81 protein-coding genes and 1 CRISPR repeat array (2 of these 82 cut by a window edge) are annotated in these 115,343 nt (G+C 72.0%); of the genes, 32 read left to right on the plus strand and 49 right to left on the minus strand.

Annotated features, from left to right (window positions below):
• Together WMF34_RS01310 and WMF34_RS01315 are read right to left on the minus strand one after the other, a co-directional pair.
• A protein-coding gene (locus tag WMF34_RS01310) for an enoyl-CoA hydratase/isomerase family protein (protein ID WP_437992160.1) crosses the window boundary here: on the minus strand, window positions 1–401 show its start. The gene continues 427 nt to the left of window position 1, outside the view; 401 of the gene's 828 nt are visible here — the first part of the coding sequence; the start codon lies at window positions 399–401; its stop codon lies beyond the left edge, outside the window.
• Window positions 402–776: 375 nt separating this feature from the next.
• Window positions 777–1,667, minus strand: coding sequence for a 3-hydroxyacyl-CoA dehydrogenase family protein (locus WMF34_RS01315; protein WP_437992161.1), 891 nt, complete (start codon window positions 1,665–1,667; stop codon window positions 777–779).
• Window positions 1,668–1,925: 258 nt separating this feature from the next.
• Here WMF34_RS01315 and WMF34_RS01320 point away from each other — a divergent pair, with 258 nt between their 5' ends.
• The 3 genes from WMF34_RS01320 to WMF34_RS01330 all read left to right on the plus strand — a co-directional run bounded on the left by WMF34_RS01320 (window position 1,926) and on the right by WMF34_RS01330 (window position 15,138).
• Complete coding sequence (locus WMF34_RS01320) at window positions 1,926–13,145, plus strand: tetratricopeptide repeat protein (protein ID WP_437992162.1); 11,220 nt, start codon at window positions 1,926–1,928, stop codon at window positions 13,143–13,145.
• A 14-nt stretch (window positions 13,146–13,159) separates the two neighbouring features.
• The gene (locus WMF34_RS01325; protein WP_437992163.1) at window positions 13,160–14,152 is read left to right on the plus strand and encodes an aminotransferase class IV; all 993 of its coding nucleotides are present in this window, start codon (window positions 13,160–13,162) and stop codon (window positions 14,150–14,152) included.
• Window positions 14,153–14,304: 152 nt separating this feature from the next.
• The gene (locus WMF34_RS01330; RefSeq protein WP_012232889.1) at window positions 14,305–15,138 is read left to right on the plus strand and encodes a DUF4097 family beta strand repeat-containing protein; all 834 of its coding nucleotides are present in this window, start codon (window positions 14,305–14,307) and stop codon (window positions 15,136–15,138) included.
• A 113-nt stretch (window positions 15,139–15,251) separates the two neighbouring features.
• Here the strand turns inward: WMF34_RS01330 and WMF34_RS01335 are convergent, their stop codons facing one another.
• From WMF34_RS01335 to WMF34_RS01350, 4 genes are all read right to left on the minus strand, one after another.
• Window positions 15,252–17,513 carry a hypothetical protein gene (locus tag WMF34_RS01335; protein ID WP_437992164.1) on the minus strand — a complete coding sequence of 754 codons (2,262 nt, stop codon included), beginning with the start codon at window positions 17,511–17,513 and terminating at the stop codon, window positions 15,252–15,254.
• Window positions 17,514–17,567: 54 nt separating this feature from the next.
• The gene (locus WMF34_RS01340) at window positions 17,568–17,954 is read right to left on the minus strand and encodes a RidA family protein (RefSeq protein ID WP_012232891.1); all 387 of its coding nucleotides are present in this window, start codon (window positions 17,952–17,954) and stop codon (window positions 17,568–17,570) included.
• Window positions 17,955–18,049: 95 nt separating this feature from the next.
• On the minus strand, window positions 18,050–18,766 hold the full coding sequence (gene recR / locus WMF34_RS01345) for a recombination mediator RecR (RefSeq protein WP_437992165.1): 717 nt from the start codon (window positions 18,764–18,766) through the stop codon (window positions 18,050–18,052).
• The gene (locus WMF34_RS01350; RefSeq protein WP_012232893.1) at window positions 18,763–19,086 is read right to left on the minus strand and encodes a YbaB/EbfC family nucleoid-associated protein; all 324 of its coding nucleotides are present in this window, start codon (window positions 19,084–19,086) and stop codon (window positions 18,763–18,765) included. The genes recR and WMF34_RS01350 overlap by 4 nt, the downstream gene beginning before the upstream one ends.
• Before the next feature lie 399 nt (window positions 19,087–19,485).
• Between WMF34_RS01350 and dnaX the strand changes: the two genes are divergently transcribed.
• The gene (dnaX, locus tag WMF34_RS01355; RefSeq protein ID WP_437992166.1) at window positions 19,486–21,867 is read left to right on the plus strand and encodes a DNA polymerase III subunit gamma/tau; all 2,382 of its coding nucleotides are present in this window, start codon (window positions 19,486–19,488) and stop codon (window positions 21,865–21,867) included.
• Window positions 21,868–21,936: 69 nt separating this feature from the next.
• Here the strand turns inward: dnaX and WMF34_RS01360 are convergent, their stop codons facing one another.
• From WMF34_RS01360 to WMF34_RS01405, 10 genes are all read right to left on the minus strand, one after another.
• Window positions 21,937–22,545, minus strand: a complete 609-nt coding sequence (locus WMF34_RS01360; RefSeq protein WP_437992167.1) for a Uma2 family endonuclease — start codon at window positions 22,543–22,545, stop codon at window positions 21,937–21,939.
• Entirely contained in the window at window positions 22,539–23,156 is a 618-nt protein-coding gene (locus tag WMF34_RS01365) for an AAA family ATPase (protein ID WP_437992168.1), read from the minus strand. The genes WMF34_RS01360 and WMF34_RS01365 overlap by 7 nt, the downstream gene beginning before the upstream one ends.
• Before the next feature lie 11 nt (window positions 23,157–23,167).
• Window positions 23,168–24,160, minus strand: coding sequence for a class I SAM-dependent methyltransferase (locus WMF34_RS01370; protein WP_437992169.1), 993 nt, complete (start codon window positions 24,158–24,160; stop codon window positions 23,168–23,170).
• Window positions 24,157–25,233 (minus strand): radical SAM protein, encoded by a 1,077-nt coding sequence (locus tag WMF34_RS01375; RefSeq protein WP_437992170.1) that lies wholly within the window; start codon window positions 25,231–25,233, stop codon window positions 24,157–24,159. Before WMF34_RS01375 ends, WMF34_RS01370 begins: the two co-directional genes overlap by 4 nt.
• A complete protein-coding gene (locus WMF34_RS01380) occupies window positions 25,230–25,976 on the minus strand; it encodes a radical SAM protein (RefSeq protein ID WP_437992171.1) in 747 nt (248 codons plus the stop codon). Before WMF34_RS01380 ends, WMF34_RS01375 begins: the two co-directional genes overlap by 4 nt.
• 64 nt (window positions 25,977–26,040) lie before the next feature.
• Complete coding sequence (csb2, locus tag WMF34_RS01385) at window positions 26,041–27,714, minus strand: type I-G CRISPR-associated protein Csb2 (RefSeq protein WP_437992172.1); 1,674 nt, start codon at window positions 27,712–27,714, stop codon at window positions 26,041–26,043.
• Entirely contained in the window at window positions 27,714–28,685 is a 972-nt protein-coding gene (gene cas7g, locus WMF34_RS01390) for a type I-G CRISPR-associated RAMP protein Csb1/Cas7g (RefSeq protein WP_437992173.1), read from the minus strand. Before cas7g ends, csb2 begins: the two co-directional genes overlap by 1 nt.
• 2 nt (window positions 28,686–28,687) lie before the next feature.
• Complete coding sequence (gene cas8g1, locus WMF34_RS01395; RefSeq protein WP_437992174.1) at window positions 28,688–30,934, minus strand: type I-G CRISPR-associated protein Cas8g1/Csx17; 2,247 nt, start codon at window positions 30,932–30,934, stop codon at window positions 28,688–28,690.
• Window positions 30,931–33,564 carry a type I-G CRISPR-associated helicase/endonuclease Cas3g gene (gene cas3g / locus WMF34_RS01400; RefSeq protein WP_437994602.1) on the minus strand — a complete coding sequence of 878 codons (2,634 nt, stop codon included), beginning with the start codon at window positions 33,562–33,564 and terminating at the stop codon, window positions 30,931–30,933. Before cas3g ends, cas8g1 begins: the two co-directional genes overlap by 4 nt.
• A gap of 112 nt (window positions 33,565–33,676) precedes the next feature.
• Window positions 33,677–34,495: a hypothetical protein gene (locus tag WMF34_RS01405; protein ID WP_437992175.1), complete on the minus strand. Its 819-nt coding sequence runs from the start codon at window positions 34,493–34,495 to the stop codon at window positions 33,677–33,679.
• A 244-nt stretch (window positions 34,496–34,739) separates the two neighbouring features.
• Here WMF34_RS01405 and cas1 point away from each other — a divergent pair, with 244 nt between their 5' ends.
• The 8 genes from cas1 (at window position 34,740) to WMF34_RS01445 (ending at window position 53,345) form a co-directional block, all read left to right on the plus strand.
• Window positions 34,740–36,764 carry a CRISPR-associated endonuclease Cas1 gene (gene cas1 / locus WMF34_RS01410; RefSeq protein WP_437992176.1) on the plus strand — a complete coding sequence of 675 codons (2,025 nt, stop codon included), beginning with the start codon at window positions 34,740–34,742 and terminating at the stop codon, window positions 36,762–36,764.
• 121 nt (window positions 36,765–36,885) lie between these two features.
• Complete coding sequence (cas2, locus tag WMF34_RS01415) at window positions 36,886–37,176, plus strand: CRISPR-associated endonuclease Cas2 (protein ID WP_437297341.1); 291 nt, start codon at window positions 36,886–36,888, stop codon at window positions 37,174–37,176.
• 87 nt (window positions 37,177–37,263) lie between these two features.
• Window positions 37,264–37,482, plus strand: a complete 219-nt coding sequence (locus tag WMF34_RS01420; protein WP_437992177.1) for a hypothetical protein — start codon at window positions 37,264–37,266, stop codon at window positions 37,480–37,482.
• A gap of 906 nt (window positions 37,483–38,388) precedes the next feature.
• Window positions 38,389–45,608: direct repeats of the CRISPR family, unit length 36 nt; unit sequence CTCTCCGCCGCTGAAAGGCGGCGGCCCCATTGAAGC.
• Between the two features lie 119 nt (window positions 45,609–45,727).
• Window positions 45,728–46,042 carry a hypothetical protein gene (locus WMF34_RS01425; protein WP_437992178.1) on the plus strand — a complete coding sequence of 105 codons (315 nt, stop codon included), beginning with the start codon at window positions 45,728–45,730 and terminating at the stop codon, window positions 46,040–46,042.
• Between the two features lie 368 nt (window positions 46,043–46,410).
• Window positions 46,411–49,068 (plus strand): type VI secretion system tip protein TssI/VgrG, encoded by a 2,658-nt coding sequence (tssI, locus tag WMF34_RS01430; protein ID WP_437992179.1) that lies wholly within the window; start codon window positions 46,411–46,413, stop codon window positions 49,066–49,068.
• A 61-nt stretch (window positions 49,069–49,129) separates the two neighbouring features.
• Window positions 49,130–51,226: a hypothetical protein gene (locus WMF34_RS01435; RefSeq protein WP_437992180.1), complete on the plus strand. Its 2,097-nt coding sequence runs from the start codon at window positions 49,130–49,132 to the stop codon at window positions 51,224–51,226.
• A gap of 95 nt (window positions 51,227–51,321) precedes the next feature.
• Window positions 51,322–52,767: a tetratricopeptide repeat protein gene (locus WMF34_RS01440; RefSeq protein ID WP_437992181.1), complete on the plus strand. Its 1,446-nt coding sequence runs from the start codon at window positions 51,322–51,324 to the stop codon at window positions 52,765–52,767.
• Window positions 52,764–53,345: a hypothetical protein gene (locus WMF34_RS01445; RefSeq protein WP_437992182.1), complete on the plus strand. Its 582-nt coding sequence runs from the start codon at window positions 52,764–52,766 to the stop codon at window positions 53,343–53,345. Before WMF34_RS01440 ends, WMF34_RS01445 begins: the two co-directional genes overlap by 4 nt.
• Before the next feature lie 90 nt (window positions 53,346–53,435).
• On the opposite strand, the gene WMF34_RS01450 is transcribed toward WMF34_RS01445, so the two are convergent.
• Together WMF34_RS01450 and WMF34_RS01455 are read right to left on the minus strand one after the other, a co-directional pair.
• On the minus strand, window positions 53,436–54,026 hold the full coding sequence (locus WMF34_RS01450; protein WP_437992183.1) for a Uma2 family endonuclease: 591 nt from the start codon (window positions 54,024–54,026) through the stop codon (window positions 53,436–53,438).
• An 80-nt stretch (window positions 54,027–54,106) separates the two neighbouring features.
• The gene (locus tag WMF34_RS01455) at window positions 54,107–54,799 is read right to left on the minus strand and encodes a hypothetical protein (RefSeq protein ID WP_012232916.1); all 693 of its coding nucleotides are present in this window, start codon (window positions 54,797–54,799) and stop codon (window positions 54,107–54,109) included.
• An 841-nt stretch (window positions 54,800–55,640) separates the two neighbouring features.
• Between WMF34_RS01455 and WMF34_RS01460 the strand changes: the two genes are divergently transcribed.
• A complete protein-coding gene (locus WMF34_RS01460) occupies window positions 55,641–56,933 on the plus strand; it encodes a hypothetical protein (protein ID WP_437992184.1) in 1,293 nt (430 codons plus the stop codon).
• A 536-nt stretch (window positions 56,934–57,469) separates the two neighbouring features.
• Here WMF34_RS01460 and WMF34_RS01465 read toward each other — a convergent pair.
• The gene (locus tag WMF34_RS01465; RefSeq protein ID WP_012232918.1) at window positions 57,470–58,546 is read right to left on the minus strand and encodes a hypothetical protein; all 1,077 of its coding nucleotides are present in this window, start codon (window positions 58,544–58,546) and stop codon (window positions 57,470–57,472) included.
• 10 nt (window positions 58,547–58,556) lie between these two features.
• Window positions 58,557–60,440 carry a serine/threonine protein kinase gene (locus tag WMF34_RS01470; protein ID WP_437992185.1) on the minus strand — a complete coding sequence of 628 codons (1,884 nt, stop codon included), beginning with the start codon at window positions 60,438–60,440 and terminating at the stop codon, window positions 58,557–58,559.
• Window positions 60,441–60,959: 519 nt separating this feature from the next.
• Here WMF34_RS01470 and WMF34_RS01475 point away from each other — a divergent pair.
• The gene (locus WMF34_RS01475) at window positions 60,960–64,379 is read left to right on the plus strand and encodes a DUF2126 domain-containing protein (protein ID WP_437992186.1); all 3,420 of its coding nucleotides are present in this window, start codon (window positions 60,960–60,962) and stop codon (window positions 64,377–64,379) included.
• Between the two features lie 395 nt (window positions 64,380–64,774).
• Window positions 64,775–64,990 carry a hypothetical protein gene (locus WMF34_RS01480; protein ID WP_044963691.1) on the plus strand — a complete coding sequence of 72 codons (216 nt, stop codon included), beginning with the start codon at window positions 64,775–64,777 and terminating at the stop codon, window positions 64,988–64,990.
• 21 nt (window positions 64,991–65,011) lie between these two features.
• On the opposite strand, the gene WMF34_RS01485 is transcribed toward WMF34_RS01480, so the two are convergent.
• The gene (locus tag WMF34_RS01485; RefSeq protein ID WP_437992187.1) at window positions 65,012–66,370 is read right to left on the minus strand and encodes a hypothetical protein; all 1,359 of its coding nucleotides are present in this window, start codon (window positions 66,368–66,370) and stop codon (window positions 65,012–65,014) included.
• A 264-nt stretch (window positions 66,371–66,634) separates the two neighbouring features.
• Window positions 66,635–67,213 carry a protoglobin family protein gene (locus WMF34_RS01490; protein WP_012232923.1) on the minus strand — a complete coding sequence of 193 codons (579 nt, stop codon included), beginning with the start codon at window positions 67,211–67,213 and terminating at the stop codon, window positions 66,635–66,637.
• 438 nt (window positions 67,214–67,651) lie between these two features.
• Between WMF34_RS01490 and WMF34_RS01495 the strand changes: the two genes are divergently transcribed.
• Window positions 67,652–68,542: an SDR family oxidoreductase gene (locus WMF34_RS01495; RefSeq protein WP_437992188.1), complete on the plus strand. Its 891-nt coding sequence runs from the start codon at window positions 67,652–67,654 to the stop codon at window positions 68,540–68,542.
• 32 nt (window positions 68,543–68,574) lie between these two features.
• Here the strand turns inward: WMF34_RS01495 and WMF34_RS01500 are convergent, their stop codons facing one another.
• Entirely contained in the window at window positions 68,575–69,009 is a 435-nt protein-coding gene (locus WMF34_RS01500) for a hypothetical protein (RefSeq protein ID WP_231864647.1), read from the minus strand.
• A gap of 78 nt (window positions 69,010–69,087) precedes the next feature.
• Window positions 69,088–69,822 (minus strand): hypothetical protein, encoded by a 735-nt coding sequence (locus WMF34_RS01505; RefSeq protein WP_437992189.1) that lies wholly within the window; start codon window positions 69,820–69,822, stop codon window positions 69,088–69,090.
• A 93-nt stretch (window positions 69,823–69,915) separates the two neighbouring features.
• Here WMF34_RS01505 and WMF34_RS01510 point away from each other — a divergent pair, with 93 nt between their 5' ends.
• The 3 genes from WMF34_RS01510 to WMF34_RS01520 all read left to right on the plus strand — a co-directional run bounded on the left by WMF34_RS01510 (window position 69,916) and on the right by WMF34_RS01520 (window position 72,625).
• Window positions 69,916–70,557, plus strand: coding sequence for an O-methyltransferase (locus WMF34_RS01510; protein WP_012232926.1), 642 nt, complete (start codon window positions 69,916–69,918; stop codon window positions 70,555–70,557).
• A gap of 101 nt (window positions 70,558–70,658) precedes the next feature.
• Window positions 70,659–71,558, plus strand: a complete 900-nt coding sequence (locus tag WMF34_RS01515) for a type III pantothenate kinase (protein ID WP_437992190.1) — start codon at window positions 70,659–70,661, stop codon at window positions 71,556–71,558.
• Window positions 71,559–71,677: 119 nt separating this feature from the next.
• Window positions 71,678–72,625: a FecCD family ABC transporter permease gene (locus WMF34_RS01520; protein WP_437992191.1), complete on the plus strand. Its 948-nt coding sequence runs from the start codon at window positions 71,678–71,680 to the stop codon at window positions 72,623–72,625.
• Between the two features lie 13 nt (window positions 72,626–72,638).
• On the opposite strand, the gene WMF34_RS01525 is transcribed toward WMF34_RS01520, so the two are convergent.
• From WMF34_RS01525 to WMF34_RS01540, 4 genes are all read right to left on the minus strand, one after another.
• The gene (locus tag WMF34_RS01525) at window positions 72,639–73,037 is read right to left on the minus strand and encodes a (deoxy)nucleoside triphosphate pyrophosphohydrolase (RefSeq protein ID WP_012232930.1); all 399 of its coding nucleotides are present in this window, start codon (window positions 73,035–73,037) and stop codon (window positions 72,639–72,641) included.
• Between the two features lie 91 nt (window positions 73,038–73,128).
• Window positions 73,129–74,229, minus strand: coding sequence for an FHA domain-containing protein (locus WMF34_RS01530; RefSeq protein WP_157906375.1), 1,101 nt, complete (start codon window positions 74,227–74,229; stop codon window positions 73,129–73,131).
• Between the two features lie 300 nt (window positions 74,230–74,529).
• Complete coding sequence (ruvA, locus tag WMF34_RS01535; protein ID WP_437992192.1) at window positions 74,530–75,156, minus strand: Holliday junction branch migration protein RuvA; 627 nt, start codon at window positions 75,154–75,156, stop codon at window positions 74,530–74,532.
• Window positions 75,153–75,674: a hypothetical protein gene (locus tag WMF34_RS01540; RefSeq protein WP_437992193.1), complete on the minus strand. Its 522-nt coding sequence runs from the start codon at window positions 75,672–75,674 to the stop codon at window positions 75,153–75,155. The genes ruvA and WMF34_RS01540 overlap by 4 nt, the downstream gene beginning before the upstream one ends.
• Window positions 75,675–75,886: 212 nt before the next feature.
• On the opposite strand from WMF34_RS01540, the gene WMF34_RS01545 reads away from it, so the two are divergent.
• From WMF34_RS01545 to WMF34_RS01575, 7 genes are all read left to right on the plus strand, one after another.
• Entirely contained in the window at window positions 75,887–76,291 is a 405-nt protein-coding gene (locus WMF34_RS01545) for a hypothetical protein (RefSeq protein ID WP_080598742.1), read from the plus strand.
• Window positions 76,288–77,622 carry a LysM peptidoglycan-binding domain-containing protein gene (locus WMF34_RS01550; protein WP_012232934.1) on the plus strand — a complete coding sequence of 445 codons (1,335 nt, stop codon included), beginning with the start codon at window positions 76,288–76,290 and terminating at the stop codon, window positions 77,620–77,622. The genes WMF34_RS01545 and WMF34_RS01550 overlap by 4 nt, the downstream gene beginning before the upstream one ends.
• Before the next feature lie 249 nt (window positions 77,623–77,871).
• Window positions 77,872–79,512, plus strand: coding sequence for a tetratricopeptide repeat protein (locus tag WMF34_RS01555; RefSeq protein WP_437992194.1), 1,641 nt, complete (start codon window positions 77,872–77,874; stop codon window positions 79,510–79,512).
• 463 nt (window positions 79,513–79,975) lie between these two features.
• Window positions 79,976–80,548: a hypothetical protein gene (locus WMF34_RS01560; protein ID WP_012232936.1), complete on the plus strand. Its 573-nt coding sequence runs from the start codon at window positions 79,976–79,978 to the stop codon at window positions 80,546–80,548.
• A 1-nt stretch (window position 80,549) separates the two neighbouring features.
• Window positions 80,550–81,782 carry a matrixin family metalloprotease gene (locus WMF34_RS01565; protein ID WP_437992195.1) on the plus strand — a complete coding sequence of 411 codons (1,233 nt, stop codon included), beginning with the start codon at window positions 80,550–80,552 and terminating at the stop codon, window positions 81,780–81,782.
• Window positions 81,783–82,171: 389 nt separating this feature from the next.
• Window positions 82,172–82,621: a hypothetical protein gene (locus WMF34_RS01570; protein ID WP_437992196.1), complete on the plus strand. Its 450-nt coding sequence runs from the start codon at window positions 82,172–82,174 to the stop codon at window positions 82,619–82,621.
• Window positions 82,622–82,822: 201 nt separating this feature from the next.
• On the plus strand, window positions 82,823–83,533 hold the full coding sequence (locus tag WMF34_RS01575; RefSeq protein WP_012232939.1) for an RNA ligase family protein: 711 nt from the start codon (window positions 82,823–82,825) through the stop codon (window positions 83,531–83,533).
• A 72-nt stretch (window positions 83,534–83,605) separates the two neighbouring features.
• Here WMF34_RS01575 and WMF34_RS01580 read toward each other — a convergent pair whose 3' ends face one another.
• Window positions 83,606–83,962, minus strand: coding sequence for a hypothetical protein (locus tag WMF34_RS01580; RefSeq protein WP_437992197.1), 357 nt, complete (start codon window positions 83,960–83,962; stop codon window positions 83,606–83,608).
• 120 nt (window positions 83,963–84,082) lie between these two features.
• Between WMF34_RS01580 and WMF34_RS01585 the strand changes: the two genes are divergently transcribed.
• Complete coding sequence (locus tag WMF34_RS01585; RefSeq protein WP_044963710.1) at window positions 84,083–84,685, plus strand: Uma2 family endonuclease; 603 nt, start codon at window positions 84,083–84,085, stop codon at window positions 84,683–84,685.
• Here the strand turns inward: WMF34_RS01585 and WMF34_RS01590 are convergent.
• The 5 genes from WMF34_RS01590 to WMF34_RS01610 all read right to left on the minus strand — a co-directional run bounded on the left by WMF34_RS01590 (window position 84,617) and on the right by WMF34_RS01610 (window position 88,090).
• The gene (locus tag WMF34_RS01590) at window positions 84,617–86,110 is read right to left on the minus strand and encodes a tyrosine-type recombinase/integrase (RefSeq protein WP_437992198.1); all 1,494 of its coding nucleotides are present in this window, start codon (window positions 86,108–86,110) and stop codon (window positions 84,617–84,619) included. The two genes, WMF34_RS01585 and WMF34_RS01590, sit on opposite strands and share 69 nt — an antisense overlap.
• Window positions 86,111–86,364: 254 nt before the next feature.
• Window positions 86,365–86,610: a helix-turn-helix domain-containing protein gene (locus WMF34_RS01595; RefSeq protein WP_437992199.1), complete on the minus strand. Its 246-nt coding sequence runs from the start codon at window positions 86,608–86,610 to the stop codon at window positions 86,365–86,367.
• A complete protein-coding gene (locus tag WMF34_RS01600) occupies window positions 86,603–86,926 on the minus strand; it encodes a hypothetical protein (RefSeq protein WP_437992200.1) in 324 nt (107 codons plus the stop codon). Before WMF34_RS01600 ends, WMF34_RS01595 begins: the two co-directional genes overlap by 8 nt.
• Window positions 86,923–87,750, minus strand: coding sequence for a hypothetical protein (locus WMF34_RS01605; RefSeq protein ID WP_437992201.1), 828 nt, complete (start codon window positions 87,748–87,750; stop codon window positions 86,923–86,925). Before WMF34_RS01605 ends, WMF34_RS01600 begins: the two co-directional genes overlap by 4 nt.
• A gap of 82 nt (window positions 87,751–87,832) precedes the next feature.
• A complete protein-coding gene (locus tag WMF34_RS01610; protein WP_437992202.1) occupies window positions 87,833–88,090 on the minus strand; it encodes a hypothetical protein in 258 nt (85 codons plus the stop codon).
• A 308-nt stretch (window positions 88,091–88,398) separates the two neighbouring features.
• Here WMF34_RS01610 and WMF34_RS01615 point away from each other — a divergent pair, with 308 nt between their 5' ends.
• Window positions 88,399–89,172 (plus strand): hypothetical protein, encoded by a 774-nt coding sequence (locus WMF34_RS01615; protein ID WP_437992203.1) that lies wholly within the window; start codon window positions 88,399–88,401, stop codon window positions 89,170–89,172.
• A gap of 221 nt (window positions 89,173–89,393) precedes the next feature.
• Entirely contained in the window at window positions 89,394–89,984 is a 591-nt protein-coding gene (locus tag WMF34_RS01620) for a Uma2 family endonuclease (RefSeq protein ID WP_437992204.1), read from the plus strand.
• A 64-nt stretch (window positions 89,985–90,048) separates the two neighbouring features.
• Here WMF34_RS01620 and WMF34_RS01625 read toward each other — a convergent pair whose 3' ends face one another.
• The 13 genes from WMF34_RS01625 to WMF34_RS01685 form a co-directional block, all read right to left on the minus strand.
• Window positions 90,049–91,290 carry a hypothetical protein gene (locus WMF34_RS01625; RefSeq protein WP_437992205.1) on the minus strand — a complete coding sequence of 414 codons (1,242 nt, stop codon included), beginning with the start codon at window positions 91,288–91,290 and terminating at the stop codon, window positions 90,049–90,051.
• A gap of 52 nt (window positions 91,291–91,342) precedes the next feature.
• Window positions 91,343–92,665 (minus strand): S49 family peptidase, encoded by a 1,323-nt coding sequence (locus tag WMF34_RS01630; protein ID WP_437992206.1) that lies wholly within the window; start codon window positions 92,663–92,665, stop codon window positions 91,343–91,345.
• A gap of 43 nt (window positions 92,666–92,708) precedes the next feature.
• The gene (locus WMF34_RS01635; protein ID WP_437992207.1) at window positions 92,709–92,870 is read right to left on the minus strand and encodes a hypothetical protein; all 162 of its coding nucleotides are present in this window, start codon (window positions 92,868–92,870) and stop codon (window positions 92,709–92,711) included.
• Between the two features lie 30 nt (window positions 92,871–92,900).
• Window positions 92,901–93,983, minus strand: a complete 1,083-nt coding sequence (locus WMF34_RS01640) for a hypothetical protein (protein WP_437992208.1) — start codon at window positions 93,981–93,983, stop codon at window positions 92,901–92,903.
• Window positions 93,984–94,517: 534 nt separating this feature from the next.
• Window positions 94,518–94,718 (minus strand): hypothetical protein, encoded by a 201-nt coding sequence (locus tag WMF34_RS01645; RefSeq protein ID WP_437992209.1) that lies wholly within the window; start codon window positions 94,716–94,718, stop codon window positions 94,518–94,520.
• A gap of 1,070 nt (window positions 94,719–95,788) precedes the next feature.
• Entirely contained in the window at window positions 95,789–99,151 is a 3,363-nt protein-coding gene (locus tag WMF34_RS01650) for a bifunctional DNA primase/polymerase (RefSeq protein ID WP_437992210.1), read from the minus strand.
• A 2-nt stretch (window positions 99,152–99,153) separates the two neighbouring features.
• Window positions 99,154–99,699: a hypothetical protein gene (locus WMF34_RS01655; protein ID WP_437992211.1), complete on the minus strand. Its 546-nt coding sequence runs from the start codon at window positions 99,697–99,699 to the stop codon at window positions 99,154–99,156.
• Window positions 99,696–100,055: a hypothetical protein gene (locus WMF34_RS01660; RefSeq protein ID WP_437992212.1), complete on the minus strand. Its 360-nt coding sequence runs from the start codon at window positions 100,053–100,055 to the stop codon at window positions 99,696–99,698. The genes WMF34_RS01655 and WMF34_RS01660 overlap by 4 nt, the downstream gene beginning before the upstream one ends.
• A 104-nt stretch (window positions 100,056–100,159) precedes the next feature.
• Window positions 100,160–100,351 carry a hypothetical protein gene (locus WMF34_RS01665; RefSeq protein WP_437992213.1) on the minus strand — a complete coding sequence of 64 codons (192 nt, stop codon included), beginning with the start codon at window positions 100,349–100,351 and terminating at the stop codon, window positions 100,160–100,162.
• A gap of 153 nt (window positions 100,352–100,504) precedes the next feature.
• A complete protein-coding gene (locus WMF34_RS01670) occupies window positions 100,505–101,491 on the minus strand; it encodes a hypothetical protein (protein ID WP_437992214.1) in 987 nt (328 codons plus the stop codon).
• Complete coding sequence (locus WMF34_RS01675; RefSeq protein ID WP_437992215.1) at window positions 101,488–101,778, minus strand: hypothetical protein; 291 nt, start codon at window positions 101,776–101,778, stop codon at window positions 101,488–101,490. The genes WMF34_RS01670 and WMF34_RS01675 overlap by 4 nt, the downstream gene beginning before the upstream one ends.
• A 199-nt stretch (window positions 101,779–101,977) precedes the next feature.
• Window positions 101,978–106,744 (minus strand): sigma 54-interacting transcriptional regulator, encoded by a 4,767-nt coding sequence (locus WMF34_RS01680; protein WP_437992216.1) that lies wholly within the window; start codon window positions 106,742–106,744, stop codon window positions 101,978–101,980.
• A gap of 12 nt (window positions 106,745–106,756) precedes the next feature.
• Entirely contained in the window at window positions 106,757–107,671 is a 915-nt protein-coding gene (locus tag WMF34_RS01685) for a hypothetical protein (protein ID WP_437994603.1), read from the minus strand.
• A gap of 336 nt (window positions 107,672–108,007) precedes the next feature.
• Here WMF34_RS01685 and WMF34_RS01690 point away from each other — a divergent pair, with 336 nt between their 5' ends.
• The 3 genes from WMF34_RS01690 to WMF34_RS01700 are packed head-to-tail and all read left to right on the plus strand — an operon-like array spanning window position 108,008 to window position 110,944.
• The gene (locus tag WMF34_RS01690; RefSeq protein WP_437992217.1) at window positions 108,008–109,159 is read left to right on the plus strand and encodes an alpha/beta fold hydrolase; all 1,152 of its coding nucleotides are present in this window, start codon (window positions 108,008–108,010) and stop codon (window positions 109,157–109,159) included.
• Between the two features lie 29 nt (window positions 109,160–109,188).
• Complete coding sequence (locus tag WMF34_RS01695; RefSeq protein ID WP_437992218.1) at window positions 109,189–110,409, plus strand: GNAT family N-acetyltransferase; 1,221 nt, start codon at window positions 109,189–109,191, stop codon at window positions 110,407–110,409.
• Between the two features lie 13 nt (window positions 110,410–110,422).
• Window positions 110,423–110,944, plus strand: a complete 522-nt coding sequence (locus WMF34_RS01700; RefSeq protein WP_437992219.1) for a J domain-containing protein — start codon at window positions 110,423–110,425, stop codon at window positions 110,942–110,944.
• A gap of 21 nt (window positions 110,945–110,965) precedes the next feature.
• Here WMF34_RS01700 and WMF34_RS01705 read toward each other — a convergent pair whose 3' ends face one another.
• Together WMF34_RS01705 and WMF34_RS01710 are read right to left on the minus strand one after the other, a co-directional pair.
• Window positions 110,966–114,286, minus strand: coding sequence for a protein kinase domain-containing protein (locus tag WMF34_RS01705; protein WP_437992220.1), 3,321 nt, complete (start codon window positions 114,284–114,286; stop codon window positions 110,966–110,968).
• Window positions 114,287–114,716: 430 nt separating this feature from the next.
• Window positions 114,717–115,343 carry the 3' portion of a thioredoxin family protein gene (locus tag WMF34_RS01710; RefSeq protein ID WP_012232948.1) on the minus strand. 78 nt of this gene lie beyond the right edge of the window, so the window shows 627 of its 705 coding nt (coding positions 79–705); the start codon falls outside the window, past its right edge — the gene reads right to left on this strand; its stop codon occupies window positions 114,717–114,719.

A 115,343-nucleotide genomic window follows, 5' to 3' on the forward strand; every position in this document is an offset into this window, starting at 1 on the left:
CATGCGAGGGCGAGCTCGCAGCCGCCGCCCAGCGCGAAGCCGTTGACGGCGGCGATCACGGGGAAGGGGGCAGTCTCGATGAGCTCGGCGAGCCGGTGGCCTGCGTCGGCGAACCGCTTCGCGGCGATGCTGTTCATGGCCGCCATCTCCGCGATGTCGGCGCCGGCGACGAACGCCTTGCCGGCGCCGGTCAGCACCGCCGCGCGGACCTCGTTGCCGTCGGCGGGCGCGAGGAGGTCGCGGAAGGTCGCGGTGAGCTCGCCGAGGACGGCGGGGTTCAGGGCGTTGAGTTTGTCGGGCCGCTGGATGGTCACGGTGGCGACGTGATCCGCGCGCTCGACGGCGACGAACTGGAGCGTACCGCGAGCAGGGGCCCCCGGCTGCTGTTCTTGAGCGGTCATGGAGCGTGGTTAGCAGCGCCCCGCGCCGGTGGGAAGCGCCTGCCGTGGGCCAGGGAAGGCGTCATTCCGTGTCCGCCCGAACCCGCTGTGCCGAGGCCATTGCCGAGCCGGCGAGCGAGCGATTTCCAAGCGAGCGATTTCCAAGCGAGCGATTTCCAGTGGACGTCACGCGCCTGTTCCGGGACACGGCCCGTCGCTCGATGATCCGAGCTCATCGCTTGAGCGCGGGTGCGCGCGACATGACGGCCCTGCCACGAGCCCGCGTGCAATCGTGGGCAGTCGGGCAGAACGCACGTCCCCGGATCCGCACACCAGTAGTCGCATCGCGCGTATCCCGTCGTCGCTCCCCTCCCTCCCTGGCTCCGTGGCAGCCGCCTACACCGCCCGCCCGCTCTTCTGCCCCTTCTCGTCGTACACGTAGAACCCCCGCCCGCTCTTCTTCCCGTACCACCCGGCAGCCACCAGGTTCCTGAGCAGCGTGGCCGCCCGGTACTTCGAGTCCCCGAACTCCCGGTGCAGCACCTCCGCGATCGACAGCACCGTGTCGAGCCCGATCAGGTCCGCGAGCTCGAGGGGCCCCATCGGGTGGTTCAGCCCGAGCCGCGCCCCCGCGTCGATGTCCTCCGGCGTGGACAGCCCTTCCTGGAGCGCGAAGCACGCCTCGTTGAGGAACGGGATCAGCATCCGGTTCACGATGAACCCGGGCTGGTCCTTCGAGGTGATCACCGTCTTGCCGAGCTCCACCGAGAGCGCCCGGACGGCCTCGTACGTCCGGTCCGACGTCTGGACCCCACGGACGAGCTCGACAAGCTTCATCAGCGGCACCGGGTTCATGAAGTGCATCCCGATGACCAGCTCAGGCCGCCCGGTCACCGCCGCCAGCCGTGTGATCGAGATCGACGACGTGTTCGACGCCAGGATCGCCCCCTTCGGCAGCGCCGCGTCCGCGAGCTTGAAGATCCCGCTCTTCACCTCGAAGCTCTCGGTCACCGCCTCCACGGCCAGGTCGACCCCGGCCAGGCCCTCCATCCCGTCGGCCACCGCGACGCGGCCGAGGAGCGCCTCCCGCGCCTCCGCGGCCAGCTTGCCCTTCTCCACCTGCTTCGCGAGAATGGCGGCGATCTGGGCCTTGCCCGACTCCGCCAGCGCCCTCGAGACGTCGCACAGGACCACCTCGAGGCCCGCGGCCGCGGCGACCTGGGCGATGCCTCGCCCCATCTGGCCCGCGCCGATCACCCCGAAGCGCTTGATCGTCGTAGCTTCCATGCCCGCGGTTGATAGCCGAAGCCGCGAGCGCGGTGAACCGCCCTCGCCGCGGCAAGACGGCCCGACGGCCCGCCCGCTCGGACGTCCCCGCGCCACAGGAGCAGAAGCGCGCGAAAGCTCCGGCCGACCTTCCAGGCCCGCGGGGGCGAGGAACCTTGAAACCGTGTCGTCCGCCCGGCTATCTTCGCCCGGCCCGTGAACGGACCGGACCGAATTCGCGAGGTCCGCGGAGAGACGATGAGCGTTGAGACGATTCGGATGGCCCTTGGGCGTCTGCAGGATGAGCCCGAGAACGAGGCAGCCTGGAACGAGCTCGCGGAGGCCGTGACTGCTCCGAACAACGGCGCGGGCCCCGGGGACGTCGAGCGCCTGCTCGGCGCGGCGCGCGGGCGGCACGAGCAGCGGAAGGAATGGCAGGCCGTGGCCCGCCTCCTCGAGCTGGAGATCGCCCTCGCCGCGGGCAGCGCCGTCGAGCCCGCGATGCAGGCCGAGCTCGCCCGCGTCTACCACGAGGAGCTCATCGACGTCGATCGCGCGGCGGCCGCGTACAAGCGGCTGCTCGAGCTGCGCCCCGACGACGACGCCGCGGCCGAGGCGCTCGAGACCGACGCCTCGAAGCGCGAGCGGTGGCGCGACCTCGTGGACCGGTACGTGGCCGAGGCCGAGGGCGCGACCGACGGCGCCTTCAAGAGCGCGCTCTACACGAGCGCGGCCGACATCGGCTACCGCTACGGCCGCGCCGAGCTCGGCGAGCGGGTGGCCGAGCTCATCGAGCTCGCCCTGAAGCTCGACCCGAAGAACCTCCGCGCGGCCAACCTCGCCGAGATCGCCTTCTCCACCGCGGGGGACTGGGAAGGCGTCGTCCGGGTCCAGTCGATCGTCAAGGGCGAGGCCCCGAGCAAAGAGGACCGCATCGCGGCGGCCGTCCGCGCGGCGCGCACCACCAAGGCCCGCCTGAGCGATCCGGCCCGCGCGGTCGCGGCGTACGAGGAGCTGCTCGACCTCTCGCCCGGCCAGGCCGAGGCGCTCTCGTTCCTGACCGAGGCCTACTCCGCCGCGGGCGACTGGGATCGCCTCGTCGCCCTCTACGAGGACCAGCTCCGCAGCGGCGGCGTGAAGCCCGGCGAGGAGCTCGGCATGCTCGTGCAGATCGCCATGGTCCACTGGCGCATGCGCGGCCAGCCCCAGGCGGCCGAGCCCTATTTCGACCGCGTTCGCCGCGCCGACCCGGCGCACGCCGGGATGCTCAACTTCTACCGCGAGGTCCTCGAGCAGCGCGGCGACAAGCCGCGGCTCACGACGATCCTCACGGACGCGCAGCGCGCCGTGCCCGACGGCCCCGAGAAGCGCGCCATCGCCACGGAGCTCGCGCGGCTCGCCGAGTCGCAGGAGAACGCCGCCAAGGCGATCGAGCAGTACAAGTCCGTGCTCCGGACCGACCCGGAGAACCGCCAGGCGCGCGACGCCCTGAAGCGCCTCTACCTGCAGACCGAGGGGTACAACGCCCTCGTCGAGCTCCACCGGCAGGACCTGGAGCGCACGCCCGCCGACGACGTCGCCGGCAGGGTCGCGGTGCTCCGCGAGATCGCCGGGATCTACCGCGATCGCGCCAAGAACGACGCGGCCCTCGTCACGGTCCTCACCCAGATCGTCCAGCTCGACGACAAGGACGTCGACGCCGTGCGGGAGCTGACCCGCATCTACGAGTCGCTCGGGCGCTGGCGCGACCTGCTCTCGTACCAGCAGCGCCTCGCCGAGCTGACCGAGAGCCCCGCCGAGAAGGCGGGGCTCTACCGCGCGGTCGCGCGGCGCTGGTTCGACCAGTTCTCCAACGTCCAGAACGCCATCGCGGCGTACGAGGCGCTGCTCACGGTCGAGCCGATCGACGAGGAGGCGCAGCAGAAGCTCCGCGAGCTGTACCTGAAGCGGCGCGCCTGGCCGCAGCTCTACTCGCTCTACGAGCGCAAGCTCGAGGGCGCCGAGGGCGCCGCGAAGATCGAGCTCCTCGGCGAGATGGCCAAGCTCGCGGCCGAGCGGCTCGACCGCGGCGCGGACGCGATCGCGCTGCAGAAGCGGATCCTCGAGCTCGACCCGAGCGCCCCCGGGGTGCTCGACGCGCTGGAGAAGCAGGCCGAGCGCGAGAAGGACTTCGCCACGGTCGCCGAGGTGCTCGAGCGCCGCGTCGACCTCGCGGCCGACGACGCGGCGCGGCTCGTCTCGCTGCAGAAGCTCGGGGCCGTGTACGCCGAGCGCCTCAAGGATCCGGCCCAGGCGGCGCGGACGTGGCGGCGCGTGCTCACGCTCTCGCCGGGGCACGCGCGCGCGCTCCGCGTCCTGCGCGACGCGTACTTCGCCGCGGGCGACTGGGACGGGCTCGAGGAGCTCTACGCCTCGCAGAACGACTGGGAGGGCCTCGTCGACTTCCTCTCGGGCGCGGCGGACAAGGCGACCGACCCGGCCACGAAGCTCGACATCTCCTTCCGCGCGGCCCGGATCTTCGAGGAGCAGCTCAAGGCGCCCGAGCGCGCGGCGCGCTCGTACGAGCGCGTGCTCAGCGTCTCGCCGAAGGACGCGCGCGCCGCGGCGGCGCTCGTGCCGATCTACGAGGAGGAGGAGAAGTGGGCCCGGCTGCCGGCGCTCTACGAGATCCTCCTCGACGCGACGGACGACGCCGAGGCGCAGGTCGGCATGCTGCGCAAGCTCGCGGCGGTGACGGGCGGGCCGCTCTCGGACAAGCCGAGCGCGCTCGGCTATGCGCGCCGCGCCTACGAGCTCCAGCCAGACGACGAGGGGCTCGACCTGCTCGAGGCCTGGTCGCGGGCGGCGGGCTCGTGGGGGCCGTTCGTCGAGGCGGTCGAGGGCCGGCTCCGGACGGCGGAGGACCTCGCGACCGACGTGCAGCGCACGCTGCGGCTGAAGCTCGCCGAGGTGTACGCGCGCGAGATGGGCAAGCTCGACGAGGCGGTGACCGTCTACCGCGGCCTCGTCGAGGACGATCCGTCCGACGACGACACGGTGCGGGCGCTCGACGCGCTCCTCCGCGCGAACGAGCGGCAGGCCGATCTGCGGTGGCTGTTCGAGCTCAGGGCGAGCCAGGTCGGGGGCGAGGACCGCGCCGAGATCCTCGAGGAGTGGGCGACGCTCGAGGAGGAGGTCTTCGGCGACCCGGCGAAGGCGATCGAGCTCCTGCGCAAGGTCATCGCGCTGACGCCCGCGCGCATCAACGCGCTGCGGGTGCTCTCGCGCCTCCTGAACGCCGCGGGCGAGTACGAGGCGGCGTCCGTGATCGTGGCCACGCACCGCGACGTCAGCGAGGGCGACGAGCGGGCGCGCCGCGAGATCGAGCTCGCGACGCTCTACCTGGACCGGCTGGATCGGCCGGCGGACGCGTTCGAGGCGGCGGTGCGCGCGCTCGATCTGACGGCGCACGACCCGGACGCGATCACCGTCCTCTCGCGGCTCGTCGAGCGCCCGGAGACGCGTGTGCGCGCGGCCAAGGTGCTCGCGGTCGAGTACGCCGAGACGGGCAACCACCGGCGTGAGGCCATGGTGCTCCGGGTCATCCTCGAGTCGGAGCGGGATCCGGCGCGGCGGCGGGAGCTCTACCTCACGCTCGCGAGCGTCGAGGAGACGAAGCTGCACGCGGCCGGGACGGCGTTCGACGCGCTCCTCCGGGCGCTGCACGAGTTCTCGGACGACATCGAGCTCTGGGATCGCGCCGCCGAGCTGTCGCGGCGCGCCGGCCGACCGACCGACCTCGCGGAGGCGTACCGCGTGCACCTCGTCGCGGGCCGCACCGAGGGCGACAAGGTGCTCGGCAGCTCCGTGGAGGTCGAGCTCTGCGAGCGCGCGGCGAGCCTCCACGACGAGCAGCTCGGCGACCCGGAGGGCGCGAAGCCCTACCTGGAGCGGGTGCTGAGCCTCGACCCGAACAACCACCGCGCGTTCGAGCGGCTGAAGCAGATCCTGACGGCGGCCGAGCGGTGGGGCGAGCTCGAGGAGCTCTACGACCGCGCCGCGAAGGGCACGACGGACCAGAGCGAGCGCATCGAGCTGCTCAACGAGGTCGCGCTCATCGCCGAGGAGATCATCGGCGATGCCGCGAAGGCGATCGGCTACTACGAGCGCATCCTCGAGCTCGATCCGTTCTACACGGCGGCGCTCGACTCGCTGGAGAAGCTCTACGAGCGCGAGGGCCGCTTCCGCGACCTCGCGGCGCTCCTCGAGCAGCGCCTGAAGACGGCGACCGAGGCCGAGAGCGTCGAGATCAAGCTGTCGCTCGGCAGCATCTACCTCGACCGGCTGCACGAGCCCGAGGGGTCGCTCGGGCACCTCGAGGACGTGCTGCGGATCCGCCAGAACGACCCGAAGGCGCGCGAGCTCGTCGAGCGGCTGCTCGACATCGGGGCGCTCCGGCTCCGGGCGGCGCGCGTGCTCGAGGCGGTGTACGAAGCGCGGGACGAGATCCGGCAGCTCGTGCGGGTCCTCGAGATCCGGCGCCAGGGCGCCGAGACCGAGTCGGAGCGGCGCGAGCTGCTCCGCCGGGTCAGCGTGCTCCAGGACGAGCGGCTCAGGGACGACGCGGGCGCGTTCGCCAGCCTGTCGGAGCTCCTGCCGCTCGAGCCGGAGGACCTCGCGGCGCGCGAGCGGCTCATCGAGATCGGCCGGCGCCTCGGCGAGCACGAGCAGGTCGCCGAGGTGCTCACGGCGGCCGCGGACGCGTGCGGGACGGCGACCATCCGCGGCGAAATCCTGATGGAAGTCGCGAGGATCTGCGAGGACCTCCTCGGCGACGCCGACCGGGCCGAGAAGGTCTACCGGCGCGTGCTCGCCATCGATCCGACCGATCCGACGCTGGTGATCCCGGCGGCGCAGGCGCTCGGCCGCATCTACGCGGCGAAGGAGCAGCACCAGGCGCTCGCGGGCGTGCTCGCGATCGAGGTGCGCCTCGAGGAGAACGTCGAGACGCGGCGCTCGCTCTACGAGCGCATCGGGACCCTGCACGAGACGGTGCTGGACGACCCGGCCAAGGCGATCGAGGCCTGGCAGGCGCGGCTCGGCGACGACGGCGCCGACGTGGCGGCGCTCGCGGCGCTCGAGCGGCTCTACGAGCGGACGTCGCAGTGGCGGGAGCTCGTCTCCGTGCTCCGGGCGCGGGAGCAGTCGACGACGGAGCCGGAGGAGCGGCGGCGCGCGATGACCAAGGCGGCCGAGACGCTCGCGCAGAAGCTCGCCGACGTGCCCGAGGCGATCAACGCGTGGCGCGCGGTGCTCGACGAGTTCGGCCCCGAGCGCCCGACGCTCGCGGCCCTCGAGGAGCTCTACGAGCTCGACGAGCGCTGGGTCGACCTCGCCGAGACGCTGGAGGTGGACCTGTCCCTCGCGGTGGAGACGCCCGCCCGGCTCGATCTGCTGGCGCGGCTCGGCGACGTGCGGCGGCTGCACCAGGCCGACGCGACGGGGGCGCTCGAGGCGTACCGCCAGGCGCTCTCGCTCGACCCGTCGAACGCGCGCTGCCGCGCGGCGCTCGAGGCGATGCTCGAGCGGGAGGACGCGCGGCGGGACGCGGCCGAGACGCTCGAGCCGCTCTACGAGGCGGACGGCGACGCCGAGCGCCTGCTCCGGGTCCTGGAGATCAAGGTCGAGACCTCGGATCTCCCGAGCGAGCGGCTCGCCACCTTGCAGAAGTCGCTCCGCACCGCGGAGGGGCCGCTCGGCGACACGTCGCGGGCGTTCGGCTACGCGCTCCGCGGCGTGCGGGAGGCGGCGGGTGAGCCCGAGGTGACGACCTGGATCGCGACGGTCGAGCGGCTCGGCGAGGCCACGGGGCGCTGGTCCGAGGTGTGCGAGCTGTTCCAGCGCATCGCGCCGGACATCCTCGACGGCGACGTGCAGCAGAACGTGCGGTTGCGGGTCGGCGAGCTCGCGCGGCACAAGCTCGACGACCGCGAGCTCGCGGTCGAGCAGTACAAGAAGGCGCTCGAGGCCCGCGGGGACGACCGGCGGGCGATGATCGCGCTGGAGGAACTCTACGGCGAGGCGCGCGACGCCGGGCGGCTGCTCGAGATCCTGAAGCTCCGGGTCGAGAACGCCGAGACCGACGAGGAGAAGACGGGGCTGCTCTTCCGGATCGCCGAGCTCGAGCGGGGCCCGCTCGGGGACCAGGCCGGCGCGATCGCGACCTACGAGACGATCCTCGACATCGCGCTCCACCCGGACGCGATCGCGGCGCTGGACGGCCTCTACCGCGAGGCGGGGCGCTTCCAGGACCTCATCCGGCTCTACGAGCGGCAGCTCGACGTGCGCGCCGGCGACCTCGCCGAGCTGCACGTCAAGATCGCGCTCGTCGCGCACCGGCACACCGAGGACGTGCAGCGCGCGTTCGACGAGCTCTCCGAGGCGCTGCTCATCGATCCGGCGCACGAGGGCGCGGTCTCGCTGCTCGAGGCGATCCTCGAGGGCTCGGCCGAGGCGGATCACAGGGCGCGCGCCGGGGAGATGCTCGAGCCGGTGTACCTGCGCCGGGCGGACTGGAACCGCGTGAAGATCGCGCTCGACGCGCGCCTCGCCGCGAGCCAGGACCCGGTCGAGCGCCGCGATCTGCTGCAGCGGCTCGCGACGCTGCACGAGGAGCAGCTCGAGGACTACCGCGCGGCGCTCGAGACGGTGGCGAAGCTCCTCCACGAGGACCTCACCGACGAGGGGGTCTGGGCGGAGCTCGAGCGGCTCGCGAAGGTGGCGAGCGCGGAGCGGCGGCTCGCGGAGATCTACGCGGCGGAGCTCGGGGAGCTGACCTCGGACGACGCGTCGAGCGCGAAGCTCAGCCGGCGCACCGGCGAGCTCTACGCCGAGCTCGGCGACGTGGCCGACGCGCTGCGGTGGTACCGGCGCGCGCACGAGTTCGAGCCGGACTCGCGCGAGCTGTTCGACGCGATCGACGGGCTGCTCGTCAAGGAAGGGCGCCACGCCGAGCGCATCCAGCTCTACCGCGCGGCGCTCGACTACCGGAAGGACGAGGACCGGCTCGACGCCCTCCACACGATCGCGCGCCTGGAGCGGACGGAGCTCCGCGAGCCCGCGCTCGCGATCGAGACGTACCGCGCGGCGCTCGACGTCGACGAGAACGACGCCCGGGCGCTCGACGCGCTGACGGAGCTCTACCGCGAGCTCGACCGGCCGCGCGACCTCGCCGACCTCTACCTGCGCCGGGCCGAGGCGGCCCCGAACGGCGAGCGGGCGGCGCCCTACCGGCTCGCGCTCGCGGCGCTCTTGCGCACGCGGCTCGAGGACACCTCGGGCGCGATCGATCAGCTCGAGGCGATCGTCGGCGAGGTGCCCTCGCACGCCGAGGCGATCCGGGCGCTCGAGGCGCTCATCCAGGACCCGCAGCACAAGGCGCGGGTCGTCGAGATCCTCGGCCCGCTCTACGAGGGGGCGGACGACTGGCGGCAGCTCGTCCGGCTCAACGACGAGCGGTTCGGCCTCGCCTCGGACGCGCGCGAGAAGGTCGCGGTGCTCCGGGAGACGGCGAAGCTCTGGGAGACGCGCGGCAACGACGAGCTGCGCGCCTTCGACGCGACCCGGACGGCGTTCGGCCTCGATCCGGACGACGGCGAGACGCGCGGCGAGCTCGAGCGGCTCGCCGAGCAGCTCGGCGCCTGGGAGGAGCTCGCGGAGAGCCTCGAGGCGGGGGTGACCACCACGTCGGACGAGCTCACGAAGCGCGAGCTGCTCTCGTCGCTGGCCAAGGTCTACGACACGCGCATCGACGACCCGCGCCGGGCGCTCCGCGCCTACGCGCGGCTGTCCGCGCTCGACCCGAGCGATCCCGAGCCGCTCGAGCAGATGGACACCCTGGCCGTGCTGCTCAGCGACTGGGACACGCTCATCTCCGTCCTCGAGAAGAAGAGCGAGATGGCGTCGGACGAGGAGAACGCCTCGATCTGCCGGCGCATCGCCGAGACCAAGCTCGAGATGCTCGAGGACACCGAGGGCGCCATCCAGGCGTACGAGCGGGCGCTCGAGCTCGATCCCGAGAGCGCGATGACGATCGACGCCCTCATCGAGCTGCACGAGCCGCGCGGCGCCGCGAGCCGCCTCGTCGAGCTCTACGGCCGGCGCGTCGAGCTCGCGGGCCCCGACGAGGAGGAGCTGCGCTACGACCTCAACGTGCGCGCCGCCGAGCGCTACGAGCGGGATCTCTCGAGCCCGCGCGACGCGATCGCGGCGCTCAACGCGGCGCTCGAGGCGAAGCAGGGCGATCCGGCGGTGCTGTCCGCGCTGGAGCGGCTCTACCGGGCCGAGCGGATGTGGGACGAGCTCCTGTCGAACCTGATGCTCCAGGCGAGCGCGGCCGCGGACAGGGACGCGCGCATCAAGCTGCGGACGGCGATCGGCGACCTCTACGCGGGGGAGCTGGAGAGCCCGAGCGACGCGATCGAGCAGTACCGGCTCGTCCTCGACGAGGACGCGGTGAACGACCACGCGATCCAGGCGGTCCGCGCCATCGGCGAGGGCCGGGAGGAGCTGCGGCTCGACGCCGCCGAGGTGCTCGAGCCCGTCCTCCGCGCGGCCGGCCGCCACGAGGAGCTCGCCGCCGCGCTCGAGCTGCGCCTGCGCGCGCAGACCGAGCCGACCGACCGGGCCGCGACCCTCCGGGCGATCGCCCTCGTGCAGGACGTGCAGCTCGGGCGCCCGCTCGAGGCGGAGCAGGCGCTGCTCCGCGCGCTGGAGGACGCGCCGGACGACGCGTCGCTGCACGGCGAGATCGAGCGGCTCGCGGAGCGCACGGACGGCTTCGGCCGCTACTGCGACGCGCTCGCGCAGCGGGCCTCGGCGACGTTCGACGCGACGATCGCGAAGGACCTGTTCCTGCGGATCGGCCGCATCGCCGAGGAGAAGCTCGGCGACGACCGGCGCAGCGCTCAGGCCTACGCGAAGGCCGTCGAGCACGCCGGCGACACGCCCGAGCTCCTCGAGGCGCTCGACCGGCTCTACGGCCGCCTCGGCGACGAGCGGGCGCTCGCGGACGTGCTCGAGCGCCGCGTCGCGGTCACGCCCGGCGATCGCGACCAGGCGGATCTCTTCTACCGGCTCGCGGTGATCCAGATCGGGTCGTTCAGCGACAAGCCCCAGGGCCTGAACACCCTGCGGCAGGCGCTCGATCGGGCGGTCGATCACGAGCGGGCGAGCGGCGCGCTCGAGGCGCTCACCGAGGACCCGGCGCTCTTCGACGAGGCGGCCGAGGCGCTCGAGGGCGTCTACCGGACGCGGGGCGACAACGCCGCGCTGGCGCGCCTCTACGAGAAGCGCATCCGCTTCGCGCCGGGCGGCGCGGAGCGGATCCGCATGCGCCTCGACCTGGCGAAGGTGCTCGAGGTGCGCTCGAACGACCCGAGGGCGGCGCTCGAGACCCTGGAGAAGGCGCTCGCCGACGACCCGTCGGACCCGGACGTGCTCGGCGAGATCGAGCGCCTGGCCCCGCTCACGGGCGGCTGGGCGAGCGCCGCCTCCGCCCTGGAGCGGGCGGTGCGGGCCGGGACCGAGCTCGACGGCGACACGGCGCGCGACCTGTGGATGCGCATCGCCGAGTGGCAGAAGAACAAGGTGGGCGACGCCAAGGCCGCCGAGGCGGCGTACGAGGCGGCGCTCACGCACGATCCCACGAGCGAGCACATCCTGCGGTCGATCGAGGAGCTGCAGCGGGCGCCGGGGCGCGAGCGCGACCTCATCGGCACGCTGCGCCGGATCGCCGCCCTCGACGGCATGGAGGGGAGCGCGGGCGAGCTGCGCCGCGAGGCGAAGGAGCTCGCGGAGCGCGCGCTGGGCGACCGGGAGCTCGTCGAGGCGATCCTGCGCGAGATGATCGCCGCGGACGAGGGCGACACCTGGGCGCTCGCCGAGCTCACGAAGGTGCGGGAGGAGGCGGGCGACCACAAGGAGGTCTTCCGGCTGCTCGTGCGCCAGTCCGAGCTCTACGCCGAGGCCGAGCGCATCCGCGACGCGCGGCACGCCGCCGCGGCGGTCGCGCGCGAGCGGCTCGGCGACGACGCGGCGGCGATCGAGCTCTACGAGACGCTCTTCGAGGCGGATCCGGGCGACGAGCGCGCCGCGACGGCGCTGCGCGAGCTCTACGCGAAGGCCGGCAAGCACAAGGAGCTCCTCGCGCTGCTCGAGCGGCTCACCGACCTGGCCGAGTCGCCCGAGGCCCGCTCGGCGCTGCGCCTCGAGAGCGCGGAGATCTGCCTCTCGCGGCTCGACGCGGTGAGCGAGGCGACCGAGCACCTGCGCGCGGTGCTCGACGAGCAGCCCGACAACGAGAAGGCGACGGTCCTGCTCGCGCAGCTGCTCGAGAAGACCGGCCGCGATCAGGAGCTGTCGGACCTGTTCGTCACGCAGATCGAGCGCGCGAAGGACCGCGGCGACGTCGCGGCGGAGCTCTCGTACAGCGTCCGCCTCGGCGAGGTCTACGAGGCGCGGCTGAACGACACGGCGCGGGCGATCGAGACCTACCGCGCGGTCCTCGAGCGCGAGCCGCGCCACCACGGCGCGCTCCTCGCGCTGGCGCGCCTGCACGAGCAGCGCGGGGAGAAGGCCGAGGCGGCGCAGCGGCTCGAGGTGATCCTCGAGGACGCCCGCGCCGCGGAGGCGGTGGGCACGGCGCTCCGGCTCGCGGATCTGCACCGGTCCCTCGGCGACGAGGGCGCGGTCCGGCGCGTGCTCGAGCGGGGGCTCGCGGCGGACGGGTCGGCGCAGGAGATCAGGAAGCAGCTCCTCGCCCTCTACGAGAAGCAGCAGGCCTTCACCGAGCTCGCCGATCTCATCACCGGCGACGCCGAGGCGGCCGCGCAGCCGGCCGAGAGGGTGGCGCTCTACCGCAAGGCGGCCGGCATCCACCTGGCGAAGCGGAACGATCCCGGCCGCGCGGCGGACCTCCTGGTCAAGGCCACCGAGCTCGTGCCGGGCGACCGCGAGCTCCTGCTCGCGCTGTGCGACGCGTACAGCGCCTCGGGCCGCGGCCAGAAGGCCGCCGAGGCGCTCCAGCAGATCGTCGAGTCCTACGGCGGCCGCCGCTCGAAGGATCTCGCCGCGATCCACCACCGCCTCGCCAAGGCCTACCTGGCCGAGGGGCAGCGGGAGCGGGCGCTCGCCGAGCTCGACATCGCCTTCAAGATCGACCCGGGCTCGATCGCCATCCTCCGCGACCTCGGCGTGCTGGCGCTCGATCTGTCGGAGTCGGGCGACGACGCGGCGAAGGCGGCGCACATCGATCGCGCGCAGAAGACCTTCCGCGCCCTGCTCCTCCAGAAGCTCGACGAGGGCGCGCCGATCAGCAAGGGCGAGGTCTTCTATTACCTCGGCGTGATCAGCCACCGTCAGAACGACGACAAGAAGGCGATCCAGATGCTGGAGCGCGCGCTCGACAACGAGCGCGACTTCGCCCCGGCGAAGGAGCTCCTGGCGCAGCTCAAGAAGTGACGTAATCTCGCCGCGTGACGCGGCTAGTCAGCATCGATGGTGTCATCCACCGGCCGGAGGAGGCCAGGGTCTCGGTCTACGACCGCGGCTTCCTCTACGGCGATAGCGTCTTCGAGACCATCCGCACCTACGGCGGCGAGCCGTTCGCTCTGGAAGAGCACCTCGCTCGCCTAGAGCGCTCGGCCGAGCGGATCGCGATCGCCCTGCCGATCCCGCGCGACGAGCTCGGCCGCGAGGTCGTCGCGCTGCTCCGGGCAGCGACGGCGCCCGGGAGCGCCGGGGCCACGGCGGGCTCGGCGGGCGCTCCGGGCTCGGCGTCCGCCGCGGGCTCGGCCGCGCCGCTCGAGAGCACCATCCGCGTGATGCTGACGCGCGGCAGCGGCCCGCTCGGGCTCGATCCGTCGCTCGCGGGCGCGCCCCTCCGCGTCATCCTCGTCGAGCCGCTGAAGCCGCTGCCGGGCGGACTCTACCGCGGAGGGATCGCGGTCATCACGATCTGCACCCAGCGGGCCGGCGACGCGGCGCCCGGCGCCAAGGTCTCGAACTACCTCGAGAGCCTGCTCGCCCTGCGCGAGGCGCGGGCCGCGGGGGCGCACGAGGCGCTGATCCTCGACCCGTCAGGTCATGTGGTCGAGGGCACGACGTCCAACGTCTTCCTTGTCGAGCGGCGGCCCGCGGCGCACGAGGGCGCGGAGAACCCGGGACACCTGCTGATCACGCCCCCCAAGGAGGCGGGGATCCTCGTCGGCATCACCCGGGCCCACGTGATGCACGTCGCGGGCGAGCTCGGCATGCCGGTGTGCTGCGAGCCGGTCACGATGGCCCGGCTCCTCGCCGCCGAGGAGGTGTTCATCACCTCGAGCCTCCGGGAGATCGTCCCGGTCGTTCGCGTGGACGCCCACACGATCGGCGCGGGTGTCCCCGGCCCGAAGACCCGGGCGCTGCACGCGGCTTTCCGCAGGAGGGTGGGCGCTGGTGCGATGCCCCTCCCGTGGGAGACGCCCTGAGCCCGCTGCGGCCCGGTTCGACAGCGTCGAAATCTTGCGATCCATGACGTGTCGCTCGGAGCGCGCGTCCAAAGAGCTGGCCGGCACGTTCCCTGCGCGGGTCGGATGGGGCTCGCACTTCGCCCGCCGTACACTCTGCCCGAGAGGAATCCATGATGAATCGCTCGCTTCGAATCGCCTGCTTTCTGGTGTGCTCCGTGTCCGCTGCAGCGACGGCCGGGTGTGCCCTGAGCATCGACGACAACTCCATCACCGCAGAGACCCTCGTGCGCTACGAGGGCACCAAGGAGAGCGCGCGGGTCGAATACCTACCGACCCAGAGCGTCCGCGTCGTGAGCGAGAACGGGGACGTCGAGGTCCGTATCGGGGACGTCAGCGCGGTCGAGGTCACCTTCTCCCCGTTCACGATGCGCAAGAAGGACGAGAACCAGATCGCGGTGGAGGAGATCGAGAACGACCTCAAGCTCGCCGCGATCACCGAGGGCGATGTCGTGATCTCGACGCGGCGCGTCTCGGGCGGGTGGGGAGGGCTGGGCGCCGACATCCAGGTCGTCCTGCCCGCCGCGTTCGACGGCGGGCTCCGCGTCGAGCAGGACAACGGCGGCGTCGAGATCAACCTGGACGGCGCCCGGTCCCGCGGCACCACGGTGGTGAGCGACAACGGCAGCATCGACGTGGTCGGGGCGCGCGGCGCGATCGACGTGGCCACCGACAACGGCCATGTCTTCGTCGACCTCGACGCGTGGAGCAGCTCCGATGGCGCGATCAGCTCCGGCAACGGCGCGATCGAGCTCTCGGTGCCGGCCGGGGTGGACGGGACGATGACCGCGCAGACGCTCAACGGCGACGTCGTGGAGCAGGGCATCCCCTCGACGTGGGCCACGGCCGGCGAGGGCAGCGCGACGTCGTACACGATGGGGGACGGCGACGGCGGCCTGCTCGAGCTGTTCACCGAGAACGGCGACATCACCATCGCGGTGAAGTAGCTCCGCCTGGACAAAAGCCGAGAGGCGAGCGCCGGGTCGCCCCGGGCTCGCCTCCTGGTCCTTGGGTCACCGGCTTCGCGTCGCCGGCGCGCCGGCGAGGCCGGCGCTCCCGATCAGCCGCCGGTCGACGGCTGGGCCTCGGGGCCGGAGCCCTCGGCGGGCTCCTCGCCGCCTGCCGCGGCGTCCTTCGCGGGCGGGACGGCGCCGGCTGGGACCGGGATCCGCAGCTGCCCGCCGCCCTGCTGCGCCAGCACGCCGAGCGCCTTCTGGAAGAAGGCCGCCAGGAAGGGGATCTCCCGCGGCGGCGAGGTGATCAGCCCGGCGTCCTTGATGGCGCGCGCGACGGCGAGGGCGGTGGTGGCCGCCGCGTCGCCCTTGCGCGCCCGCAGCGACACGGCGCTGCTTCGCATCCGCGTCGCGAGCTGCCCGCGCACCTCGGGCGAGAAGAAGCGGTCTGTCGCGAGGTCGATCTCCTCCCGCAGGGCCGTGTTCACCAGCCCGGGATCGCGCATCCCGGCGGCCCCGAGCCGCTGGCCGACCTTCTGCAGGAGCTCGTCGAGCGCCGGCCGCGCGGGCAGCCAGTGCCGGAACTCGGGCTCCTCGTGCAGCGCGGCGGAGCCAGCGATCTGCGCGGTCACCTGCTCGTCCGTCAGGCTCTCTTCGAGGTCCGCCACCGGGTGCCTCGGCTCGGCGTCCGGCGCGGGCTCGATGAGATCGCGACATCCCTCGAACCCGAGCGGCACGACCTGCCCCGAGACCGCGTTCTGCCGCTTCGCGGCCGCGATCCGGTGGCGCGCCCACTCCAGGGAGACCGGCACGGGCGCCGTGCCCAGGTTCTCGTACGCGCGCGCGCGGCCCTCCTTGATCTGCGAGCCGCTGAGCCACCCCGCGCCGGCGTGCAGCACGCCGACCGACTCGCGCACGATCACCTCGGCGATCCGGTAGCGGCCGCTGGTGTCGCGGCTCGTGATCGCGATGGCCTCGGTCCCGCTCGAGTCGGGCGGGATGAGCGTCGCCTCGATCACCTCGGCGCGCTCCTCCGCGAGCCGCACCACGCGCGGGCGCGTCGGGATCGTCGCCCCGCGCGACTTGAGCACGTTGAGCGCGCGCCGCGCCGCCTTCCGCGCCGCGCCGGAGGCGTCCTCCGACTCGGCGGCCGCCGCGATCGCCTCCGCGTTGGACGCGCCGAGCCAGGCGTCGACGAGCGCCGGCGCGGCGTCGCCGGCCGACTTCAGCGCCTCGAGCGCCCGCTCCCAGCCCGCCGCGAGCACCTCGGCGTCGAAGTCGACCTTCGTCGCCCCGGCGCTCGGGCTGCCTTCCGGGCGGGCGCCGCTCTCGGCCTTGCTCTTCGCCGTGGCCGCGGCCTGCTGGGCCTTCGCGGTGCGCGCGCCGAGCGCCTCGCGCGCCGTGAGCGCCGGCTTGTCCGCGGTCGCGACCGGCTTCGCCTTGGCGGCCGGGAGCGCGAAGAGGAGGTGCGCCGGCTTGGCCGGGCCCTGCGGCTGCCGGGCGCTCTTGCCCGTCACGACCGTCGCGGTCGCGCCCTGGCCGACCACGGTCACCATCCGGTCGCTCTGCTGCTGCTTCGCCGCGGCGGGCGCTCGTCCTTCGGCGCCCCCGGGGCCCTGCGGCCGCCCGCCTTCTGCTGCCGGCCGCGCCGAGAAGCCGCGGTCGGGCCTGGGCCCGCGCTCGGGGCGCGGCCCGCGGTCGGGCCTGGGTCCACGGTCGGGCCTGGGCCCACGGTCAGGCCTGGGCCCGCGGTCGGACCAGGGGCGGTCGGGGCGCGGCCCGCGGTCGGGTCTCGCGCCCTGCTCTGCGCCTGCTACCTGCGCCGCTCCGGGGCCCTGCTCGGGCCTGGGTCCACGGTCGGGCCTGGGCCCGCGGTCGGGGCGCGGCCCGCGGTCGGGCCTCGGTCCGCGGTCGGGGCGCGGGCCGCGATCGGGCCTGGGCCCGCGGTCGGGCCTCGGCCCGCCGGAGGCCGCGGCGGGCCGCTCGGGCCTGGGCGCGCGGTAGTCGCGCACCACCCGCGGCGCGGCGGCCGGCGGCGGCGCGGCGTCCTCGGTCGTCGGCGGCGGCGCGTCTGCGAGCGCCGGCCGCTTGCGGGGCGCGATGACGTCCAGCAGCGAGCCCTGCGGTTCCTTTGCGGCGGCCTTCGACGAGGGACGCGGCGCCTCGCCTGCGGGCTGCGCCGGCGCGCCCTCGGAGGGCTCGTCGGTCCGCTTCACGCCGCTCGCGCCGACGGACGTGCTCGCCGAGCGGACGACCCGCCGCGCGCGCGGCTTGTCTCCGCTCTCTGCATCGGGGGCGCCCTCGCGCGCAGCTTCGGAAACTGCGCTGGCGGTCCGCTCCGTGCTCTCGCTCTCGTTCTTTGTGCTCATGTCGAGGCTCCCGGGGACATAGTGGAGATGGGGACCGCGGCCGCGGCTCCCCGATTATCGCGAAAGATGGGCAACAGCTTCGATCTCGACGGCGGCGCCCTTGGGCAGCGCCGCCACCTGCACCGTCGCCCGTGCGGGCAGCACGCCGCCGACGGCTGCTCCGTACACCTGGTTGACGATGGTGAAATCCGCGAGGTCCGTCAGGTAGATCGTGGTCTTCACCACGTCGCTCCAGCTCGCGCCGGCCGCGGACAGCACCTCGGTCAGGTTCTTGATCACCCGGGCCGTCTGCTCCTCGATCCCGCCGGCGACGAGCTCGCCCGTCGCGGGATCGATCGGGATCTGGCCGCTGCAGAACACGAGATCTCCGGCCTTGACGGCCTGCGAGTAGGGGCCGATGGCGCGCGGGGCCCGATCGGATGTGATGGCGATTCTGGACATGTCGACCTCTGATATCGTGAGCGCTTCGGCGTGAAGAACGCCCGCCCGCCCCGGCCCTCGCTTTTGTTGGCTGGGGCCGATTCTCGCGTTTCCTGCTAGCCGAAGCTCTTCCGGCCTTCGATGGCTCGCCCCAGCGTCACCTGGTCGGCGAACTCCAGATCTCCCCCGTGCGGCACGCCGCTGGCGATCCGCGTGACCTGGATCCCCATCGCGCCGAGCTCCCGCGCGAGCAGGAGCGCGGTCGCCTCTCCGTCGACGGAAGGCGGGGTGGCGACCAGCACCTCCCTCACCGGCTGCTCGGGATCGCGCACGCGCGCCCGGAGCGCCTCGAGCGGCAGCTCCTCGGCGCCGACCCCCTCGAGCGGCGAGAGGAGCCGGCCGAGCACGAAGTACCGCCCGCGCATCGCCCCGCTCCGCTCGATCGCCAGGAGGTCCTGGACGCGCGCGACCACGCACAGGAGCGCGCCCTCGCGCCGCGTATCCAGGCAGATGGCGCAGAGCGCCCGGCCGCCGTCGTCGAGCTCGGCGATGTGGCCGCACCGGATGCACGGCCTGATGTGATCACAGAGCTCGACGAGCTCGCCCCCCAGGTCGCGCGCGGTGTCCTCGCCGGCGGTCACGAGGAAGAGGGCGAAGCGCTGCGCCGTCTTCTCGCCGACGCCCGGCAGGCGCGCGAGCAGCTGGGCGACCCGCGACAGCCGGCCGGGCAGGCCGCCGGGCGCGCTCCGGAAGCCGGCCGCGGGCGCGCTCCGGTCGCCGTTCGGGACCTTCGAGGAGCCGGGGAGCGACGACGGGGAGCGCAACGCCGTCAAGTGTGCATGCCGGGGAGCTTGACGCCGCCGGTCACCTTGGTGATCTCGGTCTCGACGAGCTTGTCGGCCGCCTCGAGCGCCGAGTTCGATGCGGCCACGATGGCGTCGAGCGCCATCTCCAGGCCCTCGCTCGCGAGGAAGGCGGGGTCGACCTCGATCCGGCGCACCTTGCCCTCGCACGAGACCACGACGGTGACCTTGTCGCCAGCGGCGGTCGCGCTCACCTCGCGGTCCTTCAGCTCGCCCTTCACCTGGTCGATCTTGCGCTGCACGCGCGCCGCCTGGCGAACCAGCTCGTTCATTCCGCCGCGAAATTGCATATTCAGATCGGCGTCTATGCCGTGAACCGCGCCGCGCCGCAACCGTGAAGGGGAGAAGGGGAGGGGGAGGGGACGAGGCGGGGCGCGGGACGCGCGACCCGCCGACGCAGCGCGCGGCCGTTCGACGCAGCGCGCGGCACCACGGGCGCCGCCCTCCGGGGCCGCCCGCCGCGAGCGGGCTCCTCCGTCTCTTCAGGGGGCTCGTCGGCGCGCTCTCCAGGGGCTCCTTGGCGCGTGCGGCGGCGCGGTTCCGGCCGGTTTCGGCCGGTTCCGGGCCTGGCGCGGGGCTGGGTGCATTTTGTGCGGCAATTCTGGCAAACTCTCCGGAATGCAGGGCGACTTCCGTACCGGCCACAGCCGCGGCGACGCGCCCGCGAGAAGGTGCTAGTCGAGCAGCGTATGAGCTACGTCGTCCTCGCGCGGAAATGGCGCCCGCAGTCCTTCGAGGATCTCGTCGGACAGGAGCACGTCTCCACGACGCTCGCCAACGCCATCGCGCGGGATCGCGTCGCCCACGCGTTCCTCTTCACGGGCGTCCGCGGGGTCGGCAAGACGACGAGCGCCCGCATCCTCGCGAAGGCGCTGAACTGCGTCCACGGCCCGACGGCGACGCCCTGCCAGACGTGCGCGCCGTGCGCCGAGATCACGGTCGGCGCGGACGTCGACGTCCAGGAGATCGACGGCGCGAGCTACAACGGCGTCGACGAGGTGCGCAAGCTCCAGGAGAGCCTGCCGTACCGGCCGGCGCGCGACCGGTTCAAGATCTTCATCGTGGACGAGGTCCACATGCTCTCGAACGCGGCGTGGAACGCGTTCTTGAAGACGCTCGAGGAGCCGCCGCCGCACGTGAAGTTCATCTTCGCGACGACGGAGGTGCACAAGGTCCCGGTCACGATCCTGAGCCGGTGCCAGCGCTACGACTTCAAGCTCATCGGGGCGCAGGCGATCGCGGCGCGGCTCCGCTGGGTGCTCGATCAGGAGAAGATCCCCGCCGACGACCCGGCGCTCAGCGCGCTCGCGCGGGAGGCGGCGGGGAGCATGCGCGACGCGATGAGCCTGCTCGACCAGGTGATCGCGTGGGTGGGGACGAGCGGCGATCGCATCACGGCCGAGGGGGTGGCGAAGGTGCTCGGCGTCGCCGACCGCGTCGTGCTGCACCGGCTCGCGGGCGCGCTCGTGGACGGCGACCCTGCGGCGTGCGTGCGCATCGTCGGCGAGCTCGCGCAGGAGGGGTACGATCTGCCCCACGTGGCCCGCGATTTCCTCGCCCACCTGCGCGATCTCGTGGTGGCCAAGGTCTGCGAGGACCCGGCGCCGCTCCTGGATCTCGCGGACGAGGAGGTCGCCGACACGCGCGCGCTCGCGGCGCGGGCGGACGCGGACGATCTCACGCGGCTGCACCAGGGCTTCTCGCGCGCGTTCGACGACATCGCCCGGAGCGGCCAGCCGCGCGCCTCGTTCGAGATGGCGCTCGTCCGGCTCGCGCGGAGGCCCCCGCTCCTGCCGATCGACGAGCTGCTGCGCCGCCTTGGCGATCTCGAGCGGCGCCTGAACGGCGGAGGCGGCGGCGGGGGTGGCGGCGGCGGCGCGCCGGAGCGCGGGCCGCAGCGGCCCGGCGCGCCTTCCGGCGGAGCGGCTGCGCCCCGGCGCGGGGCGGCATCGGCCGAGGCTGCGCCCGAGGACGCGCACGCCTCCGGCGCGGCGGCTGCCGGCGCGGCGAGAGCGAACGACGCGGCGGCGTTCCATGGCGCGCCGGCGGCTGCCGGCGTGGCGAGAGCGAACGGTGCGGCCGCCACCGGCGCCCCGGCGAACGGCGTCGCCTTCGCGAGCGGCGCAGCGGGCGCGGGCGGGGCTGGGAGACCGACTGGCGCGGCTGCGAACGGCGTGGCGGTGACTGGCGCGGCTGCGAACGGCGTGGCGCGAGCGAACGGCGCGGCGGCCGTCTATGGCGCGCCGGGCGGGAGCGGGGTGGCGAGAGCGCACGGCGGCATGGCGGCGAACGGCGGTGTCGTGGCGGGCGGCACGTCGGCTGCCAACGTCGTCCCCTTCGTGAACGGCGCGCCGGGCGTGCACGGCGCCGCGACCAGCTTCGCGAGCGGCGGCGCCGCGCCGGCCTTCGCGAAGGCGCCGCCGTACGCGAGCGGCGCGGTCGCGCCCGCGTACCGCGCCGACAGCGCTCCGCCACCGTCGCCGCGCGGCGCGCTGTACTCCGTTCCGCAGAGCGCGCCGCAGTTCGTGGCGCCCGGCTCGGCGCCGAGGTCGAGCGCGCCGCCCTCGGCGCAGGGCCCGGCGCCGGCGTCGAGCGCGCCGCCCTCGGCGCAGAGCCCGGCGCCGGCGTCGAGCGCGCCGCCGCCGCCGGCGATGAGCGCCGAGGACCTCGCCACATGGCGCGCGGTGATCGCCGCGGTCAGGGTGCAGCGGCCGGCGCTCGCCTCCGTCCTCGAGCACGCGGCGGTGCTGGAGCTCACGCCGACCCGCGTCGCGCTCGGCTACGAGGCGAACTCGTTCCTGTCCGGCCAGGCCACCGAGCCGGTGTCCCGCGACCTGCTCGCCCGCGTCCTCGGCGCCCACTTCGGCGCCCCCGCCGAGCTGGTCTTCGAGACGATCACCCGCGGCAGCGCCGGCCCGTCGCTCGCCCAGGTCGAGACCGCAGAGCGCAAGGCCCGCGTCGAGGCCGCCAAGCGCGCCGTGGCCGACCATCCGCTCGTCACGGCCGCGATCGAGCTGCTCGGCGCGGAGCTCAAGGACGTGCGGCTCGCTCAGGACGTCGCGGACGGGTGAGGGCCCCGCGCCGCCGCGCCATGCGCCCTGGCGCGCCGGGCATGGCCGTGGGCTGGCGGCGGGACGGCCTCATCCTCCGTTTCGCAGCCAGCTGCGGAACGCCTTGACCGCCTCGTGTTGATCCGGCCAGCGCACGAAGCGCGCGAGCGCGACGAGATCCAGATCCGGAATGAGCTCGCTGGCCGCGATGGGCTCGTACTGCTCGCCGCGCAACGCATGGATGTGGAATGCGTCGCGCTCCCAGAACCAGACTTCGGGTACGCCGAGCCCGCTGTACACAGGCAGCTTGTCGAGCCCGCCGCTCGTCAACACCACCTCGATCGCGAACTCCGGGAATTCCTTCAGCGTGCCGCCGACGCAATAGCACTCGTCGGGCTCGAGGCCGCGTGACTTGGCCTCGCGCCGGAACGTTGTCGAGCCGTAGCCGTAGAGAGGCACGTCCCGCTCCAGCGCGAAGAGCTCGATGAGGCGGGCGATGGTGGTCTTCGCCGCTTCGTGATCGATGGACGGCCTCATCAGCTCCAGCGTTCCCTCGCAGAAGGTCATCCGCAGGCCAGGGGTGTCGAGCTCGTCCCGCAGCCTCACGTAGGTCTGCCAGGGGACGCCGTGGATCACGAACCGCTCCTCCCCCGCAGGAGCGGTCGAGGACGGAAGCGGCATGTGCGCGGCGGCTACCATGGGCTCGCGCGGAGGATAGCGCGCTCGATGAGCCGCGCGCGGCTCGCCAGGAGCTCCGCCCGCGCCTCCACCGTGCCGGGGCCGACGTCGATCACCTCGAAGCCCGCCGCGCGGTAGAGCGCGCCGAGCCGCTGGTTGATCCGCTCCGCCTCGGCCGCGCGCGCCTCTCTGCTCTTGCCCCAGCGCGGCTCCTGGAGCTCCGGCATCACGGCGAACAGGAACACCAGCGCATAGCGCTCGAACGCACGCTCGCCTTCCGGCCAGGGGTACTCCGCCTCTCCGCTCGTGCGCAGGTAGTACTCGACCGGATCGAGGTACCCGCGCTCCAGCCAGTCTCCCTCCCGCGCGTCCGCCTCGATCTTCTTCTGGGCCTCCAGCACGAGCGCGGCGAACTCCCGCTTTCGGCACATCGGACAGAGGTGCTCCGGCGCGTCGATCGGGCGAAACGGTGCGTCCGGCGCGTGGCCGTGGGTGCGCGCGCCGAGCTCGTCGAGCACGCGCCGGTGCGCCTCGCCGTGCACGCGGTAGCCCCGCGTGGACGCGAGGTGACGGAGCGTCGTCGTCTTGCCGCACGAATAGGCCCCTGTCGCCACGAAGAGGGGTTTGCTCATCACCAGCCCACCTATCGCCGCGCCCACCACACCGAGCCTGCGCCGCGCTCGATCGCCCGCCCGGCGCGGGACATGAAGTGAGCGACGGCCTCCAGGACGCCCGCGTGATCCTCGTTGTGGTCATGGCCGGCCAGGACGCCGCCCGGCTTGAGCCTGGGCCACCAGGCCTCGAGATCGGCGAGCACGGCCGCGCGGTCGTGCGAGCCGTCGAGGAACACGAGATCCAGGCTGGCGTCGGCGAAGCGCGCCGCCGCGTCGGTGGACGCCATCCGGAGGACGTCTGGCTGGATCCCGAGCGCCGCCATGTTCGCCCTGAACGCGCCGGGCACGTCCTCCGCGGCGAGCATCGCGCGATACCTGTCGGCGTACTGGTCGCTCGAGCCTGCCCAGGTGTCGACGCAATGGAGCGCGACCCCGTTCCTCGCGGCGAGCCGCCCGACGTACGCCGTGGAGAGCCCCTTCCACGAGCCCACCTCGACCATCGCGCCGCCCCGAATGGGGCGCACCAGCGCGCGGTACGCGAGGCCGTCCTCCTCGGAGAACCAGCCCTGGATGGGCGCGACCCGCGTCACCGGGAACAGCGCGAGCAGCGCCGCTCGCTTCTGCGTCGGATCGCGGTACTCGTACTGCCTGTCGCACAGCTTGACGAAGCAGCGGGCGTCGTGCGCGACGAACAGGGGCCGCTCGATCACGGCGAATTTCTTGAGCGACGTGGACCGCTCGGGCTCCCGCTCCCCTCTCCGGATCTCGCCTTCGGTCGTCGCGAAGATCACGTCTTCGTGCCGGATCGGCCGCCCTCGATCCGGGCCGTCGGTCCAGGCCCTCTCTCCGGGGTATCCTGCGCGGTCGGTGCCGTGCTCGAGCAGGCGAGCCAGCTTGTCCGCCTCGCTCGCGCGGAACAGGAGGGGGTGAGGAGCGCCGCGCTCTTCGAGCTCGTCCAGGACCTCCTCGAGGAAGAGCAGATTCCGGCCGATGTAAGGAAGGGGGATGACGAGCGGTGTCATGACGTGGCCAGCGAGGCGCGCATCGAAGGGGGAGGGCCAAGCACGCCGTCCCAGGGTTGCCAGGTCGAGGCGAGCCTCGCATTGGGGTGGAAGATGAGCTCGTGGACGATGCCCGGGCCCGAGCGCTTCGTCTCCTCGAGCTGGGCGAGGTCGGCCTCCTCGAAGACGACATCCATGTCCTCGAAGCGGAACACCTCGACATAGTAGTAATAACCCACGATCTGCCGCTCGAACGAGAACCGCGCGTCGGCGCTCAGCGCGTCGAGGAGCGGCTCGAGGCGGACGCGGGCGCGATCGCTGTATTTGACGACGTGGTTCTCGACCACCGCGGCCGGGTCGGTCTTCATCAGCTGGCGGAAGATCACGTTGTCCACGCCGAGCGACCGGGCGAAGCGCAGGTAATCGACGATGGGCTCGACCGCGTCGATCTGCCCCTCGAGGAGCACGCAGGAGAGGCGCACCCGGGTGCCGCCCGCCGTCGCCGCCGCCACGACGCTGCGCAGCTCGTCGGCGCGGAGGCCGTCCTTCATCACCATCAGCCGTGCGTTCCTGTCGTGATCGGGGTGGGCGCGGCTGATGTTGAGGTGCTGGATACCGGTGTCGACGATCCAGTCGATCACCCGCTTTCCTTCGCGCTGCTGGAGCAGCCCCGAGCCGTTCGTCGTGAGCGTCCGCTTGCGGCCCCGGTGGGCCTGCCCGAGCGCGAGGATGCGGGGCAATCGCGGATCGTGGCTCGGCTCGCCGCCGGTCACCGAGATCGTCGGATCGAGCGGCCGGAGCGCTTCCAGGGACGCCGCCATGGCATCGAAATAGCGCCCGTCGTCGTCCTCGACGGTCTTCTGCACCGACAGGCTGCGCCCGCGCGAGGCGGGCCTGAGCTCCTCGACGCAGAAGTGGCATTTCGCGTTGCAGGGCTGACGGCTGTAGATGGAGAAGTTCGCGTTGCGATAGACCTCGACCGGCTGGCCCCACAGGTCGAAGCGCACCGTGTCGCCCGCGGTGCTGTTGCCCTTGAGATCGAAGGCGCGGCTCTTCAGGCGGCGCCATTCCTCGCGGAAGGGGCGGGCGCTCACGGCAGCCTCCTCATCGCGTCGGAGCGCGCCACGAGGTCGGGGCCAAAGGCGCTGCCGTCCGGGTTGAGCATCGTGAAATGGGTCCCGACGAGGAAAGGCTCGTCCCAGTCCTCGCGCTTCTGCGCGAAGCCATAGCGCTGGAGGTGGAACACGTTGGCGAGCTCGAGGAGCCCCGCGTCGCGCACCGCCTCGACGACCCACGCATCGCCGTCGGGCTCGGTCTTGCGCAGCCGGACGTTCAGGACGAGCTGGCGATCGCCGCCGAGCGCCGGGAGCCGCTCGCGCAGGGCGCATGCGAGGGCGAGCAGGCCGCCGTCGTTCTCGATGAGGTGGTGGTTCACCGAGAGCTTGATCGTGGCGGGCTCGCCGAGCTTCCGGAGCCACGCGTCGAGGCCGGCGGGATCACGCGGGATCTCGACGCCGTTGGTCACCACGACGACGCGCGCGCAGCGGGGCTCGGCGCGGGCGAGGCGGACCATCTCGTCGAAGTGCGGGTGGATCGTGGGCTCGCCGCCCTCGAGCTGCACCTCGAAGGGGCCCTCGGCCGGGAAGCTCGCGAGGTAGCGGTCGAGGGCGAGGAAGGTCTGCCCCCGGGGCGACGAGCAGGTGCAGCACCACGGGCAGGAGCGGTTGCAGTGGTTCGAGGTGGCCACGTAGAGCCGGTGCGGCCGCTCCGCCGTGGGGCGGTCGAGCGGCAGCGTGCCCGTGAGCGTGGCGTTCTGGGGGCGCGTCGCGGTCGGCATGGAGCCTCCTGCGAGCAGGATACGGCGGCGGGGGGAGGGGATGAAGGAGATCCGGGGAGGCGGATCACGGCGATGGGGCCATCGCACCGAGGCCGAAGTGGGAGGCGTAGCCGAGGGCGATGGGGCCGCGGACGGGCTCGGCGAAGGTGAGGCGCAGGCCGAGGCTCGTGGCGATGGGAGGGCGCTGATCGGGCTTGAGCTGGCGCACGTTGCGAAAGTGACGCCAGCGCGCCGCCAGGCGCTCCTCCGGCTGGGGAGCGCCCTCCCCGCGCGCCTCGACGCGGACCTCACCGGGATGACGGTGGCTCCATAACTCCCAGAAATCGCTCGCGGCGCAGTAGCCGCTTCCGTCGAGCTCCACCTCGATGCGCTCGGCACGCGGCAGATTCCGGGATGCGAGTTCGGCCTGGACCTGGCCCTCGAGCGAGTTCGCTCCCTGCCTCTTCAGGTGCCGCGGAGGTACGAAGGGCAGCACGCTCTTCCAGACCCTCGCCGCTCTGGCATAAGGCACCGCCTGCTCGAAGTCTTCCCGCGTGCCGGTGCCCACCAGCGTGACGAACGTGAGCACCTCTTTCACGTGAAATTGCCGCAGCTTGGAGAGCGCCTCATGCGCACGTCCGTCGAACGTCATCGCCGCATGCACGAGCACGTGGTCGATATGGCCTTCGCGTTCCAGCGACGCTGGTAAGAGCCATGCGTGTCTGTGATCCTTGAGCCGCTCTCCACGCGCGTCTCTCCCGCTCAGGCAGGGAGATGGTCCGATGCCGTCGCGGCGATCCGAGTGGCTGACGAGCTTCGCATGCAGCACCTCCATCCAGAGCAGGCCGTCCACGAGGCGAGGCAGGACTTCTCCTCGTGCGGTGTCGGACGACAACGCGAGGAGTGCCGTGTCTTTCTGCGAGGCGTTCCGGTGAGCTGCCCGTGTTGCGCTGGCTGGCACCTTCGCAAGCGCGTCTCGGCTGCGCCAGTACGATAGCCATCGGCTGCCGGGCGGCTGACTCCACCCTTCCCGCTGGAGATCGCTGGTGTCCTTGAGGAGCGCCGCCAGGAGGTCCGCCGGATAAAGCGCGTCGAGCTTCGCGGCCTCCTTCGAAGCCGCGCTCTTCTTCGGCGCCTTCGCGCCTCGCCGCGCCGGCTCCTCCTGCTCCGTGCCGCGCGCTGCGCCCACGCGCTCGCTCCGGAAGGCCGCGTACTCCGGGGCGCCGAGCGGCGCGAGCAGCGCGATGCGCTCGTAGCCCGGCCCGGGGGCACACTCCGACGCGCGGCACGGAGACAGGTCCTCCGGCAGGACCTCCGTCGCCTCGGCAGCCACCCAGGACTCGGCGCGTCCCAGGTAGCTCAAGCGCTCTGCGAGCGCCTCGAAGAGCGCTCGCTCTGCCGCCGTGGGCTCCACGTCCCAGGTGACGCCGAGCACCGCGCCGTCGCCGCGCCCGACGAACGCGAACGCATCGAGCACCTTTGCCGTGGCGTTCCTGTGGACGGGCATGTAATGGCGCGTATGGCCAGTCGACGCCGGCGGAAGATGGTAGACGGGCGGCGATGTCGCCAGCCGTTCTATCAGCGTCCGGCCTTCCGGCGGCACCGCCGTCCAGCCGAGCCGGGCGAACCCGGTCGCGAGGAGCGCACGGCAGAGGCGCCACGGGCTAGGCGGCCACTCGATGTCCCCTTCGTTCACGTGACGGCCCCAGGGGGTCGCGTGGTACGAACCGGCCAGGAACCGGATAGCTAGCCGGAGCATCAGGCGGAGAAGGTGACGGTCGTCGGAGCGCCGGCGCCCGCGAACAGGTCCTTGCACGCCGCGATGGCCGAGGGCAGCTCCGCCCGCAGCGCGGCCGCGGGCGGCACGACGAACGACTCGGGGCGAACCACGCGCAGCGACCCCTGGGGCGCGAGGTCGCACGCCGTCCGCAGGCGCAGGTCACCTTCCAGCAGCGCCGCGATCTTGTAGAGCGCGAGCAAGGTGAGCAGCCGCTCCGCCGCCGCGCCGAGGCCGTAGCCGCGGATCTGGTGCAGATCGAGGCTGAAGAACGCCATGATCCGTTTCGCGGTGTACTCGTCTCGGTGGAACGGCACGTTGCCGAAGCCTTTGCCCGTATCGCCGCTCGGGTTCACCGCATCGTTCTTCACGCCACCGGAGGCGGCCACGCGCACGTCCTCGGCCTCGATGAACGACGACAGCGCGCGCTCGATGCGCAATCGCCCGCCCACGAGGTCGGGCTTCGCGAGGAAGAGGCCGTGAAGCAGCGTGTTCGCGTCGTAGCGAAACACGATGGCCGCGAGCTTCCTGCGATCGATCGGTCCCTCCGCCAGGGGTGCGGTCTCGTCCTTCAGCCGGTTGAAGAACGACTTGTCCTTGCTCTCCAGGATGTAAGGCGAGTTGAGCCGGTGCGCTTCCGTGATCGAGCTCGTGAGATAGCCCTTGTCCGGGCGGACCACGCGCACGTACGAGAGCCCTTTGAGCTCGGGGACCAGGTCCTGCGCGGTCCGGTCCCAGCACACCGCTTCGAGCCGGTTGGCCATGCTCTGCGCGCTCTCGACGAGCAACCGCTGCCCGCCGTCCACGGGATCCTCGAAGACGCTTGCGCCCAGATCCGGGAAGCCGGTCGGCTGGAAGCGGACCCCTTGCACGGGGCGCAGCTCCTGCTCGAGCAGCAGGCGCGAGGGGTACGGGGCGCGATCGGGGAGCAGGGCGCTGAGATCGATGGGCATGATCACTCCGACGTTGCAGGTGCCGCAGGCGGCGGCGTGGACGGCGCGTCCTCGACCGCGGGACCGGCCGGCTTACAGACCAGCCTGAGGAGCTTCACGAGATCCTCGGGCGCGACAGGGATGGCGAGCGTCGCGGCGAGGCGCCGCGCGAGATCGGCAGAGCCCGCGACGAGGCGCAGCTTCGGGCGCGCCCCGGCCGCGGTCAGCGTGCGCACCGCCGCGGCTCCTGCGTCGTGCAGGCGCCCCGCGACGAGCAGGCGGAGCGGCGCCGGATCGAGGCGCGGCTCCAGCGGCGACAGCTCGCCGGCGCCATCGCGGCCGGGAGCAGGCCGGGGCTTCACCTCGTCGGGCGTGTACGCGAGCCGGAAGAGCCCGTGGAGCGCCGACGGGCGCTCGGCGCGCGGCGCGCGCGACGGCCGCGGCGCACGCCTCCAGTCGACCGCCATCAAGGCGCGCGACAGCCCGGCGACGCGCGCCTCGTCCACCGCGCCGTCCAGGAACAGCGCGATGTCGTCGAGGTGCGCGTACGCGCGGCCGCGCAGGGGAAAGGCGCGCGCCCCGTGGAGCGGGGCCTCGATCATGCGGCGCAGCGCCACGGCCGTGAGATCGTCGGCGAGATCGCGGCCGGCCCAGACGACGCGCGGGTCGCGCACGAGGCCGTCGGCGCCGAACGCGAGGCGGCGGAAGCCGGAGCGCGGATCCAGCGGCAGGCAATGGGCGCGGATCGGGCCGAGCTCGTCCGCGCCGGGGCGCTCCGCCGGGCCTGTCTGCGACGCGATGGCGGCGGCGAGGCGCAGCTCCGCGGAGCCGTCGTCGGCCGCGCTCCACCACGCGTGGGACAGCGGCGGAAGCGGCCCGAGCCACGGCGCTGACGCCGCGACCTTCGGCCGCGAGACGAGCGCGCTCTCCGCCTCGGCCAGCCCGAGGAGCAGCCGTTGCCAGCGCTCCGGCGACCCGTCGCGGCACACCGCCAGCATCGCCGCCTCGACGCGGCGGAGCGCGCGACCGAGCGCCGCGGGCGCGCTGTCGCCCTGGCCCAGGCGGCGCAGGCCCTCGACCCAGGGGTCGATCTCGTCGAGCAACCGCGACCGCGACGAGGTGCCGGCGCCATCGCCCGCCTCGACCGCCCACCGGCCGAGCGGCACCGCGAGGTTTGCCTGCCCGTTGCGCTCGATGTACCCGAACCGGACGAACTCGGTCACGCCGCGGGCGACGCCTAGCCCGGTGACAGCGCGCGCCGCGTCGATGGCGTGCCCCGCCTGCCGCTTGTTCGCGCTGGCGACGAGCCGCCCCTCGGCGAAGAGGGCACGCACCTCGGTGAGCGTCGCCGCGCCGCCCCAGAGCGGCATCCACTGCTCGCCGCGCTGGTTGCCCTCGTCGGCGGCGCACGCGCTGGCGTAGCCGCCGGCCCGCGCTCGCACCGCGAACGGCGCGGCCGCCTGCACCAGGTCGGCGCTCTCGAGCCTCCGCACCGCGGCGACGGGCAGGAGCAACGCCCCTTCGAGCAGCAGGACGAAGTCCCACGGGTTCACGAGCGACTCGCCCATGTAACCCGAGGCCTGGTTCGGACCGCCGGCGTTCCCCGGCAGGAACTGGCCGACCGCGCGCCGCTCCAGCCCCGGCGCCGGCTCGCCGAGGAGCGCGGCCGCGAGCAGCGGGCGCGCCGCCGGTCGCGCGGCGCCGGTCGCCGGATCGAAGAGCTCGATCAGGCGCTGCATGCGGTTGTTGGTGAAGTCGAGCCGGCCGTCGTTGCCGCCCGTGCCGAGCAGCGCGGGGTACTTCGCCGCGTCGCCGGCCAGGACCACCGCGGCGTCGAGCCACGCGAGCATGGCCTCGGGCCACGCGCGCCGGCAGGCGCGGATCATCTCGAGCTTCTCCTCGCCCTTCGGGCTCTCGGCGCGCGCCGCCACGATCGCGCGCCCCGCGGCGATCGCCTCGCGGTAGAGCGCGAAACGGTCCGCCGGCGAGGACGAGAGTGGTTCGATGCCGTCCTTCGTGTCCTTCGGATAGAACCCGCTGCCGCCGTTCCACGGCGCGATGATCGGCGAAGGCGCGTAGGCCTCCAGGAAGAAGCGCGCCAGGTCATCGCGATCGAGCGCCGTGACGAGCTCGTACCGCCCGCTGTTCCAGCGGGCCCGCGCCCCGCGGTCGGCCTGGCTCGCGATGGCGCGGAGGACGCCGAGCGCCTTGAGGTAGCCGGCGATCGGCTCAGGGGTGCATCCGGCGAGGTGGTGGAGGTGGAGGCTCATGACGTCGCGTCCATCGAGGCGCGCGCATCGGCGGCCCGGAGCAGCGCCTCCAGGTAGGCGAGCGCGAAGGGCCCCCACGCATCGAGCAGCGCCGAGACGCGCTCGCCCCAGGAGGCGCCGAACCGCGCCCCGACGCCGAGCGCGGCGGGCTCGAGGGACAGCGTGAGCGACGGAACCGGGGCGTCGCCTTCCGCAGCGGCGAGCTCGAACGGGGCGAGCGCGTCGTCCTCGCACACGCCGTGGATGCCGCCGTGGCCCTCGGCCTGGTCGTGCGGCGTGCTCGTCCATGCGGTGCGCACCTTGCCGTGATGCGCGCAGACGAGGAAGGCGACGAGGTTGAGCTCCTCCTCCGAGAGCGCGGCGAGCTCGCGCGCGAGCGGATGGCTCCGATCAACGGAAGCCTCCGGCGGCGCCGCGGGCGGCGGCTCGCCCAGCGCTGCGAGGAGCTCCGCGCTGCCCCCGAGCAACGCGGCATGCTGCGGATCCGCGCGGCGGAGCAGCGCGAGCAGGGCGAGCGCGCTGGCGAGCTCGTGCCGGAAGCCCGGCCGTGTCGGGTAGCCCTTCCCGGTCCACGCCCCGCGCGGCGCCTTGGCGAGATCGCGGCGCAGGCCGACTTCACCGGCCTCCGCGCGGGCGTCTTGCCGGATGGCGTCCTGGAACACCGCATGCGCCTTGCCGGCGTCGTGCCAGCGCGCCGCGAGATCCAGGAGATCCGCGAGCCGCGCCGGCAACCGGAGCGCCGTCGCGATGCCGCGCAGCTCCTCGGCCGTCTCGCGGCCGTGCGTGGCGATGCTCTTCCATGCCGCCTGCGACAGGCTGTCGTCCTCCGCTGCCTCGGCGCTCTGATCGAGCCGAAGCGCCGCGCTCTCGGCCGGCTCCGCCGGCGGAGCCACGGGCACGACGTCGGCGCTCGCCTTGGGGTTCCAGCCGAGATCCGCCGTGTACCCGCCTGCGGACGACGGGAGCAGGAGCGTGCTCCCCGGCGGGATGCGATCGACCTCGTCGACCCTGCGGTAGGTGCCGAGCACATAATCGAGCGCGAAGACGGGGCGCCCGCGGCGATCGGCGCGCACGAAGTCGCGCAGATCGCGGACCGGGACGGGGCAGAGCTCGGCGCGGTGCACCCGGCCGACGAGCTCGCGGGGGACGCTCTTGCTCGCCGCGTCGACAGGCCTCCAGAAGACGCGGACGTCGCGGTCTTCCCCGCTCCGGATGTACCGGCCGACGTCCAGATCGCTGCCGGTCAGGTCGGGCGTCGTGTCGAACAGCTCATCGACGTCGCGGCGGCGCAGGACGTGGGCCGGCGCGTAGCGGTAGAGCCGGCCGAGCAGATCCGGGGCGCACGCCTGCTCGAAGGCGTCGATGGCGCGCGGCGAGGCGTCGCCGGCGCTCCGGGCGAACGTCGCGGCGGCCTCGGCTGCGGCGTCGAGCTCGGCCTCCGCATAGGGCGCCGTGGTCTTCGTCTTGCCCAGCACCACGATGGCGCCGGACTCCCCTTCATAGCGGGCGCAGCGCCCGAACCGCTGGACCAGGCTCGACCAGGGCGCGAGGTCCGTGATCAGCAGGCGCGCCGAGATATCGACGCCCGCCTCCACGACCTGCGTGGCGACGATGATGCGCCCCTCCGCGGGGAGCGCGTCGGGGCGGCTTGCGGCGCGGCTCAGGAAGTCGCGGCTCCACTGCGCCCTTTCGGCGCCGCGGAAGCGGCTGTGCACGAGCTTGAGCTCCGGCGCGCCAGGGCGCCGGACACGCGCCTTCCCTTTGCGCTCGTGGCATCGATCGTCGAGCGCCTGGAAGAGGTCGACGGCGCGCTGGACTTGGTTAACGACGATGAGCGAGAGCGTGCCCTTTTGGTGCATCTCCAGCGCGAGCTTGGCGACGTCGGCCTCAGCCGCGACATCGCGGAGGTCGATCGACTTGCTCACCTCCCACAGCCCTCCTCGGCGCTCCGCCTCCTGGATGCGCACGGCCTGTTCGTCGAGGGCGGGGACCTGTCCTCCAAAGTCGACGGTCGCGAGCCATCCGGGCTGGAGCGTGGCGCTCATCCACCATGCATGGGTGGGCCGCAGCCGCCGGCGCGCGGCCGCATCGTGGTCGCGGAACGCGGCGAGCTGCGCGCTCGTGGCGAGTCCGACATCCATGAGCTGGATCTCGTCGAGGACCCAGAGCGCGTCCTGGCTCACGAGCCCGAACGGCATGGGCCACCGCGCGCGGCCCGCGCCGTAGCCGCGGTTCATGGCGCGCGAGAGCAGCATGTCCTGCGTTCCGAGCAGGATGGCCGGCTGCTCCGGAGCGAGCTCCCAGCGCTGGCCCTCGACTCCGCCCATGAGGACGTTCACGGCGACCGACAGCCCCGACCGCTCGAGCCAGGCCCTTATGGCGGTCTCGGTTTGCTCGACGAGCGTGCGCATCGGGAAGCAGAAGACGAGGCGCGTGGGCCAGCCGAGGTCCTCACGGAGCACGCGATGGTAGAGCCAGGGAAGCACGACGCCCGCCGTCTTGCCGAAGCCGGTCGGGATGCGGAGGAGCCGGTGTCCGCACTGCGTCGCCTCGCCGAGCGCGCGCTGCCAGCCGTGGGGCGAGAAGCGGGTGACGGTCTCGAACCAGGCAGCGTAGGGCGGCGGAGGCATCACGTGGGGACGTTCCAGGTGCCGGGCGCGCGGGGAGGCGCCTCCTTCAGGCCAGAGCAGCTTCGCAGAAGAGCGAGGGCAGGGGAAGCGTGAGATCGACGCTGGCGGCGGCTCATCCGCGCTGTTTTGAGCGCTCGATTGTCGCTTGCAGGATCTGCAGCGCCAGCAGGTCCTTGGGACGCCCAGCTTTCTTTTTGACCTCGACCAGCTTCTCCAGGGTGAGAACACGGATGGAGAGCCGCGGTGTCTCCAGCGTGAGCGTCTGGTCGAGGAGGCACTCATAGGTGGTCTCGTCGTCGTGCATGCTCAGCGTTCCCAGCAGATCCAGCGGACCGAATTTCGTGCTCAAAGGCTTCACGCCGAACGTGGTCAGGTGCGACTCGGTGGGAACGATGTGTCGGCCGGCGAAATCGCGGAATCGGGCCTCGAGCGCGGACAGCGCGTCCAGCATCCGGCGGATGTTCCGTGCGTCGCGCGAGTACAAGATGTCGAGGTCCTTCGTGTTCCAGTCTGCGCCTTGCAGGCTCGCGGCCACGCCGCCGATGACGATGAACTCGACCTCGTGCGCCTCGAGGATCTCGAGGATGCGCCCGAACGGGACCCCCGCGTACGACTCGATCATCTCAAGCCTTTCCCTTGGTGTCATGTCGAGGACCCAGTCGATCAGGGTCAGATCGACGCCCTCCTCGTTGCAGGTGGGCACGGCCAGCGCTGCGGCCTCTTCGGCGGCCAGCCGTTCCTCCAGCTCTGCATAGATCGCGTCCGAGGCGGCGAGCGCTTCGTCCACATCGGCGATGTCTCCCTGGATGAGGCAGGCAGGGCTTTGCTCGATGCGCCGGCCGGTCCATCGTCCGGTGGCCACGACGACTCCGTCCCGCAGGACGTCCACGCGGTGGCCATCGACGACAGCGGTATACCCTGCGCCCGGCATGACGGCGCGAGCATACCGCGGGAGGGTCGCCGGGTCATCCCTGTCGAGCGGCCGGCCTGCCGAGCGGCGGGATCTGCGGCTGGTACCGCGCGGGTTCTACAAGGCGCCCTCCGCATCGGGGCCAAGAAGGGGCACGCGTATCCACTTACGGTTTCCCGCTCAAAATTATCACTATTTTAAGTTTTTTCTCGGTTCTTGACCCTGCCGGCGGCGCCAGCGTCTCATGACCTCGCAAGGAGGCACCATGGCGTTGGAGCGAGCGCACGAGGGTGTTGCCGAGGAGCCGGGTGAGCTGTTGGCGCGGGCGAAGCCGCTCCCGCGGAGGCTGCCTGTCGCGGGAGCGCCGCCGGAGCTGGTGCCGGCGCGGATGATCAACGAGGTGCTGTATTGCGAGCGCCTGCTCTACCTGGAGTGGGCGCAGGGCGAGTTCGAGGACAACGTCTTCACGGTGGAGGGCCGGAGCGTGCACCGGCGCGCGGACGTCGCGGGCGGCGAGCTGCCGCCGCGGCCGGCGGGGGCGGCGGGTGGCCCCGCCGAGGCGACGCCCGCCGCGCCGGCCGCCGCGCCGCCCGCGCCGGCGCAGCGGCGGCGCGCCTCGGCGAAGCGGGCGGACGCGGACGACGAGGCCGAGGAGCCTGCGCCGTACGAGGCGCGCAGCGTGTGGCTGTCGTCGGAGCGGCTCGGCATCACGGCGAAGATCGATGTGGTGGAGGGCGACGCGTCGGGGCGCCTGGTCCCGATCGAGTACAAGCGCGGCCGCGCGCCGGACGTGCCCGGCGGGGCCTACTTGCCGGAGCGCGCGCAGCTCTGCGCCCACGTGCTGCTCCTGCGCGAGCACGGGTACACGTGCGACGAGGCGGCCATCTACTTCGCGGCTTCGCGCCGGCGGGTCTCGATCGCGATCGACGACGCGCTCATCGCCACGACGCACGCGGCCGCTGCCCGCGCGCGGGAGGTGACGGCGGCCGCGGCCATTCCTCCGCCGCTCGTCGACAGCCCGAAGTGCAACGGCTGCTCGCTCGTGGGGATCTGCTTGCCCGACGAGACCAACCTCTTGCGGCGTCTCGACGGGGAGGATCTCGACGCGGCGGTCGAGGCGGAGAAGGAGAGCTCGCCTCTCGACGCTGGCGGGTCGGAGGAGCTGGAGGGCCCGCTGGAGGTGGATCCGTGGGGCCTCGCCGGCGCAGCGGGCGCGGGCGCGGGGTCCGAGGACGGCGACGAGCAGGCCGGGGCGGAGCTCAGGCGCCTCCACCCTGCGCGGGACGACAGGCTCCCCGTGTACGTGCAGGAGCAGGGGGCGCGCATCGGGCTCGCGGGGGAGCGGCTCGTGATCACCGGCCGCGCTGGTGGGCAGACGGAGGCGCGGCTCTCGAACACGTCGCAGGTCGCGTTGCTCGGCAACGTGCAGATCTCGACGCAGGCGATGCGGGCGCTCCTGGAGCGCGGGATACCGCTCTGCTTCCTGACGTACGGCGGCTACTACCTCGGCCGCGCGACGGGGCTCGAGTCGAGGAACGTGGAGCTCCGGGTCGCGCAGCACCGCGCGGCGGCGGACGAGGCGTTCTGCCTGTCGTTCGCGCGCGGCGTCGTGGTGTCGAAGATCAAGAACGCGAGGACGCTGCTCCGGCGCAACCACGCGGCGCCCGACGCGGCGGTGCTGTCGGAGCTCGACCAGCTCGCGCGCAAGGCCGCGGAGGCGCCGTCGTTGCCGTCGCTGCTCGGGATCGAGGGGACGGCGGCCCGCGTGTATTTCGGGGCGTTCGCGGGCATGTTGAAAGGCGCGGGCGAGGCACGGGGCGAGTTCGACCTGGAGGGGCGCAACCGGCGGCCGCCGCGCGATCCGGTGAACGCGCTCTTGTCGCTGGCCTACGCGCTGCTCGCGAAGGATCTCGCGACGACGCTGGGCACGGTCGGGCTGGATCCGCTGCTCGGCTTCTATCACCAGCCGCGCTTCGGGCGGCCGGCGCTGGCGCTCGACCTGATGGAGGAGTTCCGGCCGATCGTGGCGGACTCGGTGGTCGTGGCGGCGATCAACAACGGGGTCGTGGCGCCGGACGATTTCCAGCGCTTCGGCGGCGCGGTGGCGCTGCGGCCCGCGGGGCGCAAGAAGTTCCTCCAGGCCTACGAGCGGCGGATGGACCAGCTGGTGACACACCCGGTGTTCGGATACCGGATCAGCTACCGCAGGGTGCTGGAGGTGCAGGCGCGGCTGCTCGCGCGGGTGCTGCTCGGCGAGGTGGAGGCGTACCCGTCGTTCCGGACGAGGTGAAGGCGTCGTCCCGGAGGCGGTGAGGGCGTCGTTCCGGACGAGGTGAGTGAAGGCACGGCGCGGGAGAGCGCGGGCCGAGGGAGCGAGGGAGCGAGGGAGAGAGCGAGCGAAGGAGGCCGGCGTGAGGCAGAGCTACATCGTGAGTTACGACGTCTGCGATCCGAAGCGGCTGCGCAAGATCTTCAAGGCGATGCGGGGATACGGCGACTGGCTGCAGCTCTCGGTGTGGCAGTGCGAGCTGAGCCGGAGGGAGCTCGTGGAGCTGCGGCGCGATCTTGGGCAGATCATCGATCCGAGGGTGGACCAGGTGCTGATCATCGACATCGGTCCGGCGAACGGGCGCGGGCTGAGCGCCATCGCGTCGCTCGGGAGGGCGTACGTCCCGTCGGAGCGGGTGGCCGTGGTGGTGTGAGGCGCTGCGCCGGCGGGGGAGGGGGACGGTCGAGCCTGCGGCGTGTCCGGGGTCTCGAAGCCCAAGCGTACCAGCCAGGGTAGGGCGATGCTCCTTTCCCAGGTGTCGTCGCGCAGGGCGGCGAGCTCGCGGATCGCGTCGCGGAGCACGGCGCTGGCGCCGAGCAGGCGCAGGACCAGGGTGTCGCGGGTGCGCGGCAGCTCCGAGATGACCACGCTCCGACCGCGCGAGGTCCGGTCGAACGGCCCTGCCGCGAAGCCCGAAGCCGTCCCGGCGCCCCAGGCCGGGGCGGTCGGCACGCTGTGAACCCGTCCGGGTGATCCGGCACGTCCAGGCGGGAGATGGTCGGACTCGTCTCCCGCCTGGACGTGCGTCCAGAAAAAGACGAGTGGACCCGTCTCCGCGGTGGACGTGCCTCCACAAAAGACGAGTTGGATCCGTCTCCGCGGTGGACGTGCCTCCACGAAAGATGGGGGCACCCATCTCCGCGGTGCGGGTACGAGCGCGCTCGCCCGGGGGACTGGGATGGTCTGGGAACGCGGGCGAGCTCGGTCGCGCAGGCCGCCTCGGGGAGAAGGATGACCTGTCCGGCGCAGCGACCGACGGCCGGCGCCACGGTTACCGCGGTCCTGGCGCGAGAACACGCCGGCCCGCAGCACGCAGGCGCTGCGCGGCAGCCGGCGGGGCGGTGGGGGGCCCCGGTATCGTGCCTGCAGTAGGTAGGAAGGAGAAGGAAGGAGCGCCGGTCCCGTGCGCGTGCGCCGTTTCGTGACAAACGGATCCGGCGGGGCAATCACGGTGAGCGACGGCGGCGGACGGTGGGGAAGATGGCGGCGGTGGGTCGAGCGCGGTCGGCGCACCGTCGAGGGCCCGAGCCATCGGAGATCCGCGTCGCGACACCGGCCGACCGCAGGTGGGTGAGCGGACGAGGCCGGGCTGGAGAGACACCGCTGCGCGCGACGACGGAAGGGCTGGGCACGGCGAGGCGGGGGTGTGGTAGAAGGGAGGCGACGGGCCCGCTGCGAGCGGTGGAGTGACGCGAAAATCCCGGGAGGCGCTCGCAACGCCGGTAGGTCTTTGAAATGACGATGGTTTTCGAGAGGGAGGGGTGCCTCCGGAGGGCCCCCGGCAGCCGGGGAAGGGGGCGCCAACGGGAACCTCTCGCAAACCGGCTTGCAAGTACGCGAAATGTCAGGTACGTCTGGGAGGCCTCTCTCCGCCGCTGAAAGGCGGCGGCCCCATTGAAGCACGACGAGCATATCGCGGCCCGTGCTGGCCTTGCTCACTCTCCGCCGCTGAAAGGCGGCGGCCCCATTGAAGCCGACCAGATGGGCGGGCCGATACCGAGGGTGCGGGCCTCTCCGCCGCTGAAAGGCGGCGGCCCCATTGAAGCACGAGCTGAAGCGCAGCGCGGCCACCGCAACGCCGCGCCGCCGTCCCTCCCGGCGCCTCTCCGCCGCTGAAAGGCGGCGGCCCCATTGAAGCAGCGCTCCGTTCGGCGAGCGCGGCCCTCACACGTCGCCTCTCCGCCGCTGAAAGGCGGCGGCCCCATTGAAGCAGCTTCTCTCCGACTACATCCCGGCGGATCCTGGGCTCTCCGCCGCTGAAAGGCGGCGGCCCCATTGAAGCCGATGGGGATCTTACAGTCAAAGCACCAAGGCGCGCCCTCTCCGCCGCTGAAAGGCGGCGGCCCCATTGAAGCATGATCGCTGGCGCGAAGGGCGAGATCATCGTCACCGCGCCTCTCCGCCGCTGAAAGGCGGCGGCCCCATTGAAGCCCGCCACTCTAGCGCCTCGCGCTGGCTCGCCTCCCCCACTCTCCGCCGCTGAAAGGCGGCGGCCCCATTGAAGCATCACGAATGCGCGCGGCGAGGTCGAGCAAGACGCCTCTCCGCCGCTGAAAGGCGGCGGCCCCATTGAAGCTTTTGCCCTCTCGATCCTCGGGCTCGGTTGGCACGGCGCCTCTCCGCCGCTGAAAGGCGGCGGCCCCATTGAAGCATGGCTACGGCGGCACGAACAACCATGGGGGTCAGCTCTCCGCCGCTGAAAGGCGGCGGCCCCATTGAAGCGTCATGAGCAGCGGGCGGTGCTGCGCGATCTCGGCCCTCTCCGCCGCTGAAAGGCGGCGGCCCCATTGAAGCGTGGGCCAGTTCGGGGTCCGGGTGGATGCCCAGTGCACTCTCCGCCGCTGAAAGGCGGCGGCCCCATTGAAGCCCGAAGCGCTTCTCGAACGCGTCGGACACGTCCCCGCTCTCCGCCGCTGAAAGGCGGCGGCCCCATTGAAGCACGTGCTTGCCAGGCCGGGTCAGCGCCTACAACGCTGCTCTCCGCCGCTGAAAGGCGGCGGCCCCATTGAAGCACGAGCTCCGTCGGGACATCCGCCTCGAGCGCGTAGTCTCTCCGCCGCTGAAAGGCGGCGGCCCCATTGAAGCCCTGTCGAGTCGACGAGCGACACGCCGCGGAGCGGTCTCTCCGCCGCTGAAAGGCGGCGGCCCCATTGAAGCTTGTGCTGGAGCTCGAGCTGCGATGCCGGCTGGTACGCTCTCCGCCGCTGAAAGGCGGCGGCCCCATTGAAGCGTGTTGTCGCCGGGAACCTGGATCGCGCGGAGATGGCCTCTCCGCCGCTGAAAGGCGGCGGCCCCATTGAAGCTGGCGGCATCGGGGGAGCGCCAGCGTCGCCCCCGTGCTCTCCGCCGCTGAAAGGCGGCGGCCCCATTGAAGCCCATGCGTGCGCTTCCGCTATCGCCCTGAGAGAGCCCCTCTCCGCCGCTGAAAGGCGGCGGCCCCATTGAAGCAGATTCGCGAGTCGGCGAGCGCCGCTGCATGCCTAATCTCTCCGCCGCTGAAAGGCGGCGGCCCCATTGAAGCAGGTACACGCGCGCGCTCGATGCGAGGCTCACGTAGAGCCTCTCCGCCGCTGAAAGGCGGCGGCCCCATTGAAGCGACCGGATGAGCACGCCCCAGCATGGCACGTTCCGCGGTCTCTCCGCCGCTGAAAGGCGGCGGCCCCATTGAAGCAAGCTCGTCTCCGGCATGAGTCGGAGCATCGCGTCGAACTCTCCGCCGCTGAAAGGCGGCGGCCCCATTGAAGCAGCGCCTCCGCGAAGGCCAGGGTGCTCCCGCGGTTCTCTCCGCCGCTGAAAGGCGGCGGCCCCATTGAAGCGCGCGAAGAGTCATGATGATGTGGCAGCTCGACGAGCTCTCCGCCGCTGAAAGGCGGCGGCCCCATTGAAGCTGGTGCTCATCCTCGTCCTTGCGGGGACGTGCAGTTCCGCTCTCCGCCGCTGAAAGGCGGCGGCCCCATTGAAGCACGAGCGACGCGACGGGGAACGTCGATGACCGAGTGCGTCTCCTCTCCGCCGCTGAAAGGCGGCGGCCCCATTGAAGCCTCGTCTTATTCGTATCGACGGATCATATCCTTCGGGGACTCTCCGCCGCTGAAAGGCGGCGGCCCCATTGAAGCGGGACCTCTCTGACCACCACAGGCTGGAGCTCCGGGACTCTCCGCCGCTGAAAGGCGGCGGCCCCATTGAAGCATGGGCGCGTGCACGAAGCGCGTGCTCGACCCAGGCTCTCCGCCGCTGAAAGGCGGCGGCCCCATTGAAGCCGGAGAGTCAGCTCTTCGGCTAGACGAGCCCTACGGCCTCTCCGCCGCTGAAAGGCGGCGGCCCCATTGAAGCCCATGGCGCCCCAACTTTTTGCGAGCCTCGGCGCGCTCTCCGCCGCTGAAAGGCGGCGGCCCCATTGAAGCTTCGTGTTGGCGCCCTGGCCCGGGTCGTCGATCGTGTCCTCTCCGCCGCTGAAAGGCGGCGGCCCCATTGAAGCGCGGAGTCCGGGTTCCTGATGCCCTCGCTCTGCATCTCTCCGCCGCTGAAAGGCGGCGGCCCCATTGAAGCTCCACCTCAGCAAACACATCGTCTGCGGGCGTGAGGTGCTCTCCGCCGCTGAAAGGCGGCGGCCCCATTGAAGCCGCCGTGTTTCGGAATCTGGATGTGCACCTTCCCGCCCTCTCCGCCGCTGAAAGGCGGCGGCCCCATTGAAGCTTCGCTTCCCAGTCCGCCTCCATCGCGCCGAACGCCGCCTCTCCGCCGCTGAAAGGCGGCGGCCCCATTGAAGCTCCCGCCTCCCCGTGGTTCATGGCGTGCACGACATCTCTCCGCCGCTGAAAGGCGGCGGCCCCATTGAAGCAACCCCTAGAGGCGGCCCGCCCGAGCGGGCCGCTCTCTCTCTCCGCCGCTGAAAGGCAGCGGCCCCATTGAAGCCCTCCTGCTCGCAGCCACAACGCGACCCGAGCCTAGCCTCTCCGCCGCTGAAAGGCGGCGGCCCCATTGAAGCGAACCGCCGAAAAGGCGGATGAAGGCGCGAAGGTTCTCTCCGCCGCTGAAAGGCGGCGGCCCCATTGAAGCTAAGGTGCGTAGCGTGACGCCAGCGACGAGCGGATCTCTCCGCCGCTGAAAGGCGGCGGCCCCATTGAAGCGCTTCGAAGAACGCAGTGACGCGTCCCCCTCCGGTCCTCTCCGCCGCTGAAAGGCGGCGGCCCCATTGAAGCACACGCCGTTCTGCGGCGTTGCGGGTGTCGACCGACCTCTCCGCCGCTGAAAGGCGGCGGCCCCATTGAAGCACATCGATGGGGTTTACGGTGTCACCAAGGTCGTGGACCTCTCCGCCGCTGAAAGGCGGCGGCCCCATTGAAGCTACCCGACGACGGACGAGCCGTGGGCCGCGGCGACCTCTCCGCCGCTGAAAGGCGGCGGCCCCATTGAAGCATGCCGACGTGTGCGCTTGCGGCGCGCTGACCCCGTACCTCTCCGCCGCTGAAAGGCGGCGGCCCCATTGAAGCCTTTCGCCGGCGCATCGGGCGCCGGCAGTCAATGTGTCTCTCCGCCGCTGAAAGGCGGCGGCCCCATTGAAGCCGCGCGGTGGTCACGCCGGCACGCCTCCCCGGAGCGCCTCTCCGCCGCTGAAAGGCGGCGGCCCCATTGAAGCTCCTGGCCCCAGTCTGGCGACACGGACCCTTCCGGCTCTCCGCCGCTGAAAGGCGGCGGCCCCATTGAAGCTCGACGCCCTTGATCAGGCGCTCCTCGAGCCCGTTCTCTCCGCCGCTGAAAGGCGGCGGCCCCATTGAAGCTACAACCTCTACACCGCGCGCAACTTCACGGACACCACTCTCCGCCGCTGAAAGGCGGCGGCCCCATTGAAGCACGCACGATTCAGAGCGCGCATTCGCGAAGAGCCGGAGCTCTCCGCCGCAGAAAGGCGGCGGCCCCATTGAAGCTTCTACCTCCGGGCAGCCTGGCTCGGGCAGTCGAAGTCCTCTCCGCCGCTGAAAGGCGGCGGCCCCATTGAAGCGCCACCATCCTGGCCATCACGCCCATGGGGGAGATGGCTCTCCGCCGCTGAAAGGCGGCGGCCCCATTGAAGCCAGGGGTCCTGCTCCGCTGGCGTGTCTGGGGCCTGGGTCTCTCCGCCGCTGAAAGGCGGCGGCCCCATTGAAGCTTGACCGAGATGTTCGCCCACCTGTGCCCCCCGGTCCTCTCCGCCGCTGAAAGGCGGCGGCCCCATTGAAGCTCCTCCCTCAGCGCAGGAATACACACCGTCCACGCTCTCTCCGCCGCTGAAAGGCGGCGGCCCCATTGAAGCTGGAGCTTTATCTCATTATCGGTCGATCTTCGGTGAACTCTCCGCCGCTGAAAGGCGGCGGCCCCATTGAAGCGACATAGGACCTCTCGCCGACCGTGCCGAGCACCAGGGTCTCTCCGCCGCTGAAAGGCGGCGGCCCCATTGAAGCGTGCTTGCCTAGAGACTCCGACAACTTCGCCGCTCGGTCCTCTCCGCCGCTGAAAGGCGGCGGCCCCATTGAAGCAGGCCCACCGCTTCCACCATACGAAGGTGAGCGGCGCTCTCCGCCGCTGAAAGGCGGCGGCCCCATTGAAGCGCGGGGAAGCGCGCGCCGCGTGCGCTCTTCGGTGGCTCTCCGCCGCTGAAAGGCGGCGGCCCCATTGAAGCAAGGTCAAGGCGACCTGACCCCGCGGCCGCGCGCCGCATCTCTCCGCCGCTGAAAGGCGGCGGCCCCATTGAAGCTCGAGGTCGTCGCGCCCCTCGAACACGTCAGCGAGCTCTCCGCCGCAGAAAGGCGGCGGCCCCATTGAAGCGCGAAGCCGGTGCCGCCGTCGACCATCACCGTCGAGCTCTCCGCCGCTGAAAGGCGGCGGCTCCATTGAAGCGAATTCGGCTTGAGAGGCGAGACTGCCAGGTTATAACTCTCCGCCGCTGAAAGGCGGCGGCCCCATTGAAGCGCGACCTGCTGCTGGTGAAGAACCAGTCGGACGCCGAGCTCTCCGCCGCTGAAAGGCGGCGGCCCCATTGAAGCAGCACCATAATGATTTCCTGGATGCCGTCAGCATCCGGCTCTCCGCCGCAGAAAGGCGGCGGCCCCATTGAAGCAACTCCTCTGGGTGCTCTCTCTCATACTTCCGTGCCGCCTCTCCGCCGCTGAAAGGCGGCGGCCCCATTGAAGCGACTCCAGGAGCTTGCGGAGCGCGACCGTGCGCTCGGGGCTCTCCGCCGCAGAAAGGCGGCGGCCCCATTGAAGCGGCTGGAGGCTCGACCGATGACGCTCGACGAACTGCCTCTCCGCCGCTGAAAGGCGGCGGCCCCATTGAAGCATGAACGCCTTGTGGCTCTTCGTCTTGATCTCGATGACTCTCCGCCGCAGAAAGGCGGCGGCCCCATTGAAGCATGCTCTCGGCGCAGTCGCGGGCCGCCCGCTCCATCTCCTCTCCGCCGCAGAAAGGCGGCGGCCCCATTGAAGCATCGGCTCGCCGTGTGCGGCAGCCATCCACGCCTTCGCTCTCCGCCGCAGAAAGGCGGCGGCCCCATTGAAGCATGAGGTTCTGGACCGAGAGGTCCGCCTTCTCGATGTCTCTCCGCCGCAGAAAGGCGGCGGCCCCATTGAAGCCCGAGCCGAGGTTCGCACGGCGCGGCGGGCGCCGGCGCCTCTCCGCCGCAGAAAGGCGGCGGCCCCATTGAAGCCTTTCTGCCCGGCCTCGTTGTTGTCCAACATGAGGTACACCTCTCCGCCGCAGAAAGGCGGCGGCCCCATTGAAGCCGGTGCGAGGTGGCGCGGCTGATGTAGCGCGGAGAGGCTCTCCGCCGCAGAAAGGCGGCGGCCCCATTGAAGCGAGCGGCTGGAACTGATCGTGCGGCGGCTCCTTCGACTCTCCGCCGCTAAAAGGCGGCGGCCCCATTGAAGCTTCCCATCGGGAAACTCCCGCGGCGGCAAGCAGTCTGCACTCTCCGCCGCTGAAAGGCGGCGGCCCCATTGAAGCGCCTCAACCGCGCGCACGAACACGTGCTCGACCGACACTCTCCGCCGCTGCAAGGCGGCGGCCCCATTGAAGCGTCACGCGCGCTCCGGCCGCAGTCTCGTTGACGACGTGCAGGCTCTCCGCCGCAGAAAGGCGGCGGCCCCATTGAAGCGGTCGGTCATCGTCGGCGGCGAGCGGGGCCCGCCTCGCCCTCTCCGCCGCTGCAAGGCGGCGGCCCCATTGAAGCTCGTGGACCGCGGGCGATCTGCGCGGACTCATTTCGCTCTCCGCCGCTAAAAGGCGGCGGCCCTATTGAAGCCGGGCGCTTGGCGGGCAGCGGACGCCCGCGGGCTCTCGCTCTCCGCCGCAGAAAGGCGGCGGCCCCATTGAAGCGCCATCTCCGCCTCGCCGGCGCGCCTGAGCTCTTCCTCTCCGCCGCAGAAAGGCGGCGGCCCCATTGAAGCGCACCATCACGCGAATCCTTGATTACCTCCACGTTCACTCTCCGCCGCAGAAAGGCGGCGGCCCCATTGAAGCTGGTCCAAGGTGAGGAGCCTCGAGGCGAAGCTGTCCCTCTCCGCCGCAGAAAGGCGGCGGCCCCATTGAAGCGAGGAGTGCGTCGGCGCGTCTGGTGCGCCGCTGGATCCTCTCCGCCGCAGAAAGGCGGCGGCCCCATTGAAGCTTGCGCTCGACACGGGCTACCCGGGCAATGTCGCCGGCTCTTCGCCGCTGAAGGGCGGCGGCCCCATTGAAGCACGGGGATGACGTCCACCGGCGTCTCATCTGCCACCAGCTCTCCGCCGCAGAAAGGCGGCGGCCCCATTGAAGCAAGTGCGCCGTCGCCGACACCTACGTCGACGGGGACATCGTGCTTTCCGCCGCTGAAAGGCGGCGGCCCCATTGAAGCGTGGCGCGCTCCTGGAAGGCGTTGGGCAGCGCGGCGACTCTCCGCCGCAGAAAGGCGGCGGCCCCATTGAAGCCGTGTACGTCATGGACCACCTCGCCTCCACGGTGCTGCTCTCCGCCGCAGAAAGGCGGCGACCCCATTGAAGCGGCTCAAACAGCGTCATCATCGCCCGCGGGGCGCACCTCTCCGCCGCTGAAAGGCGGCGGCCCCATTGAAGCCTCATGAGCACCGGATACCCGGCGCGGAGCAACCCCGCCTCTCTCCGCCGCTCGGGACGTGGCTTTGCCGATATTCGTTTGAGAAATAGGGAGGTGGACAGATGGCACATGCACGGCGTATGGCGGAGGCGCTCTCTGGCGGGCTGAACTGCGCCTCTGCGATCGTGGAAGCGCTCGATGTCGGCCCGCCAGGGGCCGACCTTCCGATGGATGAATGGGTAGGGACGCTTCGCGCGATGGGGGACGCGCTCGAAGCGATCCTGGCCAAAGAGGTGACGACGGCGCTCATCGTGCACCAAGGTGACTGTGACGTCGCCCGAAGGTTGGCCGCCCTGGTGTCGGACTGGGCGACCACGCGCCAGCCACCTCACGAGCTGCGCGCGGTGGCCGTGGCTGTTTTGCGACTCTCGAACCGTGGCGAGGCCGAACCGTGAATGTCCTGCCAGGACGACGAGGCCTTTGCCGCGCGCTGCTCCAGGGAGCGACACACAGGCGGGCGCACGCACGGCGCTTCGCTCGGCGGCGGCGCCGGCTGCCCCGCGCACGGCGCTCGGGGAGCACGGCACCTCGGCCGGCGTCAGGGGCTCTTCTTGCGGGGCAGGCGCTGCCTGCAGCGGCGGGGGCTCGCCCAGGTCGTCGCGCTGCACGCCGATGGAGAAGACCACCGTCGAGAACAGAGTCTTGCAGTCGCCGCGGGTCCCGCAGCCGGCGGCCCAGAGCACCACGCCGCGGCGATCGAGCGGGCACGCCGGCGCTCCACCGGCGTTGACGCCGCTCAGCCGGCCGCCGACCATCCGCTCCCGTGCAGGCGCCCTCGCCCTCCGCCCTCTTCCAGCTCCGCGTCGACGCGCCCGGGACACCCGATCTGGAGGTCGTGCGCTTTCGAGGCATCGAGAGGCTCTCACGCTGCTTCTCCTTCGATGTCACCGCGCGGCTCGACGCCGGGGCGATCGACGAGGCGACCCTGGCCGCGACGTTGATGGAGCGGCCCGCGTGCCTGCGCGTGCCCACCTCGGCGACCGAGGCGCGCGCGGTGACCGGCGTCGTCACGCGGGTCAGCGTCGAGGGCGTCGACGGAGACGGGCGCGCCGTCGTCCGCGTGCGCGTCGAGCCGCGGCTCGCCCTCCTCGGCGAGGGGCGGCAGAGCCGGATCTTCCAGGAACAACCGCTCTCCGGCGTCCTCGGCGCGGTGCTCACCGAGGCGGGGCTGCCCCACCGCTTCTCCCTCGCCGCGCCCCGGCCCCCGCGCGTCTACTGCGTCCAGCACCAGGAGAGCGATCTCGCCTTCATCACCAGGCTCTGCGCGGAGGACGGCGTCTTCTTCTGGTTCGAGCCGCCCGCGGGCGGCGATCCGGCGGCGCCCGAGGTGATCGTCTTCGCCGATTCCCCCGGGGCCTATGCGCAGATCGCCGGCGATCCCACGCTCGCCTACCGTCAGGCGACCGGCGCCGCCGCGCTCGCTCCCGAGGAGCGGCACGTGACGCGGTTCGTGCGGAGGCAGGCCAAGGCCCCGCGCGGCGCGCGGGTGAAGGGCTTCGACCTCGCGCGGCCGGCGCTCGATCTCGGCGGGACCCGAGGGGAGGCGATCCGGGCGCGCACGACGTACGAGCACCACGATCACGACGAGCGGATCGACGCCGGCGCCGAGCGGGCGCAGATCGTGCTGGAGCAGGCCCGGGCGCGCGCCGATCTCGGCGAGGGCGCCTCGTGGTGCCGGCGGCTCGCGCCGGGGCACAGGTTCTCGCTGGAGGGCCACGACGTCGCGGCGCTCAACGGACGCTACGTGCTGACCCGGGTCGAGCACGAGGGCCACAACGCGCTCCTCTCGGGCAGCGACGGGCCGAGCTACGAGGCGCGCTTCCGCTGCGCGCCCGAGGCCGTGCCGGTGAGGCCGCCCGCGCCCCGCGCGTCGGTGCGGCAGGCGCTCGAGACCGCGACGGTCGTCGGCCCGCCCGGCGAGGAGATCCACACCGACGCGCTCGGCCGCGTGAAGGTGCAGTTCCACTGGGACCTCGACGGCGCGCGCGACGACAGGAGCTCGTGCTGGCTCCGCGTCGCGACGCCGTGGGCGGGCGCGGGCTGGGGCTTCCAGTTCGTGCCTCGCGTGGGGATGGAGGTCCTCGTCGGCTTCCTCGGCGGCGATCTCGACCGCCCCGTCGTCGTGGGCGCGCTCCACAACGGCCTCCACGCGCCGACGCACCCGCTGCCGCGCTCGCGCTCGCGGAGCGGCATCCGCACGCAGTCGACGCCGGGCGGCGGCGGATACAACGAGATCGCCTTCGAGGATCGGGCCGGCGGCGAGCAGGTGGTGATCCGCGCCCAGCGCGATCTCGACGCCTCGATCGAGAACGACGCCACGGAGACCGTCGGCCGCGACAAGACCCTCAACGTCGCGGGGAAGCAGGTCATCCGCGTCGAGGGCGACCGCGACGATCACGTCACGGGGGCGCTCGTCGAGGTCGTCGAGGGCGGCGCGTCGAGGAGCTGCGGCGGCGACGCGCGCGGCCGCACAACCGGCAGCGTCGCGGAGGAGATCCTCCAGAACCGGAGCGTCGAGGTGCACGGCACGGACACGGCCACGCTCCACGGCGGCTCGACGACCGTGGTGGGCGGGCCGCACGTGCTCCGCGTCGACGCCGAGCACACGCTGCTCGTGGGCGAGGGCCGCGACGACGGCCAGGCCGAGGTCTCGGTGTCGCACAAGTACCTGCTCTCCTCGGGCAGCGTGATCCGCATCCGCGCCGAGGACTCGATCGTGCTCGAGTCGGGCCAGAGCTCGATCGAGGTCACGCCGAAGGGCGTCGTCATCCGGGCGAAATCGATCGAGGTCGTGGGCTCGGAGCGCGCATCGCTGTCCGGCCCGGGCCCGGCGGTGCGGCTCGCGAGCGACGCGGAGATCGTGTCGAAGGTCGTCAAGATCTACGGCGAGGAGGCCTCGATCGAGCTCGGCAAGAAGGCGAGCGTGAAGGGCGAGCAGGTGCTCCTCAACTGCGACGAGGGCGCGCCCGAGCCGCCGGAGGACGGCGAGGCGCCGCCGGGGACGAAGAGGTTCAGCCTCCGGCTGACCGACGAGCGGTTCGAGCCCTACGCCGGCAAGCGGTTCAAGATGGTGTGCGAGGGCCTGAAGCTCGACGGCGAGACGGGCGGCGACGGATCCATCGAGGCGGACGTGCCGGAGGCGGCGAGGACGGCGGAGATCACGCTGTGGCTCGGCGAGTTCCCCACGGGGCAGGTGCGGCGCTACTCGATCCAGATCGAGGACCTGCCGGCGCCGACGTCGATCGCCGGAGCGCAGGTCCGGCTCAAGAACCTCGGTTATTACCGGGGCGCGGGCAAGGGGGAGATCGACGACGAGACGCGCGCCTCGCTGCGGAGGTTCCAGAGCGACCACGCGCTGGAGCCGACGGGGGAGCTCGACGGGGCGACCGCCGGGTCGATCGTCGAGCGGCACGGGAGCTGACGCGACGCCGAGGACGCGACGCCAAGGGAGAGAAGAGACGATGCCTGCTCCGAGCGCACCGATGGGAGTCAAGGTCCCCGCAGGCGGCCCCGGCCACGCCTCGCCGCCAGCCGCGTTCGAGGCCGAGCCGCCGCGGCTCACGACGTGCCTCAACATGACGCCCGTCGACTACCCCGACGGCACCACGGGCGCGCCGGAGTTCCCGGCGCACGAGCTGGATCTCACCGACGCGACGAGCATCGAGCAGATCCTCGCCCACATCGACGCGCGGATCCACGCCCCCCTCGACGACGCGTGGGCCGGCCCGCCGGGCACGGACGGCGAGGACGAGTGGGTCGACGACCCCGCCGAGGAAGCCTGGGCCAAGGCGCTCAGCGAGGCGATGTTCGGCCAGCGGTACGGAGGGCCGGGGCAGTGCTACTTCGGGGATTCGAAGTGGGACTCGTTCATCTTCTCGCGGATGCAGAAGACGTCGATCGACTACATGAGCCAGAAGGTGTGGGGCGTGCGCAAGAAGGCGACCGCGCCGGCGACATGGCTCGAGGTCCAGATCTTCAAGAAGCATCTCGAGAAGGACGGTCGCAGGATCGAGTCGGCGATGGAGGACAACGACGACCCGGCCATCTCGATCTGCTGCGCGTGTGAGCACAATGCCACGTACGGAACGATCATGCGGGGCTTCACGCTCGAGCAGCACATGAATGGCGCCGGCTGGGCGGCGGGCCAGAACCCCGGACGCCCCATCTTCGACGCCGGGCAGTTTGCGGGCGGCAAGTGGTATCCGACCAAGGAGGCGACGCTCGACGTCGCCGCGGGTCTGCTGAAGACGCCGCCGATCGGCCCCGGGACGATCTACTGCTATAACCCCTTCGGGGACAACAAGATGGTGACCGGCTTCGTTCCCATCGGGTGGATCGAGACCGATGCGCATGGCGCGCCCGCAATCAAGGCCCAATTCAGAGAAAGGACGCTGAACGACATCACGGAGCGCAAGTCGCAGTACGGGACGCCGAAGCGGCAAGTCGATGATCCGACGGAGCAGCTCACGAAGGTGGAGGAGCTGAATTTTAGTCCCTCGACGCCGACGTCGGAGTCAGACGCCGCAAACATGCTCGTCGGCGTGCCCCTCCCCGCGACCGGACAGCGCAAGGGATCTCACATCTTCTTCGTGCTCCGCGTGAGCAAGGACAAGAAGCGGATCCAGAAGTTCGACACCAGCAACGGCCACCCGCTCGACAGACACGTAGGGGACACCGTGATGGACCCGCTCGGCAAGGCGGGGATCTACGATGGCATCTCCCTCACCGCGGCCCCGCCAGGCAACGTTTTCTGCGGGATGGGCGTGCTGCCCACGGCCCCCGTGGCGCTCGACACCATGGCCGACCACATCCGCCGCGCGCGGCCCATCAGCCTCATGCGCCTCGTGATCGCGGAACGGCGCCCTGGGCCCGAGCTCAGCGATCGGCATGTGCTGTTCGTCAGCAAGCTCATGCGGACGTACGATGACGATGGGCAGAATTTCTGGGTGAGCAAGTGCGCATGGTCCCTGCGCAACACCCCCGGGTTCACCAGCCTCCAGCCCTGGTGGATCATCTACATCCCTCGCATGGAGCTCGCGAGGATGATGTGGGCCAAGGGCGCGCGGAGCCGGAAGCTCTCGGAGATGGCACGCGACGTGTCCGTCATCCGCCGCATGAAGTTCGACAGGGAGCAGGCGAAGAAGACGAAGAAGGATCCTCCGCCCGCGCCGGGGCTCCGCTACGGTGAGGACTATGTGGCGCAGATCGTCCTCACGAACGACGACCGAGGAGGCGCGCTCTACTGGAGCCGGGCTCGGTCGGAGCTCAGCTTCGGGGTGACGAACGAGCAGATCCAGGGCAACCCGCTGCCGAACGCGATCAAGGACAGCGTGGCGCCCGTGGCGCGGCAGGGGCGCGATCCCAAGCTCGAGGTGCCCTGGAACGGCGAGCGCTTCGACGACCGTTACAGCGATATCGACATCACGATCCCATCGCTGTTCCGTGACGGCGAGGACACGAGGAGCGCGAGCGAGCATGACGCCGAGCCCATCGCGACCGACGATGACCACGCCGAAGAGCTCAGGATGAGCATGATCGACGACGAACCGAGGACACCGGGTGAGGTGGAGCTCGCATGAGATCGGTGGTAGCGTCTCTGCTTACCGGATTGATGTTCGTGTTCGGCTGCTCTGGAACGCCGCCGCCCCGACCGCTTCAGTCCGCACCGCCCGCGGTGGCACGTCCCACGGCGGCGGCAGCGACGGCGAGCGCTCCGCCAGCAGGCCCGAAAGACTGCGCGAAGAGCGCCACGATCGAGGAGTGCACGCGGGCGTGCAATCACGGCGCGCTCGCGAGCTGCGTCCGCGTCGGGGAGATCCGGATGCAGGCCGATCCCAAAGAGGCGGCGACCGTGCTCGAGAAGGCCTGCAACGGCGGTGAGCAAAGCGGCTGTGAGCGCCTTGCGCAGCTCTACCTCGGCGGCGCGCTGGAGAGGGATTATCCGCGCGCAGCGGCGCTCTATACCAAGGCCTGCGACGCCGGATATCAACCTGCCTGCGGTCGCCTGGCCGACCTCCGTTTCCGGAGCGAGCCGGGCATCGAGGCGCAGACCGACGAGGAGTTCGCCGCCGCGATCAAGCTCCTGGAGCGCGCCTGCAACGCCGATGATGCGAAGTCCTGTGGTACGCTGGGGGCGATCCATTTCACGGCGATCCATGTGCCGGAGGACCAGGCCAAGGGATGCGCGCTCCTGGCAAAAGGATGCGCCATGGGCAACGAATGGAGCTGCGGCCACGCAGCCGAGATGTGGGCTCGCGCGGACCTCGCCGCCCTCGGCGACATCAAGGAGCATGAGAGAGGGGCGCGGGTCAACGAGTTCGCCAAACGACAAGTGGCGCTACGCAAGGCCGCCTGCGAGGACACGGGCCGCTTTTGCAACCTGGTCGCCAAGGAGGATATCACCAAGGCGAGGAGCCTCCTCGGCGAGCTCTGCCGAACCCGCAACAACATCGCCGCATGTAACGATCTCGGGCTGATGTACGACGAAGGAGAGCAAGGCGACAGAGACTACGTGGCCGCAGCAGCGCTGTTCGAGATCGCGTGCCGAGGCGGCGCTGAGCCCTCCTGCTTCGAGCTCGCCAGGTTTTACAAATTCGGCTACGGCGTGACGAAGGATCCGCGCAAGACGTTCGTGCTCACCGAGCGGAGCTGCGCGCTCGGCTATACGCCTGCCTGCGACATCCTCGGCACACTTTATCTCAACGGGGAGGGGACGGGGCGCGATATCCACAAATCGCTCGATTTTCGGCGAAGGGCCTGCGGCTGGCACGACAGCAATGCATGCCGTACCCTCGGTGTCTGGCTCATCTCCCACGACGGCGAGGAGGTGCGGGAGGGAGAAGGGGTGCGCGAAGGCGCCGAGCGTCTCCGCGAGGCATGCAATGGCGATAGCCGTCCGAGCTGCCTCGATTACGCTCTGCTCCACGACAAGGGCTGGGGCGTGCCCAGGGACCCGAAGAAGGCGCGCGAGACCGCGCAGCTCGCGTGCGATCGAGGCGATCGCGAGGCGTGCGGGTGGCTGAAGAACCCCGCGCTCCACACCCCGAAATGGGTGAAGGAACGCGAGCAGCGGCTGGCGAAGCGCAAGGCGCGCGGCGCCGCGACCAAGGAGCCGAGATGAGCGCGGCAGAGCGAGGGCGGCAGGCAGGGCGCGCGCACCAGCGCGAACCGCAGATCGAGGGGTTCACGATCGAGCGCTACGCGGAGGTGATGGCCTATCGCCGCCACTTCCCCGCGGCGCGCGCGGCCGAGGTGCTGCTCCGGCTCGCCATCCAGCCGGCGCGCTGGGACGCGGCGACGCGCGGGTGGGGCACGGCGATGAGCAGCGCGCTCGCCCGCGACGAGCCGGAGATCCTGACGCGCTTCGCGAAGGCCCTCGCGACCCAGGAGCGGCGACTTCGCGAGTTCCCGCCGCGCATCGAGTCGCTCGGCGAGCCCGTGGCCCAGCAGGGGGACATCGACGGCGCGCGCGCGTTCGAGGGCGAGCGTGCGGCGGAGCGGCCGTCGTACCTGCGCGACGGGGCCGCGAGCGCGCCCCGGGAGGCCGCGAGCGCGCCGTGGCCCGCTCCGCCCGCGGAGCCGGCGCCCGGCGCGCTGCGGAGCTTCCACGGGACCGCCGAGATGAGCCGGTTCGTCCCCCGGCCCGCGCTGCCCTTCCAGGAGCTCGATCCGGCGCGCGAGCCCAGCAAGAAGCGCTGATCCCGAGATGGACCCTGTATCGCCTGGGCCAGGAGCACGACCAGCGCTGCTCGGTCGAGGTCAGCGCGGACAGGTCAGCGCGGCTGCAGGTCACCTCGCCCAGAGGACCGAGAGATCGAGCTTGATGGCGTCGAAGGGCTCGACGCGGACGCGGGCGGCGTCGCGGTGGACGACGGCCGGCCCCCAGCGGCGATCCGCGCCGAGCACGTGGACCTCCAGCGTCCGCGCGATCGGGTCGACCAACCACGCGTGCCGCACGCCCTCGCGCGCGTAGATCGGCATCTTCTCGTCGCGATCGACGTCCTCCGTCGAAGGGCTCGGCACCTCGCAGATCCAGTCGGGGGCGAGCGCAAAGTAGGCCGTCTCGGGCAGCTCGGGCATGCGCTCGCGGCGCCAGCCGGCGAGGTCGGGCACGAGCGCGTCGATCTCGCGCGGCGCGTCCGGATCGCAGAAGTGCAGCTCGGGCCCGTCGATGATGTGCCAGCCGCCGGGACCTCCGTCGCCCAGGTCGAACGGTCCGCCCAGCTGGATGCCGAGCCTGGACGACGCCCGTGCATGTCGCGGTGCCGGCCGGGGGAACACGTGCAGGGTGCCGCTGATGAGCTCTGCCACATGGTGCGACGGAACGGCTTCGAGGTCGGCGTACGTGGCGCGGCGCTGCTTCTCGGCGGCTTGGCCCATAGGGGCCAAGTCTGCCCAGGGGCGCACCGCGGGGCAACGCGGTGAGGCGCAGGGTCGGGTCGGCGCGCCGGCCCGCTCGCTCATTGCGCCACGAGGTCTCCTGTCGAGCGCGGCGCGACCTCGTAGGTCGTCTCGTATTGCGCGGCGAGGCCGGTCACCGTGATGTCCTGATCGACCGCAAGTGACGCGGTGTCGATGACAGGTTGGCCGTCCACGATATGCACGAAGACCTGGATCTCGCCCGAGCCGTCGTCGATGTACACCTTGAAGCCGTAGGGCTGGTCGTCCTCCACGGCCTTGGTCACGCTGCCGCTGACGCGCACCAGCAGGCCCTCGACGGGCTCTCCGACCTCTCCGGTCGTCACGTCCTTCGGTCCGACGGATCCGGCCTCTCCGAGCTCCGTGACGGAGGCCGCCTCGGCGTTGAGCACCGTCTGCTGGGCCGTCTGCCCGAGCGTCCCCGTGACGCGCACCCGGGTGTCGAGGTCGAGATCGAGCGCGTCGGGCAGGCTCACGTAGATGCCGCCGGTGTCGTCCTGCAGGGCGAAGCCCTGCTCGCCGGTCGCCGAATTGAATGTGCCGGGCGCCACGGTCACGACACCGTCGACCGTCGCCGTGGAGCCTTCGGCCAGGCCGCGGGCCTCGGAGATGGCGACCACGACCTCCTCGTCCGGAGCAGGCGACTCTTCGTCAGAGCTGCAGGCCGTCGTCGCGAGGATGCAGGTGGTGATGGCGATCGAGGCGATGCTGCGAGTCGAAAGGGTCTTGCGCATTCCCCGTCCCTAGCCGTGCCGTCCCCCAGGGACAAGACATGGCCCCGGAGCGCTGCATGTCGCCCCCCGGCACCAGCCGCCGTCGATTCCGTCTCGGCCATCGCACCCGCAGGGCCTCGGTCCGCGCTGGCGAGCCGAGTCCAGCTGGCTCTTCGGGATCGCCTGGCGAAAGGTCCGGCGTCATCTGGAGCGCACCTACCGGCGGCTCGAGGTGCCGGTGGGCCTCGCGGACGAAGCGTGCTTCGAGGGCGCCGACGTCGCGCCGAGCAGCGAGCAGCGCATCGCGTCCCCGCCTCGTTGCACATCCGGCGCGAGGCGCAGCTGGCGCAGAAGCCGCGGTGCTTATATGAGAAGGCGACGAGCACACCTGCGCCCGCGCGCCCCGCGGCAGCCCAGCCCCTGCTCGTCGCCGAGGCGCAGGACCTCGATCCCGGCCGGGCGGAGCTCCGGTGCGCCGTGACATGTCACATGACATCGCCCCGGTGCGCCGTGACATGTTACGTGACATCGCCCCGGTGCGTCGCGACATCTCGTGGCTCCTCTGCCATCTGAGCCGGCTGACACCGCGGCGGCGGCCCGCGAGGTCTCTCCCCGGGCGCCATGGGCTGGCGGAAACGTAGATGTCGGTGCCTGGTATGTACTTTGCTCTGCGTTCCAGCGCTCTCGAAAGGGCGACGCCATCTCGACGGCTCATCCACGCGCAGAAGAGGTGGTGTTCGCTCCGCGGCTTGCGGTGCCATGGCTCCGACGGCGAGGCGCTCCGGCCGTAGGCAGAGGAGAAGGCGTGTGGTCATCCATCCGGGTCCGTCCCGTCGGGGGACGACGGCGAGGTACTGAGAAGATGAAGATCGATAGGCTCTGGTTCGCCATGCTCGCGGCGGCGCTCGCTGGCTGTGCCTTCGAGACCGGGGAGCTCGAAGGCCCCGGCGCGCTGGGCACGGAGGGGCTGCTGACGTCCGAGTCCCCCCTGACCAGCGGCTTCGCCGGGCAGCTGTCCAACCTCGTCGCTCGCTGGAGGCTGAACGGAATCACCATCTGCTCCGCGGTGGTCATCCCGGACTCCGTCGGCCCCACGATCGATTCAGGCTGGGCCATTACGACCAGCCATTGCGTCGTGGGTACGGATCCGACCCTCTACTCGGTGGTCACCAACAACGGCTCCCCCTCGAACGTCGACAAGCTCTACTGGCATCCGATTGCCGAATCGAGCCTCGGCACCGTCAACAACTACGGCTCGGTCGACATCGTGTTCGCTCGCCTCGCGAGCCCCTCGCCCTTGATCGCTAACGTGAGCTTCGAGATGCTCCGAGCGAACAGGAACGTGTTCCAGGAGAGCGCGAGGATGAACGGGACCTGGACGTTCTCGATGGACACCGGGCACGTCTCACCGGACCCGACGTACGAATCTCGGATCCTGGTGAGCGGCATCACGTCTGAGCCGGGCGACGCCGGCGGCCCCATCTGGGACAGCGCAGACCCGAACAACGGAAGCATCCTCGAGGGAATTCACAGAGGGAGCGGCCATGCGATCCACGCCTCCAGCTTCGCCGGGTGGCTCCTGAACGCGATGGCATGCGGGCCGTTCGACACGAGCGAGCCCGACGCCGCCTTCTGCACCCCCCAGTGCAAGTGCGGCGCCGGAGAGGGCGACTGCGACTCCGACGCCGATTGCAAGGCCGGGCTCGTCTGCGGCCACGACATCGGCGATCTCGTGGGCCTGCCCGCCAGCTACGACCTGTGCGTCGAGCCTGGTGCCCGCCAGTCGAGCAGCACGAGCGGGTACTGCGCCTCGGTCGGCGGCTGCCAGCTCTACGAGGGGGACTGCAACACGCACGACGACTGCCGGGATGACCTGGTCTGCCGCCCGAACGTCGGGTTCGCCATTGGCATGAGCAACTCGGTCGACGTGTGCGATCTGCCGCGAATGCCGGGCACCAAGGCCTACAACGACAGCAAGGATCCAACCCCGGGCCGGTGCACGGCGGCTGAGCCGTGCGCGCTCGGGGACGGCGATTGCAATCCCAGCAATCACGCGACATGCCGCGGCTCCCTGAAGTGCAAGGAGAACGTCGGCCAGCAGTTCGGCTTCCCGGGCAACGACGTCGACGTCTGCGTCCACCCGGACTTCTACTAGAGCGGCGGTCACCCGCTTCGGATACGGGCCCATCTCGGCGTTTTCGGTGCTCAGCGCACAGGAGTGCGCTTGCGCGCCGAAAACGCCGATCTGGACCCGTCTCCTGTGCGGGTGACCGCCGCTCTGCGACGCTCGTACCAGGCTCAGCTGAAAACCGCTCTAGTACTACAGCCGTACTTGCGGCCCATCCGCGGCTGTAGGCGGGCGGACGGACAGGGATTTCTCGACGATTTTGATGCCTACAGCCGCACCTTGGACCAAGTACGGCTGTAGTACTAGAGCGACAAGCGGTTTGAAGCTGCCTGAAAAACGCAGAATTTCGAACCGCCAAGACGCCATAAGACGCCAAGATTTTCTATTTCCTTGGCGTCTTATGGCGTCTTGGCGGTTAATTCTCGCTTGAACAACGTGATCGGCGTTCTAGTACTACAGCCGTACTTGCGGTCCATTTGCGGCTGTAGACGGGCGGACGGGCACGGATTTCTCGACGATTTTGATGTCTACAGCCGCACCTCGGACCAAGTACGGCTGTAGTACTAGAAAGCGCCCAGCACCCCGACGCCGCCGCCCTCCGGGCCGATGAGCGGCACGATGCGCGCCTGCACCCGCGCCGGCGAGCCCTGCCGTGCCCCCGCGGCGCTCGCGCCCTCCGCCCTCGATGGGCCCGCGGTCAGCACGAGGACCGCCCCCGCGGCGAGCGCGGCGACGCCCACGCCGACGCCGATCGTGGACACGAGCGCCTTGGTCTCCGCCGCGTTGATCTCTTTGCGACCTTCCGGCGTACACAGCTTCTCCGGACAGAGCGTTTCGTCCTTTTCCGCGTCGCTCGCTTGCCCCGCTGCGAGGATGCCGAACACGGCGCCGACGCCGAGCACCGCCGCGCCGGCGCCCCCGATCACGAAGCCCGCGGTCTGCAGGCCGCCCCCGCCGCTGCGGCCCCCAACGGTGCCGCCGGCCGGCGGCGCCTGCGGCCCGGCGGGCTTGCTCGCGGGCGCCACCGGCAGGAGCTTCGGGATGGCGATCGTCTTCAGATCGGCGCTCTCGCCGACCTGGACGGTCGTCGACCAGACCGTGTAGCCGCTCGCCGTCGCCTCGACCTCGTGCGCCCCGGGATCGATCGGGATCGGCGTGCCGAGCGCGGCCGCGGGGATGTCGCCGCCGTCGACGCGGACCAGCAGGCCGGGCGTGTTCTCCGCGTTGAGCTGGATCTTCGAGAGCCTCGGCTCCAGGGCGTCGATGTGCTCCTGCGCGAACGCCTCCCGCGCGGCGTTGCCCTCCTTCTTCGAGGCGAAGAGCGCCTCCTTGAACTGCCCCCACGCCGTCGCCGTCTTGCCGAGCCCCTCGTTGCACAGGGCCAGGTTGAGCAGCGTCCCCGTGCCCGGCCGCAGCCGCTGGCTCTCGGCCAGCTTGGGGCACGCCTGCGCGTACGACTTCGCCTCCATCAGGCGGCGCCCCTCCTCGAACAGCGTCTGGGCGAGCGTCGGATCGCCGCCCGCGCCCTGCGCGGCGGCGCCCGAGGGCGCGAGCAGGGCGGCCGAGCCGAGCACGACCGCGGCGAGGGCGAGGCGGGCGCGACGGAGCGCGCGGGGGGCATGGACTGTCGAGGGGATCATGGCTGTGGGCTCAGTGCGGGTCGTTCAGGTCGATGCCCTTCGGAGGGCGCTGCGTCGTCGTGGCTTGCGACGGGCGGGCGGCCGGCGTGGTGCGCCCCGCAGGGGCGCCGCCCCGGGCGGCGGAGGGCGCCGTCCTCGGCGGCGCCGCGGGGGAGCTCGCGGCCGCCGCGGCGTTCGGCGCGGGGGCGCTCGCGGCCGCGGAGGCGCTCGCCGCCGCTGCGCCAGCCGTCGTCGCTGCGTCGGCTGCCGCCCCTGTCGGGCGGATCGTCGGCCCGTCCGGCGTCGTCGTCCCGGCGGCAGGCGCGGGTTGCTCGGGGGTCGGTGCCGGCGCCGGCGCGGCGGTCTCCGTCGCGCTCACGGCGACCGTCGGCGCCGCCGCCGTGCCCTCCGTCCCGTCGGCGCCGCCCCGGCGGAGCATGTAGACGCTGCCGACGATGAGCCCCAGGAGGAGGGTCGCGGAGATCAGCGCGATCGCGAGGATCGCGGAAGGGGAGACCGACAGCCCAGGGATCCGGCGCCCGTCCGACGAGATCCCGAGGTGGGTCGACGAGGCGAAGGTCGCGGCGGCGCGGGAGCTCATCGGCGCGCTGTACGGACCGGGGACGATGTGCTGCTGCGGCGTGGGCGCCGGGAAGCCGTTCGGCGGGACCGGGCTCGGCCTGCCGTCCTCGGCAGGGCGAGGCCCGAAGGCGCCGTTGCCGGACGACGGCGGCTGGGAAAACGGCGAGGATGGATGGGGGTAAGGCGTCGAGGCGTGGGCGACGGGCGGCGGCGCCTGCGGGAACGGCGTCCCGTGGGGGAGCGGCGTCGGCGGGCGCGGCGGCGCGGTGTCGCGCTGCCAGGCGGGATGCGAGGTGGGCCCCGGCCACGACGGCTCGCGAGCGGCCGGCCCAGGGAGCCTCGAGTCCACGCCGGGGTACGACGGCTGCGACGCGCGCTGCCCGCCGGGGATCGCGGCGTGCAGCGACAGGCCGCCCATGCGCGCGATCCGGGCCAGGGTCGTGTACGTGCGCGCGGGCGCGAACGGCGCGAGCGACACGATGAGCTCGGCGACCGACGCGTGCCGCTGCTCGCGCTCGCGGGCGTACGCCTTCTCCAGCACGGCCGCGAGCGCGGCCGGCACGTCGGGGCGGATCTCCCGCAGCGGCGTCGGCGTGCCCGTCAGCACCTCCGCGCAGAGCTGCGGCAGCGTCTCCGCGTAGTACGGCTGCCTGCCAGCGAGCAGCTCGTAGAGCGAGACGCCGAGCGCATAGATGTCCGTCCGGTGATCCACCGAGCGCGTCTGCCGCATCTGCTCCGGCGACATGTACAGGGCCGAGCCCAGCGCCGCGTCCGTGCCCGTCAGGACGTCGACCGCGCCGGTCGCCATCTTGGAGATGCCGAAGTCGAGCACCTTGACGAGCGGCGAGCCGTCGACGCGCGCCGTCAGGAACAGGTTCGCCGGCTTGAGATCGCGGTGGACGATGCCGAGCCCGTGGGCCTCGACGATCGCCTCGCTGCCCTGCGCGATGTAGTCGATCGCGTCCTCGATGCCGAGCACGCCTTGATCGCGGAGCAGGCGCGCCAGGTCGCTCCCGGTCAGGAACTCCATGACCATGTAGGGAGCGCCGTTCTCGAGCGTGCCGACGTCCGAAACACGGGCGACGTGCTCGCTCTTGATCTTCATGCCGGCCTTCGCCTCGCGCAGGAAGCGGGCCGAGCCCTCCGGGTGCTGGGTGAACTCGGGGAGCAGGAACTTCAGGGCGACCCGCTCGTCGAGCACGACGTGGCGGGCCTCGACGACCACGCCCATGCCGCCCTGGCCGATGACCCGCTCCACGCGGTACTTGCCGGCGAGCACCGTCCCCGGCTCGACCGGGGGCAGCGAGGGCTGTTTCGTCTCCGAACCCGACACAGCGGGCGATGATCACCGCTTCGCCCTCGGACGGCAAGCGCGGGCGGCGCCGGTGTCGGGGCGCGGCGTGGCGAGGCGGACAGAACGGCGTCAAAGGCGCCGCAGCACGCTGTTTTTGTGCCGTCGCACGGTCGCTCCGGCACACGGCTCGCGCCGTCGCGAGGCGGCGTTGGCGCGCGGTCGCTCCGTCACACGCTCGCGCCGCTGCGCGGTCGCTCCGTCACACGCTCGCGCCGCTGCGCGGTCGCTCCGTCACACGCTCGCGCCGCTGCGCGGTCGCTCCGTCACACGCTCGCGCCGCTGCGCGGTCGCTCCGTCACACGCGCGCGTCGCTGCGCGGTCGCTCCGTCACACGTTCGCGCCGCTGCGCGGTCGCGTTGCCCACGCGCCGCCACGTCGTAGATCCCTGGCTGAATCGTCCTGGAAACGATCTCGCAGCGCGCTTCACGCGCGTCACGGAAGGCGAGACGGAAGAGGGCACTTCTGGTTGGATAGGGCCACCCCCGGAGACAAACCACCGTGCGCCTGCTCATCCAGCACCGGACCCGTTACACCTATCCCCGCCCCGCCTCGCTCGGCCCGCAGCTCATCCGGCTGCGGCCCGCGACGCACGCGAAGGCGAAGATCGAGTCGTACAGCCTGAAGATCGACCCGCAGATCGCGGCGCGCTGGCAGCAGGACCCGTACGGCAACCACGTCGCGCGGGTGCTCTTGCCCGCGGGCGAGCGCGTCCCTCACCTCGACATCCTCGTCGAGCTCGCGGTCAGCGTGCGCCCCGTGAACCCGTTCGACTTCTACCTGGACGAGCGCGCGGAGAAGGTCCCGTTCGCGTATCCCGTCGAGCTCAAGCAGGACCTGACCCCCTTCCTCGACAGCGCCGATCCGTCGCTCGCCCGCGGCCCGCTGCTCGACGAGTTCCTGGCCGGGCTGCCCTCGAAGGGCGACACCGTGTCGCTCCTCGTCGCGCTGAACACCGCCGTGAACCGGCGCATCAAGTACGTCATCCGCGAGGAGGCCGGCATCTGGACGCCGGAGGAGACGCTCGCGCAAGGGCGCGGCAGCTGCCGCGACTCGGCGGTGCTGCTCATCGCGGCGCTCCGGTCGCGCGGGCTCGCCGCGCGCTTCGTGAGCGGCTACCTCGTGCAGCTCACGGACGAGGGGATGATCCCCGACCAGCCGCGCGGCGTGAGCCGCGACGTCGTCGACCTGCACGCGTGGGCCGAGGTCTTCCTCCCGGGCGCCGGCTGGATCGGCCTCGACGCGACGAGCGGGCTGCTCTGCGGCGAAGGCCACATCCCGCTCGCCTGCACCGCCTCGCCCGCGCTCGCGGCGCCGGTCGAGGGCACGAGCGACACGCGCGCGACCGACGTGACCTTCGAGATGAAGGTCGGACGGCTCGGCCACGAGCCGCGGCCCACCACGCCCTACGAGGAGCCCGTGTGGCAGGAGCTCCTGTCCGTGGCCGATCGCGCGGACGAGCGGCTCGCCGCCGCGGGCCTCTCCCTGACCATGGGCGGCGAGCCGACCTTCAACTCGCGCGAGTACCCGGACGCGCCCGAGTGGTGCGAGGGCGCGCTCGGCCCGACGAAGTGGTCGCAAGGGCTCCGGCTCGCGCACGAGCTCCGGCGCCGGATCACGCCGGGCGGCGTCCTGCTGCTCCGCGCCGGCAAGCACTACCCCGGCGAGAGCCTGCCCCGCTGGGCGCTCGAGATCATCGGCCGGCGCGACGGCGTCCCGCTCTGGACCGAGATGTCCCAGGCGCGCCACGCCGATCCGGCGACCAGCGCGGCGCGCGGGCGCGGCGTCGAGCTCTCGCGGAAGTTCGCCGACGCGCTCGCGGCGCGGCTCGGGCTGGCCGACTTCCTGATGCCGGCCCTCGAGGACCCCTGGCGCCACCTCCAAGACGAGGCGAGCCTGCCCACCGACGTCGACCCGCTCAAGGCGAACCTCGACGACCCGGAGGAGCGGCGGCGCCTCGCGCGCGTCCTCGATCGCGGGCTCGGGCGAGAGGTCGGCTTCGTCCTGCCCCTCGCGCGCCAGTGGGGGTCGTGGATCAGCGAGCGCTGGGGCTTCCGGCGCGGGCACCTCTTCCTGCTCCCGGGCGACAGCTCCATCGGCCTGCGCCTCCCGCTCCGCTCGCTCGTCGCGGTGGCCCCGCCGCCGCCGATCGAGGAGCTCGTGTCGCCGCAGGACCCGCGGCGCGGCGAGCCCGAGGCCGACGAGGAGGAAGAGAGGCAGCGCCGCGTCCAGCTCCTCGAGGGCGACGGCGACCCGGAGCACGCCGAGACGGCGCGCGCGCGCGCGGCCCAGCGGCACGCCCACGACGGCGAGCGCGCCGCGCATCACGCCCAGCGCGCCGCGCCCGCCGCGGGGCGATCGGGCTACGGCGTGCGCACGGCGCTCTGCGTGGAGACGCGCGACGGCATCGTCCACGTCTTCCTGCCGCCGCTCCTCTCGCCGGGCGACTTCTTCGACCTCATCGCCGCGATCGACGCGACCCGGCAGGAGACGGGCATCGACGTGCTGCTCGAGGGGTACCCGCCCCCGCCCGGCGCGAACGTGCTCCGCTTCTCGGTGACGCCGGACCCGGGCGTGCTCGAGGTGAACCTGCCGCCCTCCGACGGGGTGCGCGCGTACGCGTCGCTCCTCGAGACGGTGTTCGACGCGTCGCTCCACAGCGGCCTGCACTGCGAGAAATACCTGATCGACGGGCGCATGGCGGGGAGCGGGGGCGGCCATCACCTCACGTTCGGCGGCCCGACGCCGCTCTCGAGCCCGTTCCTGCGCCGGCCGGATCTCCTGGCCAGCCTGCTCACGTTCAACCAGCACCACCCGTCGCTCTCGTACATGTTCGCCGGCCTCTTCGTCGGCCCGACGTCGCAGGCGCCGCGCGTGGACGAGGCGCGCCACGAGAACCTCTACGAGCTGGAGATCGCGCTCTCGCGCGCGTTCGAGCGCCGGCAGAACGAGCCGGCGTGGCTCTCGGACCTCCTGTTCCGCCACCTGCTCGTGGACATGACGGGCAACACGCACCGCGCCGAGGTGAGCATCGACAAGCTGTTCGATCCGCAGACGGCGCACGGCCGGCAGGGGCTCATCGAGCTGCGCGCCTTCGAGATGCCGCCGCACTTCCGGATGGCGGTCGCGCAGGCGCTCCTCGTCCGCACGCTGCTCGCCTCGTTCGCAGAGGAGCCGTACGCGGGCCGGCTCGTGCGCTGGGGCCAGGCGCTACACGACCGCTTCCTCCTGCCGTACTACCTGTGGCGCGACTTCGAGGACGTGCTCGATCACCTGAAGCAGCGCGGGCTCGCCCTGCCCGCGGACGCGTACCGGCCGTTCATCGAGCTGCGCTGCCCGGTGGTGGGCACGCTGCACGCCGGCGACGTGGTGCTGGAGGTGCGCAACGCGATCGAGCCGTGGCACGTGCTCGGCGAGGAGCTGACGACGACGGGCACGTCGCGCTACGTGGACTCGTCGATGGAGCGCATCGAGGTGCGGGTGCAGGGGCTCACGCCGGAGCGCCACACGGTGCTCGTGAACGGCCATGTGCTGCCGCTCCGGCCGACGGGGACGGCGGGCGAGCACGTGGGCGGCGTGCGGTTCCGCGCCTGGGCGCCGCCGCACAGCCTGCACGCGCACATCGGCATCCACCACCCGGTCCACATCGACATCCTGGACACGTGGGGCAAGCGCTCGATCGGCGCGTGCGCCTACCACGTGTGGCACCCCGAGGGCCGCGCCTTCGACGCCGCGCCGCTCACGCGGTTCGAGGCGTCGGCGCGGCGCGCGCAGCGGTTCACGATCGAGGGGCCGACGCCCTGGCCGGTGACCGCGAAGCAGGCGATCGCCCACGGGGACGCGCCCTACACGCTGGATCTGCGGCGCTACGCCGTGGACCGGCCGCCGCCCAAGCCGCAGAAGCCCGAGGGCGAGGGGTGAGCCGCGGGGCCGCGCTGCGGTGAGACGCAGCGCGGCCGGAGGCTCACCTGGACGGAGCTCCGGGGCTCACGGTCGAGCCGGGTGTGACACTTTGACCCAGCGCGCACGCCCGGCGCGCCGCGCAGAAAATCCCGGCGCCGACGCCGCCGAGCGCCGCCATGGCCTCCTCCGCTGTGGCGATTTGCCTTCTCGCGGGATACCCCACGTCCGCCGGCCGGGGCGCTCGGGTGACCGGGAGCTCCGGCGCCGAGCTCGCTTTGCGCGGCATAACGGCTCTCCAGGTCCGCGGCCGAGCGGGTGAGTCGCGTCAGAACCGCGATTGGTACGCCCCCTGCTTGGGTGTTCGATGTCCCCTGCATCGCATGCGGACAGTACACCACGAAGGAGGACAACCCATGTTGCGCAAGGTGCTCGCAGTGCTCTTGGTCTCCACGATTCCCCTGGCCGCCGGCTGTTTCGTCGACGCGGACGACGACAAGGACGAAGGCGAGGACGACTGCATCACGGCGTGTTCGACGGATCGAGACGATTGCATCGCGGCGTGCGACGACGACGGCGATTGCGTCACGGCGTGCGAAGAAGATCACGACTGCGACTCGCTCTGCATCTGAGCGCGCCGCGCCGTCGCTGGTTCAGTGATGTCGCCCGGCCAGGCGCCGCGAGAGCCTGGCCGCGAGCGACGGGCGCGTCCGGATCATGTGCCGCATCGGCCGGATCCCGGAGGGGAAGGCGGCCTCGGCGAGCGAGGGCATGAGCGCCTCGTCGACGTTCTTGAGGGCGACCACGCGCTCTTCCCTGCGCTCGATCCAGAGGAGCTCGCCGTCGCCGGCGCGCCCGAGCCGCGGCTCGTCGCCGGCGATCGGCGAGCCGTCGTAGAGCCGCCACAGCGCGGCCTCGACGTCCGCCGCGGCGCCGGCGTCGTCCCACGCCGACGCCCACGCCGTGCCGATCGCGTCCGTCTTCCGATCGCGCAAGAACAGGGCGCGATCGCCGTCCCAGGCCGCGGCCAGCGCGCGCATGTCGCCCAGATCGGGCGCGCCATCGAGCGGGCGCAGGAGCAGGTAGGTGAGCCACTCACCGAGGGTGTCCCAGTTGAGCCGCTCGAGCCGGTCGTCGAGCGCCGACGGCATCTCGTCCAGGCCGACGCCGACCTCGGGGTCCTGGGCGTCGAGGGTGAGGATCTGCTGGGTGCTCGTGGGCGCCCGCGTCGTGAAGAGCGCGTCCTCGCTCGACCAGTCGAACGGCGGGAGCCTGTCGATGACGGGCGTCGCCGCGCTCGCGCCGGTCAGGTTGTGGGCGCAGTACTCGAGCCCGAAGCTGTAGGCGAACGATGGATACGCCATGAACAAGAGGGGGAGCTCGCTCCCGGCGAGGAGCTCCTCCCGGCGCGCATGCACCGAGGACAGGAGCGGGCCCCAGTCCACGAGGTGCAGATCGGCGTCGAGGCGCTCCTGCATGATGAAGCGCCCCTCCGCGAGCGTCGCGTCGCCCTCGGTGACCGCCCGCCGCGCGAGGAACGCGTCGCTCGTCAGCGCGTCGTCCTGGTCCGGCGCCAGGTCGAAATGCTGATCCTGGAGCCCGTGCACGTACTCGTGGATGAGAACGGAGTCGTCCACCTCGCCGATGAGCACGATGCCGTTGCTCTCGAGAGAATACCACGCAGCGGCCCAGTCCCCCGAGCGAGCCACCGTCTCCCGGAGGTCCGCGTCGAGGGGGAAGTAGCCGAGCCGGCCGTAGGTCGCGGCCATCTCCGCGAGATCGTCCTCCTCGGCGGCGGCCGCGGCCGCCTCCTGGTCCGCCTCGAACTCGTCCCGCGTGATCGTGACGACCGGCACGGCGTGGCGGAACGACAGCTCGCGCACCTGCTCGGCGCGCTTCGCGAGCCGGGCGAAGCGGCGCTCCTCCTCCGACGCCTCGTCGCTGCAGCCGGCGATCGCCGGGATGACGGACAGCCCCACGAGAAGAGCGATGCCATCGAAGAATCGGTTCATGGTGAGCGGGCGCCTAGCACCGCATGTGCCGGCCTCCTCGTCGCGGCGTTCCCGGCCGATCCAGGCGATCCGAAGGCGCCCCCGCCGGCGCGTGGCGCGCTGGGCGGGGCGGCGCAGCGCGCGCCGTTGTGCCCTTGCGCAAGCGGTCGCGCGATTGCGCAATGGGCCGTCCGCTCGACGCGCCGCCGCCCCCGGGATGCCGGCGCGCAAACCGCCGCTGCGGTCGGTCCCGGCGGGCGACGCATGGCCGGAAGGGGAGGGGGATCAGGCCGCCGAGAGGTGGTGGCGCGCGAGGAGGTCGTTCTGGAGCCAGAGCAGCTTGTTGAAGGCGCGGAGGGTGCGCACCTCGGCTTCCCGGTCGAGGCCCAGCGACAGGATGGTCTGGAGCAGGGCGTCCGACACGAAGCCCATGAGCGCGTTCATCTGCACGAGCGGGACGACGACCTCGGGATTGCCGGCCTTCGCGGTGTGGATCTTCCCCACCATGTCGAGGTAGGCGACCATCTTCGGATCATACGGGTGGGTCACGAGCCGGACGAGGTAGCTTGAGAGGTGCTGCTTGCGGAACTTGATCTGCTCGTGGTCCAGCGTGAGCGACGCGAGGTCGGCCGGGGGCGCCCCCTCGTAGCCGTGCTGCTTCGGCACGAAATGGCGCTTCGTGGCGTCGTACAGGAACAGCTTCTCGTACACCGCGTCGACGAGCGCCTCGACCCGGGGGGCGAGGTGCGGCGCGGCGCCGTGGATCGCCGCGATGTCCGCCTCGCCGAAGCCGACAAACTCGATGAGATACCCGAACCGATACTCGAGATCTGACTCCAGACGGCTCTCGTCGATGTGTTTCATCACCACGGTTCTCCTCCGCGTCTTCGCCGGCGGCGTGCCGCGAGACAACGCAGGGTGAAGACACCGGACCAGCTGTCGCCTGTCAAGCCTTGACGTGACAGGCCGCGGCGGTACCGCGCGACAGGGGCGCGCGCGCCGTCTGCTCGATCACGTCGATCACGTCGATCACGTCGTTCGCGTCCATCACGTCCATCACCTCCAACACGTCCACCCACGTCGGTGGCCGAGAGATCTCTGCCGCCGTGTCCGCTCGGGAGCGCCCGGCGGGGATCCGACGGCGCGCGCCGCTCGCCGGTCGCCGCGCCGGTGTAGGTAGGGGGAGCTCCGATCGGGAGAGCAGGCGGCCACCGATGGCTGGGCTGCGCCGCCGCCCTTATGGCCTGGGTTCGGTGGGAGCGCGTTCGGCCTCTCACCGCAGCGCAGCGTCAGGAGGAGGTTATGCAGAACACTGGACCGATAGCGGATCCGAAAGGCGCGGGCCCGAAGCCGCCTTTCGAGGGCAAGACACAGGAGCGTCCCGGAATCGAAGCCAGGATGGAGCCGAGGCCCGATTACGGCGAGTCGTCGTACAAGGGGCTCGGCCGGCTGAAGGACCGCATCGCGCTGATCACCGGAGGGGACAGCGGGATCGGCCGCGCCGTCGCGCTCGCGTTCGCCCGCGAGGGGGCCCACGTGGCGATCTCCTACCTGAGCGAGCACGAGGACGCGAAGGAGACGGCGCGGGTCATCAAGGAGGCCGGGCGCGAGGCGCTCATGCTGCCCGGCGACCTGGCCGACGAGGCCCATTGCCGGAAGGTGGTCGAGGAGGTGGCGCGCAAATTCGGGCGCATCGATGTCCTCGTGAACAACGCGGCGGAGCAGGGCAAGGCCGTCGAGCGGTTCGAGGACATCGACGCAGCGCGCCTCGAGCGCACGTTCCGCGTCAACATCCTGGCCATGTTCCACATGATCCGGTACGCGCTGCCGCACATGAAGGAAGGCGGCTCGATCATCAACGTCGCCTCGATCCAGGCGTACCAGCCGAGCCCGGATATCCTCGATTACGCGTCCACGAAGGGGGCGATCGTCACCTTCAGCAAGGGCCTGGCGCAGGACCTCATCGAGCGTGGCATCCGCGTCAACGTCGTGGCGCCGGGGCCCGTGTGGACGCCGCTCATCCAGCAATCGTTCGACAAGGAGAAGGTGGCCACCTTCGGCAAGAATCATCCAATGGAGCGCCCGGCGCAGCCGGCCGAGCTCGCCCCGGCGTTCGTGTTCCTTGCCTCGAACGAGGCGAGCTACATCAACGGCGAGGTCCTGGGCGTAACCGGCGGCAAACCTCTCTCCTGAGGGGCTCACCCGCTCCGGGGTGGAGGGGCGCTCTAGGGATCGGTGAGCTGCTTCAGGTCGACGCTGACGCCGAGGTGGTGGAGCGCGTCCTCGGGGCGGGTGAAGATGCCCATCGGTTTTTCATAGCCCTTCGAAAGCCGGCCGAGCTGGAGCACCCCGGTCGCGCTCTTCAGGAGGACCGCGGTCTTCTTGAAATCTCGCGTCAGCCGCGTGTGACAGTGCGCGAACGCACTCTCGAATCCGGCGTCGTTGCGCAGCGGTGCGTCGCGGGCGTCGACGAGCAGGAGCGTGCGCCGCCTGGCGATCGCCTCGAGCGACCGATTGATACGCTCGAAGCTCAGCTCGATCGCCGCGATGCTCGGATAGTTCAGCGAATATCGCTTGATGAGCACGAGCTGCTGAGCGGGGTCGTGATGGACGACCGCGTACGGGTCCCGCTCAATCTCGCGCAATCCGAGGAAGGCCACGACGGAATGGTATGCCTGTTGGCCCAGGGCGTCGACCCCCGCGGCGCCGCGCGGCATGGCAGCCTGCGGTGGCTCCGGTCACTCGCAATCCGCTCCGCACCGCGCCTCTTCGCATGCGAAGACCGCCCCGGCAGCCTGCACGCCGTCCGCGTGCATCGCCGAGCACACCTCCAGGCAGCCATCTCCGTCCGCACGGCACGCATCCACGCACGCGAGCATTGCCCTGCACGACGGCTCCGCGACGCACGCGTTCATCTCGGCTGCGCACCCTGTCAGCCGGCAGGACGCGCAAGGGGACAGCGCGTCTCGCGATGGGCATTGCGCGCTGCACCGCTCGGACGCGCAGCCGCCCTCGAGGAAGACGCCCGAGATGCCCGCCCGGTGCGCCGTCAGGCACGCCTGCTCGCAAGCCACGTCCTCCGCCGCGCAGCCGAGGAGGCAATTGCCCAGCGCGGCGCACTCCGCGCTCCGCTGGCACGCGCAATAGCTCTCCTGGCAGCGCAGGGCGAGGCAGGTCGTGCACGGATCGCCGAGCGACGCACAGTCATAGACCGCCTCTCCCCCCGCGCCGCCGCCGGCCGTCGCGGAGCTCGCCCCCACGCCGGCGCCACCGGAGCCGCCGGCGCCACCGGAGCCGCCCGCGCCCCCGCCGGAGCCGCCCATGCCGGCGCCGCCGGAGCCGCCCGTGCCCCCGCCGGAGCCGCCCGAGCCGGCGCCGCCGGAGCCGCCCGTCCCGGGGCTGCCGTCCGTCGAGCTGCAGGCCGCCGCCAGGAGCGCCGCTGCGGCGCACGTCTTCCAGGAAGAGAAGGCCATGGTCGACGCTACCGCGAAGGCCGCCGGCGGCTCAAGGTGAGGTGAGGAGGGAGCGCGCACCGATGCTACGGTGCCGGGCCGAGGAACCTCGCCATGATCGCTATCGTCAATCCAGAGCTGGATCGCTACGTTCACGACCACTCCGAGCCGCCGCCCGCGCTCCTCGATGAGCTGCGCGAGTTCACCCTGGCCCACGAGCCGAGGGCGGTCATGCAGGTCGGGCGGGTCGAAGGCTCCCTGCTCAGGATGCTGGTCGCGCTCATGCAGGCGCGCCGGGTGCTCGAGATCGGGACGTTCACCGGCTACTCGGCGCTCAGCATGGCCGAGGCGCTCCCGCCGGACGGCGAGCTCATCACGTGCGATCGCGACCCCGAGGTGGTCCGCATCGCCCGATCGTTCTTCGACCGCAGCGAGCACGGCGGGAAGATCCGGATCGCGCTCGGCGACGCGCTCGCCACCCTCCGCGCCATGCCGGCGAGCCCCGCCTTCGATCTCGTGTTCATCGACGCCGACAAGGAGCGGTATCCGGCCTACTACGAGGAGGCCCTCCCGCGCCTCCGTCGCGGCGGGCTGATCGTCGCCGACAACACCCTCTGGAGCGGCGAGGTCCTCGCCCCCGAGAGCGCGGACGGCCGCGCCATCGCCGCCTTCAACGATCTCGTCTTCCGCGATCCCCGGGTCGAGAAGGTCATGCTCACCGTGCGCGACGGGGTGACGCTCGCGCGCAAGCGCTGAAGGCCGGGCGCGGCGGGCGTGCGGCCGCGCGCCGCGCGCGCCGGTGGCGCGTCCGAAATCCTGGCCGGATCCCGGGCGCGCGGCGCTAGAGTCGGGCCAGCATGCTGCTCGCCATCGACGTCGGGAACACCAACATCAGCTTCGGGGTGCTGGAGGGCGAGGTGCTCCAGCACCACCTCCGCTGCGAGAGCGCGCGCTCCCGCACCTCGGACGAGTACGCCGTGCTCGTCCGGCAGATGCTCGACCTCCGCGGCGTCGACCTCGCCCGCATCGACAGCGCGATCGTCGCGAGCGTCGTGCCGACGCTGACCGACACGATGGTGGGGCTCGTCGAGCGGGCGTTCGGGATCGAGCCGCTCGTCGTGGGGCCTGGCATCAAGACCGGCATGGCCATCCTCTACGAGAACCCGCGCGAGGTCGGCGCCGACCGGATCGTCAACGCGGTCGCGGCGCACGAGTGGGTGCGGCGGCAGCCCGAGGCCGCGCCCCGCGCCGCGCCGGCGCGAGCGCACGCGGCCGAGCCCGACCGGGGGGATCACGCCGCCGCCGGCGTCATCGTCGTCGACTTCGGCACGGCGACGACGTTCGACTGCGTGACCCCGAAGGGAGAGTACCTGGGCGGCGTCATCGCGCCGGGCATCCAGATCAGCGCCGAGGCGCTCTTCTCCCGCGCCGCGCGGCTGTCCCGCGTCGAGATCGCGCTCCCGCCCCGGGTCGTCGGCCGCAACCCCGTCCACTCGATGCAGTCGGGCATCGTGTACGGCTACGCGGGGCTCGTCGACGGGCTCGTGGGCCGCCTGCGGCGGGAGCTCGGCTACCCGTGCCGCGTCATCGCAACCGGTGGCCTGGCGCGGCTCATCGCGCCGCAGACCGAGACCATCGAGGGGGTCGACGACGACCTGACGCTCACCGGGCTGCGCCTCATCTACGAGCGGAACGCCGAGCGAGGCGGCGGGCACGCCCCGCTGCCGCCCGCCGCGGGCGGAGGCGGCCAGGATTGACGTCGCCCGTGTCCGGCCGCGCCCCGCGCCGAGCTAGCGCGCCCTCCCTCCCGGCGCCGCCGGCGTCCGGCCGGGGCCTCCGCCCCGCGCTCGTCCTCGCCGCGGCGCTCGCGGCGCTCGTGCTCTCGCTCCTCCTCGCCGTCCTCCTCGGCGCCGAGCCCGTCTCGATCGCGCGCGCCATCGCCGAGCCCGGCCTCGACCGGACCCTCCTCATCGACGTGCGCCTGCCGCGCGTGCTCCTCGCGGCCGTCTCCGGCGCCGGCCTCGCGGCCGTGGGCGCCGCGTTCCAGGCGCTGCTCAGGAACCCGCTGGCCGAGCCGTACGTGCTCGGCGTCTCCGGCGGCTCCGCGCTCGGCGCCGCCGTCGCGATCGCGCTCGGCGTCGGCGCGACGAGCGTCCTCGGCGCCACGCTCCTGCCCGCGGCGGCGCTCGCCGGCGGCCTCGTCGCGACGCTGCTCGTCTACGCCATCGCGCGCGGCGCGGCCGAGGGCACCTCCGGCGCCTCGATGCTCCTCGCCGGCGTCATCGTGAACTCCATCGCGGCGGGCCTCATCTCCTTCCTCAAGACGCTCGTCTCTCCCTCGCGCGCCCAGCAGCTGCTCCGGTGGCTCATCGGCTTCGTCGAGCTGCCCACGACCTCGGCCCTCCTCGGCGTCGCCGCCTACGTCGCCGTCGGCTGCGCCGTGCTCCTCGCCGACGCCGCGCGGCTGAACCTCCTCTCGCTCGGCGACGAGTCGGCCGGGACCCTGGGCGTCGACGTCCGCGCCGTCGAGCGCCGGGTCTTCCTCGCGTCCTCGTGCGTCGTCGGCGCGATCGTCAGCCGCACCGGCCTCATCGGCTTCGTCGGGCTCATCGTCCCGCACGCGGTCCGCCGGCTCTGCGGCGCGGATCACCGGCGGCTCCTGCCGCTGTCGCTCGTGGCCGGCGCGGTCCTGCTCACCACGTGCGACCTCGTCGCGCGGCTCCTGTTCCGGTGGCTCGGCACCGAGCCGCCCGTGGGCGCGGTGACCGCGGTGCTCGGCGGGCCGATGTTCCTCGTTCTGCTGCGGCGCTCGCCGCGCCTGTGAGGGCGCGGGCGCGTCAGGTCATGCCGAGGAGCTTGTTCATGCTGGCCTCGTCCGCCGGCGTGAACGGGTAGCGATCGAACTCGGCGCTCGTGACCCACCGGAACGCGTTCACGGCCAGCGACGCGAGCTCGCCGCTCTTGATGTGGCACTCGTAGAGGTACAGGTCGACGACGTAGCGCTCGTAGGGGTGGCTCACGAACGAGATCAGCTGGCCCACCTCGATCTCGACGTCGAGCCGGTGGCGGACCTCGCGCTTCAGCGCGGCCGCGTCCGTCTCGGTCTCCTCCACGCGCCCCCCGGGGAACTCCCAGAGCATCGGGAGCACGGCGGTCGGCCGGCGCTGGGTGATGAGGTACCGGCCGTCCTGTTCAATCACGGCGGCGACCACGCGGATGGTGCGGACCATTTCCATGGCGAGTGCCTCAGGGCTGCTGAGCGTACGATGGGGCGTCGGGTTGTGCGAGCGGGACGGTCGCCGTCCTCGGGGCGCCGCTGGCGCGCGCTCAGACGTTGATGCGGAACAGTTGCTGACCCATGAGCAGGATGTCGCCGCCCGTGATTTCGGTCTCGCCGAGGACGCGGAGGAAGGTGCCGTTCGAGCTGCCGAGGTCCGTGAGGAACAGCCGGCCGCCCTGGAGCGAGATCTGGCAGTGGAGCCCGGAGACGTAGCCGTCCTCGGGGAAGAGGATGTCGCCGCGCTCGCGCCCGAGGTGCAGGCCGGTGTCGGGGACCGGGAACGCGTTGCCGGTCGCGTCCCTGCCGATGATGAGGGCGAGCCGCGCGACGTAGCCCTTCGAGGGGCTGCCGAGGCGCTCGACGCCGTCGGGGGTCGTGGGCGCCGGGGAGAGCGGCTCGACGCGGACGATCTCCTGGCCGATGCGGAAGACGTCGCCGTTGTCGAGCTGCACCGGCGTGTCCCTGCGCAGCCTGCGGTAGACGCCGTTCAGCGAGCCCTCGTCCTTGACGAAGAGCCGCCCGCCCTTGATCGAGAACGTCGCGTGGCGCGGCGAGAGGTAGCTGTCGCCGCCGAAGATCGTGCCCGAGTCGCGCCCGATCAGCGTGGGGTTCGTGGGCAGCGTGTACGAGCCGGCCTCGGTGCCGTCGGCCCGGAGCGCCGTCAGCACGACGTTCGCGGCGCCCGACGTGGAGACGACCGGCGTGGAGGGCTGCGCGGCCTGGCCCGCCGGCTTGACGAGCTTGAAGCCGCACAGCGCGCAGAACTTGTTCGACGGCGGGTTGGGCTCCTGGCACTGGGGACAGACGACCGTCCCCGCGCCGGCCGCCGCCGCCGGCGTCGCGGGCGCGGCCGCCGCGGCCTTCTTGCTGGCGCCGGTGTCCTCCCCGCGGGCCGGGGCGATGAACGCCGCGGGATCGACGAGCGCGGGCGGCGGCGGCGCGACCGCGGGGCCCTTCTGGGCGCCCGTTCCGATGGCGGTCGGCTCATCGCCGTAGTCCTTCGCCCGCGAAGCCGCGGGCACGCCGTGGGGCGGGGTGCCTGCCGCGAACTTCTTGGGCGAAACGTCGCGAGGCAGCTCGGCGCCGCAGCCGAGGCAGAACTTGTAATGGTCCTGATTTTCCTTGGAGCACTTCGGGCAGGTGATCACCACGCCTCCTCACAACGAGCGACCGGACTGGGTCCCAGGGCGAACGGCGGCGGGAGCATATTCGCCGCGGCGGCCCTCTGTCGACTGTCTGTCGCTCCTCCGCCCCTCGAGCGGGGGGTCGCGCGCCGCCGCCCGCCCGTTCGCTCGGGCGATTCTGCCCGGCAAATCGTGGATCGCCGGGCGCGGGCGGCCGCAGTTTTCCGGGCGCGGGCGGCCGCTGTTTTCCGGGCGCGGGCAGCCGCGGTTTTCTGGGCGCGGGCGGCCCGGCTTGCCGGGCTCGCCGGGCGCGGGCGGCGTGGCTCACTTGGAGAGGAGCGCGAGCGCATCACGCACGAGGTCGCCGAGCGGGGCGCTGTCGACGCGCGCGCCGAGGGCGGTGACGGCGCGCTCCGCCTCGGCCGGGCGGTAGCCCATGCGGGTGAGCGCGCTGTGCAGGAGGTCCTGCTTGGCGCCGGTGGCCGCGGGCGGGGGGGCCGCGGGGGAGAGCGGGGCCGCGGGGAGGTGGACGAGCTTGTCCTTCAGCTCGAGGACGAGGCGCTCGGCGGTCTTCTTGCCGACGCCGGGGATGGCGGTGAGGCGCGCGGTCTCCCGGCGGGTGATCACCGCGGCGAGCTCCCCCGCGCCGAGCGCGCTGAGGATGGCCATCGCGATCTTCGGGCCGATGCTGGAGATGCCGATGAGCACGCGGAAGGCCGCCCGGTCCTCGCGCGTCGCGAAGCCGTACAGGAGGAGCGCGTCCTCGCGCACGTGGGTGTGGACGAACAGGGTGATCGCGTCCGAGCCGGCCTTCGCGTTCGCGGCGATCCCGCGCGCGCGCCCCACGGCGCCGAGCGGGACGGTCACCTCGTAGCCGACCCCGCTGACGTCGAGGACGACCGTGCCCTCGTCGCCTTCTTCCACGACGTGGCCGGAGAGCCGGCCGATCAATTGACCTTGGCCCCTTGCTGGATCCACCTGCGGATGGCGTCGCGCTCCGCCGAGGGCAGGAGGTCGCCGCCAAAGGGCATCGGGTCCCCGCAGCCGTCGCGGGCGCACTCGAGGTCCCCGCAGCTCAGGGTGTCGTCGAGCTTGTGCATGAGGAAGCTGTTCGCGGGGTCGCCGGCCGTGATCCGCGGCATCCCGGAGGGCGCCCTCGACGCGGCGCCGACGTTCTGGGCCACGATCGCGTCGATCTGCGCCTGCGTGGCCTGCTCGCTCAGCGTCGGGCCGAGGTACGCGAACCCGGCCGAGCCGGCCTCGGCGCCGTGGCACGTCGAGCTGAACGAGCAGGACCGCTGGAAGATGGGGAGGACCTCGCCCGCGAAGCTCACCTCGGGCGTGGTGCCGTCGAACTTGCTGTAGTCGAAGCACTCCGTCGCCGCGGGCCCGGGGCCGTCGTCACCGCAGCCGGCGCCGGCGCACGCCGTCGCGACAAGGAAAATCAGGAAGAATTTCCGCACGTTCACCCCTCGCACCCAGATCTCGGGCTGGGACCCTAGCAGAACTGCGCGCGCTCCGTAACGCGTGACGTCGCGCCGCCCACCTCGCGTCGCGCGCGGTTGTTCCGGCGCGGCGCGCGGCGCGTTGCCCCGCCGCGGGGCGCGGCGCCCCGTCGGGGGGCGCGGAGATCGCCGCGCGTTTGGCCGGCCGGCGCGGCGGCGGGTAGGCTGGGCGTCCCATGAGGATTGGCCTGGGCATCGGCTCGACGGCGCTCGCGCTCGCCGCGCTCAACGTCGGTTGCGGCGGAGGGCACGACGCGGTCGAACGACAGCTCTCCGAGCTGCGCGCGGAGCTCGTCAGGGTGCGCGCGGAGAACGCGGTGCTCGCGGATCGTGTGGGCTCGCTGGAGCGCTCGCGGGGCGGCGCCCGCAGCGCGGCGCGCCCTGACGAGGCCGGGGCGCGCGCCGTGCCCCCCGAGGAGCCGGACAGGCCCGACCTCGAGGTGGTGCGGCTCGCGCCGGGGGACGACGGCGCGCGGCCGCCGGTGCTCCGCTCGACCGCGAACGGCGCCGTGATCGAAGAGCCCCCGGGCGGGTCGCCGCCGAGCCCGCCCCCCTCCACCCTGTCGAGGCGCAAGCGATGAAGTTCCCCGCGAAGGCAACGCTGGTCCTGGTCTCCCTGGCGATCGTCGCCGCGCCGCCGCTGGCGCGCGCTCAGGACCAGCAGGGCGGCGAGGAGGGCGCCGGCCAGGCGCCGGGCGTCACCGTGGTCCAGCTCCCGAGGGGCGAGCCGACCGTCGAGACGCAGGTCGTGGTGCCGGGCTATCCGCAGCCGGGGTTCGATCCGAACGCCCACCTGCCCTCGAGCTCGCGGGGCACGACGGACACGTCCCGCCCGTCGGACGGCTTCGATCTGGGCCGCCGCAGCGAGGGCCCCGCCTCGGTGAAGGGCGGCGCGAACGGCAGCTACGTCGTCGAGGGGCAGTTCGTGCCCGAGTCGCACTCGGTGCGGCGCGGCGACACGCTCTGGGACATCTCGGGCAGGTACTACACGAACCCGTATGCGTGGCCGCAGGTCTGGGCGCTGAACCCGCAGCTCCAGAACCCGCACTGGATCTACCCGGGCGACCGGATCCGGCTCCGCGACCCGAGCGAGGGCCCGACCCGCGGCAGCATCGGGTTCGGCGCGAACCAGCTGGGGCGCGGGGGGCGCGTGCCGTTGAAGACGATCTTCCTGCGCGAGCTCGGCTGGGTCGACGACGTGAAGAAGGACACGTGGGGGGAGCTCGTCGCGAGCCCCGACGACCAGATGCTCCTCAGCGAGGGCGACGACGTCTACCTCCGCCTCTCGGACGATCACGAGGTCTCGATCGGCCAGGAGCTGACGATCTTCCGCGAGATCAAGAAGGTGAAGAGCGGGGACGTGAAGGGCGAGCTCGTGACGGTGCGCGGCACGGCGCGCGTGGATCGTTACAACCCGAAGACGCACATGGTGCGCGCGCGGCTCATCGAGTCGCTCGACGTCGTCGAGCGCACGGACAGGGTCGGCCCGGTGCTGCGGCGCCTCGACGTGGTGCCGCCGGTGGGCGCCGAGGCGGATCTCGAGGCGAAGATCATCGCGGCCGTCTACCCCTACCAGCTCGTCGGGCAGCACCAGGTGGTGTTCATCGACAAGGGCGAGAAGGACGGCGTGAAGCCGGGGCAGCGCTTCTTCGCGGTCCGGCGGGGCGACCGCTGGCTGCAGCAGATCGGGGGCGCGGGCAGGCTGGCCACGGTCCGGCCGCGGCTGCAGGACGAGCGTCCGGCGCAGGTCGACGAGCCGAAGTTCGGCGTCGACGAGGAGCTGCTGCCGGACGAGACCTACGCCGAGCTGCGGGTCGTGCATGTGCGCGAGCGCACGGCTGCGGCGTTCGTGACCCACGCGATGTACGAGGTCGAGCGGGACGCGGTGCTGGTCTCGCGCAAGGGCCTCTGAGGATCGACCGTCGACTGCTTTTCACGGCCGGGGTGTGCGGGGCGAAGCCCGCGGGCCCGCGTCCGGTTGCGTGAGCGAGCCAACGTGCGGGAAGGCAGCGGCCCCAGCCGTCGTCGCGCCGCCGCTCGCGACCTGGGGCGGCGGACGGCGGCGCCGGAGGGACGGAGGGAGACCACGCGCCCGCCGCCGCGCTGACCGCGCAATGTCTCCACGAGCGGGGCGCCGGCGCGGTATGCTGTTCCGCCTGGCATGCGTCGCCTTCCCGAAGTCCAGTCCGAGCTGAGGGGAGTGGACGGCGATCCTCCCACGCAGCGCTCGTTCGACAGCGTGACGGATCGCTGCACCCCGCGGAGCGGATCGCTGGCCGAGGTGCTCGGCGAGGGGGTGGTGCGGGGGCCCCGTTCGAGCGCGGCGCCTCCGAGCCTCAACAGCACCCCGCCGGAGGCGCGCGGCCACGCGCTGCGGGAGCGCGGCAACCTGCTCCTCCGGCGGAACGACTACGCGGGCGCCGCGCGCGACTACGACGAGGCGCTCGCGCTGTTCCGGGCGACGGGCGACGTGCTCGGGCAGGCCCAGCTGCTCATGGATCGGGGCGCGCTGCGCCTGCGGGAGGGCGTCCCCGTGCAGGCGGTGCGCGATTACGACGAGGCGCTCGCGCTGTTCCAGGCCGCGGGCGAGCGCGCGGCGGAGGGCGACGCGCTGAGGGCGCGGGGCTTCGCGCGCGCCGAGGAGGGCGATCTCGGCGGCGCGGTGTGCGACTACGACCTGGCGATCCAGCTCTTTCTGCAGCTCGGCGATCGCGAGCCGCTCAAGCCCCGGGCCGGGTCGCGCGGGGCGGCCGCCGACACCGACGTCCCGGGCCCCTCGGAGCCGCCGCGCGCCCGCCCTCACGGCGCCGCGCACGGGCGGGCGCTCAAGGCGCGCGGCGATCTGCGGGTCCGGCTCCGCAACCTGGCGGGAGCGGCGCGCGACTACAGCACCGCGCTCGCGCTGTTCCAGGACGCGGGGGATCGGAGCGGGCAGGCCAGCGTGCTGAAGGCGCGGGGCGACATGCGGTTCGGCCAGGACAACGTGACGGGCGCCGCGCGCGACTACGACTGGGCGCTCACGCTTTACCAGGCGACCGAGGACCACCTCGGGCAGGCCGGCGCGCTCAAGGCGCGCGGCGATCTCCGGGTGCGGCAGGGGGATCTGGCGGGCGCCGAGAAGGACTACGACCAGGGGCTCGAGCTGTTCACGGCGACGCGCGACGTCCTGGGCCAGGCCGCGGTGCTGAAGGCGCGGGGCGATCTGCGCTCCGTGCAGGAGGACCTCGTGGATGCGGTGCGCGACTACGACCGGGCGCTCGCGCTGTTCCGCACCGGCTTCGAGCGCCGCGGGCAGGCCGCGACGCTCAAGGTGCGGGGCGATCTCCGCCGCAAGCAGTTCGAGCTGGTGGCCGAGCTCGTGGGCGTCGCGGCGGCCGACGCGTCGGATCTGGAGGAGGCGCTCTCGGACTACGAGCAGGCGCTCGCCCTGTTCGAGGTGCTCGAGGACGGCGCGGGTCAGGCCGGCGTGCTGCGGGCGCGGGGCGACCTGGCGCGCATCCAGGGGGATCTCGCCGGGGCGCTGTCGCTCTACCTCGGCGCGAAGCGGCTCCTGGAGGTGTCGGGCAACGCCGCGGAGCTCTCGGCGACCCTCGCCGAGATCGCCCGGACGCACGCGCTCGCGGGCCGCGCGGTCGAGGCGCGCGCCGCGGCGGAGCAGGCGCTCGCGCGGGCCGATCGCGCGACCAGCGCCGAGTGCCGCGGGCTCGCGGAGGCCGTCCTCGCCGGCCGCGTCGTGGCCCGGGACGAGGCCCCCGCGAAGCGCGACTCCAGGGCGCCGAACGGCCTGAAGCGGTTCGACTGAGAGAGGCCCTGAGCCGCGCCGGGCCGCGGAGGGCGCCCGGGCGAGCCTCCGCGCGCCTGGGCCACCACGGGCGGCGCTGCGGCGCGCCGACGACCAGCGCGCCGCTCCCGGCGGGCGAGGACAGCCTTTCATGGCGCTGATGGCGAGTTGACCCGATCGACGGACAACCATCCTGACTCCGACCGATGCTGCCGAGAGCCGGGATGACCCGATAAGGGGGTCTCCTCCCCGAGAGCTCCGGAGTGCGTCGTCTACGTGTACGGCACAAATCCAGGCGCACCACGGCCCGGGTGATAATGCCCGCTTCCGTACATGTCGGCATGGCATCGCGCCGCGGTGTGATGATCCGCCGTCACGACAGATGGGCGACACCACGGCATCGTGAGCACGTTGCAGCGCTGTTTCCTGGTTGGCTGGCGCGCGTGCTTCGGGATAGAAAAGAATGTCTTAAGGAGTCATCTACATGAAGAGAGGCTTGAAAGCAGTGCTCGCCCTGTCCGCCGCGCTCGCTCTGCTAGGCATCGGTGCGCCCGCGGACGCGACGACGGCCGTCCTGCTCTCGCGGGAGGAGCTCGTGCGCCAGTCGGCGACGATCGCGCGCGTGATCGTCGGCCGATCGTACACGACGGAATCCGACGACGGAAAATCGATCGTGACCCGCACCGAGCTCACGATCACCCAGCCGCTCAAGGGCGGCGCGGCGGACAAGGGGGGCTCGAAGATGATTGTGCTGGAGCAGATGGGCGGGACCTACAACGGCAAGACACAGCGGCTGCTCGGCGACGCCAAGCTCTCGCCTGGCGAGGACGCCGTGGTCTTCCTGCGCTCGGGCGACAAGGGGCGGTGGCACCTCACGGCGCTGGCGCTGTCGGCCTATCACGTGGACAAGAGGGGCATGGCGCGGCGCATCCTCGACGGGCTGCACCTCGTCCGGCGGACCGGAGCCGCGCTCGTGCCCGTCGAGACGCCCGTCGAGGAGGTCGAGCCCATCGAGAGCCTCATGACGGACGTCGTGCGCATCGCGGGAGGGAAGTGAGGTGAGGCGCCGCGTCGCCCTCGCCGCCCTGCTCGGCGCCGCCTCGTCCCTCGCCGTGGCCCGTGAGGCCGCCGCGTGGACGCCGCTCGATGACGTGGTCCCCCGCTGGGGCAAGCTGCCCGTCGCTTACTACATCAACCGCTCGACGATCCCGGGCGAGATCTCCGCCTTCGCCGTCGACCGTGTCGAGTCCGGGTTCGAGGCGTGGTCGAACGCGGGGTGTACGGCGTGGCAGGTCGACTTCCTCGGCGACACCACCGATCGTTACAACTACAACGACGGCAAGAACGTGTTTCAGTGGATCAGCTCCTCCTGGCCGAACATGCTCGGCGACGTCAACTCGGTCATCGGCGTCACGATGCCGGTCTGGAGCTTCGACGGATCCATCGTGGACGCCGACATGGTCTTCAACGACGTCGGGTTCTGCTGGAACGACACCGGCAACAACGGCTGTGTCGACACGCAGTCGATCGCCACGCACGAAGAGGGGCATTTCCTGGGCCTCGGCCACTCCGGCGAGCGGAGCGCGACGATGACCCCTTACTATGTCGTGGGCTCGTCGATGCGCACCATCGAGCAGGACGACATCGACGGCGTGTGCGCGCTGTATCCCATCGGCGGGACCACGGCCGCGAGCGCCTCGAGCGCCGCCACCGGCGGCGGCGACAGCTGCGATAGCTGCTCGAACGATTCGCTCGCGGGCACCTGCAGGGCGCCCTATGACGCGTGCGGCGCGTCGAACGCGTGCAAGGCATTCATCGGCTGTGTCAACGGGTGCGAGGACGACGCGTGCGTCGAGCAATGCATGAATGACCATGCCCAGGGGGCCGGCATGTATATCCGCATCCTCGAGTGCATCTGCGGGGAATGCTCGACCGAGTGCTCCACCGAGTGCGTTGGCCTGGACGGCGGCGGCAGCGGCGCCGGCGGCGCCGGCGGCAGCGGGGGTGATGGCGGAGCGGACGGCAGCAGCGTGTCGACCTCCTCCTCCTCCTCCTCCTCGGCCGGCGGCGGATCGACCGTGGGCGCGACCGTGAGCTCGTCGGTCGCCTCGAGCGGCGGGGTGGGCGGCGCGGGCGGCGCCGATCCGGACGACACGCTGAAGGGCGGCGAAGAGGCGTCTGGCGGCGATGCCGGGTGCTCCTGCTCGACGACCGGCCGATCGGCCGATCTCGGCGGCGTCATGCTCCTCGGCGTGCTCGGCGCGCTGGCGTCGCGACGGCGCCGGCGCTGAGCGTTCGATCGCGGGGCTTCAGGGGGGCACCGGCCCCCGCGGCGGCGCTGGGCCTGCCGCGATCATCCGGGCCAGAGAGCACCTGAGAGGACACCTGGTGGAGGCCCGCGCCGTCGGCGTGGGGGCTCTGACCTCCACCGGGCCGCGCGGGCGCCCGCCGGCGCGGCGCGGTGGAGCGCGAAAACCCCGAGATAGTCCGCCTTCCCCGCGGATCCTGGGCGCGCCGGGGGGCGGTCCGAAGCACCCCGACAACCTGGTCCGCCGGTTGCTCTATCCGGATGCGGCGCCGCGAGACAGCGACGAGGGACGCCGAGGCGAGCTCGAGCTCGCCAGAGGCCGCCGACACGCCATCTCGCGAGCGCGAACACCCGACCAAAGGACACACCACCATGAACATCAAGAACCTGCTCCTCTGCTCGCTCATCTCGTCCTTCTCGCTCGTCGGCTGCATCGCCGAGCCGCTCGAGGGCGACAGCATCGATGAGGGCGCGAGCGACGCCGCCGAGGTCGTGGGTGAGGGCGCAGAGGCGATCATCGGTCCTGGCGGCGAGGACGGCGGCGGCCCGGTCACGAAGACCGTGAACCTCTCCTGCTCGATCACCTATCCCAGCATCTTCAACCCGAACGCCGCGATCAAGAACACCTCGCTCTTCGGCGTTCCGGACTCGGCGAAGATCACCTTCACCGTCACGCACTACTACGGCGACCCGGGGCCCTACACCCGCTCGGTCACCGGGCCGCTCGCCAAGGGCCAGACCAAGCTCGTCCCCCTCACGCACCCCGGCGCGCTCGACGCTTACGGCTGCACCGCCAAGGCCACCTGGACGCTCCTCGACTGAACCCGCGGCGGCAGACCAGCAGCCCTGCTCCCAATTCTTGTTTTGCCAATTGACACAATAGAAAATCGGGCTACCCTGAAGCTCGTGACAGCGCCAGGCCGCCCGCGCGGCAGACCGAGGAAGGATCCGCAGCAGCTCGCGACATGGGTTCCGCCCGAGGGCTGGTCACGCCTGGTCGCGTGGATCTCGCCGGAGGAGCGGATGGCGCTGAAGCGCGTCGCGCTCGAGGCGAGCACCTCCGTTGCGGAGCTGGTGCGTGCCCTGGCGAGCGGGCTTGCTGGGGGCGTCATCACCCCTGACGAGCTGCTCGGCCAGGTACGAAAGGGCATTCAGGTCATGGAGAAGATTCCGACGATTTTCGATCGCGGCGATGACTTCAAGGTGCTCCCGAAGCCGCGGGAGGGGTGCGAGTGGGTCTTTGCGGGCGAGGGCCGTCCCACCGAGAAGCTCGACGGCACGAACGTGCGATTGACCATTCGCTCGGGCCACGTGGTCCGGGTCGAGAAGCGCAGGAACCCGAGCAAGCTCCAGAAGCAGCAGGGAATCATCGACGGCTGGTACGTCGACGCCGACGAGCACGGTCCGGAGGACAGGTGGATCTTCGAGGCGGTTCGCGGGACGGAGTTCCAGGGCTGGCCGGACGGCGAGCACTCGGCCGAGGCGCTCGGACCGAGCATTCAGGGCAACCCGCTCGGGCTCGCCAGGCACATGGTCGTGCCGTTCAACCTCGAGATTCCCGTCTACGATGACGTCCCGAGGACCTATGACGGCCTCCGCGGCCTGTTCCAGCACCTGGAGAGCCGCTTCGCCCCGGGCCACCTCGCCGAGGGGATCGTGTTCCACCACCCCGACGGCCGGCGCGCCAAGATCAAGCGCAAGGACTTCCCCGGAGGGGCCGGCAAGTCGCGGTGAGGCTCCGGCCGATCGGGGCGCCTCTCCGCCGGGATCGAGGCAGCTCGCGATTCGCGCCCGTACGGTGGGCGCTCAGCGCCGCCGCCTGCCGCGTGATGGCTTGCCGCCGCCTCCGCCGCGCGGCGCCGGCTTCTCTCCACCGGGGCGCTGGGGCGGCTTCTCTCCACCGGGGCGCTGGGGCGGCTTCTCTCCACCGGGGCGCTGGGGCGGCTTCTCCGGCGACGCCTCCGTCGTCCGGACGACGAGCAGCGCCCGCCCGCGCTCGAAGGTCGGCGTCACGCTCACGTAGCCGTTCTCCCGCGCGAAGCCCGCCGTGTCGCCGCGGTGCTCATCCATGTACCGGCTGAACCGCGTCCAGAGATCGCGCGCCTCCTCGTCGGGGAGGGGCGCGCCGTCGATGGAGGCGGCGAGGTTCGAACGATCGCTCACGTGGATCCCGTGGCCGGGATGATGCGCCGTGACGTGCGGCGTTTCCAGGGGTTATTGGCGGGTCGACCCCGCACGTCTCGCCGCCTTGCCGCGCCATCCGCCCCCGGGCAGGCTTCGCCCATGGGCCAGCCCGCCGAGAAGCAGCGCCGCGCGACGTACGCCGACCTCGAAGCCGTCCCATCGAACAAGGTGGCGGAGCTCATCGGGGGCGAGCTGCACATCACCTCGCGGTCTGCCCCGCGGAATGCTCTCGCAAGATCAGCTCTTCTCGGCGAGCTCCGCCCCGGTGCCAGGGCGCCTCGGGACCATGGCCATGAGCTGCCGGGGGATTGGTGGATTCTGAACGGACCTGAGCTGCACTTCCCCGACCGAGGCTCGCCGGATGACATGGACGTGCTCGTCCCGGACCTCGTGGGGTGGCGCCGTGAGCGCATGCCAGAGCTCCCCGAGACGGCCTACGTCGAGCTGGCGCCGGACTGGATCTGCGATGTCCTGGACCCGCTGACGGAAGAGTACAAGCGGCAGGTGAAGATGCCCATCTACGCGCGCGAGGGCGTGCGGCACGCGTGGCTCGTCGACCCGATCGCGCGGACGCTCGAGGTCCATGTGCTCGGCCAGGATCGTCGCTGGGGGCCCGCCGTCGTCCACCACGACTCAGCTCGCGTCCGCGTCGAGCCCTTCGAGGCCATCGAGCTCGATCTCTCGGTCCTCTGGGCGATGTGACACGCCATCGCGCTGACACGGGTGCTCCGGCCGGGGCGCCGGTGTTTCCCCAGCTTCGCCGCCGCGCCCCGCCCCGGGCGCGGCCCCCGCATCACTGGATCCCGTATCCGGATTGTGGGGGTGCGAAGTGCTGCATTTCCCGGGTTTTTTCGAGGATCGATGCCCACCGATCGCGGCCGCTAAGTGCCCGTGGGTCCGTCCCGTGGGTCCACCTTCGGGCGTCCCGCCCCCCTCCGTCAAGGGGCCGCCGGGCCCATCCGCCGGCGCCGGCGCGAGCTCGGGGATCGCGCCGGTGATGTCGGGGAAGGGCTCGATCCGGAGGTCCGCCAGCGTGCGGGCGGCGCGTGTGTAACGGTCCAGCTGCGCACGATCAAGGTGGCCCGTGCGGTCGGAGATCCACCCCTCGGTCTTCCCCGCGCGCTTCGCCCACGTGACGAACGTGGCGCGCAGATCGTGGAAGCGCACCTGGGCGACGTTCTTCTCCTTCGAGAAGAGCACCGCGCGCGTCACCCCGGCGGCGCGCAGATCCTCGCGCAGCTGCTCGGCCTCGCGCGTCTCCACGCACTCGACGTCCTGCACGACGCGCTCATCATCGGCCGGGTCGCCGCACCGCGCGCGCCAGGCGCGCAGCACGTTGACCAGACCAGCGGGGATCTCGAAGAGCTGCGGCACGCCGTTCTTGGTGATGAGGGCGGCGAGCATGGCGTGGGTGATGTCGACGTCCTTCCACTTCAGCGCCATCAGGCTCGACTTCCGCAGGCCCGTGTAGACGGCGAGCGCATACAGCACGCGTCGCCCGATCGGAATCTCCGCGCACGCGAGGAGCGCGAGCACCTCCGCCGGCAGGAGGTAGGCGAAGAGCTTCGCCGTCCCCTTCGGCGGGCGGTGGTAGCGCGTGACGGGGTTGTCCTTGCGGAGCCGCGCGGGCATCACGGCGAGATCGAACCCGCGCCGCAGGAGCGAGTAGAGCTGCAGGTGCGTCTTCTCGCGACGCTCGCGCGGCACGCGCGCCATCACGCGATCGATGTCCTGCTCGGTCACCTCGTGCACGAGCTTGTCCCCGATCGCGGGGTAGATGTACTTGGCCGCGCGCCAGCCATCGACGTCCGCGGAAGCCTTCTCGCGCAGCCCGTTGACCGGCCCGTGCTCGCGCAGGAGCGCCCCCGAGATCCACGCGGCGAAATGCTCGCGCACGGTCACGCCCTCGCGCGGCGCCGGCGGCGCGTCGACGCCGTAGCCCTCGCGCGCCATGCGCTCGAGCCACGCGTCCGCCTTCTCGCGCGCTCGAGCCTCGCTCATCCCCGAGCCGAGCGGGATGCGCTTCCGCTCGCCGCCGAGCCGGATGCGCAGCGACCACGATCCGCCGCGCTCCTCCACGTTGCCGCGGGGGAGGTTGATCGGGTGGTCCTTCGTCTTGGTCGCCATGGTCAGCTCCTCCCCGCCGCTCGAGCGGCATCGAGCGCTTCGTTGAACCGGTCCCGCAGACGCAGCACCGCGGCGAGCTCCGCCGGCGGCATGCTCTCGAGCGGCACATCGGCAGCGGCCCCGAGCAGGGCGCGGAGCGCGACCGCAACGTGAGCGAGATCGGCGGCGCGCGGCGAAGGTGAAGGCCTCGAGCAGAGCGCGGAGCGTGGTGCGCTCGGCGCGCTCAAGGGTCGTTCTCGTGCTCGTCGCCATCGTCAGGCCCTCCGCTTCCGCGCCCCCGGCGCGCGCGCCGTGTCGCCCGCCGAGAGCCACGCCACGATCGCTGGGCGCGCGAGGCGCAGCGCCCGGCCCGTGCGGATCACGCCCGGCACCTCGCCACGGCTGATGCGGTCGTAGAGGGTCTTGATGTTGATCTGGAGCAACGCGGCTACCTGCGCCGGGGTGAAGGCCTGGAGCTCCTCGGGTACTTCCGGCACTTCATGCGCGTGCGCGCTACCCACGGGCGCCTCCTCTCTTCGCGGCAAGGTACGGGGCGATCGGGATCACCTGGGCCGGTGGGTCCAGCAGCACCAGAGACGGCACGCAGTCGCGATCCCAGCGGAGCTCGAGCTGCCGGCCCTCGGTTCGGGCGCACTTCACCTGTTCGATCACCCGAGGCAGCGCCGACGAGAGGAACGCGATCGCTACCTGTTCGGGCGTGCCATGCCGGTACAGCCTCGCGCGGGCCGCCTGGGTACCAAGGCGCTTCACGAGCGCCATGATCTCGCCGAAGAACGCCACCTGCGCGGGCGTGGGCTTATCCTTGTCGCGGCTCACGAGCGGCCTCCCTTGCGGGCCGCGAGGACGCGCTGATACAGCACTCGCACGACCCGGGCGCGCTCGCTCAACGCGTACAGCCCCATGTCGATCTCGGGGGTCAGGTCGCCGTCCGGATCTCGCACCGCCGAGTGGATGAGCATCGCGTCCCGCTCGATGCTCTGGAGGATGGCGTGCACCGGATCCCACTCGCCCGGGAAGAGGTGCGGGATCAGGTCAGCGAGTTCCGCATCCCAGACGTCCTGGCTCGGGTTGCGCTTGAAGCCGATCGCGCGCAGGTGCTCCGCCGCAGGTTCGCACGGGCGCCGAGCAGGCCCACGATCGTCGTGCCCGCCGGGCGGCGAGGGCGCGCTGCCATCGCTGCGGCCGGCGCCGTCGACGTGCTCCGAGGCCGAGCTGCTCGCCGCGCGCACGGCCTCCGAGAACGCCAGCACCGCGCGCTGGTACGCCAGCAGGCGCGGCTCGTCCGCGCGCTCCAGCATGAAGAGCAGCGTCCGGAGGACGAGCTGCGCCAGCGTCGCCGGCCCGCTCCCGTCCTCGCGAGCGCCGAACCCCTCCGCCAGCTTCAGGACGCCGCGCAGCGCCTTGGTGATCGCGCTCCGCGCGCTCGGCCGATCGGCGGAGGAAGCACGCGCCTGCTGGTGTGTGGGGCGGGGCGCCTGGTCGGGCGTGCCCGCGCGAGGCTTGCCGGCAGGGCGCTTCGAACTCTGCCGCCGCGGCTTGGTCGCCTCCTTGGTGCCGCGGTGCCGAGGTTTCGATCCGGACGATTTCGTGCTCGAAATGGAAAATTTGGCTCGCTTCTCGGAATGCGTTACACGGCTCATGTTCGTCTCCTGGTAAGGCAGGGGTCGATCAAGGGCTCGGTCGGTGTTCCCGCACCTTCCGGGCCCGCTCTATTTCGGGGGGCTACTTCGCCCGCTTGCGGGCCGGTCGCTTCCCTCCCTTCGACGTCGATGGCGGCGCCGCGGCGGCGACAGCGATCCCGAGCTCACGCTCGAGCACCTCGATGCCGCGTTCCAGCGCAACGCGTAGAGCGTCCGAGCGCTTGAGCCGCACGCCAGGCACGCAACCAGACAGCGCCTCGGCTATGCGATCGAGAGCCTCCGTCGTGCCCGCCTTCACGCGTCCGGCGATCGGGACGAGATTATCCGTCATCACTTGCAACTGATGACATACAGTGAAAACAACGTCAACGAACGGTGCGCCTTGGGCGGGACGATTCAGGAAGAATCCTGCGCTAAGGTGTGCGACGCGGCGCGGCACAGCGGTAGCGGCGTGTCCGCGAATCCGCGGAGGCGGGGCGGGGCGGCGAGGGCTGCGCGTGCGCACAGGTCGCCTGTGGAGAGGCACCTCGGACAAGGCGGCGAAGGGGGAGCCTGATGCTGGAGCACGACGTGGTGAGGGCTGTTCATCCGGATCTTGACGGCAAACACGGGGGCTTGCTCTCCTGCTCTTCCTGAAAGGGGGCCGCAGTGAGTTACGCGTTCTGGTCTCTCGTGAATCAAGGCGTGCAGATCGGTCTGGCGAGTCAGCAGCTCAACGTTGCACGAGCGCAGGCCTCACAGCTTCTCGCAATCAACAATCAACTGGCCTATCAGCAAGCTATCCAGCAGCAGCAGGCGATACTCAATCAGGTTATCTTCGAGACGGAGCAGGCTGCCGCGCGTCTCTCGGATATGGCCTCAAGAGACCCGTTTGCAGCAGGCATCCTGAGCTGCATCCGACTCCGCAACGTGCATGGCATCGACGCGAGTTTCTTTCACGCTCTCGACGCCAAACGCTCTTGGACACACGCAACCGGACGCCTCGCGTCAAATTGGCAATGGGTGGACGGACACCCTCAGCTTGGCGATCCGGCGCGCCGGTTCGTTCAGGCGTTCGGAGAGCTCATGCGCTGGAGAGAGGTCCTCGGACCGGACCCGCAGGGGGAGTTGAGCCGGCGCGAAGCGCAGGCGAAGAAAGACGACACGTCGTTCAAGGTGATGCTCTGGATAACCGGAGCCGGACCAGTGGTATTTATAGGTGGCGCGCTCGCCCGCGTGCCGTTGATAAGTATCGCCGGAGTATTGCTCTTGTTCGGCGGTGCAATAAAGATGCTTAGTGGCTATGGCGCTAAGCTCAAGTCGGGCAAGGCGGCGGCGGAATACAGACAGCAGCTCGATCAGTTCAACGCGTTCATGTCGAACCCGGACGGCGGCGGGTTCCTTGGCAGTGTGGCCAGCAAGCATCCGCAACTCGCAGCCTGATGGCTCCACCGGGCAGCGTGCTTGCACCCCTGCCCGGTGCGCGGCGGGTACTCCTACGAGCGCGGCCACGGCCACGGCGAGGTGCGTGGTGGGGCGAGCCCTCCGCCGGGCTCGGCGTAGAGCCCAGGGCGGCGACGGAAGGGGGGGCGCTCGCTGCGCGACGCCCTGGCCAAGATCCTCGCCGCCTTGCCTCGCCGCCCGCCCCCGGGCAGGCTTCGCCCATGGGCCAGCCCGCCGAGAAGCAGCGCCGCGCGATATACGCCGACCTCGAGGCCGTGCCGCCAAACAAGGTGGCGGAGCTCATCGGGGGCACCTTGCACGTGTTCCCTCGGCCGGCACCGCGACATGCACGGGCGTCGTCCAGGCTCGGCATCAAGCTGGGCGGCCCGTTCGACCTGGGCGACGGAGGGCCCGGCGGCTGGACCATCTTGGTCGAGCCGGAACTGCACTTCCCCGACCCGCACGCGCCTGGTGAAATCGACGCGCTCGTGCCCGACCTCGCGGGCTGGCGCCGCGAGCGCATGCCCGAGCTGCCCGAAACGGCCTACTTCGCGCTCGCCCCGGACTGGATCTGCGAGGTCCTGAGCCCGTCGACCGAGGACGTCGACCGCGACGAGAAGATGCCGATCTACGCGCGCGAAGGGGTGCGGTACGCGTGGCTCGTCGACCCGATCGCGCGGACGCTCGAGGTCTACGTGCTCGGCCAGGATCGTCGCTGGGGGCCCGCGGTCGTCCACCGCGACGCCGCCCGCGTTCGCGTCGAGCCCTTCGAGGCCATCGAGCTCGATCTCTCGGTCCTCTGGGCGAGGTAGCCGGCCGCGGCGCTGACCCGGGCGCTCCGCCCGCGGCGAGGGTGAGGAGCGGCGCGGGCGGCCATCACCGTTCATCCGCGATCATGAAGCTCGTCCGCTCTCCAGGCTTCTTCGACGCTCTCGCCGCCCTCTCCGCCTCCGCGACTTGGTAGCGCTTCTGCTGCTGGCGAAGCTCGTACTGAGCGAGGGACATGCCGCGGGTCGCCTCCTCTTCGGCCGCCATCTCGGCCGCCATCTTGCGGCGGAAGATCTCGTTCACGTCCCCCGCTGCGAAGGCCCGCTCTCGTTGAAGGTGCAAGATCGAGCGCTCCAGATCGCTTCGCGAGGTAGCGTTGAGGCAGAGCTCGATCACATCGTCATCCGAGAGGCGCTCTGTCGTGCCCACCGGCCCGATCATCCCCCGCAAGGTGGCTGCGTGCGCTCGCGCGTCGCGCTCCGCCGGCGGCTTCAAGAGGTACCGCTCGTGCTCGAGGAGGGCCGTCAGGCACACGCGCTCGACCGGCTCCACCGTCGCGCCGAGCTCCTGAGCTTCGCCCGCGGCGGCATGCTGGGATTCGAGGGCCGCGTGGATCCGGGCCTTGTGCCGCGCCACCATCGCTTCGGCGAAGATCAGCGCCGACACGTCGACGGCGATCGCCTCCTGGAGCCCCGCGAGCGAGGCGCGGCGGGCAAGGTCGGCCTGGGCTTGCGCCTCCCGCGCGGCCGCCGCGGCGGCGAGCTCGGGGCCGAGCTCGGGGGCGAGGGCGAGCAGCCGGCGCTCGAGGCTCGCCAGCTCGGGGGCGAGGGCGGCCAGGTCGCCCCGGAGGGCGGCGAGGGCAGTGGTTGCCTGCTCGTCGGCTCTCGCGACCGTCGACATGGTGCGCGACATCGCCCCGGCGTAGCTCGTGCGCGTCGCTGCGCTCGACCGGCGGAGCTCCGCCTCGAGCGCCATCAAGGCGCCGCTGGCCTTCTGCAGGCGCGCGACCCCGACGGCCTTCTCCGCTGCGGCGACGGCGGCCCGCGCGGCCTCGACGCGCTGGCTCGCACGGGAGGCGCGCGACACCGCGAGGTCCTTCGCCGCGCGCAGCTCCTTCTCGGCGCGGTCGTTCGCCTCGATGGGCTCCGCGTCGAACAGCCGTTCCGCGGCCGAGAGCGCAGCGGCCGCGTCCTCGCAGCGGCGCAGCGCTTCCACGCGCTCTCGCTCTGCGGCCTCGAGCGGCGCGATGGTCGCGGCGTGCTTCGCCACGAGATCTTCGAGCTCTGCGTCGTTGGCGCCAGAAAGCCAGTTGTCCACGATGATCGAGGGGTGGATTCGTTCTTTGCTCATGGTCTCTCGCCCCCCGGGGGGCGCTCCTCCTGGTGTGCTGTTGGCGCCGCGCTCAGCCCTGTGCCTGCACCCTGAGGGCGGATTGCACCTGGTCGAGCGCCTGGCGAGCGACATCGGGGCTCACGCCCTCGCCCGCGGCGAGCGCGGCGGCGGTCGGGAGGGGGCGAGCCGAGGGGGGCTGCTGCGCGGCCTGCACCTGCGCGCGCGCCATCCGGACGACCGAGAGATCGGCGCCCGTCTCGAACGCCAGGACCTCATCGCTCGCGAGGGGGTGCGCCACCGCTGGCGCGGCAGCGCTCACGAGGGCGATGTCCCGCGCTTGGCGGTGCGGCTCGATGTTCGCCGCGGGCGACGCGGGCGCCTTCATCGCAGCGCTGACCATCTCGCGAGCCTGACGGGCGACGGCCTCCTCGACGCCCAGCTCCGCGGCGAGCACGGCATCGTTCACGCCGACGCGGGGCGACGCAGGACGATGCTCGTCGTGGCTCACGGGCGGTGCCGAGAGCGAAACTGGAAGCGCGGATGAGAATGCCATGTTCCTGTCTTTCCTCTTCTTCTCCGCCCGCTCCGCGGCGCGCACCGCGGCGAGGGCAACCACGTCATCGAGCGAGCCGACCCCGTCGGCGAGGCCGGCATCGACGGCGGCGTCGCCGTGGCGCGTGCGCGCCCCTAGCTCGTCGAGGTCCGCCGAGGTCAGCCCGCGGTGCTCGGCCACGAGCTCGCGGAACGCCGCGCCGAGGGTGTCCACGCGGCGCTGGAGCTCCGCGCGCGCCTCCTCGGAGAGAGCCTCCGCGGGGTGCCCGAGCGCCTTCGTTGGGTCGCTGCGGAGGATCGTGACGTCGAGGCCCTCGTTCGCGAGGGCGCGCGCCTCGCTCACGTGGACCGCGATCGTCCCGATCGAGCCGACCCCGCCCGACGGCAGCACGTAGATCGCCTCCGCCGCGCTGGCGAGCGCGTAGGCCGCTGAGTAGCCCATCGTCACCGCGGCGAGGAGCGGCTTGCCGCTCTCCTGGGCCATCTGCCGGAGGCGCCGAGCCGCCTCGAGGTTCCCGACGGCGTCGCCGCCAGGGCTCATCACGTCGAGAACGACCGCGTCGACGTCGCCGGACGAGAGCGCTGCTCCCGCGCGGGAGACGATCGCGTCGTAGCCGTCCGCGTAGCCGCACATGTGCTGCTGCGCACGCGTCTGCAGCGGCCCGGAGATGCTGACCACCCGGACGCGCTCGCGCCGCGCTGCCGGCGCGCCGGCGGCGGGAGGAGCCTCCTCGGCAAGCGAGAAGATGCCTCCTATGGCACTCTCGTGCAGGGCCAGAACGCTTGATGCGCGCGCGGCGGCGAGAGTGGATGCATCGAGCTTGAACGTCCTGACCTTCATTGACCATGGTCCTTTCGGTGCTGCGAAGTGCGGCCGCGCGGCGCTAGGAGACGATCCGAGTCGGGGGCGGGTCCTCCTGGCATTGCTCCAGGAGATCAAGCCCTTTCGCCAGCGCTTCGCGCGTGACGTCCGAAAACGAGCGGATCCGCTTCCCTGCGACCCGACGGGCATTGACACGCTCCTCGAGCGCGTTGTCGAGGAACACGGTAACAGGCCTCCTGCTCATGATGCCTCCTCAAGCGTCGGGCAGCTCGGTCATCGTGGCCGTCCACTTGGGCGCCCCTGCCTGGAGGCCGGTCATGGAGTTGGTGCTGGCCTCGCCCTCGAGCTTGACGAAATAATTGTACTGAGACCTATCAACGACCTCGCTGAGACCGGACACGGTAATCGGGTGAGCCACGTTGTAAGCGCCCGTGCTGCCGCTCGCGTCCGGCGCAGAAGACCCCACGGTCTGCAACGTGATCTCGTTGGACGAAGTCCGCATCACCCTGAGCCTCGGCATGACCGCCGGCAGGCTCCCGTGCGTATTGGGCTGAACCATGATGTACGCACCGGTCAACGTGGAACCGTGCGGGACATCGATCTCCCAAGTCACGTTAGCGTCACTCGTACTGGATTGCGTGACGAACCCACCCGCATCCGCAGTGAATCCCGATGCGCCAACCACCGAAGCGCGAGCGCGACGATTCACGGCCCTCGAACCGAGCTTGAGCCGGCTCGTCCCGGAGAGGGTCAGATCCGTCATCGTGACGGCGGCGAGGAACGAGACGGCGGCCTGGAACGTCTGCGCTGCGGTCCACGTGTTCGGGTCCGTCAACTTCGCGAAGTTGTCGCGGAGGTGGCTGATCTGGGCGCGGAGCGACCCGGCGGGGAGGATACCGCTCGCGGGGGAGAACAGCGCGGCGGCGGCGTCCACGACGGGCCAGACGTAGATCGTCCCGCTGCCGACGCTCGTGATGTCGATAGCGGCACCGCCCGCAGTCGCGGACACCTCGAAGGTGTTCGTCAACGGGTTCCGCACGTACACGACAGCGCCTGCCGAGAGACCTCCGGGGAGGCTGCCGCCAACGACGGTGAACCGCACCGGTTGATCCGCGCTCCAGCCATGTGCGGTGACGGTAACGTTATTGACGGCATCGTCGACGCTGGCGACCTTTTTGAAGGCCCCGATGATGTCCGCAATCCTGGCCAGAGTCCACTTGGTGCGGTTCGCGAGGTTCGTGACCCCGACCCTCACGCTCGCCGCCGTGCGCGCGCCCCCTGTCGCCGGGGCGTCAACGGTCGTGTCGTAATGCTCGGTTTCAGTGACATCGCTCATAATATCTTCACCTTCCAGCAATCACTCGACACGCTCCTCGAACGCGTTGTCGAGGAACACGGTTGCAGGTCTCTTGCTCGTAGGTGATGAGTCTGCGAGACACACAGCGCCGTTTCAAGCGATGTGCCTGATATGATGCGAAAAGACGTCAACCAGATAGGCTATCGCGACTCATCGCGACCTATCGCAGTGCGACCAATAGGTCAGGCGTGCGAGCGAGGGCGGGCGATGTTTCGCACGCGAACCATTCACACGTGAAGTATCGCGGGGCGCTCACCTCGAGCGAGGGCGGGGCGGCGGCGGCGTCGCGCTGGCCACGGAGAGGGCGGCGAGCGGCGGCGGGGCGCATCGCGAGGGCGAGCCCAGGCGGCGGCGCTGCGGTGCTCGGCGGCGCTGCCCTGCCCAGGGCGAGATGCACCGCGAGCTCGGGCAGCTCGTCGACGGCGCGGCGGCGCGCGAGCGCGCTCCGGAGCTCCCCCGGGGCGCGGCGTCGACCCGCTCGAGCCACACGCACGAGGCGCGGCGTCGTGGCGTTCACCGCGGCGACGGCGGCCGGCCCTGGGAGCTGCGCGGTGCGGACTCCGCCGCGATGCTCTCGTCGGCGGCGCGCACGCCGGCGACGAAGAACCTCACCTGCGCGGGGTCGTCCAAGTCGAGGCCGAACCGTCGCAGCGTCGCGCGGTCGCGGGGCGGCACGGCGCGGAGGATCTCAGCGGCAGATCGGAGACGGGGCACGGCGCGAGCGTACCCGCTCCCCCGGGCGCGGCGACGGCGAGGGCCTACGCCTCGAGGAGGCGTCCCAGGAGGTCCGCCAGCTCGGGCGGCGAGCTCCCCGCGGGCGCTGGCCCTCCCGAGCGCGCGCCGTCCACCGCGATGGCTCCGAGCCGGGCGCGGAGCTCGGCCAGGGTGGCGACGGGCGCGGCCCTTCCGCGGACCGGGGCAAGGCTCGCCGGCGCGGCGGCGCGCTCGTGGGCGACGTCGTCGGGCGGGAGGCCTCCCCGCGGACCACCGACGCCGCGGCGGACGCCCTCGCAGGACGGCGAAGGGGGCGCGGCCGTGGCACGTGCCGAGCTGTGCCGTTCTGTGCCGCATCGCCCGGATCGCGTTCGCGGTGACTCGGCCGAGACGCCGGTGCTCCACCGCCGGCGAGCGCCCGGGCTGCCCGGGAGGCTCCGCAGGCGAGGGCGACGAGGGCGACGAGGGCGACGACGTCACCCCCGCCAGCACGAGGCGCGGCTCGACGGCCGCCCGTTCACGGCCACGGGCGACGAGCTGCGCCTCGAGGGCGCCGCGGAGCTCCCAGGAGGCCGCACGCGGGGCTCGACACGTCCACCGCCAGCCTGACGGCGCGGCGAAGGGGGTCGGCTCCCGTCGGCTCGAGGGCGATCACCGCGCCGGGCCAGCGTCGACAGCGCCCCCGTTTATGACGCACAGCGCCGCGATGAATTCCAGCCAAGGTGGATGAAGTTGACATGAACCTTACAGAGACCCGGGTTGAACGGGGCCATTGAACACTGAAACCTTCAGTTTTCCGCAAAAGAAGGCGCGCCTTTGTCGGTCCCTTCCGCTCCCATTAAAAAACGCGCATCGCACCATGTGGGTCGAGTTTACAATCGTTGACAACGCGGTCAACTTTGCGTCGCGTTGCGTCGCAACAATGACTCGATGCGTCGCGTTGCCCTGGTGCTGCTTGCTCCGCCGGAGGTCGCAGGGCGCCGCCCTTGGAGGGGCCGACGTCCACCGGGCCGACCTCTGGCCCGTCCGCTGTCCGGCGAGGCCCAGGACGGGCCCACGGCGCGGCGGCGTCAGACCTTCCACACGACCAGCGGCGCCCGCCTCGGGGCGCCCGCCATGTCGCGCAAGGACTCCAGGAGGTCCCAGGGCATCGGACGCTCGCCGGTGCGGTACCGCTTCATGGTCTGGCGGCTGATCCCCAGCGCGTCGGCCGCGGCGCCGGTGCCGCCGAGCTGCCGCACCAGCGTGTCGACCTCGGGGACGGACACGTCCTCCGCTGGCCTGTATGGCTCACTACATGTCCGGTCGCAGGGTGGCTCCGAAATTCCTTTAGCCGAACCTCCCCGCTCCGCCTCTTCTCTTATCGAGGGGTTTTCGGAGCCACCCTGCGACCGACGATGTAAGCCCCAGTACTCACCGCCTCGCGTCGCCTCGGTGAGCCTCTCGACCTGCTCGGGGGGCATGCTCCGCTCGCCGCTCAGGTAGCGCTTCATCGTGGAGCGATCGCAGCCCAGCAGGCGCGCCGCCTTGCTCACCCCGCCGGCCGCATCGACGAGCCGCCCGAGTCCGGCGAGCCCGACGGCGCCCCGCCTCGCCGGCCGGCCGCGGAGCTCCACGTCGATCACCTCGACGCGCTGGTCTCGCCAGTCGGCGGGCAGGATCGAGCCCACCGCGACGAGCAGCGCCGGCCGCGTGCGCCGGATCGTCCGGAGCCGCCCGAGGCACTGGTCTACTTCCGCGGCCGCCTGGCTGCGGTACCACGCGGGCCAGTCGTCCAGCTCGAGGTAGCTGCCGAGGTACTCCGCGTCCTTGAACTGCCCGTAGGCGTCCCCGAGGACCACCACCGCGTCGACGTCGCGCCAGCGGTCGATCCCCCTCACCCCGAAGTAGTGCCCGAAGTCTGGCGACGGCGGGCGCCCCTCCGCGGCGGGCTCGCGCGGCAGCCGTGCCAGGACCGGCCCGAGCTTTGCGCGCGCCGCCGCGAGCGCTTCGGGGGCTTGTCCCCGCGCGCGCCACTCCCTGGCGACGTCTTCCCCGACCGCCGCCCGCAGCGCGAGCTCGAGGGTCATGAAGGTGACGAACAGGACCCGCCTGCACCACGGGCGCCGCGCGATCTCATCGACGGCCGCGGCGAGCGCCCGCACGAGCCCCTCCTCGATCTCCAGCCGCCCGTGAGACGTGATGCTCGTCCGGGTGACGCGGGCGTTCAGCTGCACGCGGTCGACCGCGCAACCGTCCCGCGCGTAGGCTTCTACCACCTTCGGCGGATACCCAAGCACCTTGGTGTAAAGCGGTATCTGGTGCTGACCAGTCGCGTCCAGGAACACCTTCGGGCCAGCGAACGAGCGGAGCGCCTTGTACATGTCGACGTTGGGCATCGCGAGCGCCAACACGCGCTCCCCGCGCCGCTCGTCCACGTGAACAACAGCCGTCCCTGTGTCGCATTCGAGAGCGCTCCACACCAGCGCGTAGACTCTGCCGGAAGCCTTGATCGTCGCTCGGATGCTCCGGACGACCGCTGCGCGCTCGATGTGCTTCCGCTGGAACGGCGGGGCCCCTGGTTTCGCCTTGCGCGAAGAGCCGTGCGCGGCCGCAACGGACTCCGCGAACGTCGCCGCGCCCGTCGCCTGACAGGCGCTGTCTTTGAGCTCGTCCGCCGCGGCGCCCACGGCGGCGGGGAGGTCTGCCGACGAGTCAGCGGCCGAGTCTCGCGTCCACCGGATGAGTCCGTCGAGAGCTGCCCCCATCACCGCCGAATACCGCGGCTCCAGCATGTCAACGTTGCTGAGCGCGGCCTCGATCTCCCTCATGGTGAGCGACGTTTGGTCGAGTAGCGGCGGCGGCTCGTCGACAATCAGAAGCCCCGATGTGCCGAGCCATCCGAGCTGTTGGGCGAGCTGTGCGTGCGTCGTGACTCGGATTCTCTCGTCCCCGTCGCCATCGTAGCCCGTGCGCGCCCTGCACGTGTCCGCGTGCTCGCAAGGGCTGCGGTCGCGCCCTCGGCAGAGCTCGTATTGCGCCGATGCTCCGGCCTCCTGCAGCGCCGCGGCGAGCTCGTGGTGCTGGCACTCGGGCTCGTCGCCGCCCTCGCGGGCCAGGGAGGTCACGCCGAACGCTCGCCCGGCCGAGCCGCCCAGGAGCCGGACGCGCTTCGTCACCTCGATCGCGAGCTCGGTCGTGGGGACGACGAGCAACGTCTTGCTGTGCGCCGGCGCGCGCTCGCCCTTCGCGTCGGCGCTCGCGTAGGGCGTCGCGGCGCGCTCCAGCGCGACCTTGATCGCCGCCTCTGTCTTCCCCGTCCCGCACCGGCTCACCACGATCGTGGGCACATCGCCGGCCCTCCGGATGGCGGCCTCGATCGTCTCGACGGCCTGGTCGACGTGGACCAGCTCGCGCGGTGCCGCCTCGGGCGGGCGCCACGGGGGCGGCTTCGGGAGGAGCGCCCGCGCGCCGGCGGGCAGGGCGCGGATCGCGTCCCCGATCGTCCGCCCGGCGCAGTGGCCGTGCATGCAGTGGAACCCCCCGAGCGGCGACAGGCTCGACGCGGCGAAGATGACCGTCGACGAGTCCTTGCCGTCGCCGCCGCTCGTGTGCAGCTCGCTCCACGGGCATCGGACCATGCGCCTGGTCGAGTCGATCCGCGGGCCGAGCCACCCGGCCGCCTCGAAGGCCCGCGCGATCGGCGCGTCGTCCACGTGGCCGCTCGCCGCGAGCTCGTTCCGGTCGAGCGTGTAGCGCGTGCGCGTCGCGCTCCTCGTCGAGGTCTTCTTCTTCCCCGGCCCGTTGGCCAACAGGTACTCGATGTGCACGCGGGCGAGGCGCCCGACGTCGACGCCGCGCTCGACCTTGTACCTGCTCCCCGACCTGTGGAGGCTCGGGGCAACGACGATGTAGCCGCCGCTCGCTCCGCGCTGCTGCGAGGCCGTCTTGATGTCGACCCCGGGCAGGACGCGTGTGCTGCGGAGCGCGCTGGCGAGCTCGCCGTCCTCGGGGGCGATGTGGAAGATCAGGTGATGCCCGCCGTCGACGCGGCCCGTCCGGAGCCGGAGCGTCTCCGGCAAGCCGCCGCACGCGGCCGCCATCGCCTCGAGCGACGCCTCGCCCTCTGGCCCGTCGACGTCGATCGCAACCACGATGCTCTCGGCGCCGCCCATGAGGAGCGCGACGTTCGCGGCGGGGTGGCGCGCGTACCACGTCCGGATCTCCGTCTCGGTGTCGAGGTAGTCGTCCGCTCCCCAGCGCGAGGCGACGGGGTGCTTGCCAGCGCTCCCGCAGCGCGGCCCCTTGCGGCACGTGCAGCGCCCGTCGCGCACGCCGTGGATGATGATCGGGCGGAAGCCTCGCGCGAGGTAGCGGGCGGCCGCCTCCTCGACCGAGAGGCCGTTCACCTCGTCGAGCCCCGCGCCGTCAGGGACGCCGGTGCTCTGCACCATGGTCACCCGCTCTTGCGGCCCAGCTTCGAGTCGTTCACGGGCCGGAAGAGACCGAGGACCATTGACCCGCTGTGTCGCGGGGGGCGGTCGCGCCGCTCCTTCTCTCTGAAGAGGGCCACGACGATCGCGCTCGCGAGCTGGCCGGCCTCATGCAGCCGGATCGACGTGCCCTTCGTGGTTTGGTTCCAGCGCCTTTGCTTCGCGCTCCACTCGCACAAGCGGAGGTCGAGGTATCGGTTCCCCTTGTAGGTCCGAAGCGAGAGCCGCACGCGCTCGGTCGCGGAGCGCCTCAGCACGAGGAGCGTTTCCCCGATGTCGTCCGACTCCGCCGGGTTGCGAAGGGGGTCGTCGTCGGGATCTGAGTCGTCGTCCGGACAGAGTGTCCTCCGCCCGAAGGACGGATCGCGAAGCCACGCGTCGAACGCCAAGAGACGCTCCGCCGTGTCTGCGTTCTCGTGCGTCGCGCACTGCGTGATAACGTCGCGCCCGACGCGCGACTCCTCGTCTCCATCCGGCAGCGGTTCGAACGACAGCAGCGCGCGGCTCATCGGCGGCACCCCTTCCGGAGGCCGGCGCGCTGCATGGCGGCCTCGAACTCGTCGCCCTCCGGCGCCGGCTTCTCCTTCGCCTGCGCGGCGAAGTACCGATCGAGCTCGTCTGGCTCGACGTAGTAGTACTTCCCGACCTTCTGCGCGCGGAGCTTGCCGCTTCGGATGTCGGCCAGCAGGGCGCGCTTGGGGCGCGAGATCCTGTCGTGCCGGATCCTGCGATCCGTCGCTTGGCTCTTCAGGGCGGCGGATACCTCCTCCCTGATGAACGCGCGGAGGTCGTCTCCCAGGAGACCAACCAGAAGCCGCGCAGCATCGCCCTTGCGCAGGGCGGCCTCTTCAGGCACCTTTCCCATGCTCGTGTCCTCTCGGCGCGGTGTCGGCTCGTCCCCGACCCCGCGCCGTTCTCTTCTGAGCCTCGTCACCGGGACCCTCCCCCGGCGCTTTCAGCAGCTCGGTTTCAGCCCTTCACCACCGGAGCCGGAGCGCTCTGCAGCTGCGCCAACTGGCGCTGTGCGAGCTCGATCCGCTCCTTCACCATCGAACCGCGGACGTCCTCACCGCTGAGGAACTTCCGCACCGTGCGGGGGTCCGCGCCGGACAGCCCCGCGATCACCAGAACCCGCTGTGTCGTCGTCAGTTCGTGTTGCATGACGACTCCACATCAGCACCGCGGAACCCGGCGCGGTACCGCTGCTTCCCCAGCCACCGGTGGGCTGGTCCAGCTCCAGCCTATCCCCGGGTGAGCTAGTCCAGGGCCAGCCTATCCCCGGCTGGGGAAAACGCTCTTGACGGCCGCGCCGATCTAGTGGGTGTCGAGGAAGAGGAAGGCTTTTCGCGTCTCCTCGTCGTCCTTGCCCGACAGCTTGAATTCGGTTTCCAGCAGATCTCTCGCGATGTCCTGCGCGGCGTTCTCTTCCGGAGCCGCGCTCCACTTCCGCCCGAGCACCGATAGGCGCCCGGCGATCCGCTGCCCGATTGTTTTGATGCGCTTTTGAAAGTCGGGCTCGCTCGAGAGACTGGGCAGCGCAGGGAAGTTGCTGGCCATGCAGCGCGCGATGGGCGCTGCCGCGACGCTCAAGTCAGCATCCGCCGCGCGCGTGCGACGCAGAAAGAACGCCAGCGCTTCCGCCAAGATCCTGAACCCGCCGACGATGCTGTTGACTCCGCCCTTGAGCAGGCGCCCGGTCGTGTCTTCGATGGGCAGCCAGGGGCCGCGAAGGAAGCCTTCGCCCGGTCGGATGTACTTCCGAGCCCAGGTATGTGGCCCGCCCTCAGCGTTCAAGGCGGCAAGGTCGTCTTGCTCAATCGCCCTATGAATGGCGGTAAGGATGTGACCCACGGCGGCGGCATCGCCGTTGGCATGTCGACGGGCATGCTCCATGAACCCTTGCGCGAGGAGATCCAGCCGACCTACCAGGTCGTGACAGTAGCTTTCAGGAACCCGGATCTGCTCGCCGTTGCCGACGTCAACAAGGACCGTCGGGAGATCCACAACAAGCTCACCGGAGGCCTCAGCTTCCGCGTGCAGCTTCGTGATCTGCCGGGCGGATTCCTCGCTGCCGTCCGAATGGCGGGACTCCGGGCCGAGACGAAGGCGAGGCTTCTTGACCTTCGATGTGCCCTTGCCTGCCGTGCTCCGCTTCGATACCTTCTCGCTCACGTTGACCTCGACCGTCGACGTCGCCGGCCGGGAGGGTGCCACCCCTCGCCGGCCGTCCTCTTGCCAGCCTACCGCGGCGGCGAGGGCCACGGCGAGCACGACGAACAGGGCTTGACAACGAGCCTTCATCGTCCTCTCCGCACGCGCTCTGCCGAAAGGCGCACGACATCGGCCGTGTCCCCGGAAGGCTGCTCGGGCGCCGCGAGGAGCTTGCCGAGCGCCTCGTTCGCCACGCGCGCGGCTTCGCGGTCGCCGGCGGCGAGCGCTACCCGCACCAGCTCGGTCAGCTGCGTCAGCAGGCCCGCACGCGGCGAGCTCGTCCCCGACGCGCCCGACGGCGCCGTTGCCGGTCCCGGCGAGGGTGGGGGGCCGCTGGCGTGGACGACGAGCACCGCCGGCGCGGCGCCACCCTGCACGCCCTCGACGTCGGCCGGAGACCGCGGCGAGGCCTGCGTGGGCGGCGACAGCTCGGTCAGGGCCCCGGGCTCGGCCGTGGACCCATCGTTGGACCCAAGCCCGTCTACGGCCCCGAGAGCAGGGGCCGGACCCTGCTCTACTTCTCCAATCCTTCCGCCAGCTTGGCCGCCTCGCCCCGCCCCGAGCGCGGCCCCCGCATCACTGGATCCCGTACTCCTTGAGGCGCCGGTAGAACGTCCGGCGCGGCAGGCCCACGACCTGCGCCGCCTTCACCCGGTTCCAGTTACAGCTCGAGAGCGCGACGAGGATCCGCTCCCGCTCGCTCGCCTTGTGCGCGTCCAGCGACGTCTCGACGCGGTGCGGGTCGCTCGACGGCGGAGCCCGGCCCGCGCTCGCGGGCGCCCCGCCGCCAGCGGGCGCTCGCGGCGGGGGCGCGGCGCCGCCGTCGAGCGAGCCCCGCAGCGACCGAGGCGCCGCGTCGGGGAGCTCGAAGTCCTCGCTCTCCAGCTCGGGGCGATCCGACAGGACCCACGCGTTGAGCAGCACGTTCTCGAGCTGCCGCACGTTCCCGGGCCAGGTGTACGCCGACAGCCGCTTCAGCGCGGCGCGGGACACGCTGCGGCGATCGCGGCCGTAGCGCGCGGCGAAGATCCCGAGGAAATAGTCGATGAGCAGCGGGATGTCCTCGATCCGCTGGCGCAGCGACGGCACCCGCACCTCGACGACGTGCAGCCGGTAATAGAGATCCTCGCGGAACGTGCCCCTCGAGACCATGTCGGCGAGATCCCGGTGCGTCGCCGCGATGACCCGCGCGTCGACCGGCTCCTCGCGCGCGCCGCCGACCGGACGGACGACCTTCTCCTGCAGCACACGCAGGAGCCCCGCCTGCATCTTCTGCGGCATCTCCCCGATCTCGTCGAGCAGGATGGTGCCGCCGGTCACCTCCCGGAAGAGCCCCTTCCGGTCGCGATCCGCGCCCGTGAACGCGCCGCGGACGTGCCCGAAGAGCTCGCTCTCCAGCAGGTGCTCCGGGATCGCGCCGCAGTTGACGCCGACGAAAGGCTTCTTCGCCCGCGGGCTCGCGTTGTGGATCGTCCGCGCGACGACCTCCTTGCCCGTCCCGCTCTCGCCCGTGATCAGGATCGGGATGTCCGTGTCCTTCACCCGGTCGATGAGCGCGTACACGCGGCGCATCGCCTCGCTCGTGCCGACAAGGCCCTCGTAGCCGAAATGGCCGCGGATCACCGCGCGCGCCGAGCGCAGATCCCGCCGCGTCGCGGCCAGCTGCGCGGTGCGGTGGCCGAGGAGCTCCTCCAGCTTGGCGCGCGCAGCGCGCAGCTCCTCGTTCGCGCGCTCGAGCTCGCGGGCGCGGCGCTCGTTCTCGCTCACGAGGCGCGCCGTCTCGATCGCGATCGCGACCTGATCGGCCAGCGCGCTCAGCGTCGGGAGCTCCACCTCGAACTTCGCCGCGGCGCTCAGCCGGGTCTCCAGGTACAGCGCGCCGATCACCTGCCCGCTCCGCTGCCGGATCGGCACGCACGCGACCGACTGCAGCATGAGCTGGTGCACCGAGACGTAATCGCTCATGCGCGCGTCGTCCCGCGCGCTCGCGGTCACGACCGGCTCGCCCGTGGAGATCACCCGCTCGGCGATCGAGCTGGAGAAGCGCGCGTGCGGGTCGTCCCCCGCCTGGTCGCGCGAGGCGTGGATCGAGAGATCGACCGCGCCTTCGCCCGCAACCTGCTGCAGCTCGTCGCGCGGCGGGCGCTGCAGGATGATGAACCCGCGCTCCGCCTGGAGGAGCGCGATCGCATGATCGGTCACCTTCGCGAGCAGGCGCGTGAGATCGTGCTCCCCGGCGATCTCGCGGTTGATCTCGAGGACCCGCGCCAGCCGGTCCTCGCCCTGCGGGGGCGCCGCGCCCGCCTGAGCCGCCGCGCTCTGCTGGGTGAACGGCACCGTGCGGCTGCTCATCAGCTCGAGCATCGCGGCCGCCCGGATCTCCTTGCGCCGCGCGTCGTTCCAGAACACCTCCCGGAGGTCGCGCGGCAGCTTCGAGGCGATCTCCTCCAGCGTGATCAGCGCCTCCTCGCGGTCGTGGCGCGCCCGGATGAGGTGCCCCCGCTCCGTCTCGAGCTGCGCCCGCGCCTCCAGCGCGCGCCAGATCCAGTCGCGCTGGCCCGCGGCGCGCGCCGCGTCGAGCGCCTCGTCGTACGCCGCCCGGGCCCGCCACTCGTCGCGCGCGAGCGCCGCGACGCGGCCGCGCGCGAGCGCGAGCAGGGCGCGGTGGGCGCCCGTCGTCCCGAGGCGCCCCGACGCCACGTCGATTTCCTCGCCGAGGGCGCGCGGATCCGCGCCGGCGCGCGCCACCGCGAAGAGCACGCGCTCGAGCCGCGCCTCGACCCCGTCGATGCGCCGGCCCATCGCCTCGTACGCCTCGGCGCACTCGAGGCAGAGCCGCTCGGCCTGCTCGAGATCGCCCGAGCGCGCCGCGTGCTCCGCCTCGAGCGCGAGCAGCTGCGCCTGCTGCTGCGGCGCGAGATCCGCGCGCTGGGCGGCGAGCGCGTCGAGCGACACCCGGGCCCGCGCGAGCCGCCCGAGGTAGAGGTCGAGGTTCGCGAGGTTGAGGAGCGCCTGGCGGATCGTCGCCACGCGGCCGGAGCGCCGGCCCAGATCGACGGCGGCCTCGAGGTGGCGGATGGCCGCGCCGAGGTCGCCCTGGAGCTTCGTGAGCGCGGCGAGGTTCAGGCGGGTCGTCGCGAGCGTGCCCGCGTCGCCGGCCTGCTCCGCGGCCGTGAGCGCCTCCTCGTAGACCGCCTTCGCCTCGCTGAGGCGATCGTCCCGCTGGAGCGCGAAGGCGAGCGACACGAGCGCGACCGACAGGATCCGCGGCTCTCCCGTGAGCCGCGCGAGCCGGACCGCGTGCTCCAGCGTGCGCTTCGCGTCCTCGTGCCGCGAGGCGAAGCTCTGCGCGAGCCCGCGCGTCGCCACCGCCTCGGCGACGATCGCCTCGGGCGAGGCGCCGAACGCGGCGGCCGTCGCGAGCTCGGGGCGCGACGCGCCGGTCAGCTCCGCCTCGATCTTGAGCGGGCCCACCCGCTCCACGGCCTCGCCCGCGCGGCGCTCCGCCTCGCCGTAGTCGCCGGCGCGCACGAGCGCGCGGGCCATCTGCAGCGACCAGAACGCCGCCAGCGCGTGATCGTCCGAGGCCTCGACCTGGTCCTTCACGCGCCCGAGCTCGGCGAGCGCCCGCGCCGTGTCGCCGCGGTTCATGGCGAGCCGCGCGCGCGCGAGCGTCAAGGCGGGCACCGCGGCGGCCGAGCCGCCGCCCTCGTGCCGCCCGAGCGCCTCCGCGGCCGCGTCGAAGTGGCCGCGGTCGAGCAGCCGGTGGATCTCCGCCGGCGGCAGCGCCGCCCCCTCGGCGCCAGCGCCGCCCGGCCCGGACGCCACCGCGCTCGTCGGGGGCGCGTCGAGCAGCCGATCGACGTCCTCGGTCGACGCGACGGGCGCGCGCGCGATGCACGCGACGATCTCGCGGATGCGCCCGGGCCACCGCCCCGCGCGGGAGACGACGTGCGCCGCCACCGCGTCGCTCAGCGACGGGATGGTGCGCTGCACGAGCTCGCGGGCGACCTGCTCGTCGAGCGGCGCCATCTCGAAGCGCTCGAACCCGCGGCCCAGGCGCGCGGGCGAAGGCGCCTCGTCAGCGGGCGCGCCGCGCGCGGCGCGCGTCGCGTCGTCAGCGGGCGCGCCGCGCGTGGCGCGCGCCGCGCCAGGCCCCCGGTTCGCGCCGCTCTCCGATGGATCCCCGAGCACGAGCACGAGCTTGCCGCCGGCCTTCCGCACCTCGTCGAGCCGCTCGATCGCCGCGTCGCCGAGCCGATCGGCGTCGTCGACGAGCGCCGTCACCCGGCCGAGATCGTGCTCCGACAGCTCGATCGAGAGCGCCTCGCGCGGGTCCGCCACGCGGGCCGCCTCGACCCACGCGACGGCGTACCCGCCGACCTCGAGCGACCACGCGATGCGCCGGAGCAGCGCGCTCCGCCCGGAGGCGCGCGGGCCTTCGATCGAGAGCCCGCCGCCCGCGGGCAGCGCCATGATCTGCGCGAGCAGCCGCGTGGAGGGCGCGTCCAGCCCGACGATGGGCCAGACCACGGCGCCCGCGTCCGCGTCGGGCCGCGCGCCCGCCTCGCCCGGCCTCGCGGCCTCCTCGCCCGGCCCGGAGGGGAGCCGCGCCGCGCGCCGGAGCGCGTTCGCGAGCTCGTCGGCGCTCGGGTAGCGCGCGTTCGGGTCCTTGGCGGTCGCCCGGTCGACGACCCCCTGGAGCGCCTCGACGACCTTCGGATCACGCTCGCCCCCGCTGTCGCGGAGGGCCTCGGCGAGCGTCGCGCCGAGCGCGAACACCTCGGCGCGGACGGTGAGCGGGTCGCCCTTGAAGAGCTCCGGCGCGGCGTAGCGGGGCGTGAGGCCCACGGGCCGCGAGCCGTCGTCCCGGAACGGCGCGGCGAGGCCGAGGTCGACGAGCGTGGCGCGGCCGCCCTCGCCGACGATGATGTTCGCGGGCTTCACGTCGCCGTGCAGCAGGAGCGCGCGGTGCAGCCGCGTCAGCTGATCGGCCGCGTCGGCGATGGCCGCGAGGTTCCTGGCCAGGTCGCCCTTGCGCGCGAGCAGATCGGCGAGGCTCGTCCCCTCGACGAGCTCGCGCACCATGAAGGGCCGCCCTGACGCGGGCAGCCGGCCGAAGCGCAGCACGCGCGGCACGCCGAGGCCCTCGACGCCCGACAGCGCCGCCGCCTCGCGGACGAGCGCGAGCACCTCCGGCTCGTCCGCCTCCTCGCCGAGCGTCTTCAGCGCGGCCGTCTTGCCGGTGAGGCGGTCGCGCACCGCCCACACCTCGCCACCACCGCCCTTTCCGAGGGCCCCGATCGGCTCATAACGCGGCGGAAACAGCGGACGCGACGTCACCTCATCCCTCGATCAGAGGCCATACCCCGCGGACAGCCCGAAGAACAACCCTGTGATGGAGAAGCCGGCGTCGAGCCGCGTCTGGAGCTGCTTGATCGGCTTGTACCGGAAGCTGAGCTGCGGGAACGAGATCCACGGGAACACCGACGGCTTGGATCCTCCGTTGATCCAGCTCGGCTCGTCGTAGTCGCCGAAATGCTCGTTGGAGCCGTCGCAGAAGCCGCCGATCGGGCCGGGGCACTTGCTCCACGAGCCCACGTCGTCGGGGTCGAGGCGCGACGGGTTGTTCGGGTACGCCTGCGCGCGGTAGAGGTTGCCGAAGACGACGCCGAGCCCGACGCCGCCGCCGATCAGCAGGGAGAAGCGGCCCTTCTCCTTGTCGAGCGGGATCTCGTAGAGGAGATCGGTCGTGAAGTAGACGAGCTTCATGGTGCTCGACACCATCTCCCACGCGTCGTCGCCGTCGTTCTTCCCCTTGAAGAGGAAGGGATCCATCGAGTAGTCCGCGTAGGAGATCGCCAGATCGATCTCGAGCCCGTCCCTGCGCGTCGAGAGCTCCGGGCCGAAGGTGAACACGTTCACGCTCGACCCGCCGTCCGCGAAGAGGTTGATCATCGCCTTCGGCACGATGAGGTTCCGGAACCGGAGCCCGGCGAACCGATAGGTCTTGCCCTCTCGCTCGAACGGGGCGTTCTCATCCGCCGCCTCGGGCGGCGCCTCCTGCGGATCGTCTTTCTCGCCGGGCGCCTTGTCGTCCTGCGCCTTCTCGTCCGTGGCCTGCTTCTCGGCAGCGGGGGAGTCGTCCAGCTTGTCTTCGGCGTCGTCCTTGGGCTGCGCGCCGGCGCTCGACGAGAAGCACACGGCGCCGAGCAATGCGGCGAGCGCGGCGGCCCTTGCGTGCACCCCGACCGCGAGCTGCCGACCCATCTTCACGTGGTACATTGTAGGTCACCTAGCGATGCGTAAGTTCAGGGCCGGGCTCCGCGCCCACGGAACGGGCGCGCCGAGGCCAGCCTCGGGTTCTCCGCGCGCCCCGGTGGACCGGGCACCAGCGAGGGGAGGGTACACGAGACGCAGCGCCGTGTGACGCCCGCGGACCGCCCACGGCGGAGCTTTTTCAACGACCGCGCGCCAGAGCGTGCCTGTCCGTGATCGCCGTCGGTGACCGTGCGATGTCGGCGCGGCAGGGCCCCACGGCGGCGGCATTGCTGGCGGACCAAACGAGGTTGCACACAGCAAAATAATCCGCAATAGACGGAAAGGATGATCCTGCATCAGGCCCAGGTCGAGCAGACGATCGACCGCGACGAGCGGGACAGGTTCATCAAGGAGCTCGTGGTGGTGCGGGTCCGCAGCACCACGCACGAGTCCCCGCCGGCGAGCCGCGGGATCGAGGGGGCGCGCGCGCCCGGGGTGGAGGACGCGGAGTCGGTGGAGCGGGACGTGCCGCTGGCGATGATCCGCAAGCGGAGCGCGCGGCTCCGGAGCACGGTGGCGAGCGTGCTGCTGGTCCACGGGTACGGCCAGAACCGGTACATCTGGCACCTGCCGTCGCGGAGCTTCTCGAACTACCTGGCGCGCGCGGGCTTCGACGTCTTCAACCTGGACCTGCGGGGGCACGGTCGGTCGCGGCACCTCGGGGCGCGGCGGCCGGCCCACGTGACCGATTTCGTCCGCGAGGACGTGCCGGCGGCGATCGAGGAGATCCGGCGCATCTCGGGCCCGCGGCCGGTGTACCTGATCGGCCACTCGCTCGGGGGGCTCGTCGGCTACGCGACGGCGCCGACGATGGGGGACGCGGTCGGCGGGATCGTCACGCTCGGGAGCCCGTACCTGTTCACGCACGGGTCGCGGTCGCTCGCGCTGCTCGGCCGGCTGATGCTGACGGTCGACCGGCGCGTCCCGCTCGGACAGGGGGCGCTCCCGCTGTCGGCGTGGGGCGAGCCGTTCCGGTTCGTGCGCGCGTTCGTCGAGAGCCCGATCTTTCCGCTGCCGATCCGGGGGTTCGTGCCCGGCTCGATGGAGACGCGGGTGCTCACGCAGCACATGTCGCTGGCGATGGACAGCGGCAGCATCACGGTGCTCCGGAACATGTTCCTGGATGCGGCGGCGTCCCGGAAGAGCGGCCACCACATGGGGAGCCTCTTCGGCTACGCCGAGCGCTTCGAGCAGCTCGACCTGCCGCTCCTGGTCATCGCGGGCACGCACGACGATCTCGCGCCGCCGGCGTCGGTGAAGCCCGCGTACGATTTCAGCCGCTCCTCGGACAAGACGTACCGCGAGTTCCCGCGCGGCCACCTCGACATCGTCGTCGGCCGGGACGCGCCGCTCACGGTGTGGCCGCTCATCGAGGCCTGGCTGAAGACGCGCATCCGGCGGGCGGCGGCGAGGGAGCAGGGCCGGCTGAGCGCGTAGGGCGCCGGCGCGACTGCTATCGTGGGCGGATGACCATCGAGCTGCGGCAGCTGGCCCCCGAGCAGCACGGCGAGTTCGTCCATCCCATCCTCACCGCCTTCGGCGCGCTCGTGAACCCCGAGCGCCTGGAGGCGACGAAGCGGCTCCCGGAGCTCACGTATGGCCTCGGCGCGTACGACGGCGGGTCGCTCGTCGGGGCCGCCGGCACGTTCTCGCTCACGATGACCACGCCGGGCGGCGCCGTCCCGGTCGCCGGGCTCACGATGGTCGGGGTCATGCCGACGCACCGCCGCCGCGGCATCCTCACGCGCCTCGTCCGGCGGCACCTCGACGAGGCGCGGGCCGCGGGGCAGCCGATCTCCTCTCTCTGGGCCACGGAGGGCTCCATCTACGGCCGCTTCGGCTACGGCCTCGCGTCGCAGGCGTGCTCCATCTCGATCGAGCGCGATCGCACCGCGTTCCGCGGGGAGGCGAGCGCGGAGGGCCGGGCGCGGCTGCTCGGGGAAGCCGAGGCGCTCGAGGCGTTCGCGCCGGTCTGGGAGCGCGCCCGCCCGCTCGTCCCCGGGATGCTGGCGCGCTCGGAGCCCTGGTGGCAGGGCCGGCGGCTCTGCGACAACGACTTCATCCGCCAGGGGGGCGGCCCGCTCCAGCGCGTCGTGATCGAGGTCGACGGGCGCGCCGAAGCCTACGCGCTGTACTGCGTGCACCACCGGTGGGACGCGTCCACGATCCCGATCGGCTCCATCCGCGTCATCGAGGCGATCGGCGCCTCGCCGCTCGGGACGAGGCTCGTCTGGCGGTACCTCTTCGACATCGACCTGGCGCAGCGGATCGAGGCGAGCCTCCTGCCGCCCGATCATCCCCTCGGCATGCTCCTCGTCGAGCCGCGGCGGCTGCGCCTCACGGCGAGCGACGGGCTGTGGGTGCGCATCGTGGACGTCGAGGCCGCGCTCGCGGCGCGCGCCTACGGCAGCGGCGAGGCGCTCACGCTCGAGATCACCGACCGCGATTGCCCCTGGAACGCGGGCCGGTTCCAGCTCGACGGGGGCGAGCGGCGCGCGACGCGCACCACGGCGGCGCCGGACCTCCGCCTCGACATCACGGCGCTCGGCTCGGCGTACCTCGGCGGCGTCTCGTTCCGTTGCATGGCCGACGCGGGCCAGGTCGAGGCGCTCTCCGGAGGCGCCATCGAGCGCGCGGACAGCCTGTTCCGCGCCGCGCGCGCCCCGTGGTGCCCCGAGATCTTCTGAAGGCCAGGCCCCGATGACGCTCCCGCTCCGCGGCGTCTACGCGGTGACCCCGACCCGCCGCCGCCGCTTCCTGTGGGCCGCCTGGTGGACGGCCGAGCCGGCGCGCGACCCGTTCCGCCCTCCGGACGCGAGCCAGGGCGGCGCGCGGACCGTCGAGGAGGCGCGGGCGCAGGCCGAGCGCGCGGCCGGGCGCCCGCTCGTCGAGATCGCGCCGGCGTGGGCGACGGCCTGGACGCGCGTCCTGCGCGGCGAGCCCCCGTGGCCCAAGCCGCGCGCGCGGCGGGAGGCGCCCCCGTCGCCGCCACCCGGGCCGTCGAGCCGCGCCCCCTCGCGGCCTGCGTCCGCGCGCGGCGTGTCGCCGTTCGCGGTGCTCGGCCTGGCGGAGGCCGCGAGCGCGGACGAGATCCGCCAGGCGTTCCGCCGGCTCGCGCTCGTCACGCACCCCGATCGCGGCGGCGACGCCCGCGAGTTCATGCGCGTCAAGTGGGCCCACGACGAGGCGATGGCCAGGCTGTCGCGGCCTAGACGCAGGTAGCGCCGCTGCGGGGATCCGGGGCTAAGGGTGGCTCGCCGCGGCGACCTTCCGCGCCTCGTCGAGGAGCGGCGCGTACTCGCGCGCGAGCAGCGGGTTGCCGCGGAGCGCCTCGTCGAGCAAGGCCCCGGCGCGCTGGGCCAGATCCAGGCGCGCCGCGCGCTCGCGCTCCACCTTCGCCCGGAGGAGGAGCAGCGCGCCCTTCCTGGCGCTCGCCAGCGGGAAGCCCGGGTCGATGGCCAGCGTGCGCTCGATCAGCGCGAGCCCCGCCTCGACCTCCGAGCGCACGTCGAGCAGCCCCGGCCCGGTCAGGGCGGCGCGCTGCCGGTGGACCTCGGCCAGGGCGCCGGAGATCCTCGGATTGCCCACGTTCGCCTCGAGGGCGCGGAGCAGCGACCGCTCCGCGGCGTCGAGCGCCGCCGCAGGGCTCCCGCCGCGCGACGCGGCCCACCGCGCCGAGAGCAGCTCGATGTGCCCGAGCGCGAGGAGCGCGCCCGCGTGCTGCGGCCTCGCGGCCACGATGGGCTCGATCGCGCCCCTCGCCGCCCGGAGCGCGGCCGTCGGATCCCCTCCCCGGAGGAGCGCCCCGTGCGCCGCCTCGATGCGCGCGAGGCCCGCCCCCTGCTTCGCCTCGAGATCGTCCGGGTTGAGGCGCGCCGCCGCGCCGTACGCCTCGATCGACCGCGCGAGCGAGACCTCCGGGCTCCCGCCGGTGAGCCGCTCGTGCCGGCCCTGGATCAGGTAAGTCAGGGCCAGGTTGTTGTAGGCGCGGTAGCTGTCCGGGCGCCGCCGCAGGGCCGCCTCGAGGCTGTCCTTGGCCACGTCGAGCGACTCCTCGGGCGACGCCCCGTGGTCGAGCTCGTACTGCGCGCGCCGCGCGTAGAGCCAGCCCTGGTTGAGGAGCGGCGGCATGTCGTTCGGCGCGATCTCGATCGCCCGCTCGGCGTACGACGCGCCGAGCTCGAAGAGGGGGAGGGGATCGGCGCCGCGGGACGCGGCGTACTCGGCCATCATGCCGTAGGCGATGGCGGCGTCGTTCCACGCCCAGAAGGAGTTCGGGTCGAGGGCGAGCGATCGCTGCGCGCTGTCGACCGCGCGGCCGAGCGAGGGCCACGCGTCGAGCCCCACGGCGCTCTCGTGCGACGCGAGGAGGAAGAAGCTCGCCCCCATCGCGCCGTACGCGGTCGCGTCCGACGGGTCGCCCTGGACCGCTTGCTCGCTGGCCGCGACCGCCTCGACGAGGTCCGACCTCGGGTCCGAGCCGCGCGACAGGTCGCGCCTTCCGCGGTGCACGAGCGCCCAGGCCTTCTTGGCGAGCGCGCCGCTCGCCCGCGGGTTGGCCCGGAGCGCCTTGTCGCACCGGGCGATGATCTGCGCGACGACCTCCTCCGCGTCTCCGCCGCGCTGCGCCTCGATCAGCATGATCTCGCTCAGGGCGCGCGCGGCCGCCTCGTGGACGTCGGGATCGCTCTCGGCCATCTCCGCCGCGGCCTCGTACGAGGCGACGGCGCCCCAGAACTCGACGAGCGCCGCCGCGTGCTCCCCGAGGTCGCGCGCCGCCGTGCCCTTCGCGAGCAGGATGTCGCCCTCGAGCTTCTTCGCCTCGTATTCCCAGGGCGATCGCGCGAACGCCAGCCGCGCGTCGGCGAGCGCCTCGTCGAACCGCCCCTCGTAGAGCGCGATGAGCGCCACGGCGTACGACGGCGGCTCCGCGGCCGATCTCACGCTGTCCCTCAGGTGCCTGAGCGCCGGCTGCTTGTGCCGCTCCTCGAGCTCGAGCTGGTGCGCGGACCGCTCCCCCTTGTCGGCGAGGCGCCGCGCCCGATCGAGCCCCTTCAGGTAGAGCATGCCGTGCACGAGGCCCGCCGCGAATTTCGCGTCGCGCGTGGCATACCCGCTCGCGAGCGCCGCCTCGAGGTGCGCGAGCGCCTCCTCGGGCTCGTGCAGCGCGAGGTGCCCGCGCCCGAGCGCGTAGCGGCCAGGGCCCTCGACGAGATCGCCCGTCGTCTCGCGCATGCCCTGCATCTTCCGGTCGATCTCGCCCAGGCGCGCCCGGATGACCTCCTTCTCCCGCGACACCTCGTGGAGGGGGAGCGCGTAGGCGTAGCGCATGAACAGCTCCATCTCCTTGACGTCCTGACCGAAGCCCTCGGCCAGGGACGCCACGCGCGCGGCGAGCTCGGCCTGCCGCGCGGCGGCGAGCTTCGCGCGGAGGGCGACGGCGCCCGAGAGCGCGAGCACGACGAGCGCCACGGCGGCCGCCGCGACCGCGAGCCTGTGCTTCCTGGCGCGCTTCAGGGCGCGGTAGCCGATGCCCATCGGCCGCGCGTCGATCGGCTCCCCCTCGAGGTAGCGCTCGAGATCGAGCGCGAGCATCTTCGCGGAGTCGTACCGCCGCTGGGGCTCCTTCTCGAGGCACTTCATCACGATGGTCTCGAGATCGACGGGGATCCGCTTGTCGATCTTCCGCACCGGCGCCGGCAGCTCGCGCGCCACGCGGGCGATGAGGCTCGTCACCGAGGGGTCGACGAACGGCGGGCGCCCGGCGAGGACCTCGTAGAGCGTGGAGCCGAGGCAGTAGACGTCCGTGCGGCGGTCGAGCTGGCGCTGGCCCCCGGACACCTGCTCGGGCGCCATGTACGCCGGCGTCCCCTCGCCGCTCGCCGTCGCTCGGGCGTCCGCCGCGGTGTCCCTCGCGAGCCCGAAATCGAGGAGGTAGGGGCGGAAGGCGCCCTCGGCGGTCCGCTCCACCAGGATGTTCGCCGGCTTGATGTCGCGGTGGATCAGCCCGAGCCGGTGGGCGGCGTGCAGGCCGTCCGCGACGTCGGCCACGATCTTCACCCGCTGCTCGAGGGACAGCTGCTGCGCCACCCGGTGGAGCGGCTGGCCGTCGATGTACTGCATGGCGATGAACGGCTGGCCCTGCGCCTCGCCCACCTCGTACACCTTGCAGATGTTCGGGTGCTCGACCCGGGCCTGGGCCCGCGCTTCCCAGATGAAGCGCTGGGCGAGCTCCGGATCGTTGCCCCGTATCAGCTTGAGCGCCACGTACCTGTGGAGTCGCGGGTCCCTGGCCTTGTAGACCGTGCCCATTCCCCCTTTCCCGATGAGCGACTCGCACTCATACCGATCCCAGTTGCGGATGGGGAACCTGCTCGGCACGCGCGACGAGGGCGGCTCGACGGACAGGAACACCGTTTCCTGCGCGGCGCCCGAGCTCCCCGGCGGGGCGGAGCGGGGCGGCCTGCTCTGGGGCGCGATCGAGACGGGGCGGGACGTGGGCTCCTCGCTCGCCGACCACGCGGCGTTCGCACTCTCCGAGCCCGCTCCTCCCATTCGGCTCATGACTCGGACCCTTTTCAACAGCGAAGGTAGAGCCCCCCAGCGCATGGCCTCGAATCGCCATCATCCCGGACCGCCCGGCCGCGTGCCAGTGAGCGCCTCGCTTCAGGCGTGAGCTACGAGCGATATGCCAAAACTGTCACCCAACGGTAAACCTGAGTTTACGTCCATGTCAACACCCCGGACTGGGCCTGTCGCCGCGAGGGGCCAGGGTGCGATGCGCTCGGCGCGGCGATGGGCGTGGGGCGGGAACAGACGGCGGGCGCGACGGTGAGCGACGTTCAGCGACGCGCCGACGGCAGCGCCAATGAACGATCCAACGAGAGAGCAGCGAGGTGCGGGACGCCGTCCGCGACGCTATTTGTGGGGCGCGCGACATGATGCCGAGGTGGGTTCAGCTGCTCCGCTGCTCATGGGCCCGCCGGCGGGCTGGTCAGTACTTGACGGTGCAGCCGAACGCCTCGGTCTCTTTCGTGGAGATCGCCTTGCCGGCGGCGAGCTCGGTCAGCGCGACATCGACGTAGTTCGTGACCTGCTCGCCCGGCTCGGGCTCACCGCCCTTCGTGCTGTCGATGGCGCCGGCGTAGACGACCGTGCCCTGGGGATCGATGACGACCATGTGCGGTGTGCGCTGGGCGCCGTACGCGCGCCCCACATCGCCCTTCTCGTCGATGAGGACCGGGTAGCTCATCCCGAACTCGCCCTTTGCCTTCACGTTCTCTTCCTTGGCGGCGCCCTGCTTGCCCGGAGCGCCCGAGTTGATGGCGAGCCACACGACCCCCTTCTGGGTCTGCTGCGCCGGCACGTCCTTCAGGCCGCCCTTTCGGTGCGCGAGCTGCACGAACGGGCAACCGGGGTTGAACCACTCGAGGACGACCGTCTTGCCCTTGTGATCGGCCAGCTTGACGGGCTTGCCGTCGAGGTCCGGCAGCGTGAAATCGGGCGCGGGCTGCCCGATCTTGGCCTGGGCCGCCTTCGCCTGAGCCGCCGGCGCGTCCGCGGCCTTCGCCTTCGGGGCGCCGGCCTTTTCGGGCTGCGGCGCGGCGGCGCCGGCGGCCGC

The sequence above is a fragment of the Sorangium sp. So ce145 genome, assembly GCF_051525985.1.
In the GTDB taxonomy this organism is placed as follows: domain Bacteria; phylum Myxococcota_A; class Polyangia; order Polyangiales; family Polyangiaceae; genus Sorangium; species Sorangium cellulosum_B.

Excerpts from the sequence above, each read along its gene's own strand:
- WMF34_RS01495 (WP_437992188.1), top strand. The coding sequence starts at position 67,652 with ATGCAGAACACTGGACCGATAGCGGATCCGAAAGGCGCGGGCCCGAAG.
- WMF34_RS01585 (WP_044963710.1), top strand. The coding sequence starts at position 84,083 with ATGGGCCAGCCCGCCGAGAAGCAGCGCCGCGCGACGTACGCCGACCTC.
- WMF34_RS01545 (WP_080598742.1), top strand. The coding sequence starts at position 75,887 with ATGAGGATTGGCCTGGGCATCGGCTCGACGGCGCTCGCGCTCGCCGCG.
- WMF34_RS01670 (WP_437992214.1), bottom strand. The coding sequence starts at position 101,491 with ATGAAGGCTCGTTGTCAAGCCCTGTTCGTCGTGCTCGCCGTGGCCCTC.
- WMF34_RS01695 (WP_437992218.1), top strand. The coding sequence starts at position 109,189 with ATGACCATCGAGCTGCGGCAGCTGGCCCCCGAGCAGCACGGCGAGTTC.
- WMF34_RS01690 (WP_437992217.1), top strand. The coding sequence starts at position 108,008 with ATGATCCTGCATCAGGCCCAGGTCGAGCAGACGATCGACCGCGACGAG.
- WMF34_RS01630 (WP_437992206.1), bottom strand. The coding sequence starts at position 92,665 with ATGAAGGTCAGGACGTTCAAGCTCGATGCATCCACTCTCGCCGCCGCG.
- WMF34_RS01505 (WP_437992189.1), bottom strand. The coding sequence starts at position 69,822 with ATGGCCTTCTCTTCCTGGAAGACGTGCGCCGCAGCGGCGCTCCTGGCG.
- WMF34_RS01335 (WP_437992164.1), bottom strand. The coding sequence starts at position 17,513 with ATGAGCACAAAGAACGAGAGCGAGAGCACGGAGCGGACCGCCAGCGCA.
- cas7g (WP_437992173.1), bottom strand. The coding sequence starts at position 28,685 with ATGCCCATCGATCTCAGCGCCCTGCTCCCCGATCGCGCCCCGTACCCC.
- csb2 (WP_437992172.1), bottom strand. The coding sequence starts at position 27,714 with ATGCTCCGGCTAGCTATCCGGTTCCTGGCCGGTTCGTACCACGCGACC.
- WMF34_RS01560 (WP_012232936.1), top strand. The coding sequence starts at position 79,976 with ATGAAGAGAGGCTTGAAAGCAGTGCTCGCCCTGTCCGCCGCGCTCGCT.
- WMF34_RS01700 (WP_437992219.1), top strand. The coding sequence starts at position 110,423 with ATGACGCTCCCGCTCCGCGGCGTCTACGCGGTGACCCCGACCCGCCGC.
- WMF34_RS01445 (WP_437992182.1), top strand. The coding sequence starts at position 52,764 with ATGAGCGCGGCAGAGCGAGGGCGGCAGGCAGGGCGCGCGCACCAGCGC.
- WMF34_RS01555 (WP_437992194.1), top strand. The coding sequence starts at position 77,872 with ATGCGTCGCCTTCCCGAAGTCCAGTCCGAGCTGAGGGGAGTGGACGGC.
- cas3g (WP_437994602.1), bottom strand. The coding sequence starts at position 33,564 with ATGCCTCCGCCGCCCTACGCTGCCTGGTTCGAGACCGTCACCCGCTTC.
- WMF34_RS01590 (WP_437992198.1), bottom strand. The coding sequence starts at position 86,110 with ATGGCGACCAAGACGAAGGACCACCCGATCAACCTCCCCCGCGGCAAC.
- WMF34_RS01655 (WP_437992211.1), bottom strand. The coding sequence starts at position 99,699 with ATGAGCCGCGCGCTGCTGTCGTTCGAACCGCTGCCGGATGGAGACGAG.
- WMF34_RS01320 (WP_437992162.1), top strand. The coding sequence starts at position 1,926 with ATGGCCCTTGGGCGTCTGCAGGATGAGCCCGAGAACGAGGCAGCCTGG.
- WMF34_RS01705 (WP_437992220.1), bottom strand. The coding sequence starts at position 114,286 with ATGAGCCGAATGGGAGGAGCGGGCTCGGAGAGTGCGAACGCCGCGTGG.
- WMF34_RS01525 (WP_012232930.1), bottom strand. The coding sequence starts at position 73,037 with ATGGAAATGGTCCGCACCATCCGCGTGGTCGCCGCCGTGATTGAACAG.
- WMF34_RS01510 (WP_012232926.1), top strand. The coding sequence starts at position 69,916 with ATGATCGCTATCGTCAATCCAGAGCTGGATCGCTACGTTCACGACCAC.
- WMF34_RS01625 (WP_437992205.1), bottom strand. The coding sequence starts at position 91,290 with ATGAGCAAAGAACGAATCCACCCCTCGATCATCGTGGACAACTGGCTT.
- WMF34_RS01605 (WP_437992201.1), bottom strand. The coding sequence starts at position 87,750 with ATGAGCCGTGTAACGCATTCCGAGAAGCGAGCCAAATTTTCCATTTCG.
- WMF34_RS01360 (WP_437992167.1), bottom strand. The coding sequence starts at position 22,545 with ATGGTAGCCGCCGCGCACATGCCGCTTCCGTCCTCGACCGCTCCTGCG.
- WMF34_RS01485 (WP_437992187.1), bottom strand. The coding sequence starts at position 66,370 with ATGAACCGATTCTTCGATGGCATCGCTCTTCTCGTGGGGCTGTCCGTC.
- WMF34_RS01315 (WP_437992161.1), bottom strand. The coding sequence starts at position 1,667 with ATGGAAGCTACGACGATCAAGCGCTTCGGGGTGATCGGCGCGGGCCAG.
- WMF34_RS01330 (WP_012232889.1), top strand. The coding sequence starts at position 14,305 with ATGATGAATCGCTCGCTTCGAATCGCCTGCTTTCTGGTGTGCTCCGTG.
- WMF34_RS01365 (WP_437992168.1), bottom strand. The coding sequence starts at position 23,156 with ATGAGCAAACCCCTCTTCGTGGCGACAGGGGCCTATTCGTGCGGCAAG.
- WMF34_RS01405 (WP_437992175.1), bottom strand. The coding sequence starts at position 34,495 with ATGCCGGGCGCAGGGTATACCGCTGTCGTCGATGGCCACCGCGTGGAC.
- WMF34_RS01420 (WP_437992177.1), top strand. The coding sequence starts at position 37,264 with ATGCTCCTTTCCCAGGTGTCGTCGCGCAGGGCGGCGAGCTCGCGGATC.
- WMF34_RS01370 (WP_437992169.1), bottom strand. The coding sequence starts at position 24,160 with ATGACACCGCTCGTCATCCCCCTTCCTTACATCGGCCGGAATCTGCTC.
- WMF34_RS01350 (WP_012232893.1), bottom strand. The coding sequence starts at position 19,086 with ATGCAATTTCGCGGCGGAATGAACGAGCTGGTTCGCCAGGCGGCGCGC.
- WMF34_RS01340 (WP_012232891.1), bottom strand. The coding sequence starts at position 17,954 with ATGTCCAGAATCGCCATCACATCCGATCGGGCCCCGCGCGCCATCGGC.
- WMF34_RS01550 (WP_012232934.1), top strand. The coding sequence starts at position 76,288 with ATGAAGTTCCCCGCGAAGGCAACGCTGGTCCTGGTCTCCCTGGCGATC.
- WMF34_RS01490 (WP_012232923.1), bottom strand. The coding sequence starts at position 67,213 with ATGAAACACATCGACGAGAGCCGTCTGGAGTCAGATCTCGAGTATCGG.
- WMF34_RS01480 (WP_044963691.1), top strand. The coding sequence starts at position 64,775 with ATGTTGCGCAAGGTGCTCGCAGTGCTCTTGGTCTCCACGATTCCCCTG.
- WMF34_RS01450 (WP_437992183.1), bottom strand. The coding sequence starts at position 54,026 with ATGGGCCAAGCCGCCGAGAAGCAGCGCCGCGCCACGTACGCCGACCTC.
- WMF34_RS01570 (WP_437992196.1), top strand. The coding sequence starts at position 82,172 with ATGAACATCAAGAACCTGCTCCTCTGCTCGCTCATCTCGTCCTTCTCG.
- dnaX (WP_437992166.1), top strand. The coding sequence starts at position 19,486 with ATGAGCTACGTCGTCCTCGCGCGGAAATGGCGCCCGCAGTCCTTCGAG.
- WMF34_RS01620 (WP_437992204.1), top strand. The coding sequence starts at position 89,394 with ATGGGCCAGCCCGCCGAGAAGCAGCGCCGCGCGATATACGCCGACCTC.
- WMF34_RS01380 (WP_437992171.1), bottom strand. The coding sequence starts at position 25,976 with ATGCCGACCGCGACGCGCCCCCAGAACGCCACGCTCACGGGCACGCTG.
- WMF34_RS01665 (WP_437992213.1), bottom strand. The coding sequence starts at position 100,351 with ATGCAACACGAACTGACGACGACACAGCGGGTTCTGGTGATCGCGGGG.
- WMF34_RS01425 (WP_437992178.1), top strand. The coding sequence starts at position 45,728 with ATGGCGGAGGCGCTCTCTGGCGGGCTGAACTGCGCCTCTGCGATCGTG.
- WMF34_RS01455 (WP_012232916.1), bottom strand. The coding sequence starts at position 54,799 with ATGCGCAAGACCCTTTCGACTCGCAGCATCGCCTCGATCGCCATCACC.
- WMF34_RS01660 (WP_437992212.1), bottom strand. The coding sequence starts at position 100,055 with ATGGGAAAGGTGCCTGAAGAGGCCGCCCTGCGCAAGGGCGATGCTGCG.
- WMF34_RS01465 (WP_012232918.1), bottom strand. The coding sequence starts at position 58,546 with ATGATCCCCTCGACAGTCCATGCCCCCCGCGCGCTCCGTCGCGCCCGC.
- WMF34_RS01515 (WP_437992190.1), top strand. The coding sequence starts at position 70,659 with ATGCTGCTCGCCATCGACGTCGGGAACACCAACATCAGCTTCGGGGTG.
- WMF34_RS01650 (WP_437992210.1), bottom strand. The coding sequence starts at position 99,151 with ATGGTGCAGAGCACCGGCGTCCCTGACGGCGCGGGGCTCGACGAGGTG.
- WMF34_RS01640 (WP_437992208.1), bottom strand. The coding sequence starts at position 93,983 with ATGAGCGATGTCACTGAAACCGAGCATTACGACACGACCGTTGACGCC.
- cas8g1 (WP_437992174.1), bottom strand. The coding sequence starts at position 30,934 with ATGAGCCTCCACCTCCACCACCTCGCCGGATGCACCCCTGAGCCGATC.
- WMF34_RS01460 (WP_437992184.1), top strand. The coding sequence starts at position 55,641 with ATGAAGATCGATAGGCTCTGGTTCGCCATGCTCGCGGCGGCGCTCGCT.
- WMF34_RS01685 (WP_437994603.1), bottom strand. The coding sequence starts at position 107,671 with ATGGGTCGGCAGCTCGCGGTCGGGGTGCACGCAAGGGCCGCCGCGCTC.
- WMF34_RS01435 (WP_437992180.1), top strand. The coding sequence starts at position 49,130 with ATGGGAGTCAAGGTCCCCGCAGGCGGCCCCGGCCACGCCTCGCCGCCA.
- cas1 (WP_437992176.1), top strand. The coding sequence starts at position 34,740 with ATGGCGTTGGAGCGAGCGCACGAGGGTGTTGCCGAGGAGCCGGGTGAG.
- WMF34_RS01575 (WP_012232939.1), top strand. The coding sequence starts at position 82,823 with ATGGCGCTGAAGCGCGTCGCGCTCGAGGCGAGCACCTCCGTTGCGGAG.